At 37.6% G+C, this 115,343-nt stretch carries 122 protein-coding genes and 1 other RNA gene (1 of these 123 running past the window's edge); 37 read left to right on the top strand and 86 right to left on the bottom strand.

The features are described 5' to 3' along the window. From NE558_RS10525 to NE558_RS10490, 8 genes are all read left to right on the top strand, one after another. Positions 1-52: the final stretch of a dihydroorotase gene (locus tag NE558_RS10525; RefSeq protein WP_256150020.1), read on the top strand. The gene continues 1,217 nt to the left of window position 1, outside the view; 52 of the gene's 1,269 nt are visible here — the last part of the coding sequence; its start codon lies off the left edge, out of view; it ends in the stop codon at positions 50-52. Positions 53-214: 162 nt separating this feature from the next. Next, on the top strand, positions 215-3,388 hold the full coding sequence (carB, locus tag NE558_RS10520) for a carbamoyl-phosphate synthase large subunit (RefSeq protein WP_256150019.1): 3,174 nt from the start codon (positions 215-217) through the stop codon (positions 3,386-3,388). A gap of 12 nt (positions 3,389-3,400) precedes the next feature. After that, positions 3,401-4,135 (top strand): dihydroorotate dehydrogenase electron transfer subunit, encoded by a 735-nt coding sequence (locus tag NE558_RS10515; RefSeq protein WP_256150018.1) that lies wholly within the window; start codon positions 3,401-3,403, stop codon positions 4,133-4,135. Next, positions 4,129-5,043, top strand: a complete 915-nt coding sequence (locus NE558_RS10510; protein WP_256150017.1) for a dihydroorotate dehydrogenase — start codon at positions 4,129-4,131, stop codon at positions 5,041-5,043. The genes NE558_RS10515 and NE558_RS10510 overlap by 7 nt, the downstream gene beginning before the upstream one ends. Further along, complete coding sequence (pyrF, locus tag NE558_RS10505; RefSeq protein WP_256150015.1) at positions 5,040-5,747, top strand: orotidine-5'-phosphate decarboxylase; 708 nt, start codon at positions 5,040-5,042, stop codon at positions 5,745-5,747. The genes NE558_RS10510 and pyrF overlap by 4 nt, the downstream gene beginning before the upstream one ends. After that, positions 5,747-6,385, top strand: a complete 639-nt coding sequence (gene pyrE, locus NE558_RS10500; RefSeq protein ID WP_256150014.1) for an orotate phosphoribosyltransferase — start codon at positions 5,747-5,749, stop codon at positions 6,383-6,385. Before pyrF ends, pyrE begins: the two co-directional genes overlap by 1 nt. Beyond that, the gene (gene pyrB / locus NE558_RS10495) at positions 6,382-7,296 is read left to right on the top strand and encodes an aspartate carbamoyltransferase (RefSeq protein ID WP_256150013.1); all 915 of its coding nucleotides are present in this window, start codon (positions 6,382-6,384) and stop codon (positions 7,294-7,296) included. Before pyrE ends, pyrB begins: the two co-directional genes overlap by 4 nt. 1 nt (position 7,297) lies before the next feature. Beyond that, entirely contained in the window at positions 7,298-7,726 is a 429-nt protein-coding gene (locus NE558_RS10490; RefSeq protein ID WP_256150012.1) for an aspartate carbamoyltransferase regulatory subunit, read from the top strand. A 96-nt stretch (positions 7,727-7,822) separates the two neighbouring features. Here NE558_RS10490 and NE558_RS10485 read toward each other — a convergent pair whose 3' ends face one another. After that, positions 7,823-8,398 (bottom strand): RBBP9/YdeN family alpha/beta hydrolase, encoded by a 576-nt coding sequence (locus NE558_RS10485; RefSeq protein WP_256150010.1) that lies wholly within the window; start codon positions 8,396-8,398, stop codon positions 7,823-7,825. Positions 8,399-8,607: 209 nt separating this feature from the next. On the opposite strand from NE558_RS10485, the gene NE558_RS10480 reads away from it, so the two are divergent. After that, positions 8,608-10,404 (top strand): hypothetical protein, encoded by a 1,797-nt coding sequence (locus NE558_RS10480; protein WP_256150009.1) that lies wholly within the window; start codon positions 8,608-8,610, stop codon positions 10,402-10,404. Between the two features lie 222 nt (positions 10,405-10,626). Here the strand turns inward: NE558_RS10480 and NE558_RS10475 are convergent, their stop codons facing one another. The 7 genes from NE558_RS10475 to NE558_RS10445 all read right to left on the bottom strand — a co-directional run bounded on the left by NE558_RS10475 (position 10,627) and on the right by NE558_RS10445 (position 16,327). Further along, the gene (locus NE558_RS10475) at positions 10,627-10,986 is read right to left on the bottom strand and encodes a C-GCAxxG-C-C family protein (RefSeq protein ID WP_256150008.1); all 360 of its coding nucleotides are present in this window, start codon (positions 10,984-10,986) and stop codon (positions 10,627-10,629) included. 226 nt (positions 10,987-11,212) lie between these two features. Further along, on the bottom strand, positions 11,213-11,641 hold the full coding sequence (locus tag NE558_RS10470; RefSeq protein WP_256150007.1) for a SoxR reducing system RseC family protein: 429 nt from the start codon (positions 11,639-11,641) through the stop codon (positions 11,213-11,215). 390 nt (positions 11,642-12,031) lie between these two features. Next, positions 12,032-13,189, bottom strand: a complete 1,158-nt coding sequence (locus tag NE558_RS10465) for an AI-2E family transporter (RefSeq protein WP_256150006.1) — start codon at positions 13,187-13,189, stop codon at positions 12,032-12,034. A gap of 21 nt (positions 13,190-13,210) precedes the next feature. Continuing rightward, complete coding sequence (locus NE558_RS10460) at positions 13,211-14,668, bottom strand: aminoacyl-histidine dipeptidase (RefSeq protein WP_256150005.1); 1,458 nt, start codon at positions 14,666-14,668, stop codon at positions 13,211-13,213. Between the two features lie 242 nt (positions 14,669-14,910). Next, positions 14,911-15,606, bottom strand: coding sequence for a ribonuclease III (gene rnc / locus NE558_RS10455; protein ID WP_256150004.1), 696 nt, complete (start codon positions 15,604-15,606; stop codon positions 14,911-14,913). A gap of 2 nt (positions 15,607-15,608) precedes the next feature. Further along, complete coding sequence (gene acpP, locus NE558_RS10450; protein WP_256150003.1) at positions 15,609-15,839, bottom strand: acyl carrier protein; 231 nt, start codon at positions 15,837-15,839, stop codon at positions 15,609-15,611. Positions 15,840-15,994: 155 nt separating this feature from the next. Then, positions 15,995-16,327, bottom strand: a complete 333-nt coding sequence (locus tag NE558_RS10445; protein WP_256150002.1) for a hypothetical protein — start codon at positions 16,325-16,327, stop codon at positions 15,995-15,997. 572 nt (positions 16,328-16,899) lie between these two features. Here NE558_RS10445 and NE558_RS10440 point away from each other — a divergent pair. The 8 genes from NE558_RS10440 (at position 16,900) to NE558_RS10405 (ending at position 25,297) form a co-directional block, all read left to right on the top strand. Beyond that, positions 16,900-17,946 carry an ATP-binding protein gene (locus NE558_RS10440; RefSeq protein ID WP_256150001.1) on the top strand — a complete coding sequence of 349 codons (1,047 nt, stop codon included), beginning with the start codon at positions 16,900-16,902 and terminating at the stop codon, positions 17,944-17,946. A 193-nt stretch (positions 17,947-18,139) separates the two neighbouring features. Next, entirely contained in the window at positions 18,140-19,141 is a 1,002-nt protein-coding gene (gene pta / locus NE558_RS10435; RefSeq protein WP_066051973.1) for a phosphate acetyltransferase, read from the top strand. A gap of 96 nt (positions 19,142-19,237) precedes the next feature. Continuing rightward, entirely contained in the window at positions 19,238-20,434 is a 1,197-nt protein-coding gene (locus tag NE558_RS10430; protein WP_256150000.1) for an acetate/propionate family kinase, read from the top strand. Between the two features lie 47 nt (positions 20,435-20,481). Next, the gene (locus tag NE558_RS10425) at positions 20,482-20,988 is read left to right on the top strand and encodes a YceD family protein (RefSeq protein WP_256149998.1); all 507 of its coding nucleotides are present in this window, start codon (positions 20,482-20,484) and stop codon (positions 20,986-20,988) included. A gap of 2 nt (positions 20,989-20,990) precedes the next feature. After that, the gene (gene rpmF / locus NE558_RS10420) at positions 20,991-21,170 is read left to right on the top strand and encodes a 50S ribosomal protein L32 (protein ID WP_066051981.1); all 180 of its coding nucleotides are present in this window, start codon (positions 20,991-20,993) and stop codon (positions 21,168-21,170) included. A gap of 183 nt (positions 21,171-21,353) precedes the next feature. Then, a complete protein-coding gene (plsX, locus tag NE558_RS10415; RefSeq protein ID WP_256149997.1) occupies positions 21,354-22,346 on the top strand; it encodes a phosphate acyltransferase PlsX in 993 nt (330 codons plus the stop codon). A gap of 451 nt (positions 22,347-22,797) precedes the next feature. After that, the gene (locus NE558_RS10410; RefSeq protein WP_256149995.1) at positions 22,798-24,024 is read left to right on the top strand and encodes a nucleotidyltransferase; all 1,227 of its coding nucleotides are present in this window, start codon (positions 22,798-22,800) and stop codon (positions 24,022-24,024) included. Between the two features lie 169 nt (positions 24,025-24,193). After that, positions 24,194-25,297 carry a nucleoside recognition domain-containing protein gene (locus NE558_RS10405; RefSeq protein ID WP_256149993.1) on the top strand — a complete coding sequence of 368 codons (1,104 nt, stop codon included), beginning with the start codon at positions 24,194-24,196 and terminating at the stop codon, positions 25,295-25,297. Positions 25,298-25,299: 2 nt separating this feature from the next. Here the strand turns inward: NE558_RS10405 and NE558_RS10400 are convergent, their stop codons facing one another. The 12 genes from NE558_RS10400 to NE558_RS10345 form a co-directional block, all read right to left on the bottom strand. Further along, positions 25,300-25,803 (bottom strand): ATPase, encoded by a 504-nt coding sequence (locus NE558_RS10400; protein ID WP_066051991.1) that lies wholly within the window; start codon positions 25,801-25,803, stop codon positions 25,300-25,302. 9 nt (positions 25,804-25,812) lie between these two features. Then, the gene (gene coaD, locus NE558_RS10395) at positions 25,813-26,292 is read right to left on the bottom strand and encodes a pantetheine-phosphate adenylyltransferase (protein WP_256149991.1); all 480 of its coding nucleotides are present in this window, start codon (positions 26,290-26,292) and stop codon (positions 25,813-25,815) included. After that, the gene (gene rsmD, locus NE558_RS10390; RefSeq protein ID WP_256149990.1) at positions 26,289-26,849 is read right to left on the bottom strand and encodes a 16S rRNA (guanine(966)-N(2))-methyltransferase RsmD; all 561 of its coding nucleotides are present in this window, start codon (positions 26,847-26,849) and stop codon (positions 26,289-26,291) included. The genes coaD and rsmD overlap by 4 nt, the downstream gene beginning before the upstream one ends. Before the next feature lie 359 nt (positions 26,850-27,208). After that, positions 27,209-28,978 carry a pyruvate kinase gene (gene pyk / locus NE558_RS10385; RefSeq protein ID WP_256149989.1) on the bottom strand — a complete coding sequence of 590 codons (1,770 nt, stop codon included), beginning with the start codon at positions 28,976-28,978 and terminating at the stop codon, positions 27,209-27,211. Between the two features lie 138 nt (positions 28,979-29,116). After that, the gene (pfkA, locus tag NE558_RS10380; RefSeq protein WP_256149988.1) at positions 29,117-30,097 is read right to left on the bottom strand and encodes a 6-phosphofructokinase; all 981 of its coding nucleotides are present in this window, start codon (positions 30,095-30,097) and stop codon (positions 29,117-29,119) included. Between the two features lie 23 nt (positions 30,098-30,120). Then, positions 30,121-30,363, bottom strand: a complete 243-nt coding sequence (mtrB, locus tag NE558_RS10375; protein ID WP_330643453.1) for a trp RNA-binding attenuation protein MtrB — start codon at positions 30,361-30,363, stop codon at positions 30,121-30,123. 12 nt (positions 30,364-30,375) lie between these two features. Continuing rightward, complete coding sequence (locus NE558_RS10370) at positions 30,376-33,855, bottom strand: DNA polymerase III subunit alpha (RefSeq protein WP_256149987.1); 3,480 nt, start codon at positions 33,853-33,855, stop codon at positions 30,376-30,378. Positions 33,856-34,216: 361 nt separating this feature from the next. Then, on the bottom strand, positions 34,217-35,422 hold the full coding sequence (locus NE558_RS10365; protein WP_256149986.1) for an ABC transporter permease: 1,206 nt from the start codon (positions 35,420-35,422) through the stop codon (positions 34,217-34,219). After that, entirely contained in the window at positions 35,419-36,114 is a 696-nt protein-coding gene (locus tag NE558_RS10360; protein WP_256149985.1) for an ABC transporter ATP-binding protein, read from the bottom strand. Before NE558_RS10360 ends, NE558_RS10365 begins: the two co-directional genes overlap by 4 nt. Before the next feature lie 10 nt (positions 36,115-36,124). Next, positions 36,125-37,306 carry an efflux RND transporter periplasmic adaptor subunit gene (locus NE558_RS10355; RefSeq protein ID WP_256149984.1) on the bottom strand — a complete coding sequence of 394 codons (1,182 nt, stop codon included), beginning with the start codon at positions 37,304-37,306 and terminating at the stop codon, positions 36,125-36,127. Between the two features lie 204 nt (positions 37,307-37,510). Further along, the gene (gene nifJ / locus NE558_RS10350; protein ID WP_256149983.1) at positions 37,511-41,038 is read right to left on the bottom strand and encodes a pyruvate:ferredoxin (flavodoxin) oxidoreductase; all 3,528 of its coding nucleotides are present in this window, start codon (positions 41,036-41,038) and stop codon (positions 37,511-37,513) included. A 666-nt stretch (positions 41,039-41,704) separates the two neighbouring features. Further along, the gene (locus NE558_RS10345) at positions 41,705-42,721 is read right to left on the bottom strand and encodes a copper amine oxidase N-terminal domain-containing protein (RefSeq protein ID WP_256149982.1); all 1,017 of its coding nucleotides are present in this window, start codon (positions 42,719-42,721) and stop codon (positions 41,705-41,707) included. Positions 42,722-43,188: 467 nt separating this feature from the next. Between NE558_RS10345 and smpB the strand changes: the two genes are divergently transcribed. Together smpB and ssrA are read left to right on the top strand one after the other, a co-directional pair. Then, positions 43,189-43,662 (top strand): SsrA-binding protein SmpB, encoded by a 474-nt coding sequence (gene smpB / locus NE558_RS10340; RefSeq protein WP_256149981.1) that lies wholly within the window; start codon positions 43,189-43,191, stop codon positions 43,660-43,662. Between the two features lie 26 nt (positions 43,663-43,688). After that, positions 43,689-44,043: a transfer-messenger RNA gene (ssrA, locus tag NE558_RS10335) on the top strand. 217 nt (positions 44,044-44,260) lie between these two features. Here the strand turns inward: ssrA and NE558_RS10330 are convergent. The 46 genes from NE558_RS10330 to NE558_RS10105 form a co-directional block, all read right to left on the bottom strand. Beyond that, complete coding sequence (locus NE558_RS10330) at positions 44,261-44,905, bottom strand: SMI1/KNR4 family protein (protein WP_256149980.1); 645 nt, start codon at positions 44,903-44,905, stop codon at positions 44,261-44,263. A gap of 74 nt (positions 44,906-44,979) precedes the next feature. After that, positions 44,980-45,423 (bottom strand): hypothetical protein, encoded by a 444-nt coding sequence (locus NE558_RS10325; protein WP_256149979.1) that lies wholly within the window; start codon positions 45,421-45,423, stop codon positions 44,980-44,982. Between the two features lie 204 nt (positions 45,424-45,627). Continuing rightward, positions 45,628-46,281, bottom strand: a complete 654-nt coding sequence (locus NE558_RS10320; protein WP_256149978.1) for a pentapeptide repeat-containing protein — start codon at positions 46,279-46,281, stop codon at positions 45,628-45,630. A gap of 551 nt (positions 46,282-46,832) precedes the next feature. Further along, the gene (locus NE558_RS10315; RefSeq protein WP_256149977.1) at positions 46,833-47,171 is read right to left on the bottom strand and encodes a DUF6054 family protein; all 339 of its coding nucleotides are present in this window, start codon (positions 47,169-47,171) and stop codon (positions 46,833-46,835) included. Positions 47,172-47,380: 209 nt separating this feature from the next. Further along, entirely contained in the window at positions 47,381-47,971 is a 591-nt protein-coding gene (locus NE558_RS10310) for a hypothetical protein (RefSeq protein ID WP_256149975.1), read from the bottom strand. 228 nt (positions 47,972-48,199) lie between these two features. Beyond that, positions 48,200-49,219: an HNH endonuclease gene (locus NE558_RS10305; RefSeq protein WP_256149974.1), complete on the bottom strand. Its 1,020-nt coding sequence runs from the start codon at positions 49,217-49,219 to the stop codon at positions 48,200-48,202. An 899-nt stretch (positions 49,220-50,118) separates the two neighbouring features. Then, positions 50,119-50,949 (bottom strand): GIY-YIG nuclease family protein, encoded by an 831-nt coding sequence (locus tag NE558_RS10300; RefSeq protein ID WP_256149973.1) that lies wholly within the window; start codon positions 50,947-50,949, stop codon positions 50,119-50,121. 85 nt (positions 50,950-51,034) lie between these two features. Next, on the bottom strand, positions 51,035-52,012 hold the full coding sequence (locus NE558_RS10295; RefSeq protein WP_256149972.1) for an NERD domain-containing protein: 978 nt from the start codon (positions 52,010-52,012) through the stop codon (positions 51,035-51,037). A 221-nt stretch (positions 52,013-52,233) separates the two neighbouring features. Further along, complete coding sequence (locus tag NE558_RS10290; protein WP_256149971.1) at positions 52,234-52,995, bottom strand: DNA adenine methylase; 762 nt, start codon at positions 52,993-52,995, stop codon at positions 52,234-52,236. 521 nt (positions 52,996-53,516) lie between these two features. Beyond that, positions 53,517-54,233, bottom strand: coding sequence for a C39 family peptidase (locus NE558_RS10285; RefSeq protein WP_256149970.1), 717 nt, complete (start codon positions 54,231-54,233; stop codon positions 53,517-53,519). Then, the gene (locus NE558_RS10280) at positions 54,230-54,484 is read right to left on the bottom strand and encodes a hypothetical protein (protein ID WP_256150121.1); all 255 of its coding nucleotides are present in this window, start codon (positions 54,482-54,484) and stop codon (positions 54,230-54,232) included. The genes NE558_RS10285 and NE558_RS10280 overlap by 4 nt, the downstream gene beginning before the upstream one ends. Next, on the bottom strand, positions 54,450-54,767 hold the full coding sequence (locus NE558_RS10275; RefSeq protein ID WP_256149969.1) for a hypothetical protein: 318 nt from the start codon (positions 54,765-54,767) through the stop codon (positions 54,450-54,452). Before NE558_RS10275 ends, NE558_RS10280 begins: the two co-directional genes overlap by 35 nt. Next, positions 54,760-55,071 carry a serine/threonine protein kinase gene (locus NE558_RS10270; protein WP_256149968.1) on the bottom strand — a complete coding sequence of 104 codons (312 nt, stop codon included), beginning with the start codon at positions 55,069-55,071 and terminating at the stop codon, positions 54,760-54,762. Before NE558_RS10270 ends, NE558_RS10275 begins: the two co-directional genes overlap by 8 nt. A gap of 12 nt (positions 55,072-55,083) precedes the next feature. After that, positions 55,084-56,340 carry a phage tail spike protein gene (locus NE558_RS10265; RefSeq protein WP_256149966.1) on the bottom strand — a complete coding sequence of 419 codons (1,257 nt, stop codon included), beginning with the start codon at positions 56,338-56,340 and terminating at the stop codon, positions 55,084-55,086. Further along, complete coding sequence (locus NE558_RS10260) at positions 56,340-56,477, bottom strand: XkdX family protein (protein WP_256149965.1); 138 nt, start codon at positions 56,475-56,477, stop codon at positions 56,340-56,342. The genes NE558_RS10265 and NE558_RS10260 overlap by 1 nt, the downstream gene beginning before the upstream one ends. Continuing rightward, complete coding sequence (locus tag NE558_RS10255; RefSeq protein ID WP_256149964.1) at positions 56,474-56,827, bottom strand: hypothetical protein; 354 nt, start codon at positions 56,825-56,827, stop codon at positions 56,474-56,476. Before NE558_RS10255 ends, NE558_RS10260 begins: the two co-directional genes overlap by 4 nt. Positions 56,828-56,837: 10 nt before the next feature. Continuing rightward, positions 56,838-57,830 (bottom strand): BppU family phage baseplate upper protein, encoded by a 993-nt coding sequence (locus NE558_RS10250; protein WP_256149962.1) that lies wholly within the window; start codon positions 57,828-57,830, stop codon positions 56,838-56,840. Next, on the bottom strand, positions 57,831-58,538 hold the full coding sequence (locus tag NE558_RS10245) for a distal tail protein Dit (RefSeq protein ID WP_256149961.1): 708 nt from the start codon (positions 58,536-58,538) through the stop codon (positions 57,831-57,833). Between the two features lie 2 nt (positions 58,539-58,540). Continuing rightward, positions 58,541-63,034 (bottom strand): phage tail tape measure protein, encoded by a 4,494-nt coding sequence (locus NE558_RS10240; protein ID WP_256149960.1) that lies wholly within the window; start codon positions 63,032-63,034, stop codon positions 58,541-58,543. A gap of 164 nt (positions 63,035-63,198) precedes the next feature. After that, positions 63,199-63,285, bottom strand: coding sequence for a putative holin-like toxin (locus tag NE558_RS10235; RefSeq protein ID WP_256150112.1), 87 nt, complete (start codon positions 63,283-63,285; stop codon positions 63,199-63,201). A gap of 117 nt (positions 63,286-63,402) precedes the next feature. Continuing rightward, positions 63,403-63,534, bottom strand: coding sequence for a hypothetical protein (locus tag NE558_RS10230; RefSeq protein WP_256149959.1), 132 nt, complete (start codon positions 63,532-63,534; stop codon positions 63,403-63,405). A gap of 38 nt (positions 63,535-63,572) precedes the next feature. Then, positions 63,573-63,965, bottom strand: coding sequence for a hypothetical protein (locus NE558_RS10225; RefSeq protein ID WP_256149957.1), 393 nt, complete (start codon positions 63,963-63,965; stop codon positions 63,573-63,575). A gap of 14 nt (positions 63,966-63,979) precedes the next feature. Continuing rightward, entirely contained in the window at positions 63,980-64,570 is a 591-nt protein-coding gene (locus NE558_RS10220) for a major tail protein (protein ID WP_256149956.1), read from the bottom strand. Between the two features lie 15 nt (positions 64,571-64,585). Beyond that, a complete protein-coding gene (locus NE558_RS10215; RefSeq protein WP_256149955.1) occupies positions 64,586-65,068 on the bottom strand; it encodes a hypothetical protein in 483 nt (160 codons plus the stop codon). Next, positions 65,049-65,402 (bottom strand): hypothetical protein, encoded by a 354-nt coding sequence (locus NE558_RS10210; protein ID WP_256149954.1) that lies wholly within the window; start codon positions 65,400-65,402, stop codon positions 65,049-65,051. Before NE558_RS10210 ends, NE558_RS10215 begins: the two co-directional genes overlap by 20 nt. Further along, positions 65,389-65,745 (bottom strand): hypothetical protein, encoded by a 357-nt coding sequence (locus NE558_RS10205; RefSeq protein ID WP_256149953.1) that lies wholly within the window; start codon positions 65,743-65,745, stop codon positions 65,389-65,391. The genes NE558_RS10210 and NE558_RS10205 overlap by 14 nt, the downstream gene beginning before the upstream one ends. Next, complete coding sequence (locus NE558_RS10200) at positions 65,714-66,019, bottom strand: hypothetical protein (protein WP_256149952.1); 306 nt, start codon at positions 66,017-66,019, stop codon at positions 65,714-65,716. The genes NE558_RS10205 and NE558_RS10200 overlap by 32 nt, the downstream gene beginning before the upstream one ends. A 145-nt stretch (positions 66,020-66,164) precedes the next feature. Further along, positions 66,165-67,451 carry a phage major capsid protein gene (locus tag NE558_RS10195; RefSeq protein ID WP_256149950.1) on the bottom strand — a complete coding sequence of 429 codons (1,287 nt, stop codon included), beginning with the start codon at positions 67,449-67,451 and terminating at the stop codon, positions 66,165-66,167. 27 nt (positions 67,452-67,478) lie between these two features. After that, positions 67,479-68,240, bottom strand: coding sequence for a head maturation protease, ClpP-related (locus NE558_RS10190; protein WP_256149949.1), 762 nt, complete (start codon positions 68,238-68,240; stop codon positions 67,479-67,481). Continuing rightward, positions 68,218-69,405: a phage portal protein gene (locus NE558_RS10185; RefSeq protein WP_256149948.1), complete on the bottom strand. Its 1,188-nt coding sequence runs from the start codon at positions 69,403-69,405 to the stop codon at positions 68,218-68,220. The genes NE558_RS10190 and NE558_RS10185 overlap by 23 nt, the downstream gene beginning before the upstream one ends. Before the next feature lie 12 nt (positions 69,406-69,417). Next, the gene (locus tag NE558_RS10180) at positions 69,418-71,094 is read right to left on the bottom strand and encodes a terminase large subunit domain-containing protein (RefSeq protein ID WP_256149946.1); all 1,677 of its coding nucleotides are present in this window, start codon (positions 71,092-71,094) and stop codon (positions 69,418-69,420) included. Continuing rightward, positions 71,081-71,398 carry a P27 family phage terminase small subunit gene (locus NE558_RS10175; RefSeq protein WP_256149945.1) on the bottom strand — a complete coding sequence of 106 codons (318 nt, stop codon included), beginning with the start codon at positions 71,396-71,398 and terminating at the stop codon, positions 71,081-71,083. The genes NE558_RS10180 and NE558_RS10175 overlap by 14 nt, the downstream gene beginning before the upstream one ends. 101 nt (positions 71,399-71,499) lie before the next feature. After that, on the bottom strand, positions 71,500-71,850 hold the full coding sequence (locus NE558_RS10170) for an HNH endonuclease (RefSeq protein WP_256149944.1): 351 nt from the start codon (positions 71,848-71,850) through the stop codon (positions 71,500-71,502). 625 nt (positions 71,851-72,475) lie between these two features. Further along, positions 72,476-72,604, bottom strand: coding sequence for a hypothetical protein (locus NE558_RS10165; RefSeq protein WP_256149943.1), 129 nt, complete (start codon positions 72,602-72,604; stop codon positions 72,476-72,478). Between the two features lie 324 nt (positions 72,605-72,928). Next, a complete protein-coding gene (locus NE558_RS10160; RefSeq protein WP_256149942.1) occupies positions 72,929-73,318 on the bottom strand; it encodes a hypothetical protein in 390 nt (129 codons plus the stop codon). 194 nt (positions 73,319-73,512) lie between these two features. Continuing rightward, on the bottom strand, positions 73,513-73,680 hold the full coding sequence (locus NE558_RS10155; RefSeq protein ID WP_256149941.1) for a hypothetical protein: 168 nt from the start codon (positions 73,678-73,680) through the stop codon (positions 73,513-73,515). A gap of 3 nt (positions 73,681-73,683) precedes the next feature. Continuing rightward, positions 73,684-74,214 (bottom strand): Holliday junction resolvase RecU, encoded by a 531-nt coding sequence (locus NE558_RS10150; protein WP_256149940.1) that lies wholly within the window; start codon positions 74,212-74,214, stop codon positions 73,684-73,686. A 23-nt stretch (positions 74,215-74,237) separates the two neighbouring features. Then, positions 74,238-75,230, bottom strand: coding sequence for a phosphoadenosine phosphosulfate reductase family protein (locus NE558_RS10145; RefSeq protein WP_256149939.1), 993 nt, complete (start codon positions 75,228-75,230; stop codon positions 74,238-74,240). 181 nt (positions 75,231-75,411) lie between these two features. Next, the gene (locus NE558_RS10140) at positions 75,412-76,140 is read right to left on the bottom strand and encodes a rolling circle replication-associated protein (protein ID WP_256149938.1); all 729 of its coding nucleotides are present in this window, start codon (positions 76,138-76,140) and stop codon (positions 75,412-75,414) included. Positions 76,141-76,400: 260 nt separating this feature from the next. Then, complete coding sequence (locus tag NE558_RS10135) at positions 76,401-76,958, bottom strand: hypothetical protein (RefSeq protein WP_256149936.1); 558 nt, start codon at positions 76,956-76,958, stop codon at positions 76,401-76,403. A gap of 85 nt (positions 76,959-77,043) precedes the next feature. After that, positions 77,044-77,172, bottom strand: a complete 129-nt coding sequence (locus NE558_RS10130; protein WP_256149935.1) for a hypothetical protein — start codon at positions 77,170-77,172, stop codon at positions 77,044-77,046. A gap of 117 nt (positions 77,173-77,289) precedes the next feature. Continuing rightward, positions 77,290-77,571, bottom strand: a complete 282-nt coding sequence (locus NE558_RS10125) for a hypothetical protein (RefSeq protein WP_256149934.1) — start codon at positions 77,569-77,571, stop codon at positions 77,290-77,292. A 25-nt stretch (positions 77,572-77,596) separates the two neighbouring features. Continuing rightward, positions 77,597-77,881, bottom strand: coding sequence for a hypothetical protein (locus NE558_RS10120; protein ID WP_256149933.1), 285 nt, complete (start codon positions 77,879-77,881; stop codon positions 77,597-77,599). A gap of 13 nt (positions 77,882-77,894) precedes the next feature. After that, positions 77,895-78,110, bottom strand: coding sequence for a YdbC family protein (locus NE558_RS10115; protein WP_256149932.1), 216 nt, complete (start codon positions 78,108-78,110; stop codon positions 77,895-77,897). A gap of 13 nt (positions 78,111-78,123) precedes the next feature. Beyond that, positions 78,124-78,411: an AbrB/MazE/SpoVT family DNA-binding domain-containing protein gene (locus NE558_RS14495; protein WP_305145045.1), complete on the bottom strand. Its 288-nt coding sequence runs from the start codon at positions 78,409-78,411 to the stop codon at positions 78,124-78,126. A gap of 37 nt (positions 78,412-78,448) precedes the next feature. Continuing rightward, on the bottom strand, positions 78,449-78,673 hold the full coding sequence (locus tag NE558_RS10105; RefSeq protein ID WP_066052143.1) for a hypothetical protein: 225 nt from the start codon (positions 78,671-78,673) through the stop codon (positions 78,449-78,451). Positions 78,674-79,008: 335 nt separating this feature from the next. On the opposite strand from NE558_RS10105, the gene NE558_RS10100 reads away from it, so the two are divergent. Further along, entirely contained in the window at positions 79,009-79,389 is a 381-nt protein-coding gene (locus NE558_RS10100; protein WP_066052149.1) for a hypothetical protein, read from the top strand. On the opposite strand, the gene NE558_RS10095 is transcribed toward NE558_RS10100, so the two are convergent. Together NE558_RS10095 and NE558_RS10090 are read right to left on the bottom strand one after the other, a co-directional pair. Next, entirely contained in the window at positions 79,390-79,746 is a 357-nt protein-coding gene (locus NE558_RS10095) for a hypothetical protein (protein WP_256149931.1), read from the bottom strand. A 51-nt stretch (positions 79,747-79,797) separates the two neighbouring features. Next, the gene (locus tag NE558_RS10090; protein ID WP_256149930.1) at positions 79,798-80,001 is read right to left on the bottom strand and encodes a hypothetical protein; all 204 of its coding nucleotides are present in this window, start codon (positions 79,999-80,001) and stop codon (positions 79,798-79,800) included. A gap of 142 nt (positions 80,002-80,143) precedes the next feature. Here NE558_RS10090 and NE558_RS10085 point away from each other — a divergent pair, with 142 nt between their 5' ends. Continuing rightward, complete coding sequence (locus tag NE558_RS10085) at positions 80,144-80,392, top strand: hypothetical protein (RefSeq protein ID WP_256149929.1); 249 nt, start codon at positions 80,144-80,146, stop codon at positions 80,390-80,392. On the opposite strand, the gene NE558_RS10080 is transcribed toward NE558_RS10085, so the two are convergent. Then, on the bottom strand, positions 80,387-80,677 hold the full coding sequence (locus NE558_RS10080) for a hypothetical protein (RefSeq protein WP_256149928.1): 291 nt from the start codon (positions 80,675-80,677) through the stop codon (positions 80,387-80,389). The two genes, NE558_RS10085 and NE558_RS10080, sit on opposite strands and share 6 nt — an antisense overlap. Positions 80,678-80,781: 104 nt before the next feature. Then, on the bottom strand, positions 80,782-80,961 hold the full coding sequence (locus NE558_RS10075) for a helix-turn-helix domain-containing protein (protein WP_256149927.1): 180 nt from the start codon (positions 80,959-80,961) through the stop codon (positions 80,782-80,784). Between the two features lie 204 nt (positions 80,962-81,165). Between NE558_RS10075 and NE558_RS10070 the strand changes: the two genes are divergently transcribed. The 4 genes from NE558_RS10070 (at position 81,166) to NE558_RS10055 (ending at position 85,498) form a co-directional block, all read left to right on the top strand. Continuing rightward, positions 81,166-81,534: a helix-turn-helix domain-containing protein gene (locus NE558_RS10070; protein ID WP_256149926.1), complete on the top strand. Its 369-nt coding sequence runs from the start codon at positions 81,166-81,168 to the stop codon at positions 81,532-81,534. Between the two features lie 417 nt (positions 81,535-81,951). Beyond that, the gene (locus tag NE558_RS10065; protein WP_256149925.1) at positions 81,952-82,704 is read left to right on the top strand and encodes a stalk domain-containing protein; all 753 of its coding nucleotides are present in this window, start codon (positions 81,952-81,954) and stop codon (positions 82,702-82,704) included. 145 nt (positions 82,705-82,849) lie between these two features. Next, the gene (locus NE558_RS10060; RefSeq protein WP_256149924.1) at positions 82,850-83,914 is read left to right on the top strand and encodes a site-specific integrase; all 1,065 of its coding nucleotides are present in this window, start codon (positions 82,850-82,852) and stop codon (positions 83,912-83,914) included. Positions 83,915-84,445: 531 nt separating this feature from the next. Further along, positions 84,446-85,498 (top strand): GTP pyrophosphokinase, encoded by a 1,053-nt coding sequence (locus tag NE558_RS10055; protein ID WP_256149922.1) that lies wholly within the window; start codon positions 84,446-84,448, stop codon positions 85,496-85,498. A gap of 249 nt (positions 85,499-85,747) precedes the next feature. Here NE558_RS10055 and NE558_RS10050 read toward each other — a convergent pair whose 3' ends face one another. Together NE558_RS10050 and NE558_RS10045 are read right to left on the bottom strand one after the other, a co-directional pair. Beyond that, entirely contained in the window at positions 85,748-88,039 is a 2,292-nt protein-coding gene (locus NE558_RS10050) for a restriction endonuclease (RefSeq protein ID WP_256149920.1), read from the bottom strand. 126 nt (positions 88,040-88,165) lie between these two features. Next, positions 88,166-88,756, bottom strand: coding sequence for a hypothetical protein (locus NE558_RS10045; protein WP_256149919.1), 591 nt, complete (start codon positions 88,754-88,756; stop codon positions 88,166-88,168). A gap of 425 nt (positions 88,757-89,181) precedes the next feature. On the opposite strand from NE558_RS10045, the gene NE558_RS10040 reads away from it, so the two are divergent. Continuing rightward, positions 89,182-89,433, top strand: a complete 252-nt coding sequence (locus tag NE558_RS10040) for a hypothetical protein (protein WP_256149918.1) — start codon at positions 89,182-89,184, stop codon at positions 89,431-89,433. Then, on the top strand, positions 89,367-90,083 hold the full coding sequence (locus NE558_RS10035) for an IS3 family transposase (protein ID WP_330643459.1): 717 nt from the start codon (positions 89,367-89,369) through the stop codon (positions 90,081-90,083). The genes NE558_RS10040 and NE558_RS10035 overlap by 67 nt, the downstream gene beginning before the upstream one ends. A 43-nt stretch (positions 90,084-90,126) precedes the next feature. Here NE558_RS10035 and NE558_RS10030 read toward each other — a convergent pair whose 3' ends face one another. From NE558_RS10030 to NE558_RS09995, 8 genes are all read right to left on the bottom strand, one after another. Next, on the bottom strand, positions 90,127-90,465 hold the full coding sequence (locus tag NE558_RS10030) for a hypothetical protein (protein ID WP_256149917.1): 339 nt from the start codon (positions 90,463-90,465) through the stop codon (positions 90,127-90,129). Between the two features lie 14 nt (positions 90,466-90,479). Continuing rightward, positions 90,480-91,784 carry a glycoside hydrolase family 73 protein gene (locus NE558_RS10025; RefSeq protein ID WP_256149916.1) on the bottom strand — a complete coding sequence of 435 codons (1,305 nt, stop codon included), beginning with the start codon at positions 91,782-91,784 and terminating at the stop codon, positions 90,480-90,482. Between the two features lie 16 nt (positions 91,785-91,800). Next, positions 91,801-92,178 (bottom strand): hypothetical protein, encoded by a 378-nt coding sequence (locus NE558_RS10020; RefSeq protein WP_256149915.1) that lies wholly within the window; start codon positions 92,176-92,178, stop codon positions 91,801-91,803. Positions 92,179-92,195: 17 nt separating this feature from the next. Then, positions 92,196-92,498: a hypothetical protein gene (locus NE558_RS10015; protein ID WP_256149914.1), complete on the bottom strand. Its 303-nt coding sequence runs from the start codon at positions 92,496-92,498 to the stop codon at positions 92,196-92,198. Positions 92,499-92,570: 72 nt separating this feature from the next. Further along, complete coding sequence (locus NE558_RS10010) at positions 92,571-92,756, bottom strand: hypothetical protein (protein WP_256149912.1); 186 nt, start codon at positions 92,754-92,756, stop codon at positions 92,571-92,573. A 2-nt stretch (positions 92,757-92,758) separates the two neighbouring features. Next, positions 92,759-92,938: a hypothetical protein gene (locus tag NE558_RS10005; RefSeq protein ID WP_256149911.1), complete on the bottom strand. Its 180-nt coding sequence runs from the start codon at positions 92,936-92,938 to the stop codon at positions 92,759-92,761. Further along, entirely contained in the window at positions 92,935-94,656 is a 1,722-nt protein-coding gene (locus NE558_RS10000; protein WP_256149910.1) for a DUF6273 domain-containing protein, read from the bottom strand. Before NE558_RS10000 ends, NE558_RS10005 begins: the two co-directional genes overlap by 4 nt. A gap of 91 nt (positions 94,657-94,747) precedes the next feature. After that, the gene (locus NE558_RS09995) at positions 94,748-95,176 is read right to left on the bottom strand and encodes a hypothetical protein (RefSeq protein WP_256149909.1); all 429 of its coding nucleotides are present in this window, start codon (positions 95,174-95,176) and stop codon (positions 94,748-94,750) included. An 87-nt stretch (positions 95,177-95,263) separates the two neighbouring features. Here NE558_RS09995 and NE558_RS09990 point away from each other — a divergent pair, with 87 nt between their 5' ends. The 7 genes from NE558_RS09990 (at position 95,264) to NE558_RS09960 (ending at position 100,126) form a co-directional block, all read left to right on the top strand. Further along, positions 95,264-95,611 (top strand): hypothetical protein, encoded by a 348-nt coding sequence (locus NE558_RS09990; RefSeq protein ID WP_256149908.1) that lies wholly within the window; start codon positions 95,264-95,266, stop codon positions 95,609-95,611. Beyond that, positions 95,604-95,861, top strand: coding sequence for a hypothetical protein (locus NE558_RS09985; protein ID WP_256149907.1), 258 nt, complete (start codon positions 95,604-95,606; stop codon positions 95,859-95,861). The genes NE558_RS09990 and NE558_RS09985 overlap by 8 nt, the downstream gene beginning before the upstream one ends. Continuing rightward, positions 95,821-96,450 (top strand): LPO_1073/Vpar_1526 family protein, encoded by a 630-nt coding sequence (locus NE558_RS09980; protein WP_256149906.1) that lies wholly within the window; start codon positions 95,821-95,823, stop codon positions 96,448-96,450. Before NE558_RS09985 ends, NE558_RS09980 begins: the two co-directional genes overlap by 41 nt. 10 nt (positions 96,451-96,460) lie before the next feature. Next, positions 96,461-96,643, top strand: a complete 183-nt coding sequence (locus NE558_RS09975) for an LPO_1073/Vpar_1526 family protein (RefSeq protein WP_256149905.1) — start codon at positions 96,461-96,463, stop codon at positions 96,641-96,643. A gap of 231 nt (positions 96,644-96,874) precedes the next feature. Beyond that, complete coding sequence (locus tag NE558_RS09970; protein ID WP_256149904.1) at positions 96,875-97,582, top strand: hypothetical protein; 708 nt, start codon at positions 96,875-96,877, stop codon at positions 97,580-97,582. A gap of 578 nt (positions 97,583-98,160) precedes the next feature. Further along, positions 98,161-98,613, top strand: a complete 453-nt coding sequence (locus NE558_RS09965) for a MarR family winged helix-turn-helix transcriptional regulator (RefSeq protein ID WP_256149903.1) — start codon at positions 98,161-98,163, stop codon at positions 98,611-98,613. A 121-nt stretch (positions 98,614-98,734) separates the two neighbouring features. Then, a complete protein-coding gene (locus tag NE558_RS09960) occupies positions 98,735-100,126 on the top strand; it encodes an MATE family efflux transporter (protein WP_256149902.1) in 1,392 nt (463 codons plus the stop codon). A gap of 737 nt (positions 100,127-100,863) precedes the next feature. Here the strand turns inward: NE558_RS09960 and NE558_RS09955 are convergent. Further along, complete coding sequence (locus tag NE558_RS09955; protein WP_256149901.1) at positions 100,864-102,723, bottom strand: S-layer homology domain-containing protein; 1,860 nt, start codon at positions 102,721-102,723, stop codon at positions 100,864-100,866. 207 nt (positions 102,724-102,930) lie between these two features. Here NE558_RS09955 and NE558_RS09950 point away from each other — a divergent pair, with 207 nt between their 5' ends. Further along, entirely contained in the window at positions 102,931-103,602 is a 672-nt protein-coding gene (locus tag NE558_RS09950; protein WP_256149900.1) for a response regulator transcription factor, read from the top strand. A gap of 1 nt (position 103,603) precedes the next feature. After that, complete coding sequence (locus NE558_RS09945) at positions 103,604-104,971, top strand: sensor histidine kinase (RefSeq protein WP_256149899.1); 1,368 nt, start codon at positions 103,604-103,606, stop codon at positions 104,969-104,971. Between the two features lie 271 nt (positions 104,972-105,242). Here NE558_RS09945 and rd read toward each other — a convergent pair whose 3' ends face one another. The 5 genes from rd to NE558_RS09920 all read right to left on the bottom strand — a co-directional run bounded on the left by rd (position 105,243) and on the right by NE558_RS09920 (position 113,629). Next, positions 105,243-105,404: a rubredoxin gene (gene rd, locus NE558_RS09940; RefSeq protein WP_066052173.1), complete on the bottom strand. Its 162-nt coding sequence runs from the start codon at positions 105,402-105,404 to the stop codon at positions 105,243-105,245. Between the two features lie 118 nt (positions 105,405-105,522). Then, the gene (locus NE558_RS09935) at positions 105,523-106,341 is read right to left on the bottom strand and encodes a nitroreductase family protein (RefSeq protein WP_256149898.1); all 819 of its coding nucleotides are present in this window, start codon (positions 106,339-106,341) and stop codon (positions 105,523-105,525) included. Between the two features lie 176 nt (positions 106,342-106,517). Continuing rightward, the gene (locus NE558_RS09930; protein ID WP_256149897.1) at positions 106,518-107,717 is read right to left on the bottom strand and encodes an FprA family A-type flavoprotein; all 1,200 of its coding nucleotides are present in this window, start codon (positions 107,715-107,717) and stop codon (positions 106,518-106,520) included. Between the two features lie 320 nt (positions 107,718-108,037). After that, positions 108,038-111,934, bottom strand: a complete 3,897-nt coding sequence (locus NE558_RS09925; RefSeq protein ID WP_256149896.1) for a hemoblobin-interacting domain-containing protein — start codon at positions 111,932-111,934, stop codon at positions 108,038-108,040. A gap of 18 nt (positions 111,935-111,952) precedes the next feature. Further along, the gene (locus NE558_RS09920; protein ID WP_256149894.1) at positions 111,953-113,629 is read right to left on the bottom strand and encodes an S-layer homology domain-containing protein; all 1,677 of its coding nucleotides are present in this window, start codon (positions 113,627-113,629) and stop codon (positions 111,953-111,955) included. A 518-nt stretch (positions 113,630-114,147) separates the two neighbouring features. On the opposite strand from NE558_RS09920, the gene NE558_RS09915 reads away from it, so the two are divergent. Then, complete coding sequence (locus tag NE558_RS09915; protein WP_256149892.1) at positions 114,148-115,050, top strand: hypothetical protein; 903 nt, start codon at positions 114,148-114,150, stop codon at positions 115,048-115,050. The last annotated feature ends 293 nt before the right edge of the window (positions 115,051-115,343 follow it).

Raw genomic sequence — 115,343 nt, 5'->3', positions numbered from 1 at the left:
TCAGTGTGAGTTGACCCTCTGTGGGGGAAAAATTGCATATCAACGAAGATAATAACCTTGGACAGCTATACATTCATCTTGCCTATTATCTGTAAGATAATTGATTTACATATTGATTATTTATACAAAGGTTAAGTTTTGAAGCACACTAAGGTTTATATAAAATAATTGTACAAGAAAGACACCTATCCATCTATTTCAAGGAGGAACTAAAATGCCTAAAAGAACTGATCTTAAAAAAATCCTTATCATCGGCTCCGGCCCCATTGTAATCGGACAAGCAGCAGAATTCGACTATGCCGGAACACAGGCTTGTCTAGCTTTAAAAGAAGAGGGCTATGAGGTGGTTTTGGTCAATTCCAATCCCGCCACCATAATGACCGATACTACCATCGCAGATAAGGTTTATATGGAACCGTTGACCTTGGAATACATTGCAAAAATCCTTCGCTATGAGCGCCCCGATGCTATCGTTCCGGGAATCGGCGGACAAACAGGCTTAAATCTGGCGATTCAACTGGAGAAAAAGGGTATCTTAAGAGAGTGTCAAGTAGAGCTTTTGGGCACAAGCTGTGAAAGCATTGAAAAAGCAGAGGATAGAGAACTCTTTAAAGAGCTTTGTCAAGAGATTGGAGAGCCCGTTATTCCCTCAATTATCACCTATTCAATAGAGGAAGCAGTTCTGGCGGCGACAAAAATCGGTTATCCTGTTGTGCTTCGTCCTGCCTTTACCCTCGGTGGTACCGGCGGCGGCTTTGCCGAAAATGAAACAGAACTTCGTGAAATGATGAAAAATGCGCTCTCCCTTTCTCCCACTCATCAGGTTCTGGTGGAAAAAAGCGTAAAGGGCTATAAGGAAATTGAATTTGAAGTAATGAGAGATAAGACAGACCGTGCAATAACCATCTGTGGCATGGAAAACGTAGACCCTGTGGGTGTACATACAGGGGATTCCATTGTGGTGGCACCAATTCTAACCCTGAATGATCAAGACTTTAGTATGCTGAGGGATAGCGCTTTAAAAATCATTCGTGCATTAAAAATAGAGGGTGGCTGTAATGTACAGTTTGCTTTAGACCCCGACTCCTCTAAATACTATTTAATTGAGGTAAACCCTCGTGTGTCTCGCTCCTCTGCCTTGGCATCCAAAGCAAGCGGCTACCCCATCGCCAGAGTAACAGCAAAAATAGCCGTAGGCATGACTTTGGAAGAAATCAAAATCGCAAATACCAATGCAAACTATGAACCGGCCTTGGATTATATTGTTGCAAAATTCCCACGCTTTGCCTTTGATAAATTCGCTACCGCAACAAATAAGCTGAGCACACAAATGAAAGCAACCGGCGAGGTTATGGGCATCGGTCGCACCATTGAGGAGTGTCTATTAAAATCCATCCGATCCTTAGAAATCGGCGCATCTCATCTATATATGCCAAAGTTTGATACCGTAAGCAACGAGGAACTCCTTGCCTATATTACGCAAAGCCCCGATGACAGAATCTATGCCATCGCCCAGTTAATCCGCAATGGAGTGAGCTTAGATGAAATTTTCAACGCCACTATGATTACAAAATATTTCTTAGAGGTAATGAAAAACATTGTAGACTATGAAAAAATACTAGCGGAAAATATAGGTGATAAAAAACACCTGACCATAGCTAAAAAAATGGGCTTTTCCGATAACATCATTGCAAAGCTTTGGAATCAAAAGGAAATAGAAATTTTTAATCTGCGTAAAGAGATGAACCTGTTCCCTGTTTATAAAATGATTGAAACCAGTGGAACCGGTGGATATATTCCTTACTTCTATTCAACTTATGAGGAAAAAAACGATTCCATTATCAGCGATAAGAAAAAAATCATCGTTCTTGGCTCAGGGCCAATCCGCATCGGTCAAGGCGTAGAATTTGACTATTCAACCGTACACGCAGTAACAACGATAAAAGAATTCGGTTATGAATCCATCATCATAAACAACAATCCGGAAACAGTCTCTACTGATTATACTACCAGCGATAAATTATACTTTGAGCCCCTAACCGTAGAAGATGTTATGAATATCGTTGAATTAGAAAACCCTATGGGTATTATCGCCTCACTCGGAGGTCAGACAGCTATCAATCTTGCCCAACCTCTCATGGAGCGTGGTGTAAAAATCATAGGTACCGATGTAGACGCCATCGAGCGGGCAGAAAACAGAGATGCCTTTGAACATATTTTAAAGGCCTTGGATATCCCCCAGCCAAAAGGGAGAGCAGTCACCAATATCGAAGATGGCGTAACGACAGCCAATGAAATCGGCTATCCCGTTTTGGTTCGCCCCAGCTACGTTTTAGGTGGACGGGCAATGCAAATTGTTTCTAGCGAAAGTTCTCTTCGCACCTACTTGAAAACAGCAGTGCAAATTAATGAGGATCAGCCTGTACTGGTTGATAAGTATATCCAAGGTAAGGAATTGGAGGTTGACGCAGTGTGCGACGGATTTGATGTGTTCGTACCCGGCATTATGGAACATGTAGAGCGCACAGGGGTTCACTCAGGTGACTCAATTAGTGTTTATCCAACCTTTAGTGTATCTCAAAAAGCAAAAGGCAAAATTTTAGAATACACAAAAAAATTAGGTCTGGGAATAGGCATTCAAGGTTTATTCAATATTCAATTCATTGTAGACAGCAACGATAACGTATTCGTAATTGAGGTAAACCCCAGATCCTCCAGAACGGTACCCTTCCTATCCAAAGCAACAGGCTACTCCCTTGCTGACATTGCAACACTGGTAATCTTGGGCAAAACTTTAAAGGAACAAGGCATCTTCGGCATCTACCCTGACGAAAGCCCTAGATGGTACGTAAAGGTTCCCGCTTTCTCCTTTGCAAAGCTCAGAGGCATGGATACCTACCTCTCCCCAGAAATGAAGTCCACAGGAGAGGCAATTGGTTATGATAATAAGCTGAACAGAGCCCTATATAAAGCCCTGCAAGCATCAGGCATGAATATCCTGAACTACGGCACCGTTTTGGCTACCATTGCTGATAAGGATAAGGAAGAAGCTCTTCCTCTCATCCGCCGCTTCTACGAGCTGGGCTTTAATATTGAAGCAACAGCAGGCACAGCAGAATTTCTGAAGGAGCATGGCATCCGTACCCGTATCAAGAAAAAGGTAAGCGAAGGCAGTGAAGAAATCTTCGACTCCATCCGCTCCGGCTATGTCAGCTATGTCATAAATACTAGAGATGTGAATTCCGAAGAAGGTATGAATGATGGACAAGAAATTCGTCAGTGCGCTGTAGAAAATAACGTTACCATGTTCACAGCCTTGGATACCGTAAGAGTACTCTTGGATGTTTTGGAAGAAACAACCCTTTGCATTTCCACAATCAACGCCTAAGGAGGGCTTTCCTTGAATCAGTCTTACTTTAAGATAGTAAAAAATGAGCCCCTTACAAGCACTGTGTACCGCATGGTGCTTGAGGGGGATACCTCTGCTATAACAAGAGCAGGGCAATTTATCAATATAAAAATAGAGGGTCTATTTTTGCGCCGTCCTATTTCTGTCTGTGATTACGATGAAAAAACCATTACCATTTTATATAAAGTTGTGGGGAAAGGTACAGCGGCCTTGGGGAAAATGGAACCTGCCTCAGCATTAGACATTCTTACAGGTCTTGGAAATGGGTATGATACCACAAAAAGCGGTAACCGACCCTTGCTCATCGGTGGCGGTGTAGGCGTACCCCCTATATACCGCTTGGCAAAAAACCTTCTTTCAGAAGGAAAAACACCTCTTGTTATTCTAGGCTTTAATACAAAAGAGGAAGCCTTTTATATAGAGGAATTTAAACAACTTGGCATTGAAGTCCTGATCGCCACAGCAGATGGAACCCTTGGAACAAAAGGCTTTGTTACCGATATTGTAAAAAGTCTGACTGCGTATACTTATTTTTATACCTGTGGCCCAGAACCAATGCTGAAAGCCCTTTCAGCATGTACCAATACCAGCGGACAGCTAAGCTTCGAGGAAAGAATGGGCTGTGGTTTTGGTGCTTGCATGGGTTGTTCCTGTCAAACAAAGTATGGTAATAAACGTATTTGCAAAGAAGGCCCTGTTTTGGAAAAGGAGGAAATCATATGGTAAACACAAAAGTCATCCTAAGCGGTATTACCTTAGATAACCCCGTCATTCCTGCCAGCGGAACCTTCGGCTACGGCTATGAATTTGCAGAGCTCTATGACATCAATATATTAGGCTCCTTTTCCTTTAAAGGAACCACAAAAGAACCTCGCTTCGGAAACCCAACCCCAAGAATTGCAGAATGCACAGAAGGGATGATTAACTCCGTGGGCTTGCAAAACCCAGGCATGGAAAAAGTCATCAGTGAGGAATTGCCCAAAATGAAAAAGGTTTTTCACAAGCCTGTGCTTGCAAATATCAGTGGTTTTTCTGTGGAGGAATATGTATATTGCGCTGAAAGAATAAATGAGGAAGAACAAGTAGGCATCATCGAAGTTAACGTAAGCTGTCCCAATGTGCATCATGGCGGCATGAGCTTTGGTACAAGCCCCGAAGCGGCGGCAGAGGTGACAAAAGCCGTAAAGGCAGTCACCACGAAACCGGTTTATATCAAACTCAGCCCCAATGTTACAGATATTGTAGCCATTGCAAAAGCTTGTGAGGATGCAGGGGCAGATGGCATCAGTTTAATCAATACCCTAATGGGAATGCGTATTGACCTAAAAACAGGAAAGCCTGTGGTTGCCAATAAAATGGGCGGCTTCTCAGGCAAAGCCATCTTTCCTGTGGCAGTGCGCATGGTTTATCAAGTATATGAAGCAGTAAAAGTGCCCATCATCGGTATGGGTGGCGTATCCACGGCTGAGGATGTAGTGGAACTAATGTTGGCAGGTGCAACGGCAGTGCAGGTTGGTGCCGCGAATTTAGTAGACCCCTTCGCCTGCAAAAATATAATTGAAGCTTTACCCCATGTGATGAAAAAATACGGAATCAAAGATCTAAACCATATTATTGGAGGTGCCCACAAATGAGTAAAGATGTAATCATTGCTTGCGATTTTAACAGCAAAGCCGACCTCATGTCCTTTCTGGAACATTTCAAGGAAGAAAGACCTTTTTTAAAAATCGGAATGGAGCTATTCTATGCAGAAGGCCCCGCAATCGTCAAAGAAATTAAGGAAAGAGGCCATAAAATCTTCTTGGATTTAAAGCTTCATGATATTCCCAATACTGTGAAAAAAGCAATCTCAGTTTTGTCAGATTTAGATGTGGATTTGTGTAACGTTCATGCATCAGGCACCCTCGCCATGATGGAGGCAGCTCTGGAGGGCTTCACAAAAAAAGATGGTACTCGTGGTCTATTAATCGCTGTAACCCAACTCACCTCCACCAGCGAGGAAAGAATGCAAGCAGACCTTTTGATTAATAAGAGCCTGGAAGAAACCGTATTGCATTATGCAAAAAATACAAAAAAAGCTGGCTTGGATGGCATTGTTTGTTCCCCATGGGAAGCAAATAAGGTAAAGGAGGTCTGCGGCGAGAAATTCCTTACTATCACCCCTGGGGTGCGTTTTGCTGATGGAGAAGCAGGTGATCAAGTACGTATTGCAACCCCTGAACGTGCAAGGGAATTAGGCTCCGATTATATTGTTGTAGGCCGCCCCATTACCCAAGCCGCTGATCCTGTTGCCGCATATAGAAGATGCTTAACCGAATTTTTAGGAGGAAATGCGTGATGAAACATTTGATTGCAAAAGACTTATTATCCATTGGTGCCGTATTTCTCCGCCCCGAAGACCCCTTCACATGGGCAAGTGGTATCAAAAGTCCTATTTACTGTGATAATCGACTAACCTTAACCGCTCCCGAAGTAAGAAACCATATAGAAAATGCTTTGGCAGAAACCATCCGTAAAGAATATCCCCAATGTGAAGTTTTGATGGGCACCAGTACTGCAGGCATAGCCCATGCAGCAATCACCGCTCATATTTTAGGCCTCCCTATGGGCTATGTTCGCTCCGGCGCCAAAGATCATGGTCGCAATAACCAAATTGAAGGTAAATTGGAAAAAGGCCAAAAGGTGGTTGTTGTAGAGGACTTGATTTCTACTGGGGGAAGTGTCATTGAGGTTGTCAATGTCCTTCGTGAGGCAGGTGCAGAAGTCCTTGGCGTTGTCAGCATCTTTACTTACGGGATGCAAAAAGGCTTAGACCGATTGAAAGAAGCCAACGTAAAAAACATTAGTTTGTCCGACTTTGACGCCGTTGCAGAGGTTGCCGCAAAAGAAGGATATATTAAACAAGAAGACATTAAAAAACTAATTACCTTCCGTAATAACCCTAGTGATGAAGGCTGGAGGAATGTTTCATTATGAGAAGCTTGATTGATATTGTTGACCTTTCCATTGCAGAAATTGACGATTTAATCACTACTGCCAATGATATAATTGAATCTCCCTTAAAATACAGCGAAAAGTGTCACGGCAAAAAACTTGCCACTCTATTTTTCGAACCTTCCACAAGAACAAGGTTGAGCTTTGAAGCGGCAATGATGGAATTGGGGGGTAACGTATTGGGCTTTTCTGCGGCAAGCAATAGCTCCGCTGCAAAAGGAGAAAGCGTTTCCGATACCATCCGAACCGTAAGCTGTTATGCAGACATTATTGCCATGCGTCATCCCAAAGAAGGCGCACCAATGGTAGCTTCCCTCCATTCATCCGTCCCCATTATCAATGCGGGAGATGGCGGTCATAACCATCCAACTCAAACCCTTACTGACCTTTTAACCATACAACGGGAAAAAGGCCACTTTGACAGCTTAACTGTAGGGCTTTGCGGAGATTTAAAATTTGGCAGAACTGTGCATTCTTTAATTCATGCCTTGTCCCGCTATAAAAATATTCACTTTGTTTTAATCTCACCAGAGGAATTAAAATTACCTGAATATATAATCAATGATATTTTAGATAAAAAAGGAATCTCTTATACTGTTACCACTAGCTTAGAAAAGGTTATGCCGACCTTGGATATTCTCTATATGACCCGTGTACAAAGAGAACGCTTTTTCAATGAGGCGGATTATATACGTTTGAAAGATAGTTATATCTTAAATAAAGAAAAGCTGACTACTGCTAAAGGGGACCTGTGCATCATGCATCCACTGCCTCGTGTCAATGAAATTTCCGTAGATGTGGATGATGACCCAAGGGCATGCTATTTTAAGCAGGTTCTCTATGGAAAATTTATCCGTATGGCACTCATTTTGAAGCTTTTGGAGGTGGAATGATATGAATATAGACTCTATTCGTAACGGAATTGTAATTGATCATATCAAGGCAGGGCAGGGTATGGAAATCTATCAGCTTTTAAACCTAGAAGCCTTAGACTGTTCCATCGCCTTAATTAAAAACGCTAGTAGCGGTAAAATCGGTAAAAAAGATATTATAAAAATAGATGCTGATTTTGACCTAAACTTAGATGTCTTGGGGTATATCAATCCGGATATCACGATAAACGTGATCAAAGACGGTCAGAGAATAAAAAAATTTCATCCCCAATTGCCCCAAAGATTGACCAACGTAATCAAATGCAAAAATCCTCGTTGTATCACCTCTGTAGAGCAGGAAATCGACCATGTCTTTAAACTTACAGATGGAGAAAATCGAGTATATCGCTGTATTTATTGCGAGTCTAAAGCAAAGGCAGAATCCATGTAATCATCTATATTCCTGGTTACTCTAAATAAAATGCAAGAGTGGCTGTCGAAAACAACCACCCTTGCATTTTATTATAATCCTCATTTAGCCTATAGACTATTCTTCATCCGAAATAAGTTCCTCCAGCAGCGCTGCCACCTCTGGAAATTCTGTAAATCCATCCCGATCAATAAAATGCCCACCTTTATCAAGAATAATGAGTCTAGCGTCCAACTTGTCCGCCATTTTTTTTGTCGCCTCCATAGGCACAATATCATCATCCACTGCTGTAAGCATCACTCTGTGTGGAATAAGACTCCTCACCTTTTCTATATCAATTTCACCTGACATAAATTCATTTAATCCCTCTTTTTGTATCTCCATTGGATTTTTGTCCATGAACCCGGAAACCAGAATAGCACCTTTTATCGAAATACTCTTTTTCAAAATGAAGCGCAGTGTAGTGATACAGCCAAGGCTATGACCAATAAAAATTGTATTTTCATTAATTTTACTAACACTCTCATCTAGCTTTTGCAGCCAAGGAACGAGATGAGGGTCATCGGTATTAGGCATATCAGGAATAATTAGCGCAAATCCTTTATTTTTCATCTGCTCCTTCAACCAAGGAAACCAATTTGCCTTGCTAGAAGCAGTAAACCCATGTATTAAATAAATAGATGACTTGTTCATATGAACACTCTCCTCATTTGTAGCTTTTTCTCCTTGTTATCTCTATGCTTTCAATACTCTTTTCTACAGTATTTCAAGTATATCAAAAGATACTCCTATAGGGAATCCCTTCATCAAATTTAACCTCCCATCTAGCAATCTTTCACCCTTCTATTCTTTTTCCCCCGTTTCATGCATAAACTGATAAAAAAATTCAAGGGAGCGTTTCTATGCAAAACCCCAATGTTAAATATCTAAAAATGCCAAGCGGATTTTTCTGTCTTTTTTATCGCCAAAGTAATATTCTTTTTTTCCGGTCAAATACAAGTACAGGCTGGTCAACCCCGCAAATCTTAGCGGAAAGAATCGGTTCAACCTTTTCTGTTTGCCAGTATGGAGAGGTATGCTATGTCCTTTATACCACAGCAGGTGGAACTTTAAACATCGCTTCCTCCAAAGATTTTGTGAATTGGGAGCATGAACCTTTAAACGGCATTACAATCAGTTCTAGTAATCCAAAATTCTTTATTGTTCCAACAGAAAACACTTTACATATTATCTATCATTTGCCAACAGAAGCCAAAGGGATTGATTCTTTGGTTTATTGCGCTTTTCGAAACGGACGGTGGGAAACCCCTTCACAAATTGACCGTTTCATCCCCTTTGGAAGAACCATTTTCCTTGCACGGCGCTTAAGCAAGGAACACATCATTCTATATTATAGAACCGCCAGAAATACATGGTGCGCACGGGAAATGCTTCTTAGCCCATATACCCTGGGAAGCCTAACGCCACTAATTCAAACACAAACTAATTTTGTTGATATTTCCGTAGTAAACGATATGGAGCGTATTCATATTCTGTATATTACCCGTAATATGTTCCGCACACAAGTTATTTATCAATACAAGCAAACAACAGCAGTCAGCACCCCTCGTGTACTTTGGGAAGACACAAATTGTGATAACGCCATGGCATTTTTGGAAAATGGAAAAGTCATGTTAATGTGGACTGCCAACGGCCGGCCATTGCGCTGTATTTCGGAAAACAATGGTGCAACATTTGGAGTGGTGGAACACTATACAGGTAGCTTTCCGTCACAATGCTTTAAAGGTGAGCTGACAAATGCAGACACCTTGGAATGCAACGCCATGGAGACCTATGGGGATTTATCCAGAAATTTCAACCCTTTCCTTTTGGTGAATGCATCGGAATCTATACAACAGATTCAAGCACTGCCTTTTGAACAGGAAACACAGCCCCTTCCTGGGAAACAGGAAAAAGCATCCCCACCTCTTTACTACACGCAAGAACCACAACCACGCCGGTTCACTCAGGATGCACAGCCCCAAGGCATTCCCTATGTCCAAGAAACACGAACACAACCATCACAGTTTACCCAAGATACACAACCCCTGCGTACACCTTTGAAACAAGGGACACAGCCAAGCCGCTTTACGCAAGAATCTCAGGCACAGCCCATTTCCTTTGGGCAAGAGAGCCATTCTAACCCATTTGTAGAGGTTGCGCAAGCACAGCGCGTCCCTTTTGAACAAGAAATACAATACTCTCGATTTGCCCAAGAACCACAGTCTAATCCTTTTACCCAAGAAACACAGAACAATCCTTTTGGGCAAGAGGCGTCACTGCAAAAAATGCAAAGAAAATCTACATCTGTTCAGAACTCCCAAATACAACAAATGGAAGAATTGACTGCTCTTCTGGCTCAGCGTAGTGATGAAATCACAGAGGTGAATGCACGATGGAAAGCTCAGATTTCTCGTTTGGAAGGAGAGCTTGAGACGTTGCGTCAAGAGAATAAAAAGCTCAAGCAATCAATCCATGCGGCACAAGCAGAAAAACAACGCATGGCATCTATACAAAATATTCAATCAGAACCTACTGAAGATAATTATGAAGTACTTCAAGCGGCAGAAAATATCTCTCCACAACCTCATGAAATGTCATTACCTTTAATGGAGTCATCCCCCAGTCAAGTAGAGGATACGGAAGAAATCATAGATTGACCACCATCCGAATATTGGTTAAAAGATATCCATCTGTAGCCGATTTTTTAGGACTAGAATAAATTTTCCAAACAAAAAACCGTATCACAAGAATCAAATAGCATTTTTGTGATACGGTCTTTTCTTTTTAATATTATTAATGATAAAAGCTTGACCGCCTTAGAAGTTGCGTATTTTGTAAAATTCAAAATGACATGACATAGGATATCTATCATGCCGTTTTTAAGCTTCACGAATAATCTCCTCTAGCATTTGTGCAATTTCTCCAATCAAATCGTTGCAATTTTCTCTTCTGGCAGAAAGTCTACAGCAGTCAACGCAATTCCAATTTCCTTGTGCTCTGCAAAGTAAGATCAGGCTTTTCTGCTTTGCCTCCTCTATAGGAAATAAAATCCCCAAAACCATGACCCCGGCAACCAATGCACTGCATATTCCCCCAACGCCAAAACCAGCACTAATTGCATTACAGCTCATTAATAATTCTTCGGATAGAGGAAACCCAAATGTTTCTGATGCAGCCCTTAAAATAGCACGGGAACAATTTTCTCCCTCCATGCAAAGAGCCATTGCCCGTTCCTTCATAAAATCATCTCCTTTGATTCATAGTATGAAAAAATAGGACAATGGTTCTGCCTAATGGGGACAAATAATAGAAAATTTTATTATTGCAATATACCCATAATAAGATCTTTTAAAAAACAGATTCTAATGACTTAAATAAAAAAGCAACCTCGATTGAGATTGCTTGAGGGCGTCCTTTAAGTAGACACCCTCTTGATTTTATATTCTTTTCAGTTTAAATATTTTCTTACTGTCCATACCCCTCAGAGGTTAAGCGAACTGCCAAAGGCAAATATTTTCCACCTTCCCATCTAGGATTTTGACTTTTAATCCAGGCATAGCTAATTAAAACACCTGCCATACCCAAAGTAAAGGATACTAAGCTTTGGGGTAGGGGTACCATAGGACTAACCACGAAATAGCCAAAAAACAACCCAATGAAAAATCCAATCAGAGGAATGCCATAGCTAATCAAAATCGCCTTTAAAAAAGCATTATCCTGTAATTCCAACTCAACCCAATCTCCCACCTCAGCCTCGCAAAGGTTCTTGGCATCAATATCCATATCCTGCTCAATATAGCCGGAAAAACATGCTTTACAATGTCCACAAGCCTCCTGACGAATAATATGAACCTTAACCATATTTCCTCTTTCTTGCGTTACCAATCCTTTCATTGGCAATACCACCTTTCTATACTGACCCTAAAATAGAGGGCTTTCTCCACACTTTACAACTACATTATAAACAAAATACAAAGCTTTTTCAATATCCAAAGCTTTTATTTCATCTGAAAGGTTCTTCCTGCCAACCAACCATAAAAATATTTCCCTTTGACTATTCTATTCGTCTCATACTACGAGAACTTTGTAAATCCAAATTTTTAAATAAAACAGCATTACACGCTATGTCACATAACGAAATTTCCAAGGAAAAAATATATTCCGGAATTCTTATATTTTAGATATACACTGCTACCCCCTGTACTTTTTAAAAAGGCGTCGATAATCGACGCCTTTTTCTATCTTCTCTGTGTTATTATAAAAAAGCAAACATTTTTTGAAACATCACCAAACATCCAGTCCCCCTTGCTTTTTCCTTATGAACCAAACGAAAAAATTATTGATTAAAGCGCCCAAAGGAACAGCAAACAACAATCCCCAGAATCCAAAAATCCTTCCAAATATAGCCAGGGACAATAATACTAAAACGGGATGCATTTCAACTTTTTTTCCAACAACCTTAGGAACAATATAAACACTATCAATCTGTTGTAAAATTAAAATGAGTATGGAAGCATATAATGCTCGGATAGATTCTCCACTCAAAAGCCCCGCCATGATGGCCAAAATAAAGGCAATAAATGCCCCAAAATAAGGTATTAAGTTCGAAAAGCCTGAAATTAACCCCAACACAACCCCGTAGGGCAAACCAACTATTGTAAAGGATATAGAAAACAAAATGGCCATGATTACAGCATCCGTCATCTGTCCGCCTAAATACCCCATGATTACATTGTTGACCTCCAAAGACGCTCTGCGAATCCGTCGTGTTGCCTTTTCTCCAAATAATAGCAAAGAGAATTCCCTTAAATAGCTTAATATCATTTCCTTTTCCATAAGAAAATAAAAAGCCACCGTGAGCCCTATGGTAATATCAATTAAGCTATTTCCAATTTGCGGTATATATGCAGTGATACCCATAATTTTTTCCTGTATCCAAAGGGTTGCATTCTCTGTCCAAGCAGATAAAATTCCTTCCACATTTTGTAAAACACCTAGCTCTGCCAGCTTCAAATTCATCAATACCAAATAATCTCCAATTTTCCTGACAAAAGCGGATAACTGCTCCGCCAGCCCTTCTAAATCTGCCGCTCCTAAACCCTTTGCTGCCCATCTCCCCCCTAAAAATAATACTACAAAGATAATAATATAGGCTGCTCCCGTTCCTACCTTTCTGTTCTTGATTTTACTGCGTTGTATTGCTGACAAACGTTTTTCATACTGCCTTTGTAAGAAGTGGGTAAGGGGTTCAAATAATACCGAAAAGAAAATCGCCCACAAAAGGGGAGCAAAAACGGCGAGGATTCCCCTCGCCGTCTGAGTTACGACATTTTTCGCCTCGGAAAGCTGAAACAAAAGCATCCCCAAAATAACTAAAATACTTACGGTAAAAATTACATGAAAGGAGATGACCAAATACTTTTTATTCCAAGGCAGTCGCATATCTTCACCATTCCTTAAATTTTAGTGATCCATTTTTTTTAATACTTCCTTTAAATATTCCCAAACACGAATAGTGGAAGCCACCGAAAGGCGCTCGTCAGGGGTATGCACGTCGTGCATCTCCGGCCCAATGGAAACCATGTCCAAATTGGGTATCTTTTCGGAAAACAACCCACATTCCAAACCGGCATGAATTGCAGCAATTTCTGCTTCCCTACCGTACATCTCTTGGTAGGTTTTCGCAAACAACCTTAACATTTCAGAATCCGGATTGAACCTCCATCCTGGATAATCATTTACTTCCTCGACCCTGGCTCCACAAAGATTGGCAATGGCATGGATTTTCTGACAAATTAACTCTTTTCTGCTTTCCACAGAACTTCTAACTGCGTTATCAAAATAGATATATTCAGCAGTGGTTTTTACAATCCCAATATTATTTGAGCTTTCAACCAAACCTTCCATTTCCATGCTCATGGTTTGCACACCATAAGGCAAAAGCAATAAAGTATAAATGACTTTGTTTTTTGTATCTTCAGTAAAAACCTGAAAAACAGCTTCCCTCAAAAGTTCTATTGATATAGTTATAGACGGCTCACAGGAATTATATTCCTCCTTGAGAATATTTTCTATTTTCATTAAATATTCTCTTATCCCATCTTCTTTTTCCTTATCAAATACAACAACTGCCTCCGCCTCTCGGCAAATGGCATTGTCCATGTTCCCACCATCCACACTGGCTAATGAAAATGTTTCCTTTTCCTGTAACATACATAAAACTCTGCCCATCAATCGGTTGGCACTGGCTCTTTGCAAATGAATATCAGACCCGGAATGGCCTCCCTTTAATCCACGGATGGAAATTTGATATGCAGCTTTTCCTACAGGATTATCCATACGTTCTGCTGGCAGATAAACCCTTACCCGCCTGCCTCCCGCGCAACCGGAAAGTAAAACGCCCTCTTCCTCCGTATCCATATTTAAAAGCCGCTTACCCTCTACATCAAAGGGCTCAAAAGCTCTTGCGCCCCCCATGCCGATTTCCTCTTCAACAGTAAAAAGGGCTTCAATGGGTGGGTGCTCCAATGTATTATCATCCAAAAGAGCCAACATATACGCCACGGCAATCCCATCATCACCGCCCAACGTTGTTCCTCTGGCATGAATAAACCCGTCTTCTATATATATGTCTAAAGGATCCTTCAAGAAATCCATTTCCGTTCCTGCATTTTTCTCACAGACCATATCAATATGACCCTGAAGAATTACAGGAGGTACCTCTTCATATCCCTTCGACCCACTTTTTTTAATCAAAACATTGCGGCTCTTGTCCTGACGGAAATATAGACCTCTTTCCTTTGCAAAAGCTACAATATAATCGCTTAAAGCCGTTTCATTTTCACTTCCATGGGGAATTTTACATATTTCTTCAAAGTAGTAAAAAACCTTATCCCCACCTAGTCCATCTAGCTTACCCATCTTTTTTCCTCCCTTCGACATTGCCTTTTCCATAATAATCCTGACAGTATTGGATTCAATGCCGTTTACAGCCCTATTATGTGTGGAAAAAGCCACTTTAATGCTATGTTTACCATACATACTTTATTTTCTTGTGTATTATTCATCCTTACAAATCATATAACTTTTTTTCTTCATAAAAAACTCCGATAGAATGGTTCCACCGGAGTTTACGATACAGCGCCCTCGAGCATATGCCGTTGTCAACCGTTCATATGCTCCAATGCGTTATTTGCGGCATTTTGCTCCGCCTCTTTCTTACTGCGTCCACTTCCCTTGCCCAAAACACGGCCATCGTGGGTAACCTGAGCCAGAAATATCTTATTATGGTCTGGGCCTTGTTCATCTACAATTTTATAAAGCAAAGGAACCTTACTTATTTTTTGAATGACTTCTTGTAAATGGGTCTTTCCATCTAAGCTCTTAAAGTTGTTCTTAGTGTTAGCAATTTGCTCTTCCATAAAACGCATTACATAGCTGGTCGCCGCCTCAATGCCTCCATCAATGCAAACAGCACCGATAATGGCCTCAAATACATCCGCCAAAATAGAGTCTCGGTTTCTTCCACCAGTACTCTCTTCTCCTTTGCCCAGCAAAATACAGCGTCCTAAGCCCAGCTTACGGGATAAAGCCGCTAATGACCCCTCACAAACTACTGCTGCCCTAAGCTTCGTCAGCTCACCCTCAGGCATCTGTGGAAAAAAACGATACATATACTCGCTTACCACCATGTCCAAAACGGCATCACCCAAAAATTCCAAGCGTTCGTTGTTTTCATGACTGCCCTTTTTCAACTCATTGGCATAGGAGCTGTGGGTCAAAGCTAACACCAATAAGCTTTTATCCGTAAAAGAGTACTCTATCTTTCGCTCGAACTCCTCCAGATTTAAATGATTCATACTTAGTTCTCCAATACATTTTTAATATAGGCAATTGCATCACCAATGGTTTTGATTTTTTCCGCTTCGTCATTTTCAAATTCCATATCGAAAGCTTCCTCTAAAGCAGAAATAATCTGAAATAAATCTAAAGAATCCGCACCCAAATCCGCAAAAACAGTATCAGGTGTTAAAGTATCCGCCGATATATTCATCTGCTCTGCAATTACATTCATTACTACTGATTCGTCCATATCATTAACCTCCTCAATTATTCTTTATTTTTCTTTCAATACTATAACCCATTTGCTCCCATTTGTCAGTAGAAAACCGTAAAAATAGTGAAACTTTTGAGGGGTTTTTCGGCAAAAAATTGCCCATCTTTATTAGATAGGCTCAATTTACTCCGTTATTTCGGAACTTTCAACTTCCCTTTATATTCTAATACCAAATCTTCTAAACCTTCTATAAACATAGCCGAATCAGATATTTTGGTAAACTTCATTTCGTTTCCATCAAAAACAAGAATAAAAACCTTGTTTTTCAATCTTATTTCCTGACTTTGAATGCCTGCTCCCTCTAAATAATAAACGTTTTCAGCTTCTCTTTCGTATTCTCCCTTAATATAAATACCTAATACCTGATTCATTAAGTAAAATTCATTCGTATCAGTGACGCTTACTGTATACCCTTCATAGGAATATGTACCCTGAAAAGAACCTGTTAATATAGGTGTATCCATCACTTTTTTTACTATGATTACCCAAATTACAATGAGAAACAAATAAATACTGAATCCCATAAAAAGTATCAGTTGATGTCATGGAACTTGTTTTGAAATTATACTATACATAAATATATAATGTCGATTTATAGCATTATAAAACACAAATATATTATTGATAATATTTCGACAATATTTTACAAGTATACATTTTCATGATTATATTTTTCTTCGTAGCTTTTTATTTCAACTTATTACTTGTTAACTATTCAAATTAAAAAAAGCTTGTGTATTTTTGTGCATTGTTTTTCACTAACCTCTAAAAACGCCAAAATCCAGTAAACTTAAAATGTTTATATTTAAAACCGCCTAAAATCAGCCACTTTTATTCTTTTAGATATTAGAAAAACCTTGAATTATTTAAATGGTAAATAAATAACAAATTGCATATAAAATGAATTGTTACATTTATATGTGATATAACAAAAAAAACCGTAAGAAATATTAAAAAATCGTTAAAAATTTATCTGGAAATTTATCTAAAAAAAGGATATACTTTTAATAATAGTTTATGATTTGAGGATGATAACGTGGAAAAGTTTTTAGAAAAACCAGATTTCCTGCAAGACATCTTTGTCGAGGAATCTTGGAAAAACATTGATAAGATTGACAGCTTCATAGAAGAAAAGGCAAAAGAAGAAGACTTTTCCGTATCCAGGGAAGAGGTAGATGGTCTATTCCGCACTATGCATAGCATCAAAGGCTCTGCATCCATGATGGGATATCCCTCTATTTCAGAAACAGCCCATAGCGCGGAGGACTTGTTCTCTTATTTGCGCGAAGAAGAAAACCCAGCACAAAAAGATTTGAAAACCATTTTACAACTACTGCGTATGGTATCCGGATTTATGAAACGGGAACTGCGCCGAATGGAAACCGATGAAGAGGTTACCGATTTTGGTTGGGCTGTGGTACGAAGAATTAAAAATTTTTTAGCCCATGTTGATAACGAAAATGAACCGGAAGGCCCAAGCTACCAAATTGCCTATACTCGTAAGGGAAAACAAATTATTCCTTACACAAACTTTGCTTCCCTCATCCCCCAAATGGAACGCCTCGCCAACATTATGGGAAGAGAGCTTTCAAAGGAGTTTACAGTGAAAGTTTCCGGAGCAGATACAGAAGTTCCAAGGGATATTTTCGACAAAATCTCCATGGCCGTTTTACAGATGATGAAAAATAGTATGGATCATGGGTTAGAAAGCACTTCCGTTCGTGAACAACTAGGCAAAACTCCCATTGGAGAAATTTCTTTAGAAATTCAAAAAGCTGGACAAAGGGTCTTTGTCGTTTTCCGAGATGACGGACGAGGTTTAGATAAGCATGGCATATTAGAAACAGCGCATGAAAAGGGTCTTTTGAAAAAACCAGAAGAAGAATATGAGGACAACGAAATTTTTGCTTTTTTGTTGCGTCCTGGTTTTACTACCAAAAGCAGAGCCACAATGTTTTCAGGCAGAGGGGTAGGTCTTGATGTTGTAAATGCAACAATCTCCGCTTTGGGTGGAAGCATCCGCATTGAAAGCCGAGAGTATATGGGTACCACTTTTTTTATGGAATTTCCTGTCATTGCATAACGAAATCATATCAATTATAATTAAGAACCTGCAATTATTTATATAGCAAAAAGATGCGACTTGGCTGAAAAAATGAGTAAATTTCAGCCATTTTTTTATGTCTTTGCCCTTGTACCTGTGGGACATTTTGTTTATAATAATAGAGATGTGGGTAACAAAAGAAATTCTACAATCAACTAGGAGGTTTTTTACCGTGGACTTTTTGACACTAATGAAAGAAAAGGCGAGAGCCAATAAGAAAGTAATCGTTTTGCCCGAATCCTATGAAAAAAGAAACCTGGAAGCAGCAGCCGAATGCTTAAAGGATGGATTAGCAGAAATCGTATTAATCGGTAATAAAGAAAAAATCATGGAAGCAGCAGGCAGCTTTGATGTTTCCAAGGCAATTTTCGTAGATCCCGAAATTTATGATAGAATGGATGAAATGGTTGCAGGCCTTGCAGAAGCAAGAAAAAGCAAAGGCATGACATTGGAAGAAGCAAAAAAACTTCTTTTGGATGATTCCATGTTTGTAGGTGTTATGCTGGTTAAAATGGGCGTTGCAGATGGTATGGTTTCCGGCGCAATCCATTCTACTGCTGATACGCTGCGTCCTGCATTGCAGATTTTAAAAACTGCACCTGGCACAGAATTGGTGTCTTCCTTCTTTATTATGGTAACACAGACACCTGAATACGGTGATGACGGCATTTTATTGTTTGCTGACTGTGCACTTAATCAGAACCCCACTCCTGCAGAATTGGCTTGTATCGCAGGCGACTCCGCAAAATCCTATGCTGCATTCGTGGGCAAAGAAGCAAGAGTTGCAATGTTGAGCCATTCCACAATGGGTTCTGCAAAGCATGCTGATGTTACAAAAGTAGTAGAGGCAGTAAAAATTGCGAAGGAAAAATATCCTGAAATCAAATTGGATGGCGAAATCCAGTTGGATGCTGCAATCGTAAAAGAAGTTGGCGAATTAAAAGCACCTACAAGCCCCGTTGCTGGTAAGGCAAACTGCTTGGTATTCCCTGACATTGACGCTGGTAATATCGGCTATAAATTAGTACAGAGATTTGGTAAGGCAGAAGCTTTCGGACCTGTGCTTCAGGGTATTGCAAAACCTGTAAATGATTTATCCAGAGGCTGCTCTGCAAATGATATTGTGGCAGTTGTTGCTATGACAGCTGTACAAGCTCATGTAATGGGTAAATAATTCTCCACATGTTTCTTGTTCGCTTTTCAATTTGAAAGCGATTCAAAATAATAAAGTTTATGTAAGAAAAAGGTAAATAATGAAGGAGAGAAAATAATGAAAATTCTTGTATTGAACTGCGGCAGTTCCTCTTTGAAATACCAGCTTTTCGACATGGAAGGCGAAGTGGTATTGGCAAAAGGTCTTTGCGAAAGAATCGGTATCGAAGGTTCCAAATTGAAACACCAGCCTACTGATAAAGAAGATGTTGTTTTTAATGACTACTTGGCAGATCATGATGTTGCAGTAGGCAAAGTTATGGAAGCTTTGACAAATCCCGTTTACGGTGTAGTAAAGAGCATGACTGAAATCAACGCAGTTGGCCACCGTGTAGTACATGGTGGTGAATACTTCTCAAGCTCCGTTGTCATTGATGATGCAGTGAAAGAAGCTTTGGAAAAATGCAGCGAGCTTGCTCCTTTGCACAATCCTGCAAACTTAATCGGTATTGCAGCTTGCGAAAGAATTATGCCCGGCGTGCCTCAGGTTGGTGTATTTGATACAGCTTTCCACCAGACAATGCCAGAAAGAGCATACCTTTATGCAATTCCTTACGAATATTATGAAAAATATAAAATCAGAAGATACGGCTTCCACGGGACAAGCCATAGATACGTTTCCGAAGAAGCTGCAAAAATGTTGGACAGACCTTATGATCAAACAAAAACCATTACTTGCCACTTGGGCAACGGTGGTTCCATCTGTGCGGTAAGAAACGGTAAATCCATCGATACTACCATGGGCTTCACACCTTTGGAAGGCCTTGTAATGGGAACCAGAGCTGGTGACGTTGATGCTGCTGTTATCACTTTCTTGATGGAAAAAGAAAAATTGACTCCTCAGGAAATGGATAATATCTTAAATAAAAAATCTGGCGTTTTGGGTATCTCTGGCGTTTCTAGTGACTTCCGTGATATTGAAGATGCAAGCGAGCATGGCAATGCAAGAGCAGAAGCAGCTTTAGATGTATTTTCTTATAAGGTTGCAAAAAGAATTGGTGCATATGCTGCAGCAATGAACGGCGTTGATTGTATTGTATTTACAGCTGGTTTGGGCGAAAATTCCGGCCCTACAAGAAGATTAATTTGTGACTACTTGGGTTACCTTGGTGTTCACATCGACTCTTACAACAATTGTTTAAGAGGAAAAGCAATGGAAATCTCTGCTCCTGATTCCAGAGTAAGAGTTTTGGTTATCCCTACCAACGAAGAATTGGTAATTGCAAGAGATACGAAGGAACTTCTTGACAAATAAGAAGCCTTTCAGTATAATATTTTAGGTACGACTATGGGGTGATTTGAATGTTACTTGGAATGGCTCAATTGTTTAGCAGAAACGGATTATCAATTCCCGTTATGCTAGCTGAGCAAATCAATGATACGTCGGATTATCCCGATGTTGTGGAATTTTTGCAGCCTGTAAAGTTAGAGGGAACTCTTAAAAACGAGAATGAAATTTTCGTTTTTGAAGCAAAGGGCAATACAGAGGTCAACCTTCGGTGTGACCGTTGTCTTGCACCTGTCAGAAAAGAGCTTTGCTTCGAGATCAAGGAACGTTTTGCTCATACAGGCAGAGGAAACGAAGAGACAGAAACTTTTTCGGGGGATCAAATTGATCTTGCGGACTTTGTCAGAAGGGGTATTCTTTGTGCTTTACCTATGAAGGTTCTTTGCAGCGATCATTGTAAAGGGCTTTGCCCCGTTTGCGGAAAGAATCTAAATGAAGGTGTGTGCGAATGCGATACAACCTATATAGATCCGAGATTTGAAAGTTTAAGGACTCTTTTCAATGTTGACGAGGAGGTGTAGAAATGGCTGTACCCAAGGGACGAGTGTCGAAATCTAAAAGAGATAAGAGAAAAGCACAGAGTTGGAAAATTGCAACTCCTAGCTTGGTAAAATGCAGCAAGTGTGGTGAACTGATGACTCCTCATCAGGTTTGCAAGGCTTGTGGCGCATATAACAAAAAGACAATTATCAAAGTTGACTAATGTTAAACTCGAAAAGACAGCATACTTGCTGTCTTTTCTTCTTATGTATAACAATTCTTCAAGAATTGATTTTCCATAGAATACAAAGAGGTTGCAATCATTGATCAATCCGAGTAAAATAATAACAGAAATTAGGAAATGATGATAGAAACACCAAAATGATGGAAGGACTCAGGTGATTTCATGGATAAAAAAGTAATCGTAGCCCTGGATGCCATGGGTGGCGACTTGGCCCCTGTTGAGATTGTAAAAGGTGCCGTAGATGCAGTTAAAGAATTAAATGTTGATATAAAGCTTGTCGGTCAGCAAGATAAGATAAATGCTGAGCTTGCTAAATACACATATCCGAAAGAACATATACAAGTGGTACATGCAGAAGAAGTCATCGGTACAGACGAAGTTCCTACCTCAGCAATCCGCAGAAAAAAAGACTCTTCTCTGGTTGTAGGGTTAAATCTTGCAAAAAGCGGAGAGGCCGATGCATTTGTCTCTGCTGGAAGTACCGGCGCATTACTTACTGGCGCTTTATTGATCGTAGGTCGCATCGAAGGTGTAGAGCGCCCTGCTCTTGGAACCTGCCTGCCTACAAAAACTGGATTTACCTTCCTTCTGGATAGTGGCGCAAATGTAGATTGTAAAGCTAAATATTTGGAGCAGTTCGCAAAGATGGGTTCTGTTTATATTGAGAATATATTCGGTATAGCACAGCCAAAGGTTGCTTTGGTTAACATCGGTGCAGAAAAAGAAAAAGGAAATGCGCTGACCAAAGAAGCTTATGAGTTGTTGGAAGTAAGCGAAAATATAAATTTTGTAGGGAATATTGAACCAAGAAACATCCCCTTTGGAGAGGCTGATGTTATCGTCTGTGATGGCTTTGTGGGTAATACCATTTTGAAGCTTAGTGAAGGCTTAAGCAAAACCTTGATTGATATTATTAAAGAAGAAATAACCGCTGGTTCCTATAAATTTGCTGCAGCAATGCTAAAAACACCTTTTCGAAATGTAAAAAAACGCTTTGATTCTGACGAGGTTGGTGGTGCACCATTTATCGGGCTGAAATCCCTGGTTGTGAAAGCCCATGGCAGTTCAAATGCAAGAGCCATCAAAAATGCCATTCGCCAATGCGTGTTATTTACAGAAGCCGATATCGTTGGCAAAATAAAAGATAAGCTGTAATTAGCAATAAATCATAAATATTGGGGGAAGCCTTTTTCCCATCTGAATAAATTATTTTCACTACCCGCCTAATATTATAGGCGGGTTTTTTATGCAAATATATCCATCTAAATACCTCCACCCTATAGCTCGATGTCAACAAATCTTGATATCCCTTCCATTCTGCAATGGTCTGAATATAAACCCTCTCCCTTTTCTTTGTCAATGCTCAGCTTTATATCATAGAGAATACTCTTAATTACTAGTGCAGAAAGCTAAGAATTAACTTATCCCCTTTCGCAAGTTTACCCTGGTAAACAGAATTCAACTATTTTTATTAACATTCTTTGTAATACAACAAATGTCGAAAGCTTTCTGTCATCCACTTCTTTTTATACCATCCCTTCTTGTCTTTTTATGGTATAATATATTATAAAAAAAGAAATACCCTCTGGGAAAAGGAGATGTAGAAATGAAAACACTTGGTATCATAACGGAATATAATCCTTTTCACCTTGGACACCAGTATATGATAGAAGAGGCGAAGAGAAAAAGTGGCGCTGACCGTGTTGTGGTGGTAATGAGCGGTAGTTTTGTGCAACGAGGTGAACCTGCTTTTTTTGATAAATGGACCCGAGCCAAAGGGGCATTGCTCAATGGTGTAGACATGGTGCTGGAGCTTCCTGTTCTGTTTGCCACCGCAAATGCGGAAACTTTTGCCTCTGCTGCCGTTCGAATCTTAGAAGATACAGGAATTGTGGATATCCTTGCCTTTGGCTCAGAAAGCGGAAACCTACCTGCTCTTCAAGAAGCGGCAAAATTAATGACAAACGAGACTGAGGAATATCGCTCTCTCCTAAAAACCCACCTAGATGAGGGTCTATCCTACCCTAGCGCCCGTGCTAAGGCTATGGAAACCATTTCAAATATCAATAGTGAGATTTTAAGTCAACCAAATCATATTTTAGCGTTGGAGTATTTAAAAGCTTTGGAACGCTACCAATGCAATATGACCCCATTGGCTATCAAACGTGAAGGTGCTGCCTATCATAGCACCTCCTTGGAAAGTAAATTTGCTTCAGCCTCAGCAATACGAACAGGAATATTAGAAGAGCAACTCACAAAATCATTTTCTCAAGTCCCGGAAAATTGTGCCTCTCTTTATAGCAAAGCTCTTTCCTTAGGAACAGCTCCTGTCCTCTGGAAAAACTATGCGGGGCCGTTAAACTATAAATTAAGAACCATGTCATCAGAAGATATGAGACAAATTTTTGAAGTAACAGAGGGTCTGGAAAACAGAATTTTAAGATCAATTGATTCTGCCTATGAGATTGAAGATATTATTGATTTTGTCAAATCCAAACGATATACTCGGACGAAAATACAGCGCATCCTTCTTCATATTCTACTTGATATCAAAGGCGCTGAGGTAGCGTATTTTATGAAAAAACCTTATATACCTTACATACGTGTTCTAGGGTTCCGCAAAGAAAATGCAGAGCTATTAGGGGATCTAACAATGCATGCCAAATGCCCTGTTCTGACTAATTTAAAAAAAGCTCCTGAAATTCTCAATGAAGATGGTCTGCACCTTTTGGCGCTGGAAAAAACCGCTACTGATTTATATGCAATGGCATCACCCACCCCTCTTTATCGGGGTGCTAACCAGGATTTTACTATGCCAATGGCGATTCTATAACATAGAATTTACTCTGTCAAAAGTACTTTTTAGATTATAAATATTGAGAAATAGAACGAACCTCACACACGCTTCTTTATACCATTAACTGTTTTACTTTTAACTTGCCCTCATACAACAGCATTTCAAGGCATAAATTGTAACAATACATAATGGAAGAAGCATTAAAATGAAAAAAAACTCCTTTGTTATCCTTTGTACCTGTTTTTTAATTTTCGCCTTACTACGCTATCCTCAGGCTATGTTGGCAGCAAGTACAAAGGGTGTCATGCTATGGTTTAATCAAGTTTTACCATCCTTGTTCCCATTTATGGTGGCCTGTGGGCTATTATTACGAATGGGTGCTGCAGAATCAGTGGGGGAATGGCTAAGACCTCTGATGAGACCCCTCTTTGGTCTTCCGGGAATTGCTGCATTCCCTTTTTTTCTTGGAATATTTTCCGGTTATCCCATGGGGGCGAAAATCACCGCCTCTTTGTATTCAGAGAAGAAAATTTCACTTTCACAGGCGGAACATATTTTATCCTTTTGTAATAATCCAGGCCCACTGTTTCTGGTAGGAACAGTAGGTGCCTCTTTTTTTCAAGCACCTTATTGGGGATACATCTTTTTATTATGCTGTTTTTTGGGGGCAGTCGCAACGGGAATCCTTTTTCGCCTGTTTTATCCCCAAAATGCTGGAGATGATTTTGTTCTTTATCATAAAAAAAGCCCTGCGTCTATCACCCAATGTCTGCCTCAAACCATTGCCGATTCCATGGATACCGTCACACAAATCGGAGGCTATATTATACTTTTTGCTGTTTATGTGGAGGCTTTTCAGCAAACAGGTTTACTGCATCTCATTGCAAAAGCCTTTTCTTATTTACCGTTCTCCGTAGATTTTTTTTCCGGCGTATTGGGTGGATTGCTAGAAATGACCAACGGTGCATTTCTCTTAAGCTATGCTCCAGACCCATTGATTTATAGACTCACCGCTACCTGTATGCTGGTGGCATTGGGCGGTCTGTCCATTTTATGTCAGACTATGGGTATTTTAAGAAATGTACCCATTAAAAAAAGCCGCTATCTTGCGGCTAAAATTTGTAATAGTATATTTAGTGGTCTGTTTTTTTATATTACTTTTCCATTCATAGAAAAATACGTACAAAAAACAGTTCCTACCTTTGCTATGATGGCAGAAACTGAATTTTTCTTTCCCGTTTCATATTTAAAATACAGTCTTTTATTTCTTTTCTTCGCAATTGTATACTCTCTCTGGCAAAAACAATAGGATTATTTGCCTAAGCGCAGTTCTTGAATATTTTCAGCTAACACGTTCAGCGTTTGGGCAAAATAATCATCGGTTTTTATGCTCTCACTGTAAACAACGGCTTTCAATTCTTTCAGCTTACCCTCTGCATCAGCCAAAACACCCTCTGCATACTCCATGGCGCCTAAGCGCATTTCCTTGGAGGTTTTTTTTGCTGAATCAATAATGGCCGCTGCCTGCTCATATGCCTTTTTCGTTACCTCATTATCGTCAACCATTCTCACCATGCGATCTTCCGCATTTTTCAACAGCTCATCCGCTTCCCTTTGGGCATCTATCAAAATCTTATTTCTTTCCTCAATGACCCATTTTGATTGCTTTAATTCATTGGGAAGCTTCATACGGATTTCGCTGATAATATCATAAATTTCGTCTTTATCAACGGATACCTTGTTGCTAAAAGGCACCCCCTTGCTACTATCTAAAATCTCTTCCAATTCATCTAATAATTGCAAAACAGAATCCATAGCATTCCCTCACTTCTTATATTTTTCTAAAATAAAAGGCTTAATTTGCTGAGGAACCATAAAATCAATATTCCCACCAAAAACTGCAACTTCTTTAACATTTGTGGAACTTAAGCAAAGATGATCCTCATCCGCCGCCAAGAAAACCGTTTCCATATCCTTTCCAAGCTTACGGTTGATTAAATACATCTGATATTCCACTGCAAAATCCATTGTATTGCGAAGCCCTCTCACTGCGGCTGTTGCACCAACTTCCTTTGCAAAGTCAGCTAAAAGCCCACGAAAAGAGGCAACTTCAATATTTTCCATTTCAGAAAGAACCAATTCCAATTGTTCTTTTCTCTCTTCTACTGTAAATAAGGAGCATTTATTGGGATTTTCCAAAACTGCTACTACCAAAATATCAAACAGCTTTGCCGCTCGCTTGATAATATCCATATGTCCTAATGTGATAGGATCAAAGCTTCCTGCGTAAATAGCTTTTCTCATAAATTTTCTTCCTCCAGGCACAGAAACGTCATAACCGTAGTTCTGTACTCTTTTTCGCGTAAAACCCGAAGCCCATGTATGGGAACAAGGGGAATTTGTGCCGCGCGTTCAACAATAATATAACCATCTTTTTTCAGCAACCCGCCTCTGACAATTTCTTTGAGTGTGGACTCTGTAAGCCCTGCTGCATAAGGCGGATCTAAAAAAATAATATCAAATATAGCCTCTTCCTTTGAAAGCTGAGTTAAAGCCTGAAGAACTTCTAAGCCCAATACCCGCCCTAGCTTGTCCAATCCGGTATGCAGTAGGTTCTCCCGAATAATCTGTTGACACTGTGGATTATTCTCTACAAAAACTGCCCTTGATGCACCTCTGCTTAATGCCTCAATGCCAATGGCTCCACTTCCGGAAAACAAATCTAAAAAATCTGCCTCAGGCAAATCAAAAGCAATAATATTAAATAAAGTCTCCTTTATCCTGTCTGTGGTGGGTCTTGTGGATAAACCTTCAATTGTTTGTAGTTTCCGTCCTTTTGCCAACCCAGAGATTACTCTCATAACATACCACCCGCTACTTTCCGTTTCGTTACATCATTCTTACTATATCAAAAATCTTAATAAAACACAATAAAAAACTCTTTCATTTTCTTTAACTATAGGGGTTTTACCTAAATATGGAGTGTCATTTTTAAAAACGTATACTTTTTAATTGTATCAAAAAATCATAATTAAATCTAAGAACATAATTTTCCATTGTCCAGTTTTAAGGTCATCGGGTATTCCAATCAAAACATACAAATCTTTTTTTATCTCAATTGAATTGCTTTAGATCATCGTTTCAATTTGCTTAACTCATTTGCCATATTCATTCTCATAAAAAAGGCCATACCAAATTGGTATGACCTTTTATTGAACTATCAATCTTTTGGTTTGTCTCCAGGCAATCCTGCATACACAAATCCTGTTGCAGCATCAACTGAAATCAGTGCGTCACAAGGAATAAAATCTGTAACCTTGGCATTACAAATAATGACGGGAATATTCAATGCTCTTCCTGCAATCTCTGCATGGCAGTTGTCACTATGATCCAAAGGTCCAACAATAATGGCTGATGCCTTTTGAATATATGGCATAAAATCATTGTCCGTAGAAGTTGCAACTAAAATGTCACCCTTTTGAAAGTTGCGCTCTATATCTTCTCGAACCTTGATGACTCTCGCTCTGCCGCTGGCTTTTTTGTTGCCAACACCAATTCCTTTGCATAACACATCTCCAACAATATCCACTCGAAGAGTGTTGGTAGCACCGCTTACGCCCAACGGCATACCAAGTGCCATAACAACAGTGTCACCATTTTTCACCAGCCCACTGGCTTGAATGATATTCATACCGGTGTCAAAAACTCTACCCTGGGGAAGCTTATCCTTATGAAGCATTGGCTTACAGCCCCATACCAGGTTAAGCTGACGCCAAACTCTTTCCGCCATCGTTGCCGCAACAATCGGGCAAACAGGTCTATGTTTGGATATCATTCTGGCAGTAAAACCGGATTGGGTAATGGTGCAGATACATGCTGTATTTAATTCAGCCGCAGTGCTGCAGGCTGCAAAGCTAATGGCATTGGTGATATTTGTTGTTACGCCATCTGGTTGTCTGGTTAATAACTTGCTGTAATTGATACTGCTTTCTGTTTTTTCAGCAATACGAGCCATGGTTGCAACCGCTTCAAGGGGATAATTTCCTGCCGCAGTTTCACCAGAAAGCATAATGGAATCACTTCCGTCAAAAATAGCATTGGCAACATCATTTGCCTCTGCTCGTGTAGGTCTGGGGCTATTGACCATGCTTTCCAGCATTTGTGTAGCAGTGATAACTGGCTTGCTGCGTTGGTTCGCCTTTGCAATTAACTGCTTTTGAACCAAGGGTACTTCTTCAGGGTGAATTTCCACACCCAAGTCACCTCTGGCAACCATAATACCATCAGAAACCTCTAAAATTTCATCAATATTATCAACACCTTCTTGGTTTTCAATTTTTGCAATGATATGGATACCGTCGCCGCCATTCTTCTCCAATACTCTTCTGATTCTTGTTACATCGGCAGCAGAGCGTATAAAGGATGCTGCTACTATATCAAATCCGTTTTTAATACCGAATTTCAAGTCTTCTATGTCTTTCTCAGTTAAAGCAGGCAAATTCACTCTTATTCCAGGAAGATTCACACCTTTTTTGGAACCAACCTTGCCACCATTAATAACGGAACATTGAACCTCAGGCCCTACAATGCGATCAACCTTAAGCTCAATCAAACCGTCATCAATTAAGATGCGAGAACCAACCTGCACATCTTTCGGTAAATCTAAATAGGTAACAGACACCTTTTCCTTAGTTCCTTCCACATCCTCGGTAGTTAAGGTAAATTTCTCTCCCTGTTCCAGAATAATTTTACCCTCGGCAAAGGTCTTAATTCTGATTTCAGGTCCTTTTGTGTCCAGTATTAAGGGAATGGGTACACCCAATTCCTCTCTGGCCTGCTTTAGTTTTTTAATCATTTCCCCGTGAGATTCGTATGTCCCATGGGAAAAATTCACACGAGCGGCGTCTAACCCATTTTGAATTAAACTTTTCATAATCTCAACACTATCCGTTGCCGGCCCCAGTGTGCATACAATTTTTGTCCTGCGCATTGCAGTACCTCCTCTTTCTGTACAATTAATAATATAAAACAATTAAAATTCTTGGATAAAAGACTCCTTTGCTCGCAAATCTCTTTGCAAGAGGTTTTTTTCCATTCCTATTCAAAACTGTCCAACCAAGAATTTTAATTATATAGCAAGAATTTTAATTACGTTGTAGATATCCTGATCTAAAGTTTTCTCCATCCCCAAAGATTCTTCAAGATCAATAATTTCATATTTCCCCTTGTTAAAGCAGATAACTTGATTCTCTTTCCCATCCAATATGGTTTTTACGGCATGATAACCCATCATAGAAGCATGCATACGGTCAATTGCTGTGGGGCTACCACCTCTTTGCAAATGGCCTAGTATGGTTGCTCTGGTTTGAATACCTGTGATATCTTGAATATCCTTGGCCAGTTTCTGGGTGCCCCCAACGCCTTCTGCAACCACAATTAAGTTGTGCCGCTTGCCAATGCTTCTATTTTCCAAAATCTGTTGAATCACCTTCTGGCTGTCAATGAAGTCCTTGGCTTCCGGAAACATAACATCTTCGGCACCGCCCACCATACCGCACCATACGGCGATATAACCGGCATCACGGCCCATAACTTCAACCACAGAACAGCGCTCATGGGAGCTGGATGTATCTCTCAGCTTATTTAAGGCATCCATACCGGTATTTACAGCGGTATCAAAACCAATGGAATACTCTGTGCTGTTCATATCTAAATCGATGGTAGCGGGAATACCAATGCAGTTAACACCAAGCTTTGCCAGCTCTGCCATACCTCTGTAAGAGCCGTCCCCACCAATAACCACCAGAGCATCTAAACCTAAAATTTTATAAATTGCGGCAGCTTTATTCAGTCCTTCTTGTGTCATCATTTCAGGGCAGCGCGCCGTATGCAAAATAGTACCGCCTAAGTTCATCACATTAGATACGTCCTTGCTGTACATCTCCTTGATTTCACCATTTAAGAGTCCGTTATAACCTTTGCGGATACCAATTACCTGAATATCATGAAAGAGTGCTGTTCTTACAACTGCACGAATGGCAGCATTCATCCCGGGAGCATCCCCCCCGCTGGTCAATACACCAATTTTGCGAATCTTTTTCTGCTCCATCACATTTTCCTCCAATCCCAAAATTATTCCTTCTCAAATTTTTCTGACTGAATCACCCCAAATTGAGTATAAATCTCTGCCTCACCTCTTATTTTAATGGCAGACGTATTCGTGGTAAATTGGGCAATTAAAACCTCACCCTTGTCGAGTTTTTCCGTATGATGAATTTTTGTAACCTCTCCACGGGTTACTCCAATAATACTTACGCCCTTTTCTAAGGCTTTCACGCATATATATGGGGTGTTTTCCATATCTTTTTCATTCACACGCAATTCCTCCTAACTATCCTTCATGACCACGTTACCCTTACCCAGCAAAAGCTTTAACTCCTCTTGCATATCTAAGGAACCATCCACCCAATTTTTTTTATCCGCTTTTCTTTTTTCTTTTGTGCTTTCTTGATAAATATAAACAGGTATTTCACCATGATAACGGGCTAAGATCGCCGTTATCTGCTGTAAAGGCACCTCTCTATCTTTCTCAATCTTCAGCCATATTGATGCTGATGATGTCGCCTCTAAATGTAATATCTGTATTTGGGATGCAATCACCTTTGCCTCTCCATCTGCCGATACATTTGAGCGGCCTTTCACCAATATTACCGCTTCTTCTAACAAAAGCTCAGAATATTGCTGATATACCTTTGGAAATACAACAATCTCTATGGTTCCTTGAAAATCTTCAAGGGTAAGAAACGCCATCTTATCATTGTTTCTAGTATATTTCACCGAAACCCCTGCAATCATACCGCCAACAATCACCTTCGTTTCATCAGGAATTTGTTGACCATCTTCGTCTTCTTCCCTAGGGAAAAAATCGATACTGCTATGGCTTATTTTTCTTCTTAAGCTATCCTCATATTCTGCCAATGGATGTCCGCTTACATAAATACCCAAAACTTCTTTTTCCATTGCCAGCTTATCTCTGGGCACAAACTCAGCCACATTGGGAAGATCATCTTGAAGCTGATAGCTTCCTTCACCCATATCTAATTCAAACAAATTTAATTGTCCTTCAATATTATTCTTTCTAGCCTGACCAATTCCATCCAAAATACTTTTGTAAATCGCCATATACTGACTTCTGGCACCACCTAAGGAATCCATTGCACCCGCCTTAATCAGACTTTCAAAACAACGCTTATTGATTTCTCCTGATTCCATGCGGTTGCAAAACTCAGTCATAGACAAAAACAAACCATCTCTGTCGCGCTCGGCAACCAATGCATTAACAACACCGCGACCTACATTTTTAATGGCGGCAAGTCCAAATCTTATCTTTCCATCAGAAACAGAAAAATGACCATATCCCTCATTAATATCGGGAGGCAGTAAAGCAATGCCCATTTTTTTGCATTCTTCAATATAGCTTGAAACCTTACTTGCGTTGTCCATAACACTGGTCATTAAAGCCGCCATAAATTCTACGGGATAATGGGCCTTTAACCATGCAGTTTGATATCCAACAACAGCATAGCAGGCCGCATGGCTCTTGTTAAAGGCATACTTGGCAAAGTCAGTCATTTCATCAAAGATTTTTTCCGCAACCTCAGCTGGTATTCCGTTTTTAACACATCCAGGAACCTCATCCCCAACGCCATATACGAAATTTTTTCTTTCTTCTGCCATCACCGATGCTTTTTTCTTACTCATGGCTCGGCGTACCAAATCACTTCGCCCAAGGCTGTAACCCGCCAAATCCCGCACAATCTGCATAACCTGCTCTTGGTAAACAATACAACCATACGTATTTTTTAATATTGGCTCTAAGCTTTTATGGGTATATTGAATATTCTCAGGGTTATTTTTACCCTTCACATATTTCGGAATAAAATCCATAGGGCCTGGACGATATAAGGAAATTCCCGCAATCAAATCTTCCAGCCGCTTAGGTTGAAGCTCCCGCATAAACTGCTTCATTCCCGCACTCTCCAGCTGAAAAACACCCTCTGTTTTTCCCTGACTGATAAGCTGATAGACTGTCTCATCATCATCAGGGATATTGTCAATGTCAATCTGAATTCCATGTATACGTTCCACTTCCTGCACAGCATTCTGAATCACAGTTAACGTTCTGAGGCCCAGGAAATCCATTTTTAATATGCCCAGCTCCTCTAAAAGAGTCATGGTATACTGGGTATTTACCTGCCCTTCATTTGCACTCAAAGGCACATATTCTACAACAGGTTTTTTACAAATGACAACACCTGCAGCATGGGTGGAAGAATGCCTTGGCAGTCCTTCTAAGCGCAAGGAAGTATCAATCAGACGATGGGTGTCCTCCTCCGTTTCATATGCCTTCTGTAAATCAGGATTCATAGTTAGAGCTTTTTTGATAGTGATTCCCAACTCGGTAGGTATCATTTTGGAAATACGGTCAACATCAGCATAAGGCATAGCCAAAGCACGGCCTACATCCTTAATTGCCGCTCTAGCTGCCATAGTTCCAAAGGTAATAATCTGGGCAACATGATCCTCCCCATATTTGCGAATTACATAGTCTATCACTTCTTGCCGCCGCTCATAACAAAAATCAATATCAATATCAGGCATACTGACACGTTCAGGATTCAAAAATCTCTCAAAAATCAAATCATATTTCAAAGGATCAATGGTAGTAATGGATAAACAGTAAGAAACCATACTCCCCGCCGCAGAACCTCTTCCTGGTCCAACAATGATTCCGTTGTCCTTAGCATATTTAATAAAATCCCAAACAATCAGGAAATAATCCACATACCCCATATTTTCTATGGTAGAAAGCTCATATTCCAGTCTTTCTTTCCACTCTTTTTTGCCTTCAGGATATTTTTCTTGAAAACCTGCTTCACATACCTCCCTTAGGTATTGATTGGCTGTTTTCCCTTGAGGCACATCAAACTGCGGCAGTTTAAGTTCATGAAACTGAAAGGAAACATTGCATCTTTCTGCAATCTTTGCTGTATTCTCCAACGCTTCAGGGACATTGGAAAATAAATCGTACATCTCTTCAGGGCTTTTTACATAAAACTGCCCGCCTTCATAACGCATGCGATCTTCATCTAAAATTGTTTTAGCCGTTTGAATACATAGCAAAATATCATGTGGCTCAGCATCCTCTTTATAGATATAATGACTGTCATTTGTAGCAATTAAAGGAATGCCTGTTTCCTCGCTCATGCGAATCAAAGCCATATTTACCTGCTTTTGCTCCCGCATACCGTGGTCTTGCAATTCAAGAAAATAGTTTCCCTTACCGAAAATATCCAAATACTCCAAAGCGGCTTCCTTTGCCTTTTCATAGGAAACATTAAGAATATTTCTAGCCACTTCCCCTGCTATACATGCACTGGATGCAATGAGTCCCTTATGGTGCTTGCGCAAAAGCTCTTTGTCAATACGGGGTTTATAATAAAAACCATCGATAAATCCATAAGAAACCAGCTTTATTAAATTCTGATAGCCCTCATCATTCTCAGCCAAAAGCACAAGATGATAATTGCCTCCGTTTTTTGCATCCTTCATAAGTCGGGACTCCGGAGCTACATAAACCTCACAACCAATAATGGGTTTTATGCCTGCCGCTAAAGCCTCCTTATAAAATTCAATGGCTCCATACATGGCTCCATGATCCGTTATGGCAATACTGTCCATACCCAATTCCTTTGCTCGAAGAACCAATTCCTTTATTTTTGCAGAACCGTCTAAAAGGCTATATTCTGTATGAACGTGCAGGTGCACAAAGGGTTTTGTTTCACTGCTATTTTCTTTAAACTCCATTTTGCACCTCCCATCATGCAATCTTTGCATATTTTGTTATATTATATCATATTTTCTTATGAGAAAAAAGAGAAAATAAAAATTTGTCCCGACTGGTTGAATTATGTCCCATGTTAAATGAATATAAGGAATCACCAATCAAGTCGCCATTTCATAATGTCTTTTAAATCTAACTATGTTATTATTTATTCTTTGCCACTTATGTCATAAACATAAGTATTCATTTTATGTAAAATTGCCATAGTTAAATCAAAATTTTTAGAGAATTCGCATCCTTCGAAGAATTCACTCATAAATGATTGTTGATGAAAAGTCTCACAAAAAAACAGTGTACAATTCTGCACACTGTTTTAATAATTCATTATTCATATCGCAAAGCTTCAACAGGGTCTTTTTTCGCCGCCTTATTGGCAGGGTATAAACCAAAGCCCAAACCAACTACTGCAGAAAAGACAACGGCTATCATTACCACTGTAGGCTTAACAACTACCCCAACCCCTACTATCATACCACCAATGGCAACAATAGAGATTCCTAAAATGGTACCGATTATTCCACCCGCCGCAGAAATTGCAGCAGCTTCAATCAAAAACTGAATCATTATATCCTTTGTCCTTGCACCAAGAGCTTTTCTGATACCGATTTCTCTTGTTCTTTCCGTAACAGAAACCAGCATGATATTCATAATTCCGATACCGCCTACAACCAGTGAAATGGCCGCAATGGCGCCAACTACCGCAGAAAGAGAACCCAGCATACCATCTATGCTTTTCATCTCCTCCTTAGCGGAGTAACAGGTCACATTATCAATAGGTTGGTTTTTCATTCTGGCGATATATGCCTGTATTTCATTTTGCAACTGTGTCATATCATATTTATCTGACATCCAGAAATACAATCCCCACTGCCCCTCGTCGTAATTTACCAGAACACCCTCAGGGGTATAAGCATTGGCAAAAGAGCCACCTTGCATTAACTTCATCAGTGCTGAATCAGTATTTTCATATACACCTATAATCAAAAGCTCTTCAGCTTGATTATTGATAGTCGTTTGCAATGACTTTCCTACTACATCTTCTTGACCAAAAATATTAACCGCCGTCGTTTTATCTACAACGACAAATTTTTTCTTTCCTTTAATATCTTTATTGTTTAGCATACGCCCATATACAATTTTAGGATCCTTTATTACCGTTGGGTTTTCTGCCATACCATTTAATGTAACCATTTCTTTTTTTCTGCCTGCTTTTAAGTCAGCTCTAGTAGAGCTTCTAAAGCTAACACAGGTTACCTTGTCACCCATAGCTTCCATCAGTTGATCCGCATCATCCTTTGTAAACATCTGCTCCGTTGAATAATAACCATCAGGAGAATTAATATAGGCCGCTACCAGACCGGAACCAAAGTTTTCATATTCCCCGGCCACAACGCTACGCATGGTATCTCCCAATGAAACGATGGCAATAACCGAGCTAATACCAATAATCATACCCAGCATGGTCAAAAAGGAACGCATTTTATTGGCACGAATAGAGAACATTGCCAATTTGATATTTTCGAATATCACCCCTCTTTCACCACCTTTTCATCGCTTACAATTTGCCCGTCTTGAAAACGGATAATCCGCTTTGTACACTGGGCAATATCTTCTTCATGGGTAACCACAACAACCGTTGCACCCTCATCGTTCAGCTTAGTGAAAAAACCCATAATTTCATGGGAGGATCGGCTGTCCAAGTTACCTGTTGGTTCATCGGCAAGTATCAAAGCTGGATCATTTGCCAACGCTCTGGCAATGGCAACTCTTTGCTTTTGACCGCCGGAAAGCTCATTTGGCAAATGATGTACACGACCTTCCAGTCCAACCTTGTGTAACAAACCCTCCGCCTTTGTTCTTCTCGCTTCCGCCTTCATACCTCCATATATCATAGGTATTTCCACATTCTTCAATGCGGAAGTTCTAGGAATTAACTGGAATGCCTGAAACACGAAACCTATTTTTTTATTTCTGATTGTTGAGAGCTCATCTTCGCTTTGTTTTACAATTGGAATCCCATCTAATAAATAAGTCCCCTGAAAATTTCTGTCCATACAGCCTAAAATATTCATAAGGGTAGATTTACCCGAACCAGATTGACCCATAATTGCCACATACTCTCCCTCTTCAATAGTAAGGGAAACATTTTGCAGTGCATGTACCTGTATGGCACCTGTATCATAAATCTTGTTTAATTCCTCAATTTTAATTACTTCCTTCATCCTGCACCTCCTACTGAGGGATAACGGTCATTCCTTCCGTCAGCGCAAGGCTGGGGCTCAGAACAATCTGCTGTCCTTCGGCTAATCCATCTCCCTGCACTTCAATCAGCAGGTCTGTCTCTAACCCAATTTTTACAGGTATGATATGAATTGTATTATCTTCTTTTACAGTATACACAACTGTAGAACCATCCTCAAGCTCACTAACAGCCTCATACGGAACCGTTAAAACTTGCTCAGACTTAGCAATATGAATAGTAGCCTTTGCAGTAATACCGGCAATTAACTTATCATTTGTGCCAATAACATCTATGTAAACTGGAACTACTCTTTCAGTGGAGTTTGCATCTTTATTTTCCCCTGTAGGAGAGATACGGGATACAACACCCTCTACATTTTCTCCGTTTAAAATATCTGCAGTGATATCTACCTTCTGTCCAAGCTTAATCTTAGCAATATCAGTCTCTTTCACTAACACCTTCATTTGCAATTTATCTATATTCTCAATGACAAACATAGGTTTGTCATTCTCTGTATCATTGGCAAATCGTCCAACCTTTGTATTCACACGGGTAATGGTACCGTCAATCATACTGGTAATCCTACAATCCTTTAAGGTATCCGCTTCAACATTGATTTTTCGGCTCATATTGTCCAATGTCTGTTTTTCGGAATCTGTTAAAACAGCTACACCATTTTTAGATGAAATGTCATCCAACTTTCTTTTTGCCTCATCCACTTCACTTTGACTGGCTGCATCAACATCAAACAAAGCCTTCACATCATCGTAATCCTTTTTTAGCTTGTCATATTCGTCCTGTCTTTTTTCCAGTGTTTCATTTTGCTGCATTTGTAATAAAGATAATTCCCCTTTGCTTAAACTCATCTGCTTCACAAGCTCAGAACTGTCCAGAACAGCCAGAAGCTGACCTTTTTTCACCTTGTCGCCTTCTTTGACCAATAGTTCTTTTACTTCATAGCGTAACTTTGATACTACTTCCGTGCTTTCTGTGCCTTCTAAAACCGCTTTTAGCTTTAATACCTCTTCCACATCTTGTTTCTCAACAAGAGAGGTACTAACCATTGTGCCTTCAGGAGTTTTGTTTCCTCCAAAAGCAACCTTTGCTCCAACTGCTACTACAATCAAGCCTGCAACAGCTATTAGTATTTTCTTCTTTTTAGATAAAGCCATGTAATTGCCTCCTCAGATTTTCTTATGTCCTTTATTATAGAAGATAAATTCTAAGAAGTCTCTCAATATTTCTTAATATTCTTTTAATTTATATATTTTTCCATTATTTGAGTATTAATACATACAGTTCTTATAATTTAAAGTCTACACATAAAAAGCGGGAAGCATTGCTTCCCGCTTTAAGTTTAACCTATTTTTTTAGAATTACTGGTTCGCCAATCTCTTGTAGTTTTCCAGTCTTTCTTTTGCATTTTTCTCAGATTCCACAAAGAGCGCTTCTGCTGCTTCAGGGAATGTTCTCTGCAAGGAGCTGTAACGAACTTCGCTTAATAAGAAGTCCTTGAAGCTTGCTGTAGGTTCCTTGGAATCCAATGTGAACGGATTCTTTCCTTCTTCTTTCAAAGTAGGATTGAATCTGTACATGTGCCAGTAACCAGCGTCAACAGCACGCTTGATTTCAGGCTGAGCACCGCTCATGCCACCCTTCATACCATGGTTGATACAAGGAGCGTAAGCGATAATCAAGGAAGGACCATCGTATTTTTCAGCCTCCAACATAGCCTTAACTACTTGGTTCTTATCAGCGCCCATAGCAACCTGAGCAACATATACATAACCATAGCTCATAGCCATCATACCAAGGTCTTTTTTCTTAATTCTCTTACCGGATGCAGCAAACTGCGCAACTGCACCAACAGGTGTAGCCTTAGAAGCCTGGCCACCAGTATTGGAGTAAACTTCGGTATCGAATACGAATACGTTTACGTCTTCGCCGGATGCCAATACATGGTCTAAACCGCCGTAACCGATATCGTAAGCCCAACCGTCACCACCAAAGATCCACTGAGATTTCTTAACCAACTGATCTTTGTTTTCAAGAACATAAGCAATAACACTCTTAACTTCTGCATCAGTGCCTTTATAAGCTTCCAAAGCAGCAACCAAAGCGTCAGCAGCAGCTCTGGATTTTTCGCCATCCTTCATTGTTGCAATCCATTCATCAGCAACTGCTGCAAAGGAAGCATCCAAAGATTTCAAAGTTTCAAGTCTGCCCTTGATTCCTTCTCTCATCTGTTTTACAGCTGTAGCCATACCTAAACCAAACTCAGCATTGTCTTCAAACAGAGAGTTTGCCCAAGCAGGACCACGGCCGTCTTTATTTGTTGTATAAGGCATAGAAGGTGCGGAACCACCCCAGATAGAGGAGCAGCCTGTTGCATTTGCAACATACATTCTATCGCCAAATAACTGTGTAATCAATTTTGCATAAGGTGTTTCACCACAGCCTGCACAAGCACCGGAGAACTCAAGCAGAGGCTGTTCAAACTGGCTGCCCTTTACAGATTCTTTGCCCATAGGGTTAGACTTAGGAGCAACTTCTTCAATTGCGAAATCCCAGTTTGCAATTTCAGCTTCCTGTGTAGCCATAGGCTGCATTACCAAAGCCTTCTTAGGAGCAGGGCAAACTACAGCACAGCTGCCGCAACCCATACAATCCAAAGGAGAAACCTGCATTCTGTATTTCAATTCGCCAAAGCCTGCGCCCTTAGCAGCAACTGCTGTAAAGCCTGCAGGAGCCTTTGCCAACTCTGCATCAGTAACCAATACAGGTCTAATTGTAGCATGAGGACATACAAAAGAGCACTGGTTACACTGGATACAGTTTTCAGGAATCCATTCAGGAACATCAACTGCAACACCGCGTTTTTCATAAGCAGATGTACCACAAGGGAATGTACCATCTTCTCTTCCGGAGAAAGCGGAAACAGGCAGATTATCGCCTTCCTGCGCATTCATAGGATGAACGATATTCTTAACGAAATCGGTTGCTTTTCTTGCTTCTTTCGCATCACCATCAACTGCATTTGCCCAATCAGCAGGAATTTCAACCTTAACCATACCTTCTACACCTTTATCAACAGCAGCGTAGTTCATGTTCAAGATTGTATCGCCCTTCTTACCGTAGGACTTTTTGATGGCACTCTTCATGTATTCAACAGCTTGTTCAATAGGAATGATATTTGCAAGCTTAAAGAAAGAAGACTGAAGAACAGTATTTACTCTGTTGCCCAAACCAATTTCCTTTGCAATTGCAGTACCATCAATAATATAGAATTTCGCATTCTTTTCAGCCAATTGTCTCTTTAATTTTGCAGGAAGCTTTTCATTCAATTCTTCCTTTGTCCATTCTGTATTTAACAAGAATGTACCGCCATCGTTCAATTCTGTAACCATATCATACAGATTAACATATTCTTGCTTGTGGCAAGCTACGAAGTCAGCTGTCTTAACTAAATATGTAGAACGAATAGGTTTTTTACCAAAACGTAAGTGAGATTGTGTAATACCACCAGATTTTTTGGAGTCATAGCTGAAGTAAGCCTGAGCGTACATATCTGTATGGTCACCAATAATCTTGATGGAGTTTTTGTTTGCACCAACGGTACCGTCAGCACCAAGACCCCAGAATTTGCAGCTGATTGTGCCGTCGCCTTCTGTTACGCTGATTTCCTTGCCAGCCTTCAAAGAGTGGCCTGTCACGTCGTCATTGATACCAATTGTGAAATGGTTTTTAGGCTTGTCCTGTGTCAAGTTTGCGTAAACAGCGATAAACTGCGCAGGTGTAACGTCCTTGGAACCTAAACCGTAACGTCCGCCAACAACAACAGGAGCTTGATCTGCTTCAAACATCGCTGTACAAACATCCATGTACAAAGGTTCGCCCTGAGAGCCGGGTTCTTTTGTTCTATCCAAAACAGCGATTTTCTTAACTGTCTTAGGAAGAACTTCTAACATCTTTGCAGCAACGAAAGGTCTGAACAGGTGAACCTTAACCAAACCAACTTTTTCGCCTTTTGCTGTCATGTAATCAATTGTTTCTTCAATTGCTTCACAAGCAGAACCCATAGCTACGATAACTCTGTCTGCATCGGGAGCGCCATAGTAATTGAATAATTTGTAATCTCTGCCTGTAATTCTGTTGATCTCGCCCAAATATTCTTCTACAACTGCAGGAAGTGCATCATAGAATTTATTTGCTGCTTCACGAGCCTGGAAGTAGATATCAGGATTCTGTGCTGTACCTCTGATAACAGGATGCTCAGGGTTTAAAGCGTTTCTCTTGAATGTATTTACAGCATCCATATCAACGATTTTTGCCAATTCATCATAATCTACACATTCGATTTTCTGAATTTCATGGCTGGTTCTAAAACCATCAAAGAAATGCAGGAAAGGAACTCTGCCTTTGATTGCAGCCAAATGGGCAACACAACCCAAATCCATAACTTCCTGAACGCTGTTAGATGCAAGCATCGCAAAGCCTGTCTGACGGCAAGCCATAACGTCGGAGTGATCACCGAAGATGGATAATGCCTGTGCAGCCAAAGCACGAGCTGTTACGTGGAATACGCCGGGAAGCAATTCACCGGAGATTTTGTACATATTTGGAATCATTAACAACAAACCCTGAGATGCAGTGTATGTTGTTGTCAACGCACCTGCTGCCAAAGAGCCGTGTACAGTACCGGAAGCGCCTGCTTCAGACTGCATTTCTACAACCTTTACAGTTTGGCCAAAAAGATTCTTTTTGCCATTTGCTGCCCAATCGTCTGTTTTTTCAGCCATTGGAGAAGATGGTGTGATGGGGAAAATGCCAGCTACTTCAGTAAACGCATAGGAAGCGTATGCAGCAGCTTCGTTACCGTCCATTGTTTTCATTACTTTAGACATTCGTACTTCCTCCTTACAAATTATAAATATAGTCTGTTTTTGTCTTGGAAAACCAGTCTGCCGTTCTCAGAACAAGTTCCCTCCGTTTCATTTAAAAATGGCAGATATTTGTCACAGTGATTGTCAGACAATTATCAATCTCCAATTCCATAAAAACGGTTGTTTTTTTACTCGTTCATTATACAATCAAACCTTTGTCTTTTCAACTATTAAAATAATTTTCAGCGTTATGTTTCTAACAAAAGGTTTTTTGGCGTCTTTGCTTAATACTTTCTACCAAAAAAAAATTTATTTATGCATTTTTCCAAAAAACTGAAGAATTGGCGCCTTTTTTGTGTCAGACAAGGCTTTTTTGTTTTCTATCGTAACAACGAAGAAAACGTCGAATTTACATTAGATTGATAATGTAATGTCAATAATATTTTTTTATTTTTTTCATTTATAAAACTAATTGATTCAATCCTGTAATTTCAAGATAATTGAATTACAAAAAACTGAATTTGAATTCTATCCAGCAAATAATTGTCGCTTTTTTAGGTTTATTAACATTTTTTGTAGTTTAATTCTTAGCCAGTTGGATTTAGACTTGTATTTCTACAATTCTTATATCCATACTATTTTCAGTGCAAACAACTTATAGGAAGAATTAATAAATAAAATTTCGTTCTACATTGCTGAAAGAGATATGAAATCCGCATATTTTGTCTGCCACTGTCCTTTTAATACGTCACCATTCCCGGGAAATAATACGACAGGCTTTTCTTCTTTTCCGGCATCAATCACGGCAAGCTCCTTTTGCTCAGTTATATAAAATAGTTGGTTCTCTACGAATGGTACCTGCCCCTTTACATTGTTAATGCCCTTTTCTGTAAGCATATCCGTCAAAAGTTTAGGTTTTTGTTCCCTTAAATCAATATTTACTGTTTTATAAATTGTTTCCTCACCTTTTTTGCCGTTCCAGCAAAGAGAAAGAAAATCCCCGTTAACCAAACCTTTCTTCAGCTGAAGGTAAAAGCTGCCATCCCCTTCGCTCTGCAAAAATTCATCACCTAAGCCTTGCATTTCTTGCATAATCTCTTTATTTAATCCTTTTTCGTAGCTTCCATCATTTAAGCCCATAATAACAGGAATCTCCAAACTATATTCTTTCCCTTCACTTTTCCCAACTAAGAAATCAGATGCAATAATAGGCATAAGTCCCTCTTTAGATTTCAGTGAAATTTGTTTTTTAGCACTATCCCATTTAACCTCTGTAGAAAAGAAATCAGAAAGTATAGATGATTCCCCATATAGACTTCCATTTATTGACTGCGGCGGCGTATGTAGCGTGATATGATATCCACACATTTGGGCACTGCTATTGCCTGCCTCAAGTACAAGTTTCTTTCCTTTATACATTACGGAAACACTTTTTGCCGTCTTGTCCCAAGTTACAGTCCCTCCAAGTCCTTGGGACACATTCCTTATTGGCAAAAGTAGAACATCCTCTTCATCATAATATAGAGGAATATTTCCTCCCTCATTATATATGTTTGTTTGCTCTTGCGTTGCAACGTCTTGTTGGGGCTTGGAGACCTCCATCTCCAGCTCCTTCGCCTCTGTAAGGCGCATAGAAAGTGTTATGGCACCGCATATCATGGCAGCGGATACACATATAATAACGGCAGTTTTTTTCATATACATAATTATTCTTCATTCCTTCTCATATTAATTCAAACATTCTTCCTATTTAAATGATAGTCTAATTTCACCTTTATTACTTAAGTAAATTAATTATTTGCTTTCTCATGTAAGCTTATTGTCTCACGCTCCATTTCTTTTTTCTTGACAAGTCTACACGTATCAAATAAATGTAAAAATTTAATTCTTTTTTCTAAGATCACACAATTAGCTTATCCCCTTGATTCTAATATGTTTTTAAATAGTTTCACTCGGATTATTATATTTCTTTTTAGTATAAAAAGAAAGATTTTTTAAAATCTTTTAAGAAATAGTATTTACTTGCATAATAACATGAAAAATGTCACATACTTTCCATGTTTACTAAATTTTAATATGATTGTCATTTGCCTTTTTTACAAATATATGATATTATTCTTTTGTGAGATTTCTCGCACTAGTATTGATTCAAGGAGAGAGCAGGTTTTTTTATGGCAAAGGGAAACGGTACAAAGCTTATCGCTCAAAATAAAAAAGCATATCATGATTACTTTATTGAAGAAGTATTTCAAGCCGGTATCTCTTTGGTAGGTACAGAGGTGAAAAGTCTACGGGCTGGTAAATGCAGTTTGAAAGAAAGCTTTATACGCATTGAGAATGAAGAAGCTTTTATTTACAATATGCATATTAGCCCATATGAACAGGGAAATATCTTTAATAAAGATCCTCTTCGGGTAAGACGGCTTTTGCTTCATAAAAATCAGATTCGGAAGATTTATCAAGAAAGTAAGATAGCAGGATATACTATCGTGCCTCTTAAAGTATATCTTGACCGTAGTCTGGTTAAAATTGATATAGCTTTAGCAAAGGGTAAAAAACTCTATGATAAAAGAGATACCATTTCAAAAAATGATCAGAAACGTCAGGCCGAAAAAGAATTTAAGATACGTAATCTAACCTTATAACCAGTATTAAGCTTATTTTATAATACGGGGATGTAATGGTTTCGACGGGAGTCTTGAAAATAGGAATAGCCATCCGCAGTCCGGTTAACTGCGTCATCAAGCCGGAAACTTTTAAAAAGAAAAGACAATAATAATTTAGCAATCGCTGCCTAATGCGGCAGCCGTCGGCCTTTGATCACTCGCTGTCAAAGAACCCGGCGTCGACTTGGCGAGGCACTTTTTCGCTTAAGCTTTGCGGCGTAAAAAGACTTATGAAGCTACCAAGGGATATAGCCTGTCAATCGGCGATATTCTGAGGGAATGTTAAAAGACTGACTGTGATGGGAGAAGTTCTTATGGATGGGTTTTCGGACAGGGGTTCGATTCCCCTCATCTCCATTCTTTTCTAGGTATTAAACAAAGCCTAGAAACTGGGGAAAACGTTGATATATCAGCGTTTTAAAGCATTTTATTAAATGTGTTCTGTGATACAAATAGTTGCTCCGTGACATAAAAAACGGCTTAAAAAAGCCCAAATATGTCACGAAATATGTCATGAAAACAGTAAAACAACCTCTTTTATAAGGGGTTGTTTTTATTTTGTATGTTATATGTATGCCTATATTGTCAAACCAATACGTTTTCGATATTCTATAGCGTTTCTACAATTCGGATTAATACCAGAGTATGGGTTATCACAATACGGAATCATTAAACAATCATCGCTACCGCACGCCCCAATTTTCAAAAAAGCCTCGAAAAAAGTATTGAAGTCTTTACCTAGTATGTATCCATGTCCTTTACAACCGTCATGGCTAAGGTATACAACCGGTGGATTAATCTTATCTATCCCAATGTCCAATGCTATAACGTCGCCTTCGTTATATATAATTCCCAACTTATTATGCCAAACTTTATCATAAGAATTATTATTGTCTGGAAAACATTCCTCTTGCCAATCTTTTCGATTATTTTCTGCATGAATGACTCCATCAGTAGAAATTGTAAAGCTCATATAAGGAAATTCGTCCTCCCCCTGAGAATCTTTTTGTTTAGACAAAAAAACACAAAAATCACAATATCCAGAAAAATTAAGAAGAAAATTTTTAAGTTGCATTGGAAGTTCCATGCCAATTTCATTTTCCAATCTTAAAATTTCATCTTTTGTAGCAGGTTCTCCAATTTCTAATTCCACCTTATCATATAATTCTCTATACACATCAACCAATTTATTTAATTGACACTCTATCCATTGATAATCCATACTTTTTGCGCTCCTTTCGAGTCTACTATTAACCTTTCTATTCTTACTTTTTCAATTATAATCCAAATCTAAATCTACTTGAGATTATTTATCATTTTATCCCATTCAGCTAAATACTTTTCTTTCCGGACTCTAAACCATATATGAAATTCCTTACAGCAGGGATCATCACCTTGCATGATATAAACATAGTCTCTCTTTTCCCAAATAAGTATTTGCCAAGACTGTTCACAATCGATAAAAGGGGTTCTAAGTGTGCCTAAAGGAATATCAGATATACACATTATGCTAATATCTTTATCAGCATTATCCCACCATGGAAACGAAGCTATCTTTCTATTTAAACTTTGGCTAAAATAATAGAGATGCATACCCAAATTACCTCGGCCAATCAAAGTGATCTGGAAATCATCTATGAGAGGAAAAGCACTTAAATCTAGTGAAGGAAGTTGCTCCGAATAGTTATTATCTCTTAGCCTTATTGACCTGTCATTCTTATAAAGCTTTCTATTTCCCATTTTTTATACCTCAATAATAATATAAAATAAACACTTGTAACTGCATGCTTTTGATATATCAATATTCAAATTGTAAGCACTTTTGGCTTGTCCAGTATAAACACAATGAGCAGTTCGTATAGAAACGCTATAAGCTATAGAATGCCATAATGGACAAGAGCAGTCTGTATTTTTCATTCTAAATTTAAAATATCAGCATTTTAATTACTGATTAACAATGATACCCATAAGACTAATCAATTCAGCTGCTTGAAACATATTTATAACCATTCCTTTCAACTCAATAGGAGGAGTGGATACCAATGGCATTTTGAATTCATTATCAGTAAAATCCACTGTTGCTAGCATTGTCTTGAAAAAATTATTTTTTATAAACTTGGAATTCTTTGCCTCAAACTTTTTCAGTTTTGCTTCTGAAATAGACGATTCAGTAAAGTCGATGTTATCAAAAAAAACTGCATTCATTTTAGTTTCATCGAAATTTGAATATTTAAAATTTGACTGTTCAAAAGTAGTTTGTTTTATAACCGTACAGTGCATATCCAATCCAACACATTTACAGTCAACAAATTGGCATCTTTCAAAATAAGCGTCTGCAAATTTACTATTTGAAAAATCACAAGATTGGAATATAACATCAATAAAACTTGCGCTTTTAAAGTTGCAACTGCAAAATTTACAATTTTCAAGAATACTTGATCTTAGTTCCATTCTAGAAAAATCCAATCCTTCAATTCTTTCATTATAACTTTTTATTGCAAAAATTGAGATATCATCTGATAAACGATCCTTCACATAAGAATAGAACTCATCTATCTGCAATACCTCTTTGGATATTTTGGGTTTAGCTATATTCATATTTTTATCCCCTATCTGATAATAAGCTTAAAAATACACTACTGATGGAATTTTGTGGCATTTTTTCATATACCGATAATCGGCAATTTACGAGTCTGTACGTTTGTTATGTCATACACATAATTAGAAGTGGATTCTGCAAACGGGATATTTTATTTTGTCTCGTGGTATTTGAGTTTGTTGTAGGCTTTTACTGCAACTGAAATAATCCAATATATGATAACTCCGTTTATCAATAATCCTAACGGATTAAGACTCATTGACATAAGGGGATTTAGTGAAGGCTTCGAATCATATACTGAAATAAATTGTATAGGCCAACCAATATTATAATGAAAATGATTATCAGTCTTAAACGGTAAAATATATAACAAAATAATCTCTATCCAAAAAGCTAAGTTTAATATTTTCCAATTAATCTTTTTCATTAATCCATAACTCCTTAATGCACACCACTCAATCCAGTTACTAAGTATTAACATAATAAGAAATTCAATTTTTATTACTATCCAATTTAGTATATAAGTATAAAAACCTCATAGTCCAGAAAATTATAGTCCCATTTTTCTGATGCTATTTGCTACAACTTCTGTTAGTTCGCTTTCTGCCCCCAAACTGAAATTAAAAATTGCGCCACTGCCACCCCCGGCACCAATAGCAGATACAAACACTTCTCTTCCAGTATCAATAATCGTCACACTTAAACTTGCTCTACTGCTATTTCGCATAAAATATTTATCGTATACCCGAACAGCCATTTTAATATTTTCACTCTGGTAATTACTTTTATCTACCAAATTTACGCTTACGCCACTTTTGAATATAGCTTCGTCTAGTTGTTCGACTATTCTATCAAAGTCCCCTTGCACAGACTTTTCGTATTTTGCCATTTCTTTTCCCCCTCTATAAATAATACAATAGCTTTCTAAACATTTCCCAAAATTGAATTTAGGAACTAAACATTATGGGAAGTTAATCATTTATATAGTTACTTTTAAGAAAGTGTGTTATGTCGGTTCTCTTTTTATTACGATTCAAAAATGCTTATGAAGTTTGTCATATCAAATAATTCTTGTTTCTGAAACTTCCCACATTTAAGTTAAATACTTTTACTCTCACATTCTATTAAGGCTTTTTTATATTCAGTCAAATAATATTTATAATCAATGTAAAAATTAAAGTACTTATTAATGAAAAATACATAAGTTATTATAATAATAAAAGATAAAATAAATAATCCAGTTGCCATATCAACTCCTAAAATATTAACGCCCATTAGAGTCTTTGCTTGTTCATCTTGGTTTAAATATATACCAAACCAATATGTTAAAAAGGGGGCAGGAAATAGTATTTTACAAAAATCTATTCGTTTCTGATTTATTTCTATTTGGCTTTCAGCTTCTACTATATACATTTTAAAGTATATAAATGGATTCTGATTATTTTTTGTTTCTCTAATTATAGCTTTACAATCGAGTCTTTTTTTAAACCAAGTATATGATCTATAAAACTCAAATAAAGCTACTACTATTATCACAATTTTAATATATATATTATATTTAGAAATTAAATTTGACTCAGGTAATATCATACTTCCTACCATTGAAAAAAATAATATAATAATAAACCTTTCTGTAGCTTTTATTAACGCTCCCTGCATATTTGTTTTATTCCAACTTTCTAAATTCATATTGCCCTCCTCTCAAAATGAATACTATCCCAAACTATTTTTAATGTGAAAATATTGCCCATGTCTAATTGCTAATACTTATAAAATCAATAAACCTTACACTCTATCAATGTTATTTAAAGAATATTCTTGTAGGCTATTATAACTTTGAGTGATTACAACATTGAACTATTTCTAATCCAATTTACAGCGGATCAAGGGAATATGTGGCTTACCCTAATTTAGTTGTCACTTATAGAATTTTATTAAATCTTCAACACTCTTTAACTCGATACCAACTGTCATCAATGCTTTTTGCCTTTCATTAAACAGTTTTTCTAGAATGGGTAGCTTATCTTCTAACCTTCCATAATGTAATAAATTATGACAATAACTACAGAGTGACACTATATTTTCTTCGGTATCCAAATTTAAATATTTACCCTCCGCAAACTCAAAATTTTTATATTTACTAATTGGAATTAAGTGGTGTGGCTCTGTATACTTTATACCACTTTTCTTATAAAAAATTCTGCTTGGATCATGGTCATATTCGCATTCATGGTTAGCAATAATCAATGCAGCAGCAGCCGTTTTAACACTCCTCTTTGGCTTAGGATTTCCTGCACCTGGTGCATCAGCGAATTCCTGTGTACCTACTTTGCCTTTCCATGTTAGCACTTCAGGATTATCCGCACTCTCATCAATAATAGTATTAATTTCATCTATTTCGCTATCATCATATTCAGCATACTTTTCATCAAAAATATTTTCTAAAATTAATTTTAGGAAATATTCTACTGCCTTGTCTTGTTTTTCTTCTAAAGCCTTATTTAAAATAAATTTAGCATGGTCCGTATCTAATAAATTCAAATACAACTCTTTACATTCCCCATTAACTGTAAATGCACTTGCATTACCAAGATGATGGTCCTTGAACCAACCAAATAACGCGCGCATATTTACTGGAGTCGTTAAAAAAGTATAATCCGAATCTATACGATATCCTTTATTTTCCCATATTGGTTCTTTTGATGTTGCCTTGATTTCTAATGGCTGCTCTGCTATATAGCAATCTGTCTTTGCAACACTTATTGCATAAGTAGACTGTTGTGCACCATGGAATATTATATCTCCCTTTTTGACAAGGGACATATTTGTGTAGCCTCTGTTATTACCTCCACTTTTTGTTTTTTGGGGTGACCATAAATACTGTCCATGGCTTTCCTGCTTACGGGTTTTATTTTGACATACATAGTATATCTTCATTATAGTCATCCTTTCTTATAGCACGTATAATTGATAAAACTATCAATAGATGTCCAGTCAATTATTACATTATTGTAATAATTGATCTAAACCTTATATTGCGTGATGTAAAATACTTAATAGTAATATAAAAATGATTAGCACATTTCTGGTTGACGCAAATTTAGCGTATTTAAAATTCCTATTATGGTACTACTGTGTACCCTTTAAGCTGATTCCGCTGTGTAAATGAAAAATGTATGATTGCAAAACGAGAGTATAAAAAGGCAATATAATAAAAAATAATAAGGAAATAAAACTCTGAAAAATACAAAAAGCATACATCATAATAAAGGAAGATGAGGGTGATTTCGTAAGCCAAAAAACTAATCCGTCTATGCCCATATCAATATAACAATTTCCTAATACAACTTGCTGTCTAATTAAGTAAATACTAAAAATATAAATGAGATATGATATCCAATATTTCATTAACATAGACTGAAGCATAATTAAATATTTTTTGATACCATTTTTATAGAGTATTATAATTAAAGGTAAAAACACCATTACATAATTTAAAACATCAAGGTAAAAACAAGTCAACCCACTTTTATTTTGATATCTCAAATAAATGGATGAGTTTATACTTTGAAGCAATAGAAAATATGTTACAATGAATAATAACACTAGTAATGGATGTTTTATTTGGGATATAATTGGGGTTTTTATTTGATTCATTATTAGTACCTCCATTTGCAAAAAGCTATTCCAAATTATAATTGATTAACAATACCCTACAAAACATTACTACTCCTTTAAAAAGTTCTTTCATCCCTCTGTCGTGAATTTCTTATTATGGTACTACTGCGTCTCCCTCAGACCGGTTCTACTATGTAATGAGCTGCCCAATACATAATTTATTTGCCTCTTATCTCCTCTAGTTCCTTAAAAAACTTCCATCCATTTTCAGATAATCCGGTTATCAAATTGGCCGGCGCAGAAGGTGCTTTAAATGCCAGATTAACCTGTGTTATTAACTTCCCATTCAATTCTTTAACCTTTTCATTTTCTACATAACTATCAATGATGGCATTCCCTTTTTTGTAATGATTCTTGTCCTTCCAATCTTTAGTTGATTCTAGCGGCCTTTTAATCTCGCTTCCTGCTGCCAAAATGAACTTCCCATCTTTAACAAATAACTTAGCATTATGCTTAGTCGGTGGATAATAGTATTTCATTACTTCGTTCCTATCCTGCTGTTCATCAATATCAATACCCTCTGCACTTAACAAAAATTTAATTTGAGTGATGAATGCTTCAATATTAGGAATATCATAAACACTAATATTGGGCTTATTAAGTCTCAAATCTTTATTTGTTAATACGTAGCTACTTTTCTTAAACCTCTGTATAAATTCGTACTCCAAATAATCAATTGAAAGCTTATCGAAGCTATTGTTGTCCGTGACAAACAATATACCGTATGTCCAAAAATCTTTACGCCTAACATGTTCTTCAATCCTCTGTATCCCGTTCACAGATTGTCCAATGTACGCAACGCTCTCATCTTCACTATCATTAAATAGAAAGTAAATTGCATAGTTCAACGAACAAGGTAATTCATATACCTTTTTGTAACTTTCACGAGTAAAATAAAACGCCTTGATTTGGTTTGTACGATCCTGATACATTTTTAAATTGGATGCATTCTTTTTATCTGGATACAGATACGTAATTGTTTTCTGCATAAATCCTCCTTGACATAAGGGGTATCCCCCTCTGTAGATTCGCCTTATTTTATTTGCACATTATCTATGCCAATTGCTTATGAACTTACTCAATCTCCACAGATTCTTTCTCTATATCACTATTGGACTTTTCCTCAACCTGTTCAATTGCTCGGCACTTGGGAAATTTGGAACAACCCCAAAAATGTGCCCCTTTATTTGCACCTTTTTGCGCAATCCTTAAAACCATGTGTGCGCCACATTTAGGGCAAATTTTGTTATCACCTTCCAAAGGCTGCCTTTTTTCTTCCCTGACTGCTTCCTTTTCAATCTCCTTCTTAACTACAAAAGAAGCCGGCTTAGGACGTACTATGTCATTTTTTATATCTTCAATATGCTTCTGTTTTAGTTCTTCATCTACTTTTGTACGAGCTGAAAGAACACTATAAATTTCAGAAATATCATCTTCTGTTAATACAGGAGTACGGCTTAGACTTTGAACAATTTTCCTAATATTATTTCGTTTTATTACATAAACGTCAGGTGTCTGCACTGTTACATTCTTTAATTCACAACGCTCACTAAAAACAATTATACTTTTATATGTATTGTCAAAGCGAGATCCTAACGTGGCTTTTAATGCTGAAATATGCCCTGCATTCTGAAAAACAGGGTTATAAAATTTGTTCTTAACTCTTTTATTCAAGCTCTGTGTCCAGTTCTTTGCTTTATCATTTCCGAAAATCCAACCACTATAGTTTTTACTCTCCAAGACAAAAATGCCATATTCATTAATATACACAACATCAATCTCCGTTGTTTGTCCTTCTTTTGCCGCTTTATTTAAGTACACATTAGGCAGGAACTTTTCTTTTTCAGAAATGCCCTCTAAACATCTAACAGTCAAATATTCCCCATAGTAACCTTTATCAAAAAACACCTTTGACTTGGGGATATCAACAATGGTCTTGTAAACTGATTTATTATATTGGTTTTGAAATGTTAAGAATTTATAAATTAAAAAAACAAGCAGAAGAAAAAATGGGCTAAGTAAAAAGAGTAAAAGCAAATAAAAATATAACATGTTTTTCCCCCATACAAGAATAAGTTTATAATTATATATTATAAACCATTATATGTAATTTTTCAAAATATTCCCACAAATACAAAAAAATGCTACAATCGGCTTTCATATCACCAATTGTAGCATTTTTCGCGTACTATCCTTTTATTTTTACTATAAATAAATAGCCAATTTAGTTTGTTGTGGAACTATTTGTTAGTTCCATCTAAACATATATTTAATCAGAAGTTCCTGATAATTAATTCTTTGTATGTACTGCCCAATTTCCCCATAGCCATTTTTAAATTATGAGACCGCTCGACTTCTTCAATTACAAAATCCTTATAAAGTTCTCTGATAAATTCATCATCGTTATATGATAAAATAAACTTCCCTTTGACGCTCTTTAATGTGTCTCTCAGCAACACGTGCATTTCTTCCCCAAAACCATCCTCTCCGGTATCATAATATTTTTCTGTATTATGATAGGGTGGATCACAATAAAAAAGAGTACCCGCTCCGTCCTGGGCAGTAATCAGCTTTGCAAAACTTTTATTTTCAATTAACACACCATCCAGTCGTCTTTTTACCTGTAGTAAAGCCTCCATGTCTATAGTATTTCTAGCTCTACACCCAAAGGAACGCACCGTGGCACCATAAGACAGTTTTATCAAATATAAATATCTGGCCGCTCTCTGTATCTCGGTCATTTGACCAACATCTGACGCCTTGTATTTTTCAAATATTTCTCTTGAGCTTACTGATAGCTCCATCTCTTTTGCTACCGCTTCGGGATGATATTTTACATTCCGAAACAAATTTACCAATTCAGAATTTACGTCATTATAAACCTCTTTTTCTGCGTGTTTATCTTTATAGAATAATACCCATCCGGCGCCGCCAAATACTTCCACATATTTCTTAACACCTTCTTCCGGAAATCTATTCACAATTTCCTTTCTTAATAATTTCTTTCCGCCTACCCATGCAATAAAACTATCCATTTTACCTCCTATAATTTTTTTACTTCTAAACTCATATTGCTTTTTATAATGCCCCTCAAATAGAGGGGCTAGATTAATTTCATTTTTTGCCTCAAATATCTTTTTACTTTTTTGATTTTTTGCTAAGTACACGAATTTAACTTCACCAACAATATAAAGCATTTACTAATTCTGTAAGTTATATTATACTTATGGAACTGAGTGCTGATTATTTAAACAACAGGAAGAAGCTGATTTACATTGAAAAAATTTTCATTTGAACAGTCAAAAAAATATAGAACCCTAGGTTTATTGTTTGCATTATTGGCAGTTACCTATCGGGCAATTTTTACCAACATTTGGGGTACTATTATCATTCTGGTAATTTCACTTTATTGCGATTTTCAATATAAATGTCCATATTGTAACAAAACACTTGACCTTTGGAATAATCCTGAAAGCCTTGAATACTGTCCACGTTGTGGCAAAAAGCTAAATACTTCACATGATTAATAATAAAAGCCTTTAAAGGGCTTTATTTATTATTTCTTCTTATCAAGATACCGTGTGACCAAAGCCATGGCACGAAGCATATCATCCGTGAGATCCATCTTGTTTTTATCCGAGAAGCACCCTGTATCTTGCATATCTTTCACCATAGGTTTTGCCCAGCTTGGAACTTCATTTAAAGTATTATATCTTTTCATATTCTCATCCTCCTTAAATTCATCCGGTACCTTTACTAGCCAATAAAATTTCACCTGACTTTTGAACAAATTGTAATCTCCATTCGTCTGAGACGGCTTATTGGACCAGGGATCATTGATTTGCACCTTTCCCCCTTCCATGCCGTACCACAATACATAATGTCCACTGGTTGTCCAATTACCTTTACCCATGCAAGCGATTACTAAATCACCCCGCACAATGGCCTGCCTCGCCAACTCGTGATACTTGGAAGCAGGAGATCCATAAATGTTGCTACTGTTTAGCATGGTAATATCAATACCATACTCCGCTCCCTGAGGCTTGAAATAGGAATAATATGTACCCTGCCCTTTGGCCTTATATCCTCGCTTCTTTGACCATTCCGCTGTAGTAATGGGAGTAACATTCTTGTCGGCCAGCGTTGCAATTACCATAGCCGCACAAGTAATACCGCACCCCTCTGCCTTAATCGTAGTCTTTTCTCCCGGTGCAGAATAATCATAGCTTGCCCACTTTGGATCATTCTGCATATATAAAACTGGTTTCATCATTCCTCACCTCCGCTGTTTTTCTGATACTGGGTACCAAAGTAAAAGGCAATCACCACACTAAATATGGTTAAAAACTGCTCTCCACTAATCCGGCCAACAATGGCCAAATAAGAAAAAACTACCGTTAGCAAAATTGTAACAATAGATTTCACTGTCAAAAGATTCTGAATGGTTACTTTCGTGCTTTCCCTTAAGATTGCTACCCCTTGTATTAACTCATCCTGCACTTTGTTCGTTTCGTTTTCTTTCATTCTCCGATTCCTCCCGTCTCAATCGACTTTCCTTCCGCCTCTCCGCTTGCTTGTCCTGCCTATCTGCCCAGCGGTTAAATATGGTCATAATTCCACAAATGCCTAGCTCTGTACCAAATACCGTTAGGGCATTCCCGACAATTGCAGAAACATCCACACCAAAGAAAGCTAAAATCATGCCCGCCACCACCACCGCAACGCAGAAAAGCAAAGACAACACCACAATGGTTGTCATGGTATCGTCATTAATACGAAAACGTCTGCGTTTTTTCCCCTCAGACAATCTTCTCCACCGCCTTCCGGTTAAGGAAGTTCTTTAGATCATGTTTCACCGTTGTGGTATAACTTAAGGCTGCTGTCATATCCCCGTTACAATGAGCATCAGGAATCCGCTGTACTGCCTTTGCCGTTGCTTCCCCCAATGCAATGGAAGCATTCACCGCCGTTAAAAGGTTGTACTCCATGTCCTCCCTCTCTTTTTCCCGCTTCTCAGCGGCATCGTCCCGCTTTGCTAATTTACGTTGAAGGTACCAAATTCCCATTGAAGTAACTACAGCTTGCATAACACCCAAAACTACTGCATCCATGCATCCAACCCCTTACACTAAATTCCCATCAGTATTTATAATATTTTTATATGTACCACTAACCCCAGCACTGCTATGCCATAACCCCCCAGCCCCAAAATGAAATACCTTTGTTGCATCGGCTATACTCGTTCCATCAGCACTTATATAAAGGCCATGAGCCGTTATAGTTGCAACTCCGTTTATTAAATTAGATACCTGTTTTACTCCAGTAGATGCACTGACCGCTGTTGAGAGACTCTTCTCTCCGTTGGTAACTGAGGATGTCAAGTCTGCAACAAAATCCCCCAACTCTACCTCTTTGTATTGTTCAAGCAAGCAATCCCACTCATAGGAAATGACCTTTGCTTTTTTTTGGAATCCCATTTTCACATTGGAAACCGTCACCACATCCCCTAGTTGGACCTCTTCCAAAACAGCATACTCCTTGTATTCTGCTGTTTGGGAAAGCATCTGGAAATTAGCCTTAATATTAACCTTGGGTAAATCGCAACCCTCATTAAATAAAGCTTGAACAGCCCCGGGTAATTCATAATAGGTCAAACCACTATCCTCGAATACATGGATTTTAGGGTAGCGGTAGCTACTAATATATGGGCTATCCATGTACCCTCCAGACATTGCCACGTCATCTTTTCCATAGGCATAGATTCTAGTGGCCATCTCTGAGATATCCTCACTAATTTCAAGCCCTACCAGATTTTTGCCATACCGAATGGCAACGCCACGATCCTGTCCAATAGAGGTATTCATAGAAACTTTGAAGCCATCCCGCAGGATTTCCCCGCCGAAGGCCTTTATAAAACTGCTTGCGTCCTCATCTTCACTAAGCAATGGGGCAATGGGGTTTACCTTGCTTGCTGTGACCGTTCCTGTCCCTGTCATGTTGGTTGTAAAAGTAAATGGCATGGCGTAGGAAAGCGCCTCTTGGATGGCATTCAATACACCTTGGGGAGTGCCAAAAACATCCACTTTCAGGCAAAAATTATCCAATAAATCATAGAAAATATGGCGAGCATATACCCGAATCCCATTCATATCCGGTTTGATATGATAAATCCGAAAGGGTTGTTTTCCACGAGGCGTGGATGCAACAAGAATTCGTTCCTTTTCAATATCCTCCCATTTCCCCCACTCATCATAAGGGTGCTCCATCTCCAACTCATACAATCCGTTTAATTCTTCTTTTACAGTACAAAGGCTCGGAAGCAACGCCCCCAAGCCCAAAGTATCAAATGTTATGCTATTCTTTTCATGTATGGTAACCATCAAACCACCTCATATTCCTGACCTGTGATTTCTACATACTGCTCTGCCGAAATTTTTCCACTTTGCACAAACATGCCTACATTTGCGGCTGAATAAATTTTAGAATCAAAATACCGCTTTACAATTTTATAAATCATCTAACCACCCCCTGTTGATTCAACAATAACTCAGCTAATGTCATATCAATCTCTGTCTGTTTGCTGATGATCTGCTGTTGATTTAACAGCATTTCAGCTTGCAGTATTTCCTGTTCCGACGGCTCTGGCAGTGTAATCGCAGGAATAGAAATATACTCAATCCTAATTTCCCCTGCCCCGTCATAATAAAACTCTTTGTATTTATTCTCTTTTTCTTCGCCCATAAAAAAACTGAAATTACCTTCGTAAATAACGGCACTGCCGTTTTCGATTTGTTCTCTTACTTGCTCCACCGTTTTTGATTCACTATATGCTACAATCCGCCTGTTTTCATTTATAAATAAAATCATAAAATCACCTCTATTCTTCGTAAATTGCAATGCAATATATCACTCCGCCAAACCCGACAGGCAACTTAATTTTAAAACCTTCTTGGCACTGAAAACTATATGGGGAGGTAAGCAGTGTTTCAATTGGCAAGCTGTCGCTGACGGCTGTGTATGACAAATCGGGTACCACATTGGAATTGTAATGTATCCTATCTAAATTTACGCAAAGAGCATGTGCCGTCGTTGCCAACAACTTATTTAAACCGGAAGTAATATTGTGACTAGTCGTCATACCATCAACAGTTATCTCCACACTTGAACTCATATTTACCACATTTGCGGTGGTATTATAAAATATAATTTCCACTACATTCTTTTTCCCGCTAAATGTCCAAAATGCGTCTGGCGCAAGTGCATTTACCCTACTCTGTTTTTCAAACTTACGCCCTCTAGTATTCTTGCCTGACGCAAGAATTACACCAATGTCTCGTTCCACTTGACCTAGTTTTCCAAGAGTCGCATTACTCTTCGCCATAAGGGAACCTGTTGTTTCCGTACCACCTGTATCCCCCGTTTCCCCGATTGAATTTAGGAACTCATAAATATTTTGATACAAAAGCACCAATGCACCATATTCATTGGTGCTTTCTATACCATTTTTCAAATCAATATTTCTGACAACGTGTATCACAAAAGGAAGCGTTCTCAAAACCTCTGCACCGCCCTTATATATAATAAGCTGTACATCTAAATATCCCGCCTTGGCTAATGTCTGGTCAGTTAATGGAAATTGGCATCTGCCATTCACTGCATTCGTAATCTCGCCGTTATTATAAACCTCCCCGCCATTTTCTGGCTTTCTACAATAAATCCTAACCTCATGCCCTGTGAGGTTTATTGCTGTACTACCATCTAACAGAGCAACATCTAAATATCTGCTATTGGCATCATTTTGAACGGCTGTAATGATACTTGTCACTTCTCTGTTTACATCAATTTCTAGCTTTTTATAGACTTTCGCCATTTATAACCACCTCCAATTGGGCTTTATTTCTAATCTTGTTACACTTCCTGTCCAACTGATTGTATTTGCTCCCACTTGAAACCTAGGAAAATCCAACGCTGAAAAGGAATTGTTTTTATTTGTAGTATCCTTATAAACTTCCTGAATCTCACTATTGATTGTGACATAGCCGCTTATTCCAGTAATCGTGTAGCCTGTTCCATTTATTGTGATTGTAACATTCCCTGTACCATAAACCGTGATGATGGGTTCGCTGTAAATCGTGCCTTGGTTGTAGATTGTGGCAGGAGTAGTTAGGGTCTTTTCTTCGTCGGCTTTGTTTACGGAATATTTAAAAGGGAAGCAATCAAATTGAATCAGGAACTTTGAAAAACTATTCAAAACTCCATTCATATCCATTTGATTTTTCACCATCACACGATAGCTTTTATCCGGTTCATTGGAAAAAGTAATTTCTCCATACCCATCCAGCCATGCATTAATCTTTTCCGCATACTGAGGTACATTTTTCCCCTTGTTTTTGATGGCACACTCCACTTCTTTTGTATAATTCAGATAGGTCCCTTCATCGTTATGTAGTACACCGTTTCTTCCCGGAATCTTGATTTCTGAAACCGTTCGCTCCGGCTTTGTGATAGGAGGAACCTTTGTCACGATAATACCCATGTCAGTGCTTCTTATCCCTTTAAATGTGAAATAAGGCTGCATGATTATTTCCCCCCTCTTGCTGAACTTCGCTGTTTTCTCATAAATTCACCCACTCGCAAGAAGTCTGACACATCCCGATCACGCCCATTATTAACATTTGCAATCTGAAATACGAAATCGCCTTCATTGATTGTAGTGGCACTTGATGTATTGGTAATCTGCTGTCTCGCAATATCCACCCCAGCCCTGAGGGTGTCACGTATGGATTGCTCTACATCTGCAGCACGGCCTTTCCATGGTTTGATATATCCATCCACAGAATAATCACCAATCTCTTCAAATTCACGGGAGGGTGAATGGATATCCAATTCATCCTTAGCCGCTTCAATAGCAGCTCTCACTGTTCTTGTAATTGCCTTTACAACTTCTGATTCACCTTGCTCAATGCCCTTTGCCATACCTAACATACTTTGATAGCCTATTTCAAGGGATGCATCCTCTAATACACTGATTTTCTCAATCAACATATTCGTGTAAGTTTGCATCTGCTCTTGAATCAAAGCCTGGTCAGCTTCCCATTTTGCGAGGACTGCTTTCATTCCGTCGCCGCTTCCCCCTTCACTCTTTCCTTTGGGGGCTTTTTCATCTCCTTGGCCTTGGCTTTGATAGCCTCCGCCATCCACAATTCCTTTGGTCACGTTTTCCGCAATATTCTTACCGGCATCATATGCCTCTGTATCCAAACCATTGAGATCAGATATCAACTCATCTAAATAGTTGGTTTTCAGATCATCTTTCTGATCTTTATAAAACTTATCTGCAATTTCCTGAGCCTTTTGCTGTTTCTCCTCCCAATCTTCGATATATTTTTGAAAAGAAGCATCACTTTTTCCAAGTAGCTTTTGTGCAACATCCGCCCCATCCTCAACGCCCATTCCAGCAATTTCACTGAGTAACCCGTCCGAAATGCCCTTTCCTTTTAAATCGTCAAGAGCCTTTTCATACTTTTCCAATGCATCAATCTGCTTTTCAATATTTTCAAGCTGAACCTTGCCATCATCGTCTCGAGAGAATAAATCCCCATAACCCGCTAGATCATCGGCCATTTGCTGTTGTTCTTTCACAATATCATTGTAAATGGATATAACCTCGTCAAACATTTCCTGAGTAGAACCCACCCAAGCTTCTTTATTTCCCTGTAAATACTTATCCCGCTCTTTTTTCGTATTGGTAATATAGGTTTTTAAGTCAATGAACCCATTTTCATATTTTTTAGATATTGCTTCACTCATTGATTTGTAGGCGTCCTCTAAATTTTTAGCGGCTTTTTCCGCTTCTTTTTCCAATTCCTCCGCCTGTTTTTGTTTCCATTTGTAAAGCTCAACATTAACACTTTTCCATTCATCGCTGGATTCCTTAAGATACTTTTTCTGAATGCCTTGCAGCTCATTATAGAATTTCTTTTCTTCCATAACTCCGGTATCTCGTAAATATTCAAGTTCTTTGCGGGCATTTTTATAGGCTTCCACATTTTTATCAACAGCCTGTTTACTGCTTCTTGCGGCCTTAGTCGTAGACTTGGATGCGGCCGTGGTATTTGAAGAAACTGCACCAAGATTTTTCTGCAAGTTTTTCAGACTATTAATCTGAGCTTCTACACTTGCCAAACTGGCGGTATCCGCTTCATTGGCCATAGCTTTAGAAAAGGCTAAGGCTGTAAAGCTTCCTGCGGCATCCACTGCCGCTCCCGATTCTTTATTTAGCTTATCAACAAGACTTGTTTTTTTCGCTTCCAAATCCGCAATTTGGTTCTGTATTTTCTGCTCGATTAAGTCTTTATAGGCCTGTTCATTGATGGTGATTGCTCCTGTTTCTTCATCAACGGCAAGGGCCATTCCATATCCGGCATCAATCAGTTTTGCCGCTGTTGCATGGGAGATTTCTCCTGCTTCCGCCTGTTCTTTTAGGGCATTGGTTGCCAAATCTACACTTGCATTTACTGCATTGGTGGCATTGCTTAATTCTTCAAAGGCAACTTTATTGTTTTGTGCTTGCGCCGCAACTGCGCTAATGGCTTCCCCTGTTTTATCAATCTGCCGTTGCAAGGCGTCATATTTACCTTCAGAAGATTCTATTTCTTTGCTTAAGGCAATCTTAGAATTTCGAAGCTCCACATTTTTTTGTTCCAAAGCATAGGTGCTATCCCCAACCTCACGCAAAGATGCAATCTCTTTGGCATTTGACGCAATCAAGGCGTCCGCTTCTTCTATCATCGCCTTTGTATCTTGAATCTTTTTTTGTTCCGCTTGCTGTTCGGCAATCAGGCGTTTCATTTCTTCCTCTTGCCGTAACTTTTCTATGTAAGCCTCCATATTATCGGCAAGGACAATATAACTACCACTTTCACTGTCAAGAATTAAGACCTGTTCCCCCAACAAAGTATTGATTTCTTCCGCCCTGGTTGCAAGTTCAGCCTGTTGCCCTGCTGTTTTCTCGGTGATAGCATTTAGCTCCTGAAATCTGGCAATGGCACTTTCTGCCGTGGTCAAATCATACATGCGATTCTCTGAATTCCCTTGAATGGTTTTCATGGTTTCGCTGTATTCTTCTCCGATAGCAGTAACGCTGTCTTTAAATTCCTCCGCCGCTTCCTTCCCTGTCAGCATATTTGCAATTAGGGATCCTGCAATCACACTGGCCAATGCGGCAATGGCGGTGGCGGCCAAACCAATGGGAGTTATATTTAATGCTGTGGTAAATGCAACCGTTGCCGCAGTTCCCGCCGCTGTTGCTGTTCGATAGGCAGACACCGCAGTGGTTAAAGCACTAATCCCAATTGCCGCTTTTCCGGTCAAAGTCATCATAGGGCCAATGGCTGCAGTAATGGCTAATATCTTGATAATATTTTCCTTTTCCGCTTCATTCAGGTTAGAAAACCATTTGCCCAAATTGTCAACGCCTTCTATAGCGTTATTCACCATTGGTAAGAACTCACTACCCATAGTAATAGCAATATCATTTAAGGTATTCTTTGCAATTTGAATCTGACTGGCCGTGGTCGCATAGCGTTTTTCTGCTTCCGTAGCCAGAGCGGTATTATCAATCCATGCCTGATTTGCCATATCCAGATTCTTTGTTAAAAGTCCATTGGATGTTGCCATTGCCGCCACCGCATTTGACAGACGAATTTCTGTAATACCCAGGTCGTCTAAGGTTGCAACAACACTGCCACCGGAACGCTTAATCTGTCCTAATCCATCAATAAACGCCGCCAATGCCTTTGAGGGATCATGCTTCCATATTGCAGAAAACTGCTCCGCCGTTAAATTTGCAACCTTAGCAAAATCCCCTAATCCTTCGGAACCTGTTGCAACCATGACTTCAAACTGCTTTACCAACTTAGAAATGGCACTGCCCCCAGCTTCCGCTTCAATGCCAAGGGAGGAAATTGTCGTCGCAATGGCCAATATCTGCGGTTCTGTGAATCCAACCAAATCACCTGTCGCCGCCAACCTGGAGGACATATCCACAATTTCTGATTCAGTGGTAGCGGCATTGTTCCCCAGTTCAACGATGGTAGAACCCAACCGCTCATAATCAGCAGGATCAAGCCCTGTAATATTTGCCAATCTGGCCAAGCTATCCGCCGCTTGATTTGCAGATAAGTTTGTACTCTCACCTAAGTCAATCATTACTTTTGTAAAAGACAGTACATTTTCTTTTTCAATACCAAGCTGTCCAGCCTGTTCCGCTACGCTAGCAATATCATTTGCAGTGGCAGGAATATCCTTTGACATTGCTCTGATTCCACCAGAAATCTTTCCCAACTCTTCCACGGTTCCGTCTACCGTTTTTTCTACCCCGGCAAATGCGCTTTCATAGTCAATTAGGGCTTTAGCAGAGTATGCCGCACCCGCTGTGATTGCCGTGGAAAGTACAGTCATTTTTTTACCGGCACTTTCTAAATGTTCACCGGCTTTTTGTGCATCATCTGCTAATTTCTGAAGCTTAATTGAATTAACATCGTTAAGCTCGGAATTCATTTTTTGTAAATTTTCCGTAACCGCTTGCGTTTCTTCAACTACTTCCTTTTCATCTTCAACTACCTCTGCAATGCTGTCACTTTGTATGCGCTCCATTTCAGCGTTCATTTTATTTAAGTTGGCCGTTGCCGCATACAAATTAGCAGTTATTGAACTTACCGCAGTAGCTTGTTTGTTATAGGCTATCTGTGCTTTTGCAGCCTCTTTTGAATTTTCTCCAAACTCAATATTAGCTCGCTTTAGTGCTTCCCCTAACTCCCCTAATTTTTGCTCCTGGGCATAGTATTGCTTTGTTAGCAAAGAAGCCTTTTCTTTTTGATTATCAATTAGTTTTGCTAGAACTAAATGTTGGCTCTTTAGTCGCTCTATACTCTTATCATTATCGCCGTATGCCGAAGTTACGCTTTTCATTTCAGCTTCCAACGACTTCATCTCGCTATTAATCTTCTTTATAGACTCTTTAAAAGCTGTCTCCCCTGAGATTCCTATACGAGGGCCAATATCATAAGACATAAATTCACCTCCTAAAAAATAAACATGAAAAAAGCACCCTTTAAGGATGCTTTACAAATCTAAATCATATGCTATAATAGAATTAAGTAGGAAACCGCCACTAGGTGGTTGACCTCAGTAGAGCAAAGCTACCCTAACCGGCCAAAGTTATGTGGGTAGCTTTTTTATTTTCTCTTATCTATGTAAGAGAGAAGTGCTATCAAAAATAAGCCAAATGTAAGCATTATCATAAATACTTCATATGTACCCATAGCACCACCCCCAATCCTTAGTTAAAATTGGAGGTCAACTACCCAACACGGTTTCCGTTTCTTTATTTTACCATAATTTTCAAAACCATTCAACTTATGAATATCCACTTTGAAAGATTACAACAAATCCGGTATCAAATCATCATCCGTGACAATCTCTTTCATTTTTGCACCTTGGCTGATTTGGTGACAAGCAATCAAATCACTCAAAAGTCCTATCGGCGATGCCAGTACTTCATAAGTCTGCATATTAAAAAACCTGCCGTAATAGAGAAACCACGCAAGCGTTAATTCGTCTGCGTGGTTTCTGCGTTTTTTGTATCTGCCTCTACTTCTACCTCTCTTTTTAAACCAATAGCAATTGCCTCCATAACCGCAATTTTCATCTCTGTACATTCATAAGGCCCCATGGAAGCCTCCGCCACCTCCCGTGACAACAAATTCCCTTCTTCCCCAAACAATAGGCGTTTATACTTGACTCCCCATTCATTGAGTAGGAAAAATAACCACATAATATTATGGATTGCATCCGGCGTTTTATCCATATCCATGGCTGTAGTTGTATGTTTCAGTTCGCCAAACTTTGCATGGCACTCTGCATAAGCTTGCAGGGAAAAAGCAAGGGGGTAGGCTTTACCCCCCACCTCCCGCTCAATCATTCTAACGCTTTCATTTTTCATCTGAATACCTCCCCTTATGCTGATTTCTCACCAAGGATAGCCTTAATATAGGCTCTAGCCTCTCCCTCTGTGTCAAAAGTTGCTTCCCTCTTCCATGCATGATTTGCACTATCATCTCGCATAATCGTTGCAGCAATTTCAGAGGTTTGCCATTCAATGGTACCACCTTGGGTGGTGGCGGCCTCATCAAAGATAGAAAACTTAATCTTAGTAAATACTACTGCCCGCCATTTTGGAGCACTGTCTTTTTGTTTCTTGATAATAAGACCCATTCCAAGATAAGGAGGATTCATGTTATCATCATAAATTAATTCATTAATGGTTTCCTCACCAATTGTGAGTTTTTTCGGTGTGATTCCCATGATTAATGCACTTGCTTCTTGCATCAAATCATCCGTTGTCACGGATAATTCTCCACCACCAAAGGTACTGTCTGTCTCTGCGACACCGTTATCCGCATTCAGGTTGTTATCCTTTCCTGCTTCAATGGAAGTGGACATTTCAACCGCCTTTGCCAATACTTGTCCTTGGGTGTAAGTAACAACACCCTCCTCTGTGGCGTTATATTTTGCAACATAGGGATAACTTAAACCAATCTTTGCCATAGTTTTAACACTCCTTTATATTTTTTTACATTCTTGATCAATTACTTCTTGCATCTTGCGAATCGCTTCATTTTTCTTCCCCTGGACAGCCGGCTCCACAAAGGGCGTTGCGTTCCTTACGCTGGATCCACTCTCTATGGAACGTGCCAAAAGCTGGTTGGGAAGTCCGTTGGGATATTTTTGCGTTGGATAACTGCCATAACCATCAAATCCAATTTTTGTACCATAGGTTCCTGGACTTTCTTCCCCAATGGGTGCTATTCCCAAGGAATCCAATAAGTCCTGTTTTTGAACCCTTGGCACGCCCATAAATTGCTCACCCGCTCCCAGCATTCTGAATTTATCCTCTGGTAGAGCTTCTAGATTGTTTCTGATTTCATCTGCCACCAACCCAGCCGCTTCATAAACCGCCTTTTCCGCAATTGCTTGCGTATTTGCCTCCATTCTGGACAGCATTAACATAAATTCATTTGTTCCCCTAAAAGCAATCTTGGCCATCATCCTCACCCCAATCATAATCTACATCCACATACCATTCATAGTGAATAAACCCGGTATCCTCTTCATACTGCACAGAATTTAACCTCCATGGAATTTCTGCATCATTGAACTTTCGCTGGATCCTGAAGAAATCATGGTCAAATTCATCCTTGGTGAAAAAATGCACTGCACAGCGAATAGCCTGGTGGGTGGCTTTATTGTCAGCGTGTTTTGCGCCACTTTGTGTAATCTCGCTCCAAACAATATATTTATTGCCGGGCTTTAGGGGTTTGTAGTGAAAAATACTTTCAGTAATGGTAAGCAAAGTATCCCTCAACTCAATCATTGTCATAGTTGCTTTCCACCCTTTCCAGTAACAATTCCATTTCTTTTGGTTTGGTATTTTCTATGTAAACAACCTTTTTTACTTCATATTTATCATTGCTCCCCAGAAAAACCACTTTATCTTGAGCACTTACCTCAGTCCGATAGGGGCATCTCACAATTTCATCTATCTTAATATTCTGCTGCAAAGATTCATGAAACCGCGTGTGGCCTATAGTGCGCCGCCGAAATCTCAGACGCACTTTTTCCACAATACCCTCTTTGGGCATATTACCCGGTTCTGCAATATTTCCTACTGTGTATATCGTGATCACACCATCATTGTATATCTGTATTTTTTTCTTGTTCATAGTTCTTCACCTCCTGATGGATTTGCAGCATCATCAATTCGTGAAGGTAGTTCTGTTGGAACTCATTTAAGGCACCGCTATTAACATACATAGCATACTCAAAAAGGAGGGCTCTGGCTTGCCCCTCCTTTTCATAATCTTGTTTCCCACCCGCTGCATGATTCAGATACTCCATGCCTCGTGATACAATACCTTTTATTTTTTTATTGGTATCAGCATCATCCCATGTAATATCAAGATAATTTTTCACAGCCTCTAATAATTCTTCCATCATCCTGTCACCGCCTCTATGGCTGCCAAAATATCTCCTTTTAAATTGCGACTACTTAGCCCGGTAATTCCGAGGGATTCCGCATATTCCAACAGTTCCGTTTTGTTCATGCCCTCGGTATTGCGGGTGGATGTGCTAAGCGTCGCCATTAAGGGTTTTCAGGTTCACCTTCACCTTGGGAAGTACCACCCTCACCGTTAGTGATTACCTCATTTGTCTGTTTAGGCTCCAAGGTATTGGTTACCTTTACCTCCAGCACGTAGTTTTCCAAATCTTCAATGTTCAGATATACAAAGGCGTTTTCGTCTTTTGGTCTACCATTGCCATACAGCTTTGCACGGTATAATCTTTTATCTTCTTTAAACATTGCATGGTCGGAGTGCTCAATCTTTCCCCCTTTTCCAGTTCCAAGACCCATGAAGTATTGCTTACCCAATCCAATCACCGCCCGCCCAACAGTTACCGCCGTAGACTGAATTGTTTTTGTAGGATAAGGAAATACATCAGTTCTAAATGTACCATCCGTTGCTCTTACCGTAGTGGCAGGGAACACTTTTGTAAAATAATCCGTGGGATTCACCACCAAAAGCACAGAAGGAATGGGGCGTCTTTTATTATTGGGTGCCTTGGATAACGTATCAAGCAAACCACCATAGGTAGGTGCATCCAATTTTGTAATTGCCACCGCTGTTTTATGGGGGTGTACACCATCCACTGCACCGCTTAATGCCCTTGTCATACCCAAAGGTTTTTCATTACCATCCCCATCCACGATAGCAGTTTCCAAACCAACGGCGATGGCCTCGGCCAGAACTGTTCTTACATAACGATCCAACCATGCGGGACCTAAATCAAGCATGGCATTGCATACTGGAATATACGCAGAAAGTTTTGTGCTGCCCAATTCCAAAATAGAGAAGGTTGCAGACAATTCATCCACAATTTCTCCACACAATTCACCCCACCCAGCGGTGCCGGATGTGGCAGAAAGCAACCACTTTGTAACCGCTCCTGTGTTCTGAAAATCCACCTCATTCAACAAGGGATGATTCTCCTGCAAATATGTAAAAATCTCATCAATAACAGTGGTGGGCATCACATCATCAATCAAAGTAATTGCTTGCTTTGGATCTACGGACTTCATAGCATCAATGACCTTTTGATAGTATACATTTTCCTGACTGGTAAGCTGTCTTACACCTCTTTGGGCTAAAATACACGAATCTGCACCCTGCACGGCTTGCTCATATTCCTGCATAACCGCTTCCTGAACATTGTTGGCCAAGTCCTTAAAGGCTTGGTTAAACTGCTCAGGGTTATCCTCTGTAATTGCCGAGTTCATTCTTTGCAAAATGACGTTTCTTTCCTCCTGAATTAGATCAAGACTTTTCATAGCAAAAAACTGTAAATCCATTTTCATTTTCATTTTTTTCATGTAATCTCTTCCTCTCTAGAAATAAAATTAACATCCTTTTACGGATGTCATAAACTTTTGTAATCTATTCTGTTGTGGTTCCGCCGGAGGCTGTGGGGTTGGTTCCTTGGGTGGTGTGGCCAACTGCTTTAATTTTGCAACCAGCTCCAAGTTTTTTCGTTGCAATGCCTCATGACTCTCTTTCAGTGCTTCCGCCGCTTTTGCCATATCAACTTGCCGCTCCCCGATTTCATCACATAGACCATACTCAAAGCACTGGGTGGCCGTCAACCACGTTTCAGCCGCCATAATTTCTATAAGCTGCTCCTCGTTTAATTTTCCGTTGGACTTATCCAAGTAGGCTTGACGATTGCCTTTCATGATAGCCTCTAAATCCTCGGCATTTTTACGATGTTCTCTAGCATTGCCTATAGACATATTCCACATATCGTGTAACATTTGCATGGTGGGGCTTGCCATTACTACTTTGTCGCAGGCCGTTAATATGTAGGATGCCGCCGAAGCCGCAAACCCGTCCACATAACCGGTAACATAGGCTTGGTGTCTTTTTAATTGGCTATGAATGCCCATGGCCTCTTTCACATCTCCGCCATAACTATTGACATATAGATTGATAAACTTTGCATTTGGGTATTTTGCAAGTTCTTCCCTGAAATGATTTGCCGAAGTTTCACTTGTAATCACCTCGTCATTCCACCAGTCATAACTATCAGGCTTAATGCTTTCATAGATGTACATTTCCAGAGTATCCGGCGATACAGATTGCTCAAGTTTCCAAATTGTCCTCATTTTTTTCACCTCCCTTCAATGCCCGCAAGGCATCCTCTACTAACTCGTAATTTTTTGTAATAAAGTGCTGTTTTGCCCAAGGTTCATCTATGGAATTTTCACCGCACAATTGCAAAATATCATTCACGCAGAAAACCCCAGAGCCAATTAATTTATCAATGGACGTAGAAATACTAAACAAATCAATATGCTTTATAGCACGTGTATCAATTTTCAGATACGTCCCTTCCGAAAAAGCTTTATACCCATAACGCTTACGAATGATTTCCTCCTGTATCATATCCACCAAAGGATCCACAGCAAATGTTAGTGTGAAATCTAAGGCATCTTTAGTACCTTGCACGTCACCACGCAAAAGAGAAGGATGGATACCAAAGCCCTTAGCCGTAAAATCAGAAATATCATCAATCATTGCTCTGATATCCCTGGTGGTTTCCGCTGCATAGGTTTTCTGGGCAGTTTCATCTACCTTCTGCCCTTTACCCAAGGGTAGAACTGCATTATCCGATTCAATAAACTTTTTAAACTTATTTTTTATCAAATCATCAAAATTCTTTCTTTCTTCACTCCCGGCAACGGGCAACGTATCATACTCGAAAAGAAATTTTCTTCCCCTTGATTTTTGATAGGCGTTTATGCTGTACTGAATCAGTTTTTCATACTCGCCGTATAAATCATTGACCACCTGTCGCATGTTTTTATTATTTAATTCAAAAAACAATACATCTGCCTGGTAAAAAGTCTTTTGAAATGAAAAATCGCCCACAGTTACCTCCGTGAACGTATTTTCAAATAAAACCTTTTCATTTTTTGTGTAGCTATCGGCAACTAGCAACTGTTCCCCAATGCAAATCACAAGACACTCATTATCTCTGCACAGTTTTGCAATTAATTTGTGTAAAAATACGCTTGAATTTTGATTCTTATTTGGTTCGTAGTTCCACAAATAATACTCACTGCCCTTTTTTTCATCTCCCTTCACATAGGTTTTAAACTCACACTTGCTTAAGGCATTGGCAAGAATATTGGCGGCAGTCCAAAACGCCGCTTCCCTAATGCAAATAGTGGAGGTATATTCTTGCAAAAAATCGTCTATTTCATCACCGGAAATAGAAACACTTTTTCCCCCACCCACTTTACTACTTAGCCATTCTAAAAAGCCCAACTTATCACCCCCTTAACATGTAATGACTGGTATATCATCAAAGCTGCAAGCAGCTTCTTCCAGTTCTTCTTCCCCAATCATGGAATGCACTACAGCCATAAATGGATCCGTTTTTCTGCTTTTCGGTTCAATTTTTCCATAATAGAAATTTCCCGTTTCTTCTCCTTTGCTTTTCCCCGCTGATAATAATTTTGTGTTATTTACAGCCCACCGCAATGGAGGGTTGTCCCCCCAGGTAAACAAATGACGGATAAATACATCATCTATGACCTTCTGTACCTTGTATATATCATTCGGCCTTACTAATTTCACATTTTTATACTCTTTTGCATCAAACCCAATTTTTCTTAATTCGCTTGCTACAAGAGCATATTTGTTGTTATCCAATAAGATCAGCTTGATATTATATTTCTGCGCCATTGTTGCGATATAATCGCATAATAGCCTTGGGTGAATTGTAACATCATCTACAAGTGTCAAAAGTTCCTCATCTGCCCAGGCCTTCCATGGTGCCTGAATCCTGTCTAAATCTTTGGAATTTAAACACAACCATGAATGATTGATATCATACCTTTCCTCGCCTTGCGTGAAATGAAAATTTACACTTGCCAAGTCGTTAATGGCAGCATAGTCAATCCCAACAGTACAGCTCCAACCGGACATATCCGGCAACGGCCTATTGGTTGGAATAACATTTTCCTCAAAGTCTGTTACTGCCAACTCCCGATTGGATCTGGGGAAATTCATTCTTTTTGTATAAAACTCCGTCTTGATTTCTTCGGAATATTTCATCTTCCCAAACTCTTTTTCCATGGTGTCTTGCAAAATAGGCAAATATTTCAAAGAAGGATTTGCTTTGTGCCACATATTCGGATTGTATATTTCTTTTTCACTGTTGATTTTATAAAGCAAAGGAAGAGTTTTGGAATTTTGTATTACACCATTCAAAATGTCATAACATACTCTTAATTCATTATCCAAAACCCCCTCCCTCACATGACCGTTTGTTGTGATTTTAAAAATACGAGAATGCTTGCGCTTACCAAAACCACTGGTAAAAACGTTGATAATCTCATAACTCATGTACTCGTGGATCTCATCAAAAATAAGACAAGCAGAACGCTTACCGTCCTTCGTTCTGGCATTGGAAGTATGATATTTGATCACGGATCCAGTCTTTAGATTTCTAATTAGTTCTTTGCTTTTGTAAAAAAACTTTTTTAGTTTCTTCCAGTGCCGCTCCAATACATCATAAATATCATTGAAAGAAGTTTCTGCCTGGTCCTCTGAATTTGCTATGATTTCTATGTTATATCCTTTTACACCATGATAGTGGGTGCTAAGGTACCAGCTTACAGGAGAAATAAATCCATTTTTACCATTTCCTCTACCCATCATGATGATATATTCATCAAAAACAACAGTGTCATTGTCCAAATTATAGCAGTGAATCAATGCAAATAAAAAAAGCTCCCAATCAAAGAGCTGTAACTCAAAATATTTTTCTGTTAATTCAACAGCCTTGTTTATCTTGTCAACATCAATAAACACATTGGGTTTATTTAACCCTTCTTCAACAATGTGCAGGGCCATGAAAATTTCATCCCCGACAATAACTTCACCGCTGTACACACCGTCCATGTAATCATCAATATAGGGGTGATAGGATTTTTTTCTACATCTCTTCATCAGTATCATCACCCACCTGACAAGATGGTTTTAGCGCTAAATAATCCAAAATACATAGCATTTGTTTATTAACTTTCAATAATTGTTCCACACTTTCGTTCTTTTTTATGCCCGCTTGGCCTCCTCCATTATTATAATTTACCGTTACTCCTCTGCCTTTTATGTCTGCCAACAATGCATTTTTTGTATCCCACAATTCTAGATAATCCCGCACTAAATCAAGATAATATTTGCCTAGCGAGCCATTCCGTTCTAGCTGGTCAACTAGATCTTTTTCCAGTCCTTTTCTTGTAATTTGCTTCATACCCCCACCCCCCTCACGTGTGAAATGAATATTTCTGAATTGTCTAGACCCACCTGAGTAACAGCGAAAATCTTAATCTGCGTTTTTTTCGACCGGGGGTATCACCATTTTTCCTCGTTCAACGGCTTCTTTTTTTCGTACTTTCCCATCCGCTCCGGATGACATTCTGTTTCATGGCAATACTTGCACACGCTGATAAGATTTCGTTCTTTCCGCCCACTTTCATTTGTGAAATAACTGCTTAAGCATAGCGAAGGATACTGCCTCAACTCTTTCATATGATGTACTGTTGTTGCCTTCGTGTATCTCTTGTATTTATTTTTGCATACTTGGCATTCAAAATGGTCTTGTTCAAAAATCTCTCTCCTCTTCCTTCTCCATTCAGGTGAAGTATAAAACCTATGAACATCGCCGCTTCGAATCAAAGCAATTAATTCAGGTAACCGCTCCATTACTTCCCCCTCTTTCATGTAATAAAAAAGGATACCTATAGGTATCCTTTTTTACTTTTCTATTTATCATAGTTAAATGATTCACCACATTTGCGACAAGACTTGTTACCATTTTTAGACCATTGTGGAATGGCATCTCCCTTTCCACAATGTGGACATTTAAAAAATTTGAATCTGATAATTAATGAACCGACTATCATGCTCCATGCCGTCCATAAACAAATTTGTCTTATTGTCCAGTCCTCAAAAAAGAAATACGAAACTAAAAGAATAACTAAAGCTATAGTCTCTAGCACAATACTTATTCTTGCATACAATCTATTCAACATGACTCTTCTCCCTCGGCATCCTTAATCATATATCTATTTATCATACTCAAACACTTTTCCACAATTAATGCAATCCTGTGTTCCACTCTCTGACCACTGCGGCTCAACAGTTAACTTTCTACAATATGGGCATCTAAGATATTTAAGTCTAATAATAAGCACAGCAATCCAAAGAACCGGCAACGTCCACGAGAGAATTTCTCGTAATACAGATTGCCCTTCAATAAAAAAAGTAATGCAAAAAATAACAATAACTAAATAGTACAACACAATATATGCTCTTGCATATGGTCTTTTCAGCACATTTCCATCCCCCAGTTATCCTGAATCACATATCTATCTATCATACTCCAATGGTTTCCCACACTTTTTACAATGCTTGGTCCCACTCTTCGACCATTGTAGTGGGGCAAATGTTTTTCCACAGTACGTACATCTTAAATACTTATCTCTAATAAATACTGCAGCACCTTGAAATCCACACGCTATCATATAGCCGTTGGGGCCATGTATCCAGCTACTACTATCTATAAAACACGAAATAGTCATAATAACAAAAAACAAAGCATACAACATAATAGCTGCTCTGCCATAAGACCTTTTCAGCATGTTCCCACCCCTTATAATACAATACCATATTTTTACAATCATAACAAGAAATGTTTGGACTTCTATAACGCCTAGTAAATATTGCCCAAATTATGTATGCTACCATATTAACTCATAAGTAAACACATTTGGTGCCAACTTTATTTTTTTGTGGATAAAATTCCAAAGAATTTTAATTTCATTCTAAAAAAAGCTCTCCTGCTCATTGGTACTTCCAAATGTTCATACCTCACCCCATCCACCACATTGTTTAGTATGTATGGATAAAACTCATTGCCCGCTTCCATTGCCGACTGTTCTATGATCTCTAACTCCTTTTCAAGTTGCAGCCGCCTAAGCGCTGTATTCCCCGTTCTGTCAGATATTTTGTTTCCTCCTCCATTACTGTCAAAGCCCGGTGAAGAAAGCTCTGTAATAGAACGTAACTGTAGTTGCTTTTCCCTATATTGCTTGCAAAAATATTTCAATTCACGATATCGGTTAGGAGAGATATTATAATCTTGCAACTTTAAATCTCTATCTTTCCTCATCGTCCACCACCTCTCCTTTGACTTGTCCACATCGCTGTGGATTGTTTAAGCAAGGGTTTTTACATTTCGCTTTGTTCATACAATCCGTACAGCATATATTTCCCCTCATATGGTCACAATTAAATATTTGGCAAGATCTAAACCTTTTGTATTTTGTTGTTTTCATTCTGCACCCCCTCATAAATTATTCTCATTCAATCCTCACCCTTTGCATGATGGTGAATTGAAGGTATAATAATCCAAATTAAGAACCACTCTAACTCATTTATGGGATATGCAGTATCAAAAATCCCCATGAAAGGCAAATTTAATATATCTAAAACCCAAAATATTGCTAGACAAGCATAAAATGTTTTATACATGATTTAATCCCTCTCTCGCTTAATCATATAATCTAAAAACAAAACAGATCCATTAAACTTAACCTGGTATTCCTCAACATCATTTGCAGTAATATACTTACGTCCATAATTCTCTTTCATATCCCGCCAGATCTTCCAAGGGATGAAGAAAAACTTATCTTCAAGCCCAACGCATACTCCTGCAACCGCTCCCAAATTCATATGGCTTTCTAAAACTTTCTGCTGCTCTTCCGTTAGTACGCCCCGTTTCATCCGGTCGGATGTTGTGGTCTTTGCTTCAAATACGATAGACTTTCCATCCGCAAGGGTTCCTTGAAAATCCGGTTGAGCATGTGCGGTAAATCTCCCCATGAACATTCCATCATTGCCTTTACTCAAAACCCGAAAAGGTTCAGGTGTTTTATTAATATCTGCCCGACTGTTTTCTCTGTATGTATTGCACCCCGCCAGAATTGCACTTTCAAATAAATGCCCTTGAGCATTATTCGTTGCGTTTTGGTGTTGCCGCTTCGCAGCTTGCTGATTGTAAGCCATTACTTATCCCACCTTTCTCATATCTAGTATTTGATTCCTACATAGTCCAACACTGGTTTCATTCCCAACCCACCTTCATTCCAAGATTTTAAACAATAACGATAAACAGGCGGATGGGTTATTTTCATTCTTTGAAAGCGGTTAGGTTCTTGCTCCAAGTGGGCACCAAACATACAGAACATGCATCCTGTACGACTAACTCCTGTTGTGCGATACTTTGACGGAACATAACCATCCAACCACATTTGTCCATCCATTTCACAATCGGCTATCACTTCCCCATATACAGATGAAATTTGGATATCATTTTTCACTATGTATTCAAGCACATCATTCTCAACCCATAATGACATTGGGTTACTGATAGGAAATTTTGAATCATATAAATTACAACCGCCATTAATCCACTTTTGCGTTCTTAACTTACTTTCATCCGCCATTTGCCCTGTGATTGGCACCTTACCAGTTTTTCTATAAAATTTATGTAGCGGCCTTTTCTTCATAACATCACAACACAGATTACTTACACCAAACGGTGCATCCAATAAAAAGTACCACTTGCTTTGATTGTATTGTGATTTCTTGCCCTCAAATTCCAGTTCACCACAAAGTTTTTTCACATAAACATTTTCAGGATCATTTGTTCTGCGTGCATAGTAAACACACTTTGATACTTCTTTGCTGATCACAGGGTAACCGTACTTTTTAATGACCTGCCTAAAACTCATATCAGGCCTTAAAATCGTTACATTATCAAAAGTTTTTACAAACTCTTTTATTTCCGGATATTCCAGTCCGGTATCAACATAAACCGCTTCAATATCCGGATACATATCTCTGACTATATGTAATAAGACTGTGCTGTCTTTTCCACCTGAAAATGAAATATATACACCGTTTGGTCCATAACGGTCTATCCATTCTCTAATTCTCTGGCGAGTCATTCCCAATTTTATATGCATTGGAAGGGATTGCATTTGTTTTAATTCTTGCATTGTTCTTTTGGCTTCATCCAAATCCATCCCTCTTTTCCTTGGGCTTGAAACTAAGATATATGCTAATTTCCTTTATTCCCTCCCAATAAACTCACAATCCATTAAACACCAAACCTTATTGGCACCTCCGTTTTTCTTGCACCTTTCACAATTCAAGCAAGTACCATCTTCGTTACTGAAACACCTCCGACACAAGCATTTCTCACAATTCGGTTTTCTCTTTTCCTGTTCCATAATCATCACCGCCTAATCTAATCGCTTTCAAATATCTAATGGGGCCAATCTCCTCAGAAAAATATTCACTGCTTTCCACAACCAGATACCCCTTGGGAGGTTTGGGCTTATTTTTTGGGTTAGCTGAATTTATTTTTTTCACAAGAACTCTTGGCTGTACCAAATTTCTACTTGAGGTCCATCTTTTTTCATATTCAATTACATTTTCCTTGGTTATGTATCTGGCCAAGCCTGTATAATCTCCACCTGGTTCTAATTGAGAAATCATGACTCTACCCAATCCCCACAGCTCCGTTAATTCCTTTAGGGTAATATCCATGGCATTTACCAAAAGATGATGGTGCTCACGGCCACTTTCTGATTCAGTCACTACGATGTACTTTATGGCAGAAAGTCCTTTCTTTTTTCTCCACCGTCTCAGGCGGCTCAAAAAATTCCGCAGTTCCCTTTTGATTTCCTGTCTAGATAATTTATTTCCGTATGTAAGGGTAATAAACAAATCGCCTTGACTGAAATTCGCATTTATCAATCTGGATAATTTCCTTCTTGCTAATTTCAAATTTCGTTCTTTCTGTTCTTCCGAAGTCAGTAGTTCATTTTGTCCTCTGTTATATTTTTTTCCAATAGCTCTTGGGGAGTAATACTCCTCACATTCATATACGTCTCCCGCCCATATGTGTTTTCTATATCTTGGCATTGCTTTACCCCTTTCTATAAATAACCATAGCCCTAATGTTAATCTTGTTATCGAGGAGTTAAAGAGCAACTTTGCCCCTAAATTCCTAGGTTTTAGAAACAGGCTTTTTCATGGAAAGCAACCCAAAATACTTGTGAAACAATGTACTATGTTATATAATATAAGTACTATATCTTGGGTTTTATCAAAAGCCCCGCCCCTTTTCCTACGCCTATAGGATTGGGGCATTCTCTTTATTCAATTTACCTATTTGTCCCGCTTCATTTTTCTGCGGCATCACGCCTTTCCTCAGCTCTGCATCGGTCGGCCAATGTATCTAAGGCTTCATAAAGGTCTGTCCCGCCTTGCTTGTACTCCATAATTACAGCAGACAGTAACATACCATCTTTCACTGCAATCGCTCTTGCACCACCACTTTTTCTAATAAAATATCGTATGTAGCCCGTTTCCTTTTTCACGGTAGGTGCCATTAATTCCGTATCAATCCAAATAACCCCATCAAATGTGTATATTGGGGTCAGCAAGCTTCCTCCGTAAATGACGGTAATCCCTGCATCCTCTGCAGTTACCTCCACCTCATCCGGCGAATCATTTTTCAGTATTCGTGAAGATTCCTCTTCACATCTTGTAAGCCATTTTTCCCTTTTATCATCCGATATCCCCATTACAGTTAAAACGGTATCCTCATCCAATACAGGCATATTTTCCAGATGATAGACAGCGCTGCCGATACTCAGCCATTGTTGACCATCGTCATCCTTCATCAATACCGCCGTCCTATTTCTTTTTGCCAGTGATGTAATTTTAGAAAACTTCATATTTTCACCTCACAAACCCATCTCGCTATTTTATTTAAAACCTTGCCCCACCCTTGACACTGCAAGAGAGGGGCACATTTTTTACCTATTCTTTTTGTTTTGCCTTAACACAAATTTTCTGTGTTTCTTCCTTAATATAGTCACCATTACAATCACAGGTTTCCCCATGGTCTAAGGAAGCTCCACAAATAGGGCAGACATTAAATTTACTCATATAAACCTCCTATGTATTCAATATTGAAATCTCTTGTTTGAAAAATGAATTTATGCTATAATCAATTTGAGTGTGGTGCTGGGTTTCCCAGTGCCTTTTTTATTGCATAAATTCTCATTATCTCCTCCATGGCTTGTCCAGCCAAAGCCCAACCAAAACAATAACCAGAACAATGGCACAACACTCAAAAACTAAGAGAGCTTTCTCCGGTGCCGATTTTGAAAGAGATTCAAAAAATGTGGCTGAAATTACTGATACAATTAATATAAATATACTTTTCAGCAGTTCAGAAAAAATGCACTTACTACGCCTACGCTTTTGTAATTTCTTTATACGCTTTTGCTTACGTTGTCTTAAATCAAATATCCTCTCTACCTCTAATACCTCCCTTGGTCCCATTGCCTTTCCTCCTTTCTCAGGATACTCATGCCTTACAGATTTCAACCCGCTCCCCCTGCTCTCGCCTCCGCAAAAGGTTATACCGAAAGAACGTTTTATGGGTAGGAAGTTGAACCACAAAACCATGATTCCATAATTGCACCACGGTACCTTCCCGCATTTTATATTTCCCTTTGTTCTGCACGTCTTGACTGACTTTGTACTGTCTTACTTTGGCACCAATCTTTAATCCGTAAGCCTCTGCCTTGGCACGAGTCATATTGTCAAAAACCGAAGCTTTAGGCGGTTGGCTTGCTTCCGACCTTGCCATAGTCCCCGCCCCCTTATAGCTCCATACCATTTAAAATTTCTCTGAGAGCTTTTGCCTCATCTGTAGTTAAGACAATTCCCTTACCGCATTTTGTATGGGTATCATTCCACCCACGAATGTCAATCTTTTCTTTTCTACCGTTCCAGCTAATTAGATTAACCTCTTTTTGAAAATCCCCCTCTGAAATAACTCCGAATGTTTTTGAAATTTCAAACTCTTTTGCTGGCATATGTATTTCCTCCTCATTGTTTTTCTTTTCCAGACTTCATGGTTTTTTCTATCTCTTCTATTTTCTTAAGTAAAACAGGCTTCATTTTGCCGCAATCCTCAAAGACTACTCTATCCTTAAGGCGGCTAACCATAGTAAGCAAATCATCCACAGCGTCATACCGCTTCAGTATGATAGTATCGTTATCTGTAAAAATTTCTAAAGTGTCTCCAATACGAATACCCAAATTTCTTCTAAGTTCTATAGGCAAAACAATCCTCCCAAGCTCGTCCACTTTTCTTGTAATTCCCGTAGCTTTCATATTTTCATCCTTTCTATATTTCATAAGAAATCAGCTTTTACAGCATTGCCTCTGCAAGTACATGAGGATCAAGCTTCAGCTTATCCTTAAACACCCGCAAATTATTAACTGTGAATTCCTCGGGATAATGATTCATACGGCGGTTATACGTTGAAACCGAAACATGTAAATAAACCGCCATCTCATCCCGACTTATTCCATTCTCAAACATAGCCGCCTTTATTAACGCTGGTAGTCGTTTATCTACCTTTTGCTTTTTCAAAGCTCACACCTCCTACTCTCTGATTAGCTCAAGCAAGAGAGTTGCTCTTTCATTCGACTCACACCATTCCCTCTCGTAACCCTTTTTGGGGCTACTCATGAGATAATTTGAGCTATATGCAAATACATTGTTCATTTCCATGTCATAATACTTTTGAAGCAATTCTTTTTTGTCCATTAAAAATTCCTTTCTCATCTTTACAAGATTTTTATTTTTCCTTTTGTACTCACAACCAATCGTCATAAACAGACAGTGTATAGAATATTATGTAATTTCGTGTTATGCTTTCTTTATAGGCACTGCAATGCCAAGTGATAAAGAAAGGAGGAAAGCCTATGGATACCTATCAAGTAGTAAACCTAAAAACATTGTTAAAGGAAATATCAAACATGGTGCAACTATCCTACTTTGATGCTAAACAAGCTCACGATTTAATTTCCGAGAAAGAAGATAATAAAAAAATCGGTGCTTTAGCTTATCTAAACAAAGCAACATCAAGTATGGTAGCAGCGAAATGTCTGTGCTTCACACATTTTGATGAAATCTACTACACTAACGATATGAAGGAGGTATTTACCTCGTTCGATCTTTTTGCAAATGAGATCATTCAGCAGTTTACGAACATGCAACGTTATCAACAGGTAAATCATTACTTTCTTAAATTCAAAGAAACATTTGAAGATTCAATTTTCAATACAACTAATACTGATAATTGATTACTTCACGGGGCAGTTCTCTGCCTCTTTTTTTATTTCTTTCAGCTCTTTATTTAACATGAGCATTTTGGTATACAAACTATTAAATTCTGAGACCATCATATTCATATTCCTGTCCAATTTATGTAGCAACGCTGTTTGATATATAATTTCTTTTGCTATATAGCAATCTGGATTTATATTTACTTTCCATTTTTCTGATAATATAGCCTCACTAGCTCTTTCACGTTCTTCATTGAGAATTCTTAGTGCTATTTTCTGCCCTCTCTCTTGTATTTCTGATTCTTTCGCAGTCTTAATTTCTTCTCTTTTTCTGGAGAATTCTTCTATCTCTTTTGGTGTTCCTATGATTTCCATTTCTGCACTCCTTTCTGTTCTCATAGAATTGCTATTGTAAAAATCTTATTTTTAGCAGATAGGGCTTCTTTTAGCTCTTGTCAGAAGAAGCCGGCAAAGCTCCTCTACATCTTCGCAATTTAAATTTTGATTTAAACAATTATCATAAACCTCGTCCGCTATTTTACATATAACGAGATGCTTTTCTTTTCTCAATTCTCTTTCTAGTGATATCTGCTTTGCCCGCTCCATTATTGCTTTTTCTTCGTTGCCCATTTCTTACCTCCTATTCCTCTAAAAAATATGTAATTGGAACACCGAAGTAATCGGCTATTTTTTGTAGATTTTTTAGTTTATTAAAACTAATGGAATATTTTGTATTGCTGTGGTACAATCTCCTTTAGAAGGAGGTGATAAAATGAAACTATCGTCGAAAGCTCTTGAAATCTTTAAAGCCGCATATAACTTTTATCAAAACGATAAAACTAGCGGTGACTGTAAATCTTTTTACGGCTTGAAACAGTTCAATCTACCAGAAGAAGAACTAAATTCATTATGTGAGGAAATACAAGACGCTGGACTTGTCTTTTTTGAACGCGATGCTGATGGTGTCCCTTACTTATACATGCTCTTTCCGGGTGTGCAGTTTGGTGAAAAACATCTATAGCCCCATGTACCTCAAACACTGGAAGCATGATTCTAGATCCGTGATTTCAGATTCCGCTATTACTTCATGCTTCCAGTCTCTTTTTATTAACTCAGCAATTTCACCACTATTAGTTAATAAATGCACATAAGTTCTCTCACCTTTGACTTGGATTTTCTGTACGAGAACATCTGAACCTTTCTCCCTTCCATTTTCATCAATTTTCTTTTTAACTTCTTCCGCCATCTCTCTTGTTTCATTCTCTGTACTGGTAACTTTTGATAACGTAAGCATTTTTCCTGTCATATGTATTCATCCTTTCGCTCATCATGTGCCATTCTTTTGTGGCAACTTCCATATATGCCACTCTATTCCTCTGATTGGAACACCGAAGTAATCAGCTATTCTTTTTATGATGAAATAACTCTATTGATATTTAGGAATTCCTTCAAATCTTCCTCACTTACACGCACGGTTTTCGTACCACCTAATCTTGTTGCCCCCAGCTTTTTTTTCCTAATCCACTCCCGAACAGTTCTTTCGGATACTTTTAAGATGTCCGCAACCTCGAAAGTCGTATAAAGTTTCATTTTATCACCCCTTTTCTATTGCTTTTCGTCGGTTTTCGTGCTAAAATCAACTTGCGAGAATGACATTTAACAACAAAAATATATTCAGAATATTTAATACACGAATTTCGTGCTTATGACTTCATTGTATACTCTGTTTTCGTACAAGTCAATAGTTTTTGCACGGTTTTCGTATTATTTTAATGTTCTTGTGGAGGTTTTACAATGGATACAATTGATAGGATATTAATACTTATGGAAAACCACCAAATGAAGCAAGCGGATTTAGCGAGAGTCGCAGGAGCAAGAAGTAGCTCTGTGAGCGATTGGTTTAATAGGAAAAGCTCATCCTATACGAAGTATTTAGACAAGATAGCCAAGCATTTTGGAGTTACTGTTGATTATTTAATGACAGGCAAGACTAACACAGATGAGACACCGTATTACATTAACGATGACGCAAGAGAAATTGCAGAGGAGTTAGCCCAGAATCCTAACTTGCATATTTTATTTGATACAGCTCGTGGGGTATCGGCGGAAGATTTGCAATTTGTAATAGACATGGTAAAACGATTAAAACAAGACAGTGAATAGAGGTGTCGCTTTTGATAAATGACTCAGAATTTTGCATAAGATATATGGATATGCCTTGTGCTGTAAAGGCTTTCGTTGTAGAAGATAATGGTTTTTACAACATCTTTGTGAATTCTAGATTGAATTTTGAACAAAACATGAAATCCATAAGACATGAACTTAGTCATATCAAAAATGGTGATTTCTTCATTTGTAGTGGAATTGATTTTATTGAAAAGATAAGACATGGAATGAGTTAGAAAACTCTCTTCATTAACAAAAATACTGCAATTAATGCGAATTAAGATTAAATACATAAAAAAGCCGCCCTGTCTTGCACACAGGACGGTAAAGTATGAAAAGATTTCACGGAAAAATCCTCCCCAAGGAAAATTATAACATAATTTATAATCTTTGTAAATTTGAGGAGGAAGAACAATGAAATTCAAATGGAAAACAATTGCTACAACTTTTTTGGTAACAACATTATTTTCTTCAAATGTTTTTGCTGCCACTATTACCATTGATGGTAAACCATTAACGACTAAAACACCACCTACAGTTGTAAACGGACGTGTTATGGTACCTGCCAGACCTATTTTCGAAGCACTTGGCTGTAAGGTAACATGGGACAGTTCAACCCAAACAATCTCCGCAATTAACGGCAGTAATTTAGATTCTATTGATTTAGTTTTGAATAAATCAACGGCAGCAATTAACGATAAAAGCTGTGCACTAGACACACCCGCTCAGATTATTAATGGTAGTACTATGGTACCATTACGATTTGTAGCCGAAGGTTTTAATTGTAGCGTAAAATGGGATAATAAAACTAAAACCTCATCTATTACCAGAAATATAAAAAGCATTTCAGATTACGTTCCATATTCTGCTGGGGACAAAGCAACACTTGCACAAAACATTGCAGATGGAAAAGTAGTATATATTGATGGACAATATTGGGCTACTCCGGAATATGCAACGTCATTAACAAATGGACAAATGACTTACTATAATACTTCGGGAGATAGTGAAGAACTTATAGATATGGCATCTAGACATCTATCCTCTACTGATACAGTCAGCGAATCCACCGCCCCTGAAAAAAATGAAGATTATGATTTAGATGGTGTTGAAGATAAATATACGGAAGAACTAAGAGAACTAATTTTTGGAACACCGAAACAATAAAAACAATAAAAATTCCCCCACTCCGCTACCAACGAAGTGAGGGACAAGCGGTCGCACCGTGGTACAATCGCCCCAAACAAGCTAATTGTATCACAGGACCGCTTTATTTACCATACCAAAATAAATAAAGGAGGTCTTATTTTTTATGGCAACAGCTAAGAAATTGCCGTCCGGTTCCTGGACTTGCCGTGTGTATAGCCATACGGAAACCGTTGACGGAAAAGAAAAATCAGTCTACCAACGTTTTACTGCTCCCACCAAAAAAGAAGCAGAGTTTCGAGCTGCAGAATACGCCCTAAACAAAACCCGCAGAAGAAACCCTGCAAACTTGACCGTCAAAGAAGCCATAAGTGGATATATCGATGCAAAAAGAAATATTCTATCCCCTTCCACAATTGTTGGTTATGTTTCTCTTGAAAAAAGAGCATTTAGTGAGATAGATATTACTATTGCAAAATTAAACAATGATATTCTCCAAAGATATTTCAATAAAATGTCTACGCAAGTTTCTCCTAAAACACTACGTAATATGTCCGGATTGCTCAGTGCATCGATCTACTATTATGCACCGGATTTTGTGTATCGTGTTTCCCTACCGGCGAAACGTTCATCAGAGATAGAAATACCTGAAGCCGATGAAATAAAAATGTTAATGGATGCCGCAAAGGGATATAGAATTTTACTCCCAGTCATGCTTGCATCCGGGATGGGCTTAAGGCGAAGTGAGATATCGGGATTAACCGTGGGAGATGTCAACAAGAAGAAAAAAACACTTTCCATCAATTCTGCTGTCGTCCAGAGTGAAAACAAGGAATGGGTTACAAAGGGTACAAAAACTAATTCAGGAAAACGCACACTTTCTATCCCTGAATATATTTATCCTACAATTCTGGATGCAACGAAAGACAAGAATAAAGAGGATAGTCTTACCGGTATGACTCCCTCTGCAATTTCCAGCGCATATAATAGGCTGATTGAAAATTCAGGGGTAACAAGGTATACTTTTCATTCTTTAAGACACTACTATGCTTCTATGATGTTGGCCAATAATGTGCCAAGCAAATATGCAGTAAGGCGAATGGGACACGCCACCGATGATATGCTGAAAAGAGTATATCAGCACATCATGAGTGAAAAAGACATTGAAGTTACGGACGTTATAAATGAGTATCTAAATAATGCATTTGGAGGGGACAAAAGTTATCGCTAAAAACCCATGTCACAAAATATGTCACGAGGTTAAGAAACGTTGATTTTCCGCCATTTGTAACGACCGATTTTTGGGTTCGATTCCCCTCATCTCCATTTTATTGTGTTATATCCGAACACATCTTTTACAAAAACGGATTGCTCGTAATGGTATCAGGAATTGAAAAAAACGTGTAACTAAAAAAGAACTAATACAAACTTTTTGTATTAGTTCTTTTTTTATACTAAAAACTTATTCTGTAACTTATTCATGCCTCTCACTTTTGATTTCTTCTCTTCCTATTCTATGGTTAGCAAAAACTTATGTTTCCTGTTCTTTCGAAAAGATGTATTTGCTTGTGATGGTCGCCTTTTCTGTGATTGGTATGATTATCCTCCTGATCCTATAATCATTTGTATAATTTAGATTTTTATGAAATTACGACTATAAAAAATTTATCAAATCAAAGAGTTTTTTGTTAAAATATGTTATAATATTTTAATTGTTTATTAGATGATTGAAGATAAAATTATTTAGTAAGGGGTAGATAATATGAATGGACAGTCAATAACACGGGCAGCAAAATGGTATGAAACTCATAAAGATAATTATTCAAAATATTGTAACGACATAACAGAATTAGTCGAACGATTAATTAAAAATGCAGGAATTAATTATAGTAGTATTTCTGGAAGAGTTAAGCAGAAAACTAGCTTTTTGGAAAAATGTAAAAAAGATAAATATAGTGATATAAGTCAAATAATGGATGTTGTTGGGATTAGGGTTGTCACATACGTTCAAAAAGATGTGGAAAGAATATGCAATATATTAGAAAAAGAATTTAGTATAGATAAAAGTAATTCAATAAACAAGAAAAGTGAATTAAAAGAAAATGAATTTGGATATTTATCTGTCCATTATATACTATCTTACAATCAAACACGGAAAGAGTTACCTGAAAACAATATTTATAAAGATATGTCATGTGAAATACAGATCAGAACCTTGCTTCAACATTCTTGGGCTGAAATCTCACATGATAATAATTATAAATTTAGTGGAGTGCTGCCAACAGAGATTAACAGAAAGTTTTATATGATAGCTGGAGCTCTTGAGCTTATAGACAGTCAGTTTCAGAATATCGCAGATGAGTTAGAAGCATACACACAAGTAATAGAAGAACAGATTAAAAATACTAACGGGAAAGCAGATATCCCAATAGACTCTTCATCTCTTCATGAATATCTTAGTAGTAAGCTAGATGTTAATATAATTGAAGCAACATTTAATGGTGCAGATAAATTAATTATAGAAGAATTGAAGCGGTTTGGCATTAATACTATAAGAGAACTAGATAATATTTTTCCACTTAACTATAACAAAAAAACAAAAGAATATAAAAGATATAGAAACTTCTTAGGTTCATTAAGGGACTTTATGATAATTAGTGATTGTTCAAAATACTTTGATAAGTCATGGGATAATTCATGGGATGGAATAAGTGAAGATGTTATAAAGTTTTTGGAGAGTTATGGGGTCAATACTACCATTATTAAAAATAAAGTCTATATTAGCCATAACATTTCTGATGATGAAGATTTTTAATGATGACATTTATGAACATCAGAAAAAAACGTATGTGCTAATTTAGTATATACCTGATAGAAAACTTATATCCGAACACATCTTTTACAAAATCGAATTACTTGTAATGGTCAGGTATTAAGGAAAACGTATAGCAAAAAAAGCACTAGCACAAGCTTACTGTGCCAGTGCTTTTTTCTATATCTTTCAGCAACTCATCCAAAATATTTACTAAAATTCTTTAAGATTAACTCCCCTCGCTCAGACTTACTATCTATTAAAGATTAAATCTATATCATGGTCAGAACTAGGTTCATAATAGTAACAATCATCTTCTCTATCATAGTCATCTTTTATATAGGCAGTTACCATATCCTCAACACCTTCAACATTTACATGATGGCAAAGTGTATTTTTAAACCAGACACCCAAATTTGAAGGTAATTCGTTCAAAATTTCAGCAATCTCATTTATCACAATATTTTTGATATAATTTTCAATTTCTTTAATAGTTTCATATATATATTTCTCATTTCCTTCTTCAATATATATATTTTCATTTTCATCCAACCACAATCCTATATTGACGTCAAATAATGTGGCATCAACTGAATCACAGCAAAAATATATCGCATTATCAACTATTTCTTCACACATTGTTATAAATCCTTCTACTCCTTCAAAATAGTGATAACATGTTAAAAAAATAAGAGGTAAATCTTTAAATTCAAATCCCGACAATATATCTCCAAAAATTTCTAAATTCAAAAGAAATTTATCTAATCCATAAAAATAAAATATTTCTTTATTAAAAAGTCTAATTAATATATTGGCTTTTTCTTCATATGCAATATCATTTTCAAAATATTCAAGATAATAATATATATTATTTTTATAGGATATATTTGTAATTGAATTGTTCACTATAAATTCTGTTATATATCTATTTTTTTCAAATTCACTTTCAAAAATCAATTCTAAAATATCACCTGTTTTAAAAAGATCAGATATTTTTTCATTCGCATTTAACCTTATATACTGAGTTATTGTCCCTGCAGATTTAAGAATATTATTTAACTCCAGAGGGTTCCCCTCAAGCTTTGATTTTAAATAATCATTTACGGATGGATTTACCATTGATAGTTTTTTATGACCGTTGTCGTCAATTATTTTTATAAAAGACTCTTGAAGTCTTGTTAATGAACATTCAAATTGATTAATGGTTGAATCTATACCAGACATATTTTTCAACCTTTTAATAAAACACTTTTCTGTTAATTCATAAGAAGCAATTGTATTTGTTAATGAATAAAGAGTCATTAACAAACATCTGTCAACTATTTGTATTCGATCTTCATATTCATTGTTCCAAACCATATGAGGATTATCTAAACTTTGAATAATAAAATCAAAATATTTACTTTCAGTGATGTCTTTATATTTGTTGGGATTTGAAACAAATTCAATAATACGAGGATTATAGTTTTTGTGTTTGATTATTTTCAGATAATTTTTACTAGCTTTAATTACTTGGAAATATTTTTCGTCTTTTGTCCTAAAATACATATGATTATACAAAATTTTCGCCTTTTCCAAGTCGGATATAGCTGACATATTAATCATTTGTACCTTAAATTCTTTATTTTCCAAGCTACTTACAATTTCAGGTGTCTTTTTGCGTGCCTCCTGAAATATCGTTACTCTCGAATTTAAAATTAACACCTTGTTTTTTGATGCATTAACAAATCTTATCAAAGACAATAACTCAGTACCTTGAGATAATTTCATTTCAAAATAGGCTTGTCCAAAGCAGTCATCTAACAATATTATTTCTTTGGCATTTCTATCTTGAACCAGCGATCTCTTTAAAGAAGCTAAATTCGTAACATCTGTAGTATACCTCACCCGATATCCTTTTGCCGCATAATATAAAATTAACATCTTGGATGTTACAGTTTTGCCTACACCTGGATCGCCAATTAAAAATAAAGTTTTGTATTTAGACAAGCATCTTAGTGCTTGATTATATGCATCAGTTTGTACAAAGTACTTTTCGTCTTTACTACTAGATGAGAGCAGTGATTCACAATCAATAAAAATATCATTATTATTTAAATCTTGTAAAATGTTTGTTGAAGAAATCCAAAGCTTATAATGCTTTCTTAAAACATCAATATTTTCTTTATCAGTTAAAAACTCATCTATTTCATTAATAGTTATGACACTCTTGTCTGAATCCATATAATCTAAAAAAATAGTATAAATTTCATTTATTTTTTTTGCCGATAACTCTTTTGAACAACAAATATAATATTGTATAGACTTAATTTTTTTTACCTTATCAATTTCTTTTTGCAATGAACGAATTAATCCGTTAATATCTGTTTTAATGTAATGCTTCACCTGAACAATAATTTTAGGATTGTGTGTTGAATCTGCAAGATCAATACCACCATCTTTTCCACTGGCAAAACGACGCATAGGCACACCTAGCTTCTTTGACATAATATCTTGGCATAAGTATTCAAATTCAACATCATTTAGATTTCCGTAATTTAACATAATTGCTCCATCCTTTTAAAAACTAATGACTATTATATCTAATCGACTTATAAACAAAAATCTTTTACCCAGCGCGAATTACGACTGGCTTGTACCTACAAAATATCTAAAAGAAGTTATATAATATTATGTTCCTTCCAACAAATTTGATTTTTCAATAAATGTCTCCAGCTTTTTAATTGGATGTTTAATTTCTTTTAAATATGTTTCTTTAAAATTTCCCGCTTTCCCAGGTGATTTAAAAATATCATAGCCTAATTTGGTAGTTGTAGAAATAATATCATTCATAATATCAAATATTTCCATACCTAATAATTTCTTTACTTCATCCAATGATAACTCCACAAAAATAGCCTTCATTTCATAAGTTTCTTGATAAGCTTTTAAAACTACATCACTATTCTCTGATATAGTACTGAGAGAATTTAGATTTATATATAATTCAAATGTTTTTATTCGGTGAAGAAATAATTTTAAATTATAATGCACTTTTACTCTTGTCTTTTCTTTTAATGAAAAATATAAGATAACTAACGGGATTAATGCCATTAGTCCTCCTGTACAAATTCCTATTAACAAGTTTATATAAAATTCTCTATGTCCTATAAAAAATTTCATAATTTTTACATCAACTTTGTATTCTAATGACATCATAGTTAAAAAAGCTATGGCAGTCACAATAATTATAATTTTAATCGTATTTCTATAATTTTTCATATTTTCTCCATTCACATTATTTAGTTACAAACTTTTCTTTCTTATTGATTACTTTTTATTATACAACGCTTAGACATAATTTCCCAATATTTTTTTATTTATTTAACATTTTTCGCATTTTTCCCCAAATGGCAAAGCACTTATTTAAACTTACTTTAATCAATCATATAATTAGAATTGTTTCTTTCTCCGGTATCTCTTTTAAAAAAACCGCATACAATACAGAAACTGTAATACACAAATGTCCAGTAATACAAAAAAGCCCGTCTCTACATGAACTGGACGGGCTTTCCTACAAATTTTATTTGCTTAACCTTTTACGCTTCTTGTTCCACTTCCTCTTTAATAAAAAAGCCCTCTATAGGCTCTAGTAAGGGTGATATGTACCCCCTTTACTGGACAATACCAGTAAAGGGGGTTTTTACGTGAAATATGATTTTTTATTTAAATTAAATTGTGTCGAACTATATAGAAATAAACAGTGGACAGAGACACCAAAAGGGATTGGACAAAAGAATTTTAGAAAACGCATTGTTTCTTGGGAAAAGATTGCAGACATTCACGGAATTGATGCATTAAGGCATCCTTCGACATGTAAAGAACGTACTAAATCAAAAGGATTTTTGATGATAATAAACATCGATATGACGTTCGAAGAGTTTATCAAGAAATATTAAACAGAGGATATACTATTAATCACAAAAAAGTACAACGATTGATGCACAAGATGATGTTAGCTGGCAAACATCCTAAGGAGAAATACCACTCATACAAAGGTGAAGTAGGAAGAATTGCTGGTAATCTCATAAATAGAGATTTCAGTACTACCGCTCCATTACAAAAATGGACAACCGATGTATCACAGTTTAATTTATCATGGGGAAAATGCTATCTGTCGCCAATTTTAGATATGAATACTAATGAAGTTATTTCATATGACCTATCAAGAAGACGAAACCTGAAACAAATTTCTAGCATGCTTGAAAAAGCATTTCGTAAATTTAAAAATACTAACGAAATTGTTTTTCATTCTGATCAGGGTTGGCAGTACCAACATACATATTATCGCAATGAGTTAAAGAAACATGGAATTATTCAGTCAATGTCTCGAAAAGGAAACTGTTATGATAATTGTATTATGGAGACTTTCTTTGGTAGGCTCAAAACAGAAATGTTTTATGGACACGAAAAAGATTTTGAATCTTTCGAAAAATTTTCTAACGCAATTAATGAATATATAGATTACTACAATAATAAAAGAATCCAATCAAAAACAAACTGGATGCCTCCTGTAATCTACAGGAAGACATCCAGCATTAGTGTCTAACTATTTAATTAGATAATGATGTGTCCAGAAAACTGGGTACATATCAGGGTGGGTTAATATAGCTTTTAATATTATCATTCTTACCCCACGCTTTCCTTGCTTCTTGAAGCACAGCTTCAATCATATTTGCAATATCTTTTTCCGTAAAAAGTAGCCGCAGTATTGCCGGGATACGATGGTAAATCCAGTCTGAAACAGCGGCATACTTCAATTCACCCGTGCCGCTCCCGAATTGCTTTTCTGCTTGCGTTACTAGGTTAAAAAGAACCTGTTTCAGAATTTTTGTTTGTCCACGCTTAATAAGCACAACCAGAAAAGCAATAAATGCAACTACAACCACTACACTATCCCAGTTTGCAATCAAAAGGTTAATTAACTTCATTATTATATTCCCCCTTATTTAATCAACGTAAGATCAGAAAGTTTTACCGCCGCCACCACAATACCGCCGTATGATATAACCGCACGATTTCCTGCAATCTCTTTTACAACGTGTTCACGGGTATATACAAAACTTGCTAAATCTCCGCCCCCATAAGTTTTCGCCCCAGACTTTAATTTCACCGTGCTTCCCGGCTTTATTGTTCTTGTATTCTGTGGCATTTCTACTGGTTGTACGGGTGTTCCGCCCTCATAGCTTATATAAGGTAGCTTTCCATGTTTAACCCACTTGCGTCCATTCATCCCTGAAATAGCCCCAATATTTAAACATGCTGTAACCTGAACACAGTTTTTGAAAGCTGGGGTACATTCAATAACCTTCCCATTTCCAATATAAACTCCAATGTGACCGGGTAGCCATACCGCTTCACCGGGTACAATGTTTTTGAAGTTTGTTGAAACACCTGTGCATTTTTCAATCATTCCGTCGGCGGAAACATCTGGAACACCATTTACCGCATATCCTGCGCCACCGTACGTCTTTGAAGCGTCGCCACTCCACCCCCACAAAACACCTTTAATCAGACACACACAGTCGAAACCAAAAACAGGCGGTTTCTTATTTGCCGCCGCCTTTATCATTGAAGTTCTTGCCGCTTGTTTGTTGAAGGTGTGATTTGTGCAATATCTTAACACGTTTCCACCTGTTAACGGTGCGCCAAAACACCCCATCACATAAAGCGTTTTATAATTATCAACAATATGTTGAAGCTTTTTTAAAAACTCCGAACTATTCATTTTTCCTACTCCTTTCGCAACATTAACACTTGCCCCACTTGATAGTTTGCACGTACCGTCGAACGCATTCAACCCATAGGTTTCAATAGTGTTTATAAGCTTATCCGAATATGCGGGGTCTGTTGCATATCCTGCCGCCTCTATCGCGACACAAGCCCTTTTGTAGTCTGTTTCCCCGACAACTGTTTTATATCGTGTTAGCCTTGTAAGCAATGCTGAATGATCGGAAATAGATTCTTCCCAACTATCATAAGCGCGAAAAAGTGCTGTAATAGTGGTATTATTTACGCCGTCGTAACATTCTTCCGTTTTTGCACTGTAAACCTTCCCTTTCCATGCTGACCCCGCCTTAATACCAAAAAGGGCGTTTGCCTGGACCGTCAGCCCTGATTTCCCCCAGTTACTTTCAATAATTGCCTGGGCAATAGTTAAGGAAGCAAGTACACCGCTTTTCTGCATGTCCGCTTTGGCAATGCTCCCAACTCTTGAAATGAAACTTTCCTGTTCCTTTGTAATTCCCATCTTTACCCCTCCATTTTTAAGGTGTAATGTTATTCAAATCAATAGGCACTCCCTCTGTTTCGGTGGGATTCGCTTGTTTGATCTTCACAATATTTTCTGCTTTTGCTTTCCAAGCATAAAACCCGATTGCAATTGTTGTCGGTGTTCCTATGTAGGCAAGCCAAACACCCAATTGGGTGAAATCCATAAAAACAATCTTTGTTCCCACAGATAAACCCCAAAAGTAAGTAGCAAGCACAGCTAAAAGAATAAGCTTTGAAAACTCAAATTTTTCTTTTTCGCCGTTCTGTTCCCTCTTTTTTCTGCGGCGGCGGCTTTTTCTAATCATTTCAACAAGGCAAACCCCGGCAATGCCCGCAACAAAACCTGCGGCAACACTAATTAAATATTCCACAATGGCACCGCCCTTCTTTAATCTGAAATACCCTCCAGCCGATCAATTCGCTTGTGCGCCTGTTTAGAGGATGCTTCAACGCTGGTCAGGCGCGAAATAACTTCTATGTGCTGTGATTCTTGTTTTTCTTCCTGACGCTCCTGTTTGCGCTTAATATCATCAACACCAGACTTGATGTATCCTATTTCCGTCAGAACTGTACCGTTTTGTGCTCCATTCTGGGAAGCATCACTCTTTTTATTTCTGATAAAAGTTGTATACCCAAACATAATGGCGCAAAATGTACTTACAACGCCTAATACGGCGGCAAAATCATTCATTCTTTTCACCTCACAAATAACCCCGACACACTGAATGTATCGGGGCGCACTATTTATCTATTTAAAATAACATTACAATGCCGTGAATTCTTCACCAAGCAAATTTTGATATTCCGCTTCCGTCAGCTTGCCAGAATTCACTTCTTCCAAAGCAAGAGACTTTACTTCTTCCTTTTTTGAATTTGCAACGCTGGCATACGTTCTCTCATTATCCTTCACCTTTTGCCAATAAATTTGTCCAATGGCTGTAATCTGCATCTTTACACCTCCCCGTTTTCCATTTGTTCAAACAATTCAAGAATAGCTTTATTCGTCAATTCCTGTTGTTCGTGCAACTCCAAAATGGCAGTGCTAGTCAAATTGCTGTCCTGTGACAAATCATCAACAGATTTTCTGTTTTTCAGTGCTTTTATACTATCTTCTTTGTGTTGTACGCTCATTCAAAGTTACCCCCTGCCGATATAATAAAACAGTCGCCCGTGGCATTATTCCGCTTCACTTTGATACGGAAATTGAAACCCCATGCGGCGGCTGTTTTTGTTGTGTTTGACAAAAAGAATTTACTATTGCCAAGTACGGCATTTGTCACGTCCTCCCATGTTGGGGATACGTCATTTCCATTGTTACAAACCTCAACGGTAAATGTTGCACCCGCTGGAATTTCCCTTGTAACGCTCATAATAGCTTTTGATACCAAATCATCCGCAGGGAGAGGTGCCGCAAGGGTCAGTTCTATTTCCGTTTCATTCTTCGTGAATGTATAGGTACGGGTTGTCGTTCCCCCTACATTGTCACTAGCCGTAATTGTCATTGTATGCGACCCATTTAATAGCTTTATCCATTCTGTCGCTGTGACATTGAATGAATAGCTTTGACCGCTGGTTGCGGTATAACTCCGCTTTTGCACTCCATCGATTTTCTCAACAACCGTGATTGTTTGTCCACTGTCTGAATCTGTAACGGTGTATTGCTGATTGAACGCACCCGTCTTAAGCCCTAAACTGCCGTCACTCCCGCTAATGGTGGGAGGTGTGTTATTATAAACAGCTCTTGTTGCGCTGGTTTGATATTCCGAACTTAAGCCCGTACTATCATATGCCTTTACGCGGTAAGCCACAGATTCCCAACCAAATGTAATTAAATCTGTGAACGTTCGGTTAATCCCCTTGTAAAGCTGTGTCCACAATCCATTGTCAAACCGCCTTTCAAGGATGTATCCCGAAATGTTATTATCTTCATCGGTGGAACTCCCCCAACTGATTGCTATTGCTTCTCCTCCACGAACCACTGTTGGAACATAGATATTTGAAGGAGTAGAAGGTGGATTCCCCCATACAATTGTGTAGATGTTATCGCTATCACTGATATCAGAAACTAAAATCTCAGATGACAAATTACAAAGCGGTCGAACACCCCTATACTCATGGTATGCAAAATAGACGCCTAACACACCAGTATAATAGACAAGGTTCACGTAATACTCATTGGTCGCATACGGTGTACGTAACCAATAATACCACGGGGCAGACGTATTTAAGCTTGTGTCCTTATATTCACTTTTGCTTACACACTCGGCGGTAGGATAAGCAAGACGAGAAATATCAGAATCAAACGCCGAAAATTTACTTCCCTCTATAATACCGTTTTCAAGTCCCATTTCTGATACTGACGGAAGAAAAACCTTGTCAATGCACATTTCATAACTGCCACCATCAGTACGTGTATTTTTACCAACGATTAGCGTTGTTTCAAGCAACGAGTTTCGCATTTTTTCCGAAAATCCATTAAGAAAGCCCGCTTCCATGTCATATGCATTTTTTCCGCCTCCAACATTTGCGCTAGTTGGCGGCGCATCCTGTCCGTGCTGTGCGGTATACCATTTGCTTGCTCCAGCTTGGCTGTTTAGCCATTGACGTATATTTGAATAAATATAACGGTTATTACCAAACGATTTTCGATCATCAATGCTGTTATATTCTTCCTTCGCATCAAAACATTTTATCGAAATAACTCTGTCAGACATCAAGGTAATTGCCCCAGACGGGTAACCAGAATGGTTCTTGTCAACAATTTTCCATATAATAGGCTTCCTATTGTAAAGCGTCCCTGTATCTTTAATAAGTGCTCCTATTGGTAAAGAACTTAACACTTTTGCCATAACTTTCACCCTCTTTCTTTAAAATCAGCACTCAATTCTTTTTCGTGCGCTGTTCCAAACACCTTTTACAATGGCTATACCGTCAAGAGAATCAAAGGAGACAAGGAACGGATTTCCTGTAACATTGCTGAAGACCATCTTCTACCCGGGAAATCCTACTCGCCAATTCAGCATACCGAATACTATTTTGTGCGGCTGTTTCCGCCGCCTGTGTTGCTGTTTTCGCGCCTGCTGTCCATTCCGCCTTTTCTGTAGCATTTGTATGTACTGCCGTGTTTTCCGTGTGATCAATTAACCCTGAAATTGCTGTGTTATAGTTCTCCATTGTGGTGGCGTTCACATGAATATCTAAATTATTTCTATGCCTATCCAATTCTATGGTGTCTGCTTTTTTATCAAAAGCTGACTTATGTGCAACAGAAGAACTATCATGCTTTTCTAAATCTTTTTTGGTTGCATTTATTACAGACGGGTCTATTATAAATGAAATCGTTCCAGTGTTTGAAATTTCAATATGCATTGTCAGTTCGATTTCTCCCGCCGCACCACTTGTAATAATTTATAGAAGGAGTTAATTCAGATTTGATGAAGATTGCAGAAGAAAATTATGGAATATGTTGTCATTTATTGGGATTATGGTATAATTACTCAAAAAATCTCTTTTCTTGGACGTGAATTTTTTGATGATTTGAAATTTTTTAAGGAATATGAAGATAGCGAAACAGTTATTGAGGAGGTTTCAGTAATGTGGGCATGGATTGTTAGCAACAAAGAATGGGTATTTAGCGGTGTTGGCGTAACCTTAGCTGTGGCATTTATTGGATTAATAAGAGGTTTTCTTATTAGAAAAAACACCAAACATTCCAAAATAATATATCGACAAGAAAACAAAAATCATTCCTATGGAGTTCAGATAGGTGTTCAAAATAACTATGGAGGAAAAGATAATGAGTGATGCTGTTTTGGAGCAGAAAGGTGGTATTGGGTCACATAATGTGCAGATTAAAGAGCAGATTAATCAATATGGGTTGAGCTATACTGATGTTAAGTCGCTTTGCACAGATTTAATTCAATCCGAACTTTCAACATATAAAGAGGAAGCTTTAATAACTGCAAAGGAACGTGAAGAAAAATTAAGAAATAATATTATTCAAAAACTTGCTGATGAAAAAACCAAAAACGAAAATATTTTTAGAAGAATTTAAAAATCCTGATTTACAATTTTCCTACGTTAATGCCCAAAAAGCATATATTCGAGTTGGAACTGATGAGTTAGAAAATATCTTGTCAGAATTACTGTTTAATAGGATTAAAGAGAGCAAACGTACTCTATTGCAATTAACTCTTAATGAATCGCTAAATATTGTTCCCATGTTGCTCCCACAACAACTAAACATTCTAGCGATATGTTTTATGCTAAGATTCACAATAAGCAAATCAGTTAATAACCATAATTCATTAAAAGAATATTTATTAACAAGTCTCCTTCCACACTTTGTAGGTGATTTAAAAAAGAATTCTTTATATCAACACTTAGAATACACTCGCTGTGGTCAAGTCAGCAGCTCGGAATTAAGATTTGAGCATATAATTAGCCGTACATATAAGGGACTATTTTTAAAAGGAATACCTCTTGCTGAGATTGAAGAATTAAGAAATAAGTATCCGACTCTATTTTTACCATGCTTAAACAATAAAGAATTATGGCAAATAAATGCTATTAATGATGAATTCTTGAACGATCAAAATATTGCCGATGAAAATGACAATAAAGAAATACAACGCTTTATTTGATGAAAACCTTATGAGTGGGGAGGAAATTAAAAACAAAGTAATTGAACTGCTCCCACCAGTTAAAGAGGTGTTTGAAATCTGGAATAATTCTTCTCTTAAAAATCTTACGTTAACTACCGTCGGAATTGTGATTGGTGCTACTTATTCCAAACAAATAGTTGGAAAAGAATATGACCTTAATATCTGGATATAATTTTTATACTTAGATTTTTCTATTAATAACTTTTAGGTATTATATTAGCTTCTTTTTGTACATCGCTATGAAATGTTGTCTACACGTACAACATAAATGACTGTAGGTAGAAGAATATAAGCTAAATTTAAAAAATTAATAATTTTAAGTGTTTACAAAATTTAAGGAACTTATCCGAATATTATGATATGCTATGGATAAGTTCCAACACTTATATAATGGGGTGATTTTATGAAATTTCTATCAGCACTGGTACTATCTATGGTATTTTCTTTTTTAACAGTAATTCCTGCTTATTGTAATGATACTATAGCGAATGATCATATGATAGGTATCGCGGTAGGAAAGATATGGAATCAAAGGCGCAACTTTGACATTCAAGAAGTCAATGTGAATGAAGGGAAAATTGAAATAGTCATCGTAGAAATGTCTCCGGAAACAGAAACGGAAATCCGAAAAATTGTCGATCCATATGACGTTACATTTGTTAATGAGGAAAGGCAAGGGAAAGATGCTATTTTAATATGCAAAAAATTTAATTTTACAGAAGGAAAAACCTATGTGGAATGCGAAGGAATGTTTTTTGAAATACAGAATGCGCCATACGTTAGTAATGGATTTTTGATGATCCCTTTAAGACAGGCTATTACAGTGTTGAATGATAGTTCTGATCATAATTATAAGCTCAAGTGGATGGGTGGAGATAATCAAATGATTGAGATAACTGCAAATACAAATGCAGGGCTTATACAAATATCTTGCAAAAACAATACAATAACAATTATACCCTTTGATGATACCTATAGTTTAGATGGAAAAATTGAAATTCGAGATGGGGTAGCATATTTTCCGTGTAGTTTGGAAAATTTAAAATTTATTGATCCATCTATTAAAATTACGCAAGATATTGAAAAAATGAATATTGAAATAATGTCTTAATACGAAAGTTGTTAGTAAAACATCTTTAAAATTAATATCAGCTTATATAGTGGATACCTTAACAGGTGCTTCATCTCCATGAGTGATAAAAAAGACTATATCTACAAGATATAGTCTTTTTTATCACATTCTAACTTATATATAGTTTGTTTTGTGCAGAATTACAACACCACTTACTTTGAGATAGACATTTGGGTATACACCATATTAAATTTAATATATTAAAAACTTAAACTTAAGGTAAACAAATTTAAAATTAATTAAGGGTTGTATATATGTCCAGAAAATAATTCTAAGATACTTATTCAGATTTATAATATTAGTTTATGAAAAAGGTTGATTCAGATTGTTTTACCAATGGTGCTTCAATACAATGCTTGGAATTGATTTAATGTGGAGTATAGACTATTTGGTGGAGCAAATGAAGAATTTTTAAGCTACAAAACTAAAATAACCAATAGAGATACACTATTTCAGTAAATCCTTTTAAGAAAATCATGATCTGAGCATTGACAAATTAGAATTTTGCTAATAAAATATTAGATAGAATTCAACCTATCTAGAAAGGATCACTTGCCATGAAACGTAGCGATACACCTTCTCATGATTTTTATATTAAAAATATAGCCCATGTATTACGGTATAAAAACGACCAAAGATTAGCTGCATACGATATTACCGAACCACAGGCCCGTCTTTTAGGACACATTCATGGCGCACAAAATTCAGGACAAGAAATTAGTCGAAGATATTTAAGTAAAGCCATGCAAATATCAGGCCCATCCGTAACAAGCTTACTCAACAGCCTTGAAAAAAACGGATTTATTCTTCGTCGTTCCGGAAATAAGGATGGAAGGACAATACTTATAGAACTTAGTGAAAAAGCGACATTACTCCTTAATGAGATGTCTGATATTCTTACCTCGATAACAGAGGAATTATTAGTGGGCTTTTCAGAAAAGGAAAAAATGGACTATCTAATGTTTCTAAAACGGACATATAATAATTTAGCCATAGAATCACATATATAAGAGCAATTTTTTTGACAATAGGTATATTTATACCTATTTTAAATTATTACTATTTCTAAAATAAATTAGCAAGCTACCCCCAAATAGGTAGAATTCAACTTATATTAACAGGAGAATATTTATGACAAAAAACAACACAAAAAAAGATACACTCTATTATCTCGAAAAATCCCCTGTACCAAAAGCAATTGCTCACATGGCAATCCCTATGATTTTAGGTATGATTGTCAATATGATTTATAACATTACAGATGCTTATTTTATTGGTAAACTAGATAATACATCAATGCTTGCATCAATAACACTTGCTTTACCTTTTACCACCATTCTTATGGCACTTGGGGAGCTATTTGGTACGGGAGGCAGCACATATATTTCAAGATTGTTAGGGGAAAAAGATATAAACAAAGTAAAAATAGCTTCTTCCGTAAATTTTTATCTCTCCCTGCTTTCGGGAATTGTGTTTATGCTGATCTGCCTTCCCGCCATATCACCTATCTTGAAACTACTGGGTGCCACAGGAGAAGCTCAACTCAGCACAAAGTCTTTTGTAATTGCTTATACCATCGGTAGCCCGTTTGTAATTGCCAATTTCACGCTAGCCCAAATGGTTAGAGGAGAAGGCGCTGCTACCGAATCTATGATCGGAATGATCCTCAGCGTTATTGTCAATATCCTTCTTGACCCTATATTCATATTTCCTCTCCACATGGATGTTATGGGAGCTGCGGTTGCGACTGTTATTGGGAATGTTTGTGCCGTCGTTTATTACATTTATCATTTTATAAGAAAAAGTCAAGTTCAGAGTGTCAGTATCAAAGATTTTAAGCCGAATAGAGAAATTCTCTTCAACATCTTTAAGATCGGCATCTCCGCTTTCCTACTGTCTGGATTTTTAATTGTTTCAAGCCTAATGTTTAACAATTATGCCGCTATATATGGCGACTATGTTGTTGCTGCTTTTGGTGTAGCAAATCGTATATGCCAGATATCAGATTTTATTGGTATGGGACTATACATGGGTGTCGTCCCCCTAATTGCATATTCTTACGCTTCCAACAATACCCAGCGTTTGAATACAGTTTTAAAAACAACCGCATTTTATCTGGTAAGTATTATTCTTGCAATTGCAGTTGTATTGTTTATATTCCGCACACAGATTCTTCAATTGTTTAGCTCAGATGAAGTTGTTATAAAAGTTGGTATTGTAATTCTCTCAGCACTACTACTTTCCACATTATTTGCAGGTATCTCAGGACTTTTAACCAGTATGTTTCAAGCATTTGGGAAAGGTTTTCAATCTAATATTATGTCAGTTTCAAGGGGCGTTGCTCTAATTCCAATCATCATACTGGGGAACTTTTTGTTTCAGTTAAATGGAGTAATATGGTCAATGACTATTTCAGAAATCTTTGCTTGTCTCATTGGTACATTTTTATGGCTCAGCTCAAAAAATGCCATTATGGAGAAATCTCCAGAAGAAAGATTGACATTTGACCCCGATAATATGTAGGGATGATACTATTTAAGATGTTGTGATAGATTGCTTCAGCGTTCTGTGTTGCTGAAAGTATTCATTTTACAGAGTTCTCACTCATTGTTGTTATTTAATATAATTATCCAATTAAAAAGAAAGGGCATCTGTAATAAATAAAAATGCTCCTTCTGGCTTTTACCTTTATATTGATAATCTATAATATGCAGTACCATTTACTGTTCCTTTTTAGATAAGTGTATAAAATTATTACTAAATAAATTTTGTAAAATATAAATTTATAATATTTTGTAAATTTATAAATATGAACAAATTTTACAAATTTAGTATAATTCAGATGTGCAAATAAATATTAAATAGTGTATTTTATGAAAAAAAGTTTATTGAAAAGTCTTGCATTACTTATGATGTTCTCATATGATAAAAGTAATAATTTTATATTATATCATATTAATACATCAAAACATTAAATAAATAATTTTTTCTGGTTGTCTCGAGGGTTTTCTCTCTTTTACCTTATACACTACAATACATAAGAAGCACGCCAGAAAACTATAAAATGAGACAAGGTTCTAAATAATGTCACCATTTTGCAACTACCTATTTATGGAATTCTTCTAACTGAATTAGTGATTTAGATTAAAAACTGTTTATGATTTATACAACCTTTTATTTTTACAGCAACACGCCTCCTAAACATAACAAAAGGGTACAATTTATACTTAAATTGCACCCTTTTTATTTATTGTTTTTTATCAATCCTCAGTTGTGGCTTCAATTTCTATGACGTAATCATCGCTGTCTAAGGTAAGTTCAACATAAATGGTGTCTCCGTCATCTACAGCGTCTATTAATTCATCAATATCTGAATCATAACCATCTAGAGTTACATCCACATCATCCGAATCCTCAAAATAATAAGTTGTTCCATTTGTAAGCTTGATTTTACTTGTTGTTAAATTTGAAATTGTTCCCTTGTCGTCTTCAGTTGTTGCCTCTATTTCTATTACATAATCATCGCTGTCAATGGTAAGTTCAACATAGATCGTGTCTCCATCATCCACAACATCTATTAATTCATCAACATCTGAATCATCTCCATCCAGAGTAACATCCACATCGTCAGCATCCTCAAAATAATAAGTTGTTCCATCTGTAAGCTTAATTTTGCTTGTTGTTATCTTTGAAATCGTTCCCTCATCTTCCTCTACATCTTTTGTGGTTGCTTCAATGTCTGTTACATAATCATCACTGTCTAAGGTTAGCTCAACATAGATGGTATCACCGTCATCTACAGCGTCTATTAATTCATCTACATCTGCATCATAACCATCTAGAGTAACATCCACATCATCCGAATCCTCAAAATAGTAGTATGATCCATTGGTAAGCTTAATTTTGCTTGTTGTTATCGATGAGATTGTACCTTCATCATCATCTTCTTCTGTGGTTGCTTTTATTTTTGTAACATAACTATCACTGTCTATTGTTAGCTTAGCATAAATATCATCATCATCCTTTGCATCAATCAAATCATCTAAATCAATGTCGTCACCATCTAATGTGATTGAGATGTCATCCTCGTCAATATAATAATAAGTACTGCTGCCGGATAGCTTAATCTTTGTAGAAGAAAGAGAGTTGATTGTACCTGACAGAGTTGTAGCTGACGTGGATGTTGTAGCAGTTGATGGTACTTCCTCTATCACTACCTTTGTAATCAAATCCCCATTATACGTCATTGTTAAAAGCTGACCCGAGGCAATATTTTTGATTAATGCTGTTGTTCCGTCTTTGTATGTTATCGGTACAGTATTGTCTATTGTATAGCTGGTTTTTGGCATACCGCTTGAAAAGGAAAGGAAAATACTAGTTCCGTATGTAATTGCAGCTGACACGTATGCCGAAGCAGTTCCTGCAGTAGACATTGGGTTAGCAGATTTGCCCTTCAGCGCATCATAACTATTTGTTGTTAAAACAGCCATTTCTGCACGATTAATCGTTTTCTTAGGGTTAAAATTTCCGTTATCATCACCTGAAAGTATGCTTTTGTTGTAAAGAAGTGCAATATATCCTGCTGATGCGGATGAAATGTCTGCATTATCGTTAAATGAGGTTGATGTACTGCTAGCTGAAAGGGAACTATCTACCAAACACAAAGCTTTCCCAATCATTGTTGCAACCTCTTCTCTGGAGGCACCATTGCTTTTTCCGTTAGAACCCATGAAACTAGAAATACTGTTGATAGAAATAATAGAATTCTCCAGGCAATAAGCAACCGAGGTATACGCCCATGTTGGAATATTATAGCTCGCCATCACAGAGGTCCACTTTGTAACCACATCACCAGAAACCGATATACCTTGCGCAGTTTTAAGTAGATTATAGACAATCTGTGACGTTTCACAAAGAGTTACAGAATCTCTTGCTCTAAAAATTGCCTTGCCATTACTTTCCTCACCCACCATAAGTCCAAGGCTTGCCGCATTGTTAATATATGTTGCCGCACCTGCCCATGGCACATCATTAATATCTGCAAAGCTTGCACCAAAACTAGTTACTGTTGACGAAATCGCAAGTACTCCAGCTAATATTATACTTAAATTTCTCTTCATTTTACCTACTCCTTAATTAATATATTTACATTCTTTATTATTTTGTTGTTGTTAAAGGGATAATAATGGACTAATGTTAAGGAGGGGTTAAAGGGGAAATTTTTTATATTTACAAAAACAGCATGGTATGTCATAGTTAAAGTTGATTAACCTTTTTTACTTTGGTTTAACTATAATTGATTATGATTGTGCAGGAGGTGCTTGCGCATGCGTATTTTGATAGCAGAAGACGAAAGAGATCTAAACGAGATTTTAGTAAAACGACTTAAAAATGAAAATTATGGTGTAGATAGCTGTTTTAATGGTGAAGATGCTTGGGATTTCATTAGCCTAACCGATTATGATGCAGTTGTTCTTGATATCATGATGCCAAAACTCAATGGCATTGATGTACTTAAGAGAATTCGAAGTAACAAAATTAAAACTCCTGTGCTTTTGTTAACGGCAAAAGACAGCATTGAGGACAGGGTTAATGGATTAAACTGTGGTGCTGACGATTATCTTATAAAACCATTTGCATTTGATGAACTTCTAGCAAGAATAAAAGTAATGATAAGACGAAAAACAGAAAGTGTATCTAACGTGTTTACCTTGGCAGACCTTACAGTGGACTGTGATACACATAAGGTTCAGCGTGGAAATGTAAATATCAATCTTTCCAGCAAAGAATTTGCTATTTTGGAATATATGATACGAAACCAAGGTATTGTTCTTTCAAAAGAAAAAATTGAACAGCACATCTGGAATTATGATTATGACGGTAGCAGCAATGTGATAAAGGTTTACATACGGTATCTTCGTAAAAAAATAGATGAGGACTTCGATGTCGCACTAATCCATACCATAAGAAATTTGGGATATGTTTTAAGGGTGGAATGATATGAAAAAACTATCAATAAAACTAAGAGTAACACTTTGGTACACTGTATTTGTTGCTGTATTATCCGCAATTTTTATAACTGTACTAATCATAAGTTCTAACAAAATGACCGATTCTATTTTGCGTATGCGCCTTACAAATGCAGTAGAATTAGCATCTAAATCTGTGAACTATGATGCGAAGGGAATCAAAATTAGCCCCGATTTTGGCAAGCGTAAAGGCGTTAATGTGGTTATCTATGACACAGACAACAATGTTTGCTTCAGTAAAAAGAACTCACTTCTAATAGATGCAACTTCTGTAGAATTTAAAGACAAGAGACTGCAAAAAATTGAAAACAACGATACAGAATATTATGTTTATGATTACCTTATAACCTTTAAACGACATGATAACCTTTGGGCACGAGGAATTATCCCCGTAAGCTCCCAACATATTGCAAGTGCATCCATGATAAAGCTTACGCTAATTATTTTTCCGTTTATCGCCCTTTTTTCAGCCTTAGGGGGTTATTTCATTACAAAGCGGGCCTTTGCCCCTGTTTCAAAAATCACATCGGCCGCCAATGAAATATCAGGGGGTATGGATTTATCAAAGCGTATTGCAATAGACAGTAACAGTTCTACGAATGATGAAATATCTGTTCTTGCAGAGACGTTTGATAAGATGTTTGAGCGTCTACAAAAATCTTTTGATAACGAACGACAATTTACCGCAGATGCTTCACATGAGTTAAGAACACCAACAGCAGTAATCATTTCCCAGTGCGAATACCTCTTATCACAGGAGGATAATGAGGAAAAGAGAACTTCCCTTGAAGTAATCTTGCGCCAGTCGAAAAAAATGTCTAAACTTATAAGCGAATTGCTTATGTTGGCTAGAACTGACAATAATAAGCAAGCAATTCATTTTGAAAAAATCAATTTAAGTGAAACGGTACAACTTGTTATTGAAGAAATGTCTATAGTGGCTAACAGAAAAAATATCAAAATGAATGAAGATATTCAAAATGATATTTTTATTCGTGCAGATCAAACCCTAATTATGAGGATGCTTATAAACCTTCTATCAAATGCTGTGCAATATGGTAAACAAGATGGTCTGGTGGAAATTTCTCTGCAACGGGTTAATGGAAAAGTGCAAGGCAAAATTTCCGATAACGGTATTGGCATTGCTCCCGAGTATTTGGATAAAATTTGGGACCGATTTTTTCAGGTTGATCCATCCCGAAGTAATACGAATGGAAGCTCAGGCCTAGGTCTTTCTATGGTTAAATGGATTATTGAAAAACATAATGGAACGATTATTGCCGAAAGCAGTGTAGATAAGGGCACAATTTTTACTTTTTTTCTGCCTGAAGCCACTTAAAAATGCAACTTTAAAATCACTATAAATTATCCACATAAAGCAAATATATATGAATCAGCGACTCAGAAAAGAGTCGCTTTTTGAATTTTCTTATAGTTTCGTGGAAATTTTCAGGTACTTTATCTCCGAGAAAAAAACCTCGATTTAACCTTATATAAGATAATATCGAGGTTTTCTTCTTTCATAGATTGGATTTAATCATTTTCTTTTATAAAAAATAGCCCAAGGCTTTTTAACGCCTAGGGCTATAATCAATTTTCTATAATGTAAATTACTCTTTTACTTCAAATTCCGATTTCCCAACACCACATAAGGGACACTCCCAATTTTCAGGCAAGCTTTCAAAGGGTGTGCCTGGGGCAATGCCGTGATCTGGATCTCCAATTGCAGGATCATAAATATAACCACAAACTGTACATTCATACTTTTTCATATGATATCATCTCCTTCTCAAACATTAAACTTACCAATCCCTTTTGGGTATTGGTTTTATTAAATTTAAACTTTCTTTGAGATATTTCCCATTGAATGGTTCCATTATTCAAAGAAAATTATAAATTACAATAACCAACCACTTTAAAATCATCTGGAATTGCAGCAAAATTAGCAGGTTCTCCCAAATGCCAGCTTAAGCGAAATAGCGTGCTGTCAATAATTGCTTGGAAATATAACATAATAGCGCCTGCTGCAATTTTTTCTTCGTAAGAATAAAACTCTTCTCCTTTTTTCACTGCCAAAATAACATTTTCTCCATGAATTAAAAATCTCCATGGCTGTTTATTCCAAGCAGATGGGGCCAATCTCGCAAATGCAAAAGCATCCAAAATACCTCTTTCTTCCAAAGCGGTATTGTCAGCACCTTTCCCCCATTCATTCAAATAAACAATTTCGTCCAGACCAAGTCTAAAAGCAGAATTAAGCGTAGTTTTAACGCCTTTTGCTTTATTATCTTCAAAACCTAATGCGATAATTCCAACAACTTCTTTTTCTGAAACAAGATTCAACTTTTCTCTTACTGCTTTAGCATCAGTAAATGTAACCCAGCACGAGTCTACCCCAATTTCTGTAGCTTTGAAAATCAGTTCTTGTCCAATATATCCGGCATTTTCAATGTAACCATCTGTTACGGCAGATAATAATACCATATACGACGGCGCCTCAACCATATGCCCTTTGTATCCTGCAATTCCATCTAAGGTAAGATATACCTCACTGTTTGACATAATTCTAACTTCGAAATCTATAGAAGAAACCAGCCTTTTACAATCGTTTGCATAATCCTTAATCATTTTTAAATCGGCATTTTTTACAACATCCTGTTTAAAGTCTCTTACAGACTTTGTGTTTAGAATAAGCGTTTGATAATTCAAATTCAGCCCTCCTCATCTTCTATTTTAGAATATATTGCAAAATTCTGCTTTAAATATACCATATATAGCATTTTATTACAAGAAAAACCTAGGATAGCAAAACATAAAATTTCAGATTTAATTGTTTCACTTAACAATATCTGATAAAAATTTATTACCAAATCTAAAAACCTTTTTTATTTTAAAGTCATCGCTATTGCATCAACTATAGCATCAAGTTCAGCTAATTGCTGTTTTTTCAAGGTTGACTTAATACTTACTTGGTTCTCTAAAATATTCATATTTTTACATTTTTCTAGCTCTGCTCGAATTAGCTTGCCACTATTGGGTGCCCATGACCCATTCTCAATGATCGCTACCGTCCGGTTCTGCAGATTATGTGCAACAATGTCAAATATTAGTGCTTCCATACTTACAAAAATCCCATTATTATAGGTAGTCGAAGCAAATACTAAATGGCTGTAACGAAATGCTGCTGTTATAATGTCCGATGCGTGGGTGACGGATACGTCAAACATGATTGCCTTAATCCCTATATCCCACAAACGTGAAGCAAGTATTTCCGCAGCATTTTCTGTATTTCCATAGATAGAGGCATATGCAATGACTACCCCCTCCTCTTCTGGGGTATAGCTACTCCATCTGTCATACTTCTCAATGTATATATCAATATCTTTTCTCCAAACAAACCCATGTAACGGGCATAACAAGCGAATTTCTAAAGGAACTATTTTCTTTAAAACTGCTTGAACCTGCGCACCGTATTTCCCAATGATGTTTGCATAATATCGCCTAGCTTCCCCCATATAATTCTGCTGAAAATCAACCTCATCGGCAAAAATAGCACCATTCAGCGCCCCAAAGCAACCAAAGGCGTCTGCAGAAAATAAAATTCCGTCGGTAGATTCATACGTCATCATAACTTCTGGCCAATGCACCATAGGAGCCATATAAAATTTTAGTTGATGCTTGCCTACGGATATCTCATCCCCTTCTTTCACAATAATGGCGCGGGAATCAATATCAAAGTCAAAAAATTGCTTAATCATTGTCAAAATCTTGGCATTACAGATAATTTTCAGATTTGGATATCGTAGTACAACCTCTTCCAATGTAAAAGAATGGTCAGGCTCCATGTGATGAACCACTAAATAATCCAAAGTTCTTTCTCCCAACACTTCAGTTAGGTTTTCGAAAAAAACTCTGCTCACTGCCTTGTCTACAGTATCAAAAAGAACCGTTTTCTCATCCATCATCAGATAGGAATTGTAAGAAACTCCATCCGGCACAGAATATACACCTTCAAACATTGCCAAACGTCGGTCATTTCCTCCTACCCAAGTTAAATTGTCTGTGATTTTCTTCAAGCAATGCATATGTCACTCCCCTTTCCATTTTAATTAACATATTATATATTTAATTATTTGTATTAATCATAAACCAAAATGATGGTTTTGTTAATATACTTTCCAATACTTGTCGTATTTAAGCAAAATTTAACTCTTCAATGTAATTTATATATCTACAATAGAATACACTTCATAGGAACATGGTATAAAAACACTATATTCAATGGGAATTGTATAAAAAGAACCCTCGAAATAACTTTTGATATCTTATTTCAAGGGTTTTCTGTTTTGCAACTGTTTATTTCATTTACGGGGCATTATGGACTCACTAAAGCCCTTCCCATGCATTATGTATGCTGAACATCTTGGGCAAGTTCTTCTAATGCAGTATTCACCGTATCTTCTGTATTCTCTGATGACTTGTCTACATCTTTTTCCAACGCTTGTTGGGGTTCATTTTTAGTTACTTCTTTTGTATTCTCTTCTTTTGTAGTTTCTTCTTTTGCAGTTTCTTCTTTTGTAGTTTCTTCTTTTGCAGTTTCTTCTTTTGCAGTTTCTTCTTTTGTAGCTTCTTCTTCTTTTGTAGCTTCTTCTTCTTTTGTAGCTTGAATTTCATCATTTTCCAATGACTTATTATTTTCTTCAGCTTGTTTCTCATCTAAAAGAAAGCTTTTCCCCTCAAGCTCTTCTATATTCTCTTCTGCTCCCAATGCAACATCAACCACTAAGTCAATATCTTGCGTATATGCTGAATAGCTTGTTATCTTGATAGAAATCCGTTGCCCAGTCAGTGGAGCAAATACCTCTGGCTTAATCACAAGTGTATAGTTATTACTATAGCTGGGTGTTGTTATCTTTGCCCATTCTATCTCATTTCCATCAACAAACACCTTTTTAATTGAGTAATAGCTACTGCTCCCTATCTCTTTCAGGTTTATCTCTAAGCCTTGCTCCGTCCACTTGGTTTCGCGGGAATACTCGTCAGCCAATTTATCATATATAGTAACATTGGTAAACAATATGCTGCGATACCCATCTGCGGTGATTTGAACACTCTTTCCTGTGCCATATAAATATTTCAATTCATTTGCTCCAATGATAATCTTTCCATTTTCCTTCTTTAATTTGTCGGAAGTAAAACTTGTAGATCCTATGGTAATGGAACGAATTGCATCTAACCAAGCATGGTCGTTAGAACCAATCACAAAATCTGCTTTTGTCGAGATTACTTCTGGCAAGACTATGCTTTCTGATGGTATTGATAAATTTTCTATCTGAATAACCTGATCAGGATAATTTGTTGCAATAATCTTTGCCTCTGTAGTTCCCTCAGAAAGCCCGCCCTTAACTGTGGCTATATTACTTGAAATCGTAAAATCATCATTTTTTTTGTATGCTCTATCTCCAATTTTGATTTCAGTAATGGCATTCGCATAGCTACTGCTTCCTAAAGAAATCTTGGTCTCCTGCTCATTTCCATTTAACAATAACTCATAGGTAGTACCACTTGGAAGGGCATTTAAAACAGGCACCTCTAAAAACGCCTTACGATATCCTGTTGCAGCAATCTTCAAGATATATTTTTCTGCGGTATACATGGTTCCAAGATTAATGGTTAATTCCCCTTGGGTATCTGCACCGTCTAAAGCAGCACTTATACCACCTCCATTGTTTCTAACAAATTCTACCCCAGTGATTGCTTTTCTCCAAGCTTCATTATCTGCAAAGGTTACCGATAATTTTTTCGTTGATGTGTCTACCACACCTTTAAGCTTCAGTTCTGGAGTCTCCTGCACATTTGTCTGTACCTCTATGGTTTTATCCATATACCCAGTGGAAGTTAGAAGCACTTGATGCGCTCTTTTTTCTGTGAAATTGTCTTTTGAGATTGTAAATGCATTTGTTGCCTTTGTGATAGCAGAACCTATCACTTCCTGCCCATCAACTTTAACGGCAATATTTTTTACATAGGTGCTGCTATTGCCACCTACGGTAATGGTTACGCTTCCATCTGGATTTAGTTCATACATTGTTTCACCGGGGACAGCATCCCCAATTTCTATAGGGAATGTGGCTGTTGTGTATCCTGTGGCATCAATGCTCACCACATATGTCCCTGCCCGTAATCCACTGCTGACTAAAGAAATGGATAACTTTTCATTTTCCATTTTCACTATTTTATTTAAGGAAATATTCGTTCCGCTTCCTGAGGTTTCAGAAGGTTTTCTCATAGTTACTTTGGTTATTTTATCTTTCCAATCCTGTTCCCCTTCATATGAATGAAGAACGGCATCAATGGTGCCATTCACAATCACTTTGGCAACCTCAGCCTGTATTTGAGGGGATTCTTTTCTCTTACTATGCTCTTTTGGTATAGAAATGGTAGATGAAAAATCCATGTAGCCATTGGATATAACCTTAACTATCGCCTGTGTATCCGCCTCAAAATATTCCGATGGAATTGTCAATGTGGAAGGAGCACCATAGCTTGTTTTCATTTCAAATAGACTAGGGGCATACTCCACTCCATTAATCACGACTGCCTTCAAATTTTCAACTGCAATATAGCTGTAATCAGAAGATATGATTACATAGCCATCTTCTGCACGATAAGTCATTGCACTGCTTTCGGGTAGCGCATTTCCTCTTTTCAGTGAAAGCTTAAATTCAGGATAACCGGAAGAACGTATTAATAAAGAATGTTCTCCCCCTTTATTCCAATACTGCATGCTGGATGCATTTAAAGTAATTGTTTGGTTGGCTTCATCCAGCACTGCATCTGTTATATTGTTTACTTCGTTATTTGGCCCAGAATATAAAATATCTCCAATTTTTCCATACCATTCTTTTAAGTCACTTAGAATACTTCCCTTTAGTACAATTGGGGAGCCCTTTATGGAGAAATTCTGGGTAGCTGGTTCCCCGTTTTTGTCTAATAGGGTTAATGTGGGAAGTTCTTTCATTCCTTCTGTACTTACCGTGAAGAAATATTCTAAGTCATTATATCTCTGCTTTGCCAAACGGAGTTCATGTAACCCAGGTGTAAGATTACTGGTATAAACCCAAAGGGTTTTCCCACCATCTCCATATTTATAATAAGACAAATGACTGGAATTGCTAGCACTCTCAGCAGGCAAAAGTTTGCCATCAATATAAATTCTGTCGAATTTATTAAAGTAATCCCCACCAGATACATTAATACGAATGATATCACCCTGCATAATGGTACTATTCTCCAAAGGTTCATCCTGTTTGGTTTCATTCACAGCTTTAAATTCTAATAACCATGGATAATCCGATAAAGATTCCGATAAGGTGTATGTATATTCGGCATCCTGATAGCCATTTGCCATAAAGGTTAGCTTGTTCTTACCCAATCTAAATTTTTGATTTAAACGAATTAGTATTTTACTTTTATCCGCCTTTTTGGAGCCGTTTAAAAAGGTAGTATCTCCTGCTGCATCATTATATCCAAATGCCGTATCCATATCTCCGTAAATCAATCCGCTCTCGTTAACTTTAATGGCATAAACAGCATTTGCCCAGTCAGCATCATTTTCAAAATCCAGTTTTATAAACTTCCCTTTTACAGCAGCGTTGTTGCTATACTCCTCATCCATGGTAAGCAGTGGTGGATTTTTTCCAGAAGTATCATCTACTAAAGCACGCTTTCCGAAATTACCATTATTCAATAAATATTTGGCTCTATGTGGTGCTGTTGTTGTGCTTTGCCGGGATTGTTCCTTTGCAAACTTCTCCCATGTAAAATCTTGTCCACTGGGATTGGCATTAGCAATATCATCATATGAAAAAACAAAATTTTTACCTTTAGCATCCGTATATCGAACCACTTTTCTTGTAAGTTCATTTGTTTCATAAGAATTGAAACCTTGTCCTAAAAGAGGAATGCGATAGCCCTCTTCCCAGGTGGAGATGATACGATTCACCATATCATTACTAATACCGTTATATTTTAAAATTTTCGCATCGGCAATCAACCCCAAATCCACAGCTGTATCTATCTCTACAGGCTTATTATCATAAATACTATACGTTGCCTGTGTTACAGCATCTATGGTTGCTGTGCTGATTGCATCTGGTTTTTCCTTTGCATTTTCTGTAAGATACACATCCCATAAATTCATTTTTGTTGTGCCAAAAACTTCTAACGTGGCAGCGAAAGCATCTACATTCGAGGTAATACAAAATGATGTGGCAAGTAATATTGCTATATATTTTTTCACGTTATAACTCCTTTCTTTTTATTGCAAATTGGTTAAAATAACTTCTGCATGTTGGGAAGCTTTCACCAGTTTCAAAGTTTGTGTATCAGAATTGTTTTGTAATAACATTTTGATAACCATAATTGTATTATCTTTTGATTTCATAACTACGCTGATTTCCTCGGCATCTATTTTTTGTCCATTCACATAATACGTATATTCAGATGGATTTTCACCTTTCATTTTTTCTAGTTGTAAAGCAACCACTGCATAATTGGCAAAGTCAACCTTCATAATTCCCGTTTTAGAAGCATCGATCCATTGCTCTGTTGTAGGATTTGTCCCTGGATCTGTTCCCGGATTTGTCCCTGGATCTGTTCCCGGATTTGTTCCAGGATCTGGCTTGGTGGATCCCCCTCCACTACCACCGCTGCCACTTTTATTCTTATTTGTTGTGTCCTTAGCTATTGGTTTTTGACCCATATCCACAACAACTGTTTTACCTTCTGTGACAGTAACATTGCCGGCTATAATATTCTCGCCCTTTTCTGCTGTTACTTTCGTACCATGGGTCATAACAGAGATACCAGATGCCTTTGCCAATACAGCCTCAATCCTTCCATCCCCAGAAAACTCTGCATTTTTTGCATACACTGTTGCGGACTTAATTTCCCCGCCTTCCTTTACAATAATCTTAGAACTATTCGCAGGCGAAAGAAGGTCTAGATTTTGAATTTCTCCAGCTAATAGCGTTACCTCTGCTTTATTAGCTATAGTAACATTCTCTATGGTTCCATCTAAATACACTTCATTCTTGATAATTATTTTTTTAAGAAGGGTTTTATCATCAGCCGAAAGATGAATAGGATAATTCACATTATTGATGATTACATCCCCTTTGATTTGAGATGCAATTACTTTAACTGTGTTTTTACCACCACCTCGTATAACTAGACGGCCATTAACCGTGACATTCTCTAATGCTATATCACCACTGCCAATACCATCACAGAGAATTAAGTCACCCTGCACAACAGCATTTTTCATCGTTACTCCTGGGCAATTGATTAGTACATTGCCTGCATAGTTTTGAGTATATTCTCCCGCCGATGTCACAACAGAATCAGCAATCACCGTCATAAGCTGTGCAAATTCCTCTCTGGTAATCTCTGCGCTGGGACGCAACTCATTTCCAGAACCTCGAACATATCCATGCTCAACCATAGCTGACATACTACCTTTTGCCCATGACGCAACACTTGCACCATCCGCATATTTTTCTAGAACACTGGTATCACCTTCGCCCATTTCTAGAACACGGCAAATCACAGAAAATGCCTCTTGGCGTGTAATTTTATTCTGGGGATACAGACTGTCTCCATCTCCCACCAGGGCTTTCATCTTTACTGCTTTTGCCATATCCTTTTCGTACCAACTTCCCTTTGGAACATCTGCATATTTGTCAATATCCGCAAGCATTTCAGTATTAAAAATACGGTTAACTATTGCAGATAGTTCTGCTCTGGTTAATGCTCTTTCAGGATATATTTTACCTTCATCCGCTGTAAGCCACCCTTCGCTAACAGCCTGCTCAACTGCACTTTTCGACCACCCTACAGGCATATCTTCAATTGTAGTTTCTGCTGCAAAAACCTGTACGCAAAATGCAAACAAAAACAATGTGGATATTGCTGAAACTCTTTTTACTTGCTTCATAACTTCCTCCTTTAAAATAGATCATTACACTCACATGGCAAGGGTAACAAAAACCTTTCCCCTTAATAGTTAGGCAAGGCTAACATTACTATATTATTTTAAAACTGTCAATCCAATTTTTTAACTTTCTCATTTACGTAGAATAAAATAAAAAAATTCTCATTTACAACTGCACAGAAAAAGATAGCACTAAAATAAATACAAGCAACATATCCATTATTTCATTTAGCAAATCTCAAATCTCTCTAATTATAGATTATTTTGAAAAAAAAAGTGTAACCAAAGCAATTCTAAATTGTTGTTCGTTCAATTTACAAAAAAACTAAACCAACACGGCTACCCATTTAGACTCTCCATAAGTTATAAAATTTTCAGTGCTTAAGCCTTAGATCTTTAACTGGCTAAAAATAAAAATTAATAATTGACAAATAGAGAAGAATTCCTTATTATGTTAGTTGCAACTAACTTTATTGTAAGTATATTATAAAATTTCTGCGAGAGAAAGAAGGTCAAATGAAATGAAAGTACTGAATTACATAAACAACCTGTTCTGGCTAGGTGTCCCGGATATCCTGAAAGGGTTGGCTTTATCCCTTTTATTTATCTACATATTTAAGAATGCCATAAAGAAACATAGTACCATTTTTTACATTTATCCTGGGCTTATGTTTTTTTGGTATTGCACCTATGGAATTTTAAATCTTATGAATGTAAATCTTTATGATCAGATTGGTGAGACCATCTGGTGGGAACTCCTTTGGCTTCCCCACTCCCTGGCACTGGATACTGTTATTGGGTTAGCATTTATCATGATTGTTATGTTTATCGGGGTATTGCCCAAATGGAAATTTGTGCGACAGCTCTTTATAATCCGTAAAGAAATGTCTATCATAGGGGGGCTTCTTCTGATTGGCCACGGTGTAATGAGGTTACCCACAATGAAATGGGCTTGGGAGAACTTAACCGATATGAATGTATTTTTGTTCTTTTCTTATGCCATTCTGGGTGTTATTTTACTGGTTCTTATTTTTATCCCCTGGATTACATCTTTTCATTTCGCACGAAAACGCATCTCTGCAAGGGACTGGAAAAAACTTCAAACCTACACAAGTGTACCTCTGATGGTTTTAATTTGTGTGTTTGGTATTGCCATCAATTTAGGGTGGGGTTTCTCTAACTTTTCAGGCTTCGGAACGGATTTATGGGAAGCAACCACAATTCCTGATGGTAGCGCAGTATCAAATTTAGCTCAGGGCTACGGAGTAGCCACAGCTTTTCTATCAGCAAAAATATATCTAGTGTTACTTGTTTCATATGTTTGGCTAAGAATTTTGAAGACGAAAAAACAATCCTTTCCCATACAAAAATCTTATGTACAAACACAAGAGAGTAACAATGAAGGCGTTTTGTCTGTAAAATAATTAAACAAAAATCAAACCTATCATTTTAATCGTAAAGATTTGCTCATACTTTCTCTTTTAGCAAAAGCCCTGATAATAACCACAATTTTGGGTTGTTTCTAGGGCTTTCTTTTCCTAATTGAGTATAACTATGGGAATTCCAAGTATCAGAGTAAGACATAATTAGATTCCAATTTATTCTCAATTATCACCACTCAAAAAAACCAACCTAATTACTTAGACTTTACTCTTACAATATAAAAAAGAACTGCCACAGCAGTTCTTTCAAAATTGAAATCTGGCAACCATCTACT

This window comes from Anaerotignum propionicum, from assembly GCF_024461735.1.
Lineage (GTDB): Bacteria > Bacillota > Clostridia > Lachnospirales > Anaerotignaceae > Chakrabartyella.
The sequence above is the reverse complement of the archived record's forward strand: the minus strand, read 5'-3'. Positions and strand labels throughout refer to the sequence as shown.

Coding starts and splice junctions, on each gene's coding strand:
- smpB (WP_256149981.1), top strand. CDS start 43,189: ATGGCAAAGGGAAACGGTACAAAGCTTATCGCTCAAAATAAAAAAGCA.
- NE558_RS10100 (WP_066052149.1), top strand. CDS start 79,009: ATGGATACCTATCAAGTAGTAAACCTAAAAACATTGTTAAAGGAAATA.
- NE558_RS10000 (WP_256149910.1), bottom strand. CDS start 94,656: ATGGCAAAAGTGTTAAGTTCTTTACCAATAGGAGCACTTATTAAAGAT.
- NE558_RS09985 (WP_256149907.1), top strand. CDS start 95,604: ATGAGTGATGCTGTTTTGGAGCAGAAAGGTGGTATTGGGTCACATAAT.
- NE558_RS09990 (WP_256149908.1), top strand. CDS start 95,264: ATGGAATATGTTGTCATTTATTGGGATTATGGTATAATTACTCAAAAA.
- rpmF (WP_066051981.1), top strand. CDS start 20,991: ATGGCTGTACCCAAGGGACGAGTGTCGAAATCTAAAAGAGATAAGAGA.
- NE558_RS10255 (WP_256149964.1), bottom strand. CDS start 56,827: ATGATTTTATTTATAAATGAAAACAGGCGGATTGTAGCATATAGTGAA.
- NE558_RS10150 (WP_256149940.1), bottom strand. CDS start 74,214: ATGGCTTACAATCAGCAAGCTGCGAAGCGGCAACACCAAAACGCAACG.
- NE558_RS10050 (WP_256149920.1), bottom strand. CDS start 88,039: ATGTTAAATTACGGAAATCTAAATGATGTTGAATTTGAATACTTATGC.
- NE558_RS10195 (WP_256149950.1), bottom strand. CDS start 67,451: ATGAAAAAAATGAAAATGAAAATGGATTTACAGTTTTTTGCTATGAAA.
- NE558_RS10170 (WP_256149944.1), bottom strand. CDS start 71,850: ATGGAGCGGTTACCTGAATTAATTGCTTTGATTCGAAGCGGCGATGTT.
- NE558_RS10205 (WP_256149953.1), bottom strand. CDS start 65,745: ATGAACAAGAAAAAAATACAGATATACAATGATGGTGTGATCACGATA.
- NE558_RS09970 (WP_256149904.1), top strand. CDS start 96,875: ATGAAATTTCTATCAGCACTGGTACTATCTATGGTATTTTCTTTTTTA.
- NE558_RS10130 (WP_256149935.1), bottom strand. CDS start 77,172: ATGAGTAAATTTAATGTCTGCCCTATTTGTGGAGCTTCCTTAGACCAT.
- NE558_RS10060 (WP_256149924.1), top strand. CDS start 82,850: ATGGCAACAGCTAAGAAATTGCCGTCCGGTTCCTGGACTTGCCGTGTG.
- NE558_RS10490 (WP_256150012.1), top strand. CDS start 7,298: ATGAATATAGACTCTATTCGTAACGGAATTGTAATTGATCATATCAAG.
- NE558_RS10320 (WP_256149978.1), bottom strand. CDS start 46,281: ATGAATATAGCTAAACCCAAAATATCCAAAGAGGTATTGCAGATAGAT.
- NE558_RS09950 (WP_256149900.1), top strand. CDS start 102,931: ATGCGTATTTTGATAGCAGAAGACGAAAGAGATCTAAACGAGATTTTA.
- NE558_RS09975 (WP_256149905.1), top strand. CDS start 96,461: ATGAGTGGGGAGGAAATTAAAAACAAAGTAATTGAACTGCTCCCACCA.
- NE558_RS10115 (WP_256149932.1), bottom strand. CDS start 78,110: ATGCCAGCAAAAGAGTTTGAAATTTCAAAAACATTCGGAGTTATTTCA.
- NE558_RS10260 (WP_256149965.1), bottom strand. CDS start 56,477: ATGATTTATAAAATTGTAAAGCGGTATTTTGATTCTAAAATTTATTCA.
- pfkA (WP_256149988.1), bottom strand. CDS start 30,097: ATGGAGCAGAAAAAGATTCGCAAAATTGGTGTATTGACCAGCGGGGGG.
- NE558_RS10010 (WP_256149912.1), bottom strand. CDS start 92,756: ATGCAGATTACAGCCATTGGACAAATTTATTGGCAAAAGGTGAAGGAT.
- NE558_RS10070 (WP_256149926.1), top strand. CDS start 81,166: ATGGATACAATTGATAGGATATTAATACTTATGGAAAACCACCAAATG.
- NE558_RS10245 (WP_256149961.1), bottom strand. CDS start 58,538: ATGCAGCCTTATTTCACATTTAAAGGGATAAGAAGCACTGACATGGGT.
- NE558_RS10120 (WP_256149933.1), bottom strand. CDS start 77,881: ATGGCAAGGTCGGAAGCAAGCCAACCGCCTAAAGCTTCGGTTTTTGAC.
- NE558_RS10480 (WP_256150009.1), top strand. CDS start 8,608: ATGCAAAACCCCAATGTTAAATATCTAAAAATGCCAAGCGGATTTTTC.
- NE558_RS09915 (WP_256149892.1), top strand. CDS start 114,148: ATGAAAGTACTGAATTACATAAACAACCTGTTCTGGCTAGGTGTCCCG.
- NE558_RS10220 (WP_256149956.1), bottom strand. CDS start 64,570: ATGGCAAAGATTGGTTTAAGTTATCCCTATGTTGCAAAATATAACGCC.
- nifJ (WP_256149983.1), bottom strand. CDS start 41,038: ATGTCTAAAGTAATGAAAACAATGGACGGTAACGAAGCTGCTGCATAC.
- NE558_RS10080 (WP_256149928.1), bottom strand. CDS start 80,677: ATGACAGGAAAAATGCTTACGTTATCAAAAGTTACCAGTACAGAGAAT.
- NE558_RS10330 (WP_256149980.1), bottom strand. CDS start 44,905: ATGGATTATCAATGGATAGAGTGTCAATTAAATAAATTGGTTGATGTG.
- NE558_RS10270 (WP_256149968.1), bottom strand. CDS start 55,071: ATGGATGCAGTAGTTTTGGGTGTTATGCAAGCTGTAGTTACTTCAATG.
- NE558_RS10075 (WP_256149927.1), bottom strand. CDS start 80,961: ATGAAACTTTATACGACTTTCGAGGTTGCGGACATCTTAAAAGTATCC.
- NE558_RS10155 (WP_256149941.1), bottom strand. CDS start 73,680: ATGTATAAAACATTTTATGCTTGTCTAGCAATATTTTGGGTTTTAGAT.
- NE558_RS10460 (WP_256150005.1), bottom strand. CDS start 14,668: ATGGGTAAGCTAGATGGACTAGGTGGGGATAAGGTTTTTTACTACTTT.
- plsX (WP_256149997.1), top strand. CDS start 21,354: ATGGATAAAAAAGTAATCGTAGCCCTGGATGCCATGGGTGGCGACTTG.
- NE558_RS10405 (WP_256149993.1), top strand. CDS start 24,194: ATGAAAAAAAACTCCTTTGTTATCCTTTGTACCTGTTTTTTAATTTTC.
- coaD (WP_256149991.1), bottom strand. CDS start 26,292: ATGAGAAAAGCTATTTACGCAGGAAGCTTTGATCCTATCACATTAGGA.
- NE558_RS10125 (WP_256149934.1), bottom strand. CDS start 77,571: ATGGGACCAAGGGAGGTATTAGAGGTAGAGAGGATATTTGATTTAAGA.
- NE558_RS10015 (WP_256149914.1), bottom strand. CDS start 92,498: ATGAATGATTTTGCCGCCGTATTAGGCGTTGTAAGTACATTTTGCGCC.
- rnc (WP_256150004.1), bottom strand. CDS start 15,606: ATGAATCATTTAAATCTGGAGGAGTTCGAGCGAAAGATAGAGTACTCT.
- NE558_RS10425 (WP_256149998.1), top strand. CDS start 20,482: ATGTTACTTGGAATGGCTCAATTGTTTAGCAGAAACGGATTATCAATT.
- NE558_RS10140 (WP_256149938.1), bottom strand. CDS start 76,140: ATGCCAAGATATAGAAAACACATATGGGCGGGAGACGTATATGAATGT.
- NE558_RS10215 (WP_256149955.1), bottom strand. CDS start 65,068: ATGGCCAAGATTGCTTTTAGGGGAACAAATGAATTTATGTTAATGCTG.
- acpP (WP_256150003.1), bottom strand. CDS start 15,839: ATGGACGAATCAGTAGTAATGAATGTAATTGCAGAGCAGATGAATATA.
- NE558_RS10430 (WP_256150000.1), top strand. CDS start 19,238: ATGAAAATTCTTGTATTGAACTGCGGCAGTTCCTCTTTGAAATACCAG.
- NE558_RS10200 (WP_256149952.1), bottom strand. CDS start 66,019: ATGATGGAAGAATTATTAGAGGCTGTGAAAAATTATCTTGATATTACA.
- pyrE (WP_256150014.1), top strand. CDS start 5,747: ATGAAACATTTGATTGCAAAAGACTTATTATCCATTGGTGCCGTATTT.
- NE558_RS10055 (WP_256149922.1), top strand. CDS start 84,446: ATGAATGGACAGTCAATAACACGGGCAGCAAAATGGTATGAAACTCAT.
- NE558_RS10030 (WP_256149917.1), bottom strand. CDS start 90,465: ATGAAGTTAATTAACCTTTTGATTGCAAACTGGGATAGTGTAGTGGTT.
- NE558_RS10065 (WP_256149925.1), top strand. CDS start 81,952: ATGAAATTCAAATGGAAAACAATTGCTACAACTTTTTTGGTAACAACA.
- carB (WP_256150019.1), top strand. CDS start 215: ATGCCTAAAAGAACTGATCTTAAAAAAATCCTTATCATCGGCTCCGGC.
- NE558_RS10370 (WP_256149987.1), bottom strand. CDS start 33,855: ATGGAGTTTAAAGAAAATAGCAGTGAAACAAAACCCTTTGTGCACCTG.
- NE558_RS10045 (WP_256149919.1), bottom strand. CDS start 88,756: ATGAAAAATTATAGAAATACGATTAAAATTATAATTATTGTGACTGCC.
- NE558_RS10355 (WP_256149984.1), bottom strand. CDS start 37,306: ATGGCTTTATCTAAAAAGAAGAAAATACTAATAGCTGTTGCAGGCTTG.
- NE558_RS10190 (WP_256149949.1), bottom strand. CDS start 68,240: ATGAGGACAATTTGGAAACTTGAGCAATCTGTATCGCCGGATACTCTG.
- NE558_RS10295 (WP_256149972.1), bottom strand. CDS start 52,012: ATGTTATATTTTTATTTGCTTTTACTCTTTTTACTTAGCCCATTTTTT.
- pyrF (WP_256150015.1), top strand. CDS start 5,040: ATGAGTAAAGATGTAATCATTGCTTGCGATTTTAACAGCAAAGCCGAC.
- NE558_RS10230 (WP_256149959.1), bottom strand. CDS start 63,534: ATGCAGACTTATGAAGTACTGGCATCGCCGATAGGACTTTTGAGTGAT.
- NE558_RS10485 (WP_256150010.1), bottom strand. CDS start 8,398: ATGAACAAGTCATCTATTTATTTAATACATGGGTTTACTGCTTCTAGC.
- NE558_RS10325 (WP_256149979.1), bottom strand. CDS start 45,423: ATGGGAAATAGAAAGCTTTATAAGAATGACAGGTCAATAAGGCTAAGA.
- NE558_RS09960 (WP_256149902.1), top strand. CDS start 98,735: ATGACAAAAAACAACACAAAAAAAGATACACTCTATTATCTCGAAAAA.
- NE558_RS10180 (WP_256149946.1), bottom strand. CDS start 71,094: ATGAAGAGATGTAGAAAAAAATCCTATCACCCCTATATTGATGATTAC.
- NE558_RS10025 (WP_256149916.1), bottom strand. CDS start 91,784: ATGGGAATTACAAAGGAACAGGAAAGTTTCATTTCAAGAGTTGGGAGC.
- NE558_RS10210 (WP_256149954.1), bottom strand. CDS start 65,402: ATGACAATGATTGAGTTGAGGGATACTTTGCTTACCATTACTGAAAGT.
- NE558_RS10280 (WP_256150121.1), bottom strand. CDS start 54,484: ATGAAAGAAAACGAAACGAACAAAGTGCAGGATGAGTTAATACAAGGG.
- NE558_RS10310 (WP_256149975.1), bottom strand. CDS start 47,971: ATGAATTTAGAAAGTTGGAATAAAACAAATATGCAGGGAGCGTTAATA.
- NE558_RS09995 (WP_256149909.1), bottom strand. CDS start 95,176: ATGCATATTGAAATTTCAAACACTGGAACGATTTCATTTATAATAGAC.
- NE558_RS10305 (WP_256149974.1), bottom strand. CDS start 49,219: ATGAAGATATACTATGTATGTCAAAATAAAACCCGTAAGCAGGAAAGC.
- pyrB (WP_256150013.1), top strand. CDS start 6,382: ATGAGAAGCTTGATTGATATTGTTGACCTTTCCATTGCAGAAATTGAC.
- NE558_RS09930 (WP_256149897.1), bottom strand. CDS start 107,717: ATGCATTGCTTGAAGAAAATCACAGACAATTTAACTTGGGTAGGAGGA.
- NE558_RS10445 (WP_256150002.1), bottom strand. CDS start 16,327: ATGGATACACCTATATTAACAGGTTCTTTTCAGGGTACATATTCCTAT.
- NE558_RS10135 (WP_256149936.1), bottom strand. CDS start 76,958: ATGAAGTTTTCTAAAATTACATCACTGGCAAAAAGAAATAGGACGGCG.
- rd (WP_066052173.1), bottom strand. CDS start 105,404: ATGAAAAAGTATGAATGTACAGTTTGTGGTTATATTTATGATCCTGCA.
- NE558_RS10470 (WP_256150007.1), bottom strand. CDS start 11,641: ATGAAAGGATTGGTAACGCAAGAAAGAGGAAATATGGTTAAGGTTCAT.
- NE558_RS10510 (WP_256150017.1), top strand. CDS start 4,129: ATGGTAAACACAAAAGTCATCCTAAGCGGTATTACCTTAGATAACCCC.
- NE558_RS10360 (WP_256149985.1), bottom strand. CDS start 36,114: ATGAAGGAAGTAATTAAAATTGAGGAATTAAACAAGATTTATGATACA.
- NE558_RS09945 (WP_256149899.1), top strand. CDS start 103,604: ATGAAAAAACTATCAATAAAACTAAGAGTAACACTTTGGTACACTGTA.
- NE558_RS10475 (WP_256150008.1), bottom strand. CDS start 10,986: ATGAAGGAACGGGCAATGGCTCTTTGCATGGAGGGAGAAAATTGTTCC.
- NE558_RS10235 (WP_256150112.1), bottom strand. CDS start 63,285: ATGGGTACATATGAAGTATTTATGATAATGCTTACATTTGGCTTATTT.
- NE558_RS10005 (WP_256149911.1), bottom strand. CDS start 92,938: ATGAGCGTACAACACAAAGAAGATAGTATAAAAGCACTGAAAAACAGA.
- NE558_RS09955 (WP_256149901.1), bottom strand. CDS start 102,723: ATGAAGAGAAATTTAAGTATAATATTAGCTGGAGTACTTGCGATTTCG.
- NE558_RS10465 (WP_256150006.1), bottom strand. CDS start 13,189: ATGCGACTGCCTTGGAATAAAAAGTATTTGGTCATCTCCTTTCATGTA.
- NE558_RS09980 (WP_256149906.1), top strand. CDS start 95,821: ATGAAAAAACCAAAAACGAAAATATTTTTAGAAGAATTTAAAAATCCT.
- NE558_RS10090 (WP_256149930.1), bottom strand. CDS start 80,001: ATGGGCAACGAAGAAAAAGCAATAATGGAGCGGGCAAAGCAGATATCA.
- NE558_RS10345 (WP_256149982.1), bottom strand. CDS start 42,721: ATGTATATGAAAAAAACTGCCGTTATTATATGTGTATCCGCTGCCATG.
- NE558_RS10265 (WP_256149966.1), bottom strand. CDS start 56,340: ATGGTTACCATACATGAAAAGAATAGCATAACATTTGATACTTTGGGC.
- NE558_RS10290 (WP_256149971.1), bottom strand. CDS start 52,995: ATGGATAGTTTTATTGCATGGGTAGGCGGAAAGAAATTATTAAGAAAG.
- NE558_RS10240 (WP_256149960.1), bottom strand. CDS start 63,034: ATGTCTTATGATATTGGCCCTCGTATAGGAATCTCAGGGGAGACAGCT.
- NE558_RS10300 (WP_256149973.1), bottom strand. CDS start 50,949: ATGCAGAAAACAATTACGTATCTGTATCCAGATAAAAAGAATGCATCC.
- NE558_RS10410 (WP_256149995.1), top strand. CDS start 22,798: ATGAAAACACTTGGTATCATAACGGAATATAATCCTTTTCACCTTGGA.
- NE558_RS10225 (WP_256149957.1), bottom strand. CDS start 63,965: ATGAAAAATGAAAGCGTTAGAATGATTGAGCGGGAGGTGGGGGGTAAA.
- NE558_RS09965 (WP_256149903.1), top strand. CDS start 98,161: ATGAAACGTAGCGATACACCTTCTCATGATTTTTATATTAAAAATATA.
- NE558_RS10285 (WP_256149970.1), bottom strand. CDS start 54,233: ATGATGAAACCAGTTTTATATATGCAGAATGATCCAAAGTGGGCAAGC.
- NE558_RS10085 (WP_256149929.1), top strand. CDS start 80,144: ATGAAACTATCGTCGAAAGCTCTTGAAATCTTTAAAGCCGCATATAAC.
- NE558_RS10095 (WP_256149931.1), bottom strand. CDS start 79,746: ATGGAAATCATAGGAACACCAAAAGAGATAGAAGAATTCTCCAGAAAA.
- rsmD (WP_256149990.1), bottom strand. CDS start 26,849: ATGAGAGTAATCTCTGGGTTGGCAAAAGGACGGAAACTACAAACAATT.
- pyk (WP_256149989.1), bottom strand. CDS start 28,978: ATGCGCAGGACAAAAATTGTATGCACACTGGGGCCGGCAACGGATAGT.
- NE558_RS10175 (WP_256149945.1), bottom strand. CDS start 71,398: ATGAAGCAAATTACAAGAAAAGGACTGGAAAAAGATCTAGTTGACCAG.
- NE558_RS10315 (WP_256149977.1), bottom strand. CDS start 47,171: ATGGCAAAATACGAAAAGTCTGTGCAAGGGGACTTTGATAGAATAGTC.
- NE558_RS10160 (WP_256149942.1), bottom strand. CDS start 73,318: ATGAGGAAAGATAGAGATTTAAAGTTGCAAGATTATAATATCTCTCCT.
- NE558_RS10400 (WP_066051991.1), bottom strand. CDS start 25,803: ATGGATTCTGTTTTGCAATTATTAGATGAATTGGAAGAGATTTTAGAT.
- NE558_RS14495 (WP_305145045.1), bottom strand. CDS start 78,411: ATGAAAGCTACGGGAATTACAAGAAAAGTGGACGAGCTTGGGAGGATT.
- NE558_RS10250 (WP_256149962.1), bottom strand. CDS start 57,830: ATGGCGAAAGTCTATAAAAAGCTAGAAATTGATGTAAACAGAGAAGTG.
- NE558_RS09920 (WP_256149894.1), bottom strand. CDS start 113,629: ATGAAGCAAGTAAAAAGAGTTTCAGCAATATCCACATTGTTTTTGTTT.